This window comes from Halosegnis rubeus, assembly GCF_009184545.1.
GTDB lineage: Archaea > Halobacteriota > Halobacteria > Halobacteriales > Haloarculaceae > Halosegnis > Halosegnis rubeus.
In genome coordinates this window covers 1-109,819 of sequence record NZ_QJOW01000002.1, presented here as the reverse complement: position 1 = coordinate 109,819, position 109,819 = coordinate 1, and the positions used below count along the sequence as shown (strand labels likewise).

Sequence of the window (109,819 nt, the reverse complement as noted above, 5' to 3'; positions counted from 1 at the left end):
CCCGAACGCGAGGTCGAGAACGGTTAGGATGGCGAGTGCGGGAACGAGCGTGTTCCAGACGCCGGTGAACTGCGTCACCTCGATGACGGTCATTGTGTCGCGACCGAGCATCACCGCCCGCGCGGCGTCGATGCCGTAGGTGACGGGGTTGTACTTCGCGACGGTCTGAACCCATCCCGGCAGCGCGTCGAGGGGAAGAAACCCGGTCGACAAGAAGAGGAGGGGAAACTGCATCACGTTGGAGGCGATGATGGTCGACTCCTGATCGCGGGTGACGAGCGCAATCACGTTCGACAGCCCCATGAACCACAGCGAGAAGACGACGCCGATACCGATGATGGCGAGGGCACTCGGGATACCGCCGGCGATTGAGGCCCCAAGCAGGGTTCCGAGCACGAGGATGATACCGATCTGCACGGCGATGCGCAGCAGTTCGGCGGTCGCCTTCCCGAGGAAGACACCGCCGCGGTGCATGGGACTGGCGAGAATCTTCTCGAAGATACCCTCCTCGATATCCTCGACCAAGCCGATACCGGAGGTGACGGCCGCGGCGAGTGCCACCTGAATCGCGATGGCCGGCACGAGATACGTCTCATAGGTGATACTGCCGCCGCCGCGGTTGATTGCGCCCGTCGCCACCCCGCCGAACACCTGCGTGAACAGGACGAGGAAGATAATCGGCTGGGCGAGCGAGACGACGAGCACGAACGGATTGCGCACCGCCTTCAGATTCCAGCGCTTGAAGTTCACCCACACGTCCCACAGGAAGCCGTTGCTCATTGAGCCGCCTCCGTGAGCCCGTCCTCGTCGTCGGTGACGGCGAGGAACACGTCATCGAGCGATGGAGCGCGAACGTTGAAGCCGGTGACGGCCACGTCACCGTCGCGCAGTGCGACGAGCAGGTCCGGCCCGCGCTCGCGGGCGGTGCGGGCCGTGACAGCCACCCCGTCGTCGGTTCGCTCGACGGTGGCGTCGGCCGCGAAAAACTCCCGTGCGATATCGAGCGCGCGGTCGGTGTCGGTCTCGTCGGCGAGGTCGATATCGAGCCGTTCACCGCCGACGCGGGATTTCAGTTCGTCGGGCGAGCCGGTCTCGACAATCTGCCCGTCGAGGATGAGCGAGAGCCGGTCACACAGGTAATCCGCTTCCTCCAGATACTGCGTCGTCAGGAAGACGGTCGTCCCGCGGTCGTTGATGCGCTGGAAATACTCCCACAGGCGGTTTCGCGCCTTCGGGTCCAGCCCGGTCGTCGGCTCGTCGAGAAAGACGAGCGGCGGCTCGTGCACGAGGGCGGTCGCGGCGTCGAGTCGTTTCTTCATCCCGCCGGAGAAGCCGTCCGCGGTCTTGTCAGCAACGTCGGCGAGGTCGACCAAGTCGAGCAGGCTGTCGATTCGTTCCTCGCGTTCGCTGCCGGTGACACCGTACGCCTCGCAGGCGAACTTGATGTTCTCGCGGGCGGTGAGGTCGGTGTCGATTGCCGTCTCCTGTGCCATGTAACCGACCGACTGGCGGACGGACCGCCCCTCGGTCAGGGTGTCGTAGCCGTTGACGGTGACGCTGCCGGCCGTCGGCGTCAACAGCGTCACCAGCGTCTTGATTGTCGTCGTCTTGCCCGCGCCGTTGGCTCCGAGAAAGCCGAAGAACTCCCCTTCGGGTATCTGGAGGTCAACGCCACGGACGGCCTCGGTTCCGTCGCCGTAGGTCACCTCGACGCCGCGCGCGTCGATGGCGAGTCCGCTGGTCGCTGTCATCAGGCCTCTTTGAGCTGCCACCCGGAAAAAACAGGCGAGTGAGCCGACCTGAATCGACTTCAGTTTTCGTAGTCGAGTTCGTACTCCATCGCCCACTGGTGGAAGTGGCCGAAGGCGGGGAACAGCGCCTCGGCGCGGTCGGTGGGGCGATACTCCACGCGTGGCGGTATCTCGTCGTACGACTGCCGGTCGAGCAGTCCGCGCTCGACCAGTTCGCTCAGCCGCTGTGAGAGCGTGTCCGGTGAGATATCGAGACGGGTTTCGATATCAGAGAATCGCAGCGGCGCGTCGGCGAAGGCGAACTCGCGCAACAGCGCCATCGTGTGAGCCTTCCCGAGTAAGTCGAGCAACGACGAGACCCGCTGTTCGACCCGTTCGCGTTCGCCCGCCGACAGCGACGCCCGGCACTTCTGCGCGCGCTCGCGGTCCTGTGTGTCCATACCGCGACGTGTCGTCGACCACTCCTGAAGCTTGTGGCCCGCGAGCCGGTGCGACAGCGCCATTACTCCTACACTTCGAAGTTAGGAGTATATGTTCTCTCGCCGCCAGTAGTGTGGTATGAAACTCGCAGTGTTCGCGCGACGGGACGAACAGGAGAGCCGCTGGTGGCACAGGCACTCGACCGCGGTCACGAGGTGACGGGGTTCGCACGCGACCCGGCGGATATCACCCACGAGGACGACCGGCTGACGGTCGTGACCGGTGACGCCTACGGAGGAACCAACGTCGGGGAGGCGGTTGCCGGAGCCGACGCCGTGGTGAGCGTCCTCGGGCAGGGGAAGGAGAGTCCGGACGACCTGCTCACCGCGGCGGGCGACCACATCCTCGAAGCGATGGCCGACGCCGGCGTTGAGCGATTCATCACGCTGGTCGGGGACGGCGTCCGGGAGCCGGGCGAGTCGGTGAGTTTCGGCGGGCGGGTGATGGGGGGGCTGCTGAAGCTCGTTGCGACGGAGGTGCTGGCCGACGCCGAGAGCCACGTCGACCACGTGAAGGCCAGCGACACCGACTGGACCGTCGTCCGCGCGCCCCGACTCACCGACGGTGCGTACACCGGTAACATTGACCATGGGCCGACCTCGAACTCGGACTCCGAGACGCAGCCACCCGGGCGAACGTGGCCGCGTTTATGCTCGACTGCGCCGAGGGCGACGACTACCTGCACGAACTCCCGAAGGTAAGCGACCGGTGACGGTGCTCGTGACGGGCGCGACCGGAACCGTCGGGTCCGCCGTCGTCACGGAACTCAACCCGACCGAGTTGCCGGTCCGAGCAGGCGTTCGGGACCCGACGGCGACCAGCCTAAGCGTCGAGACCGTCACCTTCGACTACACGAAGCCGGAGACGTGGGGGGACGCACTCGACGGCGTCGAAGCCGTCTTCCTCATGTTTCCGCCGGGCGTCACGCCGGGTCGCGTCACGGACTTCGCCGACGCAGCGGTTCGGACCGGCGTCGAGCGACTCGTCTTTCTGTCCGTGCTCGGTGCCGACAAACTCCCCGTGCTCCCACACCGGCGCATCGAGCGCCACCTCGAACGACTCGACGCCGAGACCGCCGCGCTTCGGGCGGCGTACTTCATGCAGAACCTCAGCGGCATCCACAGCCCGGAGATACGCGAGAGGGGTGAGCTGTTCGTCCCGGCAGGGGAGGGCCGACTCGGCTTCGTTGACGCGCGCGACGTGGGGGTGGTCGCGGCCAGACTACTTACCGGCGAGCGTCGGCTGGACCGGCCGGCAGTGACACTCACCGGACCGACGGCACTCAACTTCGAGGAGGCGGCAACGGTGTTCAGTGCTGAACTCGACCGCGAAATAACGTGTCCGAATCCATCACGTCGCGCCGTTGCCCGTCGGATGCGCGACCGCGGGCTATCTGCAGGATTCATCCTGTTCATGCTCGCAGAGTATCAGGCCACTCGGTTCGGGCTGACCGCGCGGATAACGGACGCGGTCGCAGCTCTGCTCGGCCGCGAGCCACGGACGCTGGCCCAGTTCGTCGCGGACTACCGCGACCAGTTCCGTCCGTAGCTGTTTTGCTATAGCATCATGCAGTTTACGCTTACCGATAGCTGGTGGGAGCCACGAACACAGAATAGACAGCAAAGAGCCGTGAGAGCGACGTTACGGGGCTATACCACGAGTACGTCGTCGCGCGGTTCGTACTCCATCTCGCGGGCGACGCGGTCGCGAATCTCGGAGCCGAAGGCGCGTTCGACGAGATAGAAGCCGGCGTCGAGTCCGGAGGTGACGCCCGCGGCAGAGACGACACCGTCGTCGACGACGCGCGCGTCCACGACCTCCACCCCCGAGGCGGCGAGGTCATCGCGCGCGACGGCGTGGGTGGTCGCTTTCTCGCGGAAGAGTCCGGCCTTCGCCGCCAACATCGCCCCGGTGCAGACGGTGGCGACGTCCGTCGTCTCGGGGAGCGTGGCGAGCCGGTCGGGAATTCGGCCGTCGTCGTACTTTGCGCGCACGCCCGGCCCGGACTCGCTCCAGCCGCCGCCAGGAACGACCAGCAGGTCCGGTTCAACGAGTTCGCCGTCGCTTCCGACTCGGAGACCGTGGCTCGCGGTGACGAACTCGCGGTCCTCGAGCGTGACCATGCGAACCGACCCTCCTTCGTCGGCGTACTCGACTGCGTTCGCCAGCACCTCGTAGGGACCGACCGCGTCGAGCTCGTCGAAGCCGTCGTACAGCAGTATCTCTACGTCCATGCCGGCGGTTCGCGAAGTGCGCGATTCAACCTTGCGGCGGGTCGGTAAGCCGCGACGTGAGATAGAAATCAGGTGACGCCGCCGGAGTGGGTGTCGAAATGCTCGTGTGCGCGCGTCTCGTGGACCTCGCGGAGCGTCTCGATTACGTCGAGCACGTCACCGAATCCAGTGTACAGCGGGGCTGGCGCGACGCGAATCACGTTCGGCGGGCGGAAGTCGACGACCACGTCACGAGCTTTCAGCGCCTCGGTGAGTCGGTACGCCTCGGAGTGTTCGATTGCGACGTGGCCCCCGCGGCGAGCAGCCTCGCGGGGCGACCCGACCTCGAACGAGTCGGGAAGAGTTCCGACGAGGTCGATAAGGTAGTCGGTAAGTGCGACGGATTTCTCGCGAATTCGGTCGATACCAGCCTCGAGCGTCACGTCGAGCGCGCCGTCGAGTGGGGCGGCCGCGAGGATCGGTATCGTGCCGATCTGGAAGCGGCCAGCTCCCGCAGCGGGGGTGAACTCGTGGTGCATCTCGAACTGCGTCTGCTTCTCGTGACCCCACCAGCCAGCGAGGGCAGGGTGGAGGTCGGCGTTCGACTCGTGACAGAACAGCCCCGCTATCGCGCCGGGACCGCCGTTCAGATACTTGTAGTGACACCAGACGGCGAAGTCGACGCCGTGATCGTGCAGCGAGTGGGGAACGACGCCCGCAGAGTGGGCTAAATCGAAGCCGGCGTACGCGCCGTATTCGTGTGCAAGGTCGGTCAGCCGTTCGACATCGAGCAGTTGACCGGACCGGTAGAAGACGCTCGGGAGGAAGAGCACGTCCACGTCGTGCTCGCGGAGCGCACGCTCGATGGCGGCGGCGATAATCGTCTTACCGTCTTCGGATTCGACGACCGTGAGGTGGTCGTCGGGGTCGAGACCGCGCTGGCGGAGCTGGGCGCGGATGGCGTAGTGGTCGGTCGGGAAGTCGAGGTCGTTGACGAGAATCGTCCCGGGATTCGAGGCATTGGCTGCGCTTCCGCCGTTTGCGGCGTCGTAGAAGGTCGCGATGAGCGTGTGGATATTCGTCGTCGTGGAGCCACAGACCGCGACTTCCTGTTCGCGCGCGCCGACGAGCGGGGCAAGTTTCCCGCCGAGTCGCTCGCCGTAGCGGAACCAGTCCGGTTGGGCATCAGTCCATCCCTCGACCGCGTGCTCGCGCCACTGCTCGACGGCGCGGTCCAGACTCGCCTCGGCGTCTGTCGACAGCGCACCGAGCGAGTTGCCGTCCATGTACGTTCCCGGTACGTCGAATCGCTCCCGGAACGACGCGAGCGGGTCGGCGGCGTCGGCGGCAGCTGCCGTCTCACGGCGCGCGTCGAGGCCGATATCGACCGATGGCGTCTCCATACACACCCATCGAAACCCAGCTACAGGGGTCTTTCGGACCCGATAATAAATCATATGCTGCAATATCAAATTCATCTCCACCCCGAAGTTTGAGGGGCGTGTCGGGCGACGCTGTCGCATGAGCGAACCGCTAGACAGCGATCTTGCGACGATTGTCGACGCATTCGCGGCGACCGGCGTCCCCGACTGGCACACCCTCTCGGTCGAGAGCGCGCGCGAACTGGAGGATGACGTGTTCGCCCCCGACCGAGACACGGCGGTCAGATACACGCGCGACGTCGAAATCGACGGTCCTCACGGCGCAGTCCCGATACGCGCCGTCCGCCCGGCCGTCGGCGGCGAACTTCCGACGGTCGTCTTCTATCACGGCGGCCTGTGGGCGCTCGGCTCGCTGGACTCCGTCGAAGACATCTGCCGAGATATCGCAGTCCGGACGCCGGCCGTCGTGCTGGCCGTCGATTACCGACTCGCGCCCGAACACCCGTTTCCGTCGGGCCTTGACGACTGCATCAGCGCGTACGCGTGGGCGCGTGACAACGTCGACGCCTTCGGGGGCGACCGCACGCGCGTGAGCGTCGCGGGGACGAGCGCCGGCGGGAACCTCGCGACCGGCGTCGCTCGCTTCTGTCGCGACGGCGATATCCCGACGCCGGACCGTCAGACTCTGCTGTATCCGATGATCGACGACGACCGGACGCGCGACTCGTACACCGAAAACGAGTCGGGACCGCTGCTCTCGCGGGGCGCAATCGAGCACTTCTGGGAGGCGTATCTCCGCTCACCGGTCGACCGCGCGAACCCGTACGTCGCGCCGCTCCGTGGCGACCAGTCGGGGCTTCCGACGACAACGGTCGTCACCGCCGGCCACGACCCGCTCCGCGACGAGGGGGTCGCGTACGCCGAGACGCTCGACGCCACCGGAGTCGACACGACACACCAACACTACCCGTCGATGTGTCACGGCTTCCTCTCGCTGACTGACGGGGTCGCCGTCGCGGACGAGGCGATGGACGCCGTCGCCGACCGAATCGTGGATTAGATCGCGGCGAGACCACCGTCGACGACGTGGACCTCGCCGGTGACGTAGCCCGCGGCGTCGCTCGCCAGATAGACCGCGGTGCCGGCAATCTCCTCGGGTTCAGCGAATCTGCTCGCCGGAATCCCGTCGAGCAGTTCCTCGCGAATCTCGTCGTTCCCCCGGACGCCCTCGGTGAACTCCGTGATGACGTATCCGGGCGCGAGGCAGTTGACCCGAACGTCGGGGGCCCAATCGGCAGCGAGCGTCTTCGTCATCCCCGCGATAGCGTGCTTCGAGGCCGTGTACGGGGCCTGCGACGGTAATCCGACGACGCTGCCGACGCTACCGATGTTGGTGACCGACCCCTCACCGTCGCGGTCGGTCACGCGAGTCGCGAACTCGCGGGTACACCGGAAGGTGCCCGTCGCGTTCACGTCCATGATGTGTTCCCACGTCTCGGTGTCGAGGTCAGTCGCGTCCCCGAAGAAGGGGTTCGTCCCCGCGTTGTTGACGAGCGTGTCGACGGGACCGAACTCTCGTTCCGCCGTGTCGAATACGCGCTCGATGTCTGCTTCGTCGGTCACGTCGCCGACACAGGCGACGGCCTCGCCGCCGGCGTCGTGGATGCGGTCGACGGTCGTGCCGAGGGCATCCTCGCTGCGGGCGACCGGGACGACGGCCGCACCGGCGTCCGCCATCGCGACGGCGATTGCCTCGCCGATACCACGGCTCCCGCCCGTGACCACCGCGACCGACCCAGCCAGTGAGAACATTTCGAGTGTCATGACCGAACGTGGCTCGGCCGCCCACAAGACTGTTTCCTCGACCATGGGGTCGTCAGTCCGTCCATTCGTGCTGAACCCCCGATTCGATATCGCAGTATACCATTTACCGTGTACAGACAACCACGAGTGCCTTTTGCGTCTCCGGAGGGTAGCAGGCCGTATGGTCCAGAACGTTGCTCCGCTGATGGCGGAGTTAGAGCCGGAGGACTTCTATCTGCTGTCCGGGCTCGAACAGGGAATGCGGTTCTCGCGGTGGGTCGCACGCGGGAAGATCGCGGAGTTCTCGCGGCTCGACGGCGAGGAGATGGAGTACCGGCTCGACCGGTGTGAACAGCGCGAACTCATAGAGCGCAAAACCATCCAGTACACCGGCTTTCGGCTCACTTTCGAGGGGTACGACGCGCTTGCGCTTCGCACCTTCTCCGAACGAGAGACCATCGAGGGCGTCGGTGCACCACTCGGCGTGGGCAAGGAGTCGGACGTGTACGAGGCGCGTTCGTACAAGCCGCTGGCTCTGAAGTTCCACCGCGAGGGGTACACGAACTTCCGCGAGGTGAATCGCGAACGCGAGTACACGGCCGACAACAACCACATCTCGTGGTTCTACACCGCACGGAAGGCGGCCGAACGAGAACACGAGGCGCTGCGCGGGGTCTACCCCGAGGTGTCGGTCCCACAGCCCGTGGGGCAGAGCCGCCACGCGCTCGTGATGGAGAAGCTCGACGGCGTGGAGCTGTCGAAGGCGAAACTCGACCCGGAACAGGCCGTCGGCGTCCTCGACCTGATTCTCGACGAGATGGCCGAATCCTACCGGCAGGGGTACGTCCACGCCGACATGTCCGAGTACAACGTCTTCGTCGCCAGCGATGGCGTGACGGTGTTCGACTGGCCACAGGCCGTCCCGACCGACCACGAGAACGCCGAGGAGTTTCTCGAACGCGACTGTGACAACGTCCTCGGCTACTTCCAGCGGAAGTATCCGGGCGAGACGCCCGAAATCGATACCGAACACCTCGCTGCGACGCTGCGCGACGGCAACTTCGACGGAATCCGCCTGCTCGCGTAGCCGACACACCGTTTTTCGACAGACCCTGTGTCGCGTAGGGATCCGTCGATGGTCAATTTATAAATCACATACCGCAATATCAAATTCAGTTTCGTCGCGTCAATCCGAGGTCAAGGATGGAAGAAAACAGTCGGCTTGTTCGATATTGTAAGTTCACGAGCCCTCGAGCTTTCAAATCCAAATCACACCGTTCACAGGTGTAATTCGAGCGAGAGAGAAGATCAGAGACGCCACAGAGACCACAGCCCGAGCGAAGGGTCACGCCGTACGGTTTGCCCGGGAGCGTTACTTTGGATTCGTACGTTTCGAGCCACGGATAGCGAGGGTTCGAAAGGGGAAACCCGGTAAGTACGGAGTGCGTACATAGAGACAATGAGCCAACGGACGAGCCACATCAGCATCCGCGGGATGAGCTGTGCGAACTGTTCACAAACCGTCAGCGAGGCGGTCGGCTCGCTCGACGGCGTGACGGAGGCGAACGTCAACTACGCCACCGACGAAGGATCCGTGACGTACGACCCCGAGCGCGTCTCGTTGAGCGAGATATTCGACGCGATCGAGGACGCCGGCTACGCGCCGGTGACCGAGTCCACGACAGTTGCCATCACCGACATGTCGTGTGCCAACTGCTCGGAGACGGTACAGGAGGCGCTCGAAGCGACGGCGGGAGTCGTCGCGGCCGACGTGAACTACGCGACGGACGAGGCGCAGGTGACGTACAACCCGGCCGAGGCGAGCATGGACGCCTTCTACGATGCCGTCGAGCAGGCCGGCTACAGTCCCGTCCGAGAGAGCGAGGGAGCCGACGGGGCGTCGGACGGTGATGCCAGAGAGACAGCGAGACAGGACGAGATTCGCCGCCAGCTTCGATTGACCCTCTTCGGCGCAGTGTTGTCGCTCCCACTGCTCGTGTTCATGGCCGACCACCTGCTGGGGTTGGGTCTCGTCGGCGACGAGGTGTTCGGGGTGTCGGCAGGGTGGGTCGCGTTCGCACTCGCGACGCCCGTCCAGATCGTGCTCGGCCGGCCGTTCTACGAGAACGCGTATCGGGCGCTCGTGCGCAACCGCCGCGCGAACATGGACGTGCTCATCGCGTTGGGGTCCTCGACCGCGTACATCTACTCGGTCGCGGTCCTGCTCAACGTGGTGGCCGGCGAGGTGTACTTCGACACGGCCGCGTTCATCCTCGTGTTCATCACGCTGGGCAACTATCTGGAGGCGCGCTCGAAGGGACAGGCCGGCGAGGCGCTGCGCGCCCTGCTGGAGATGGAAGCCGACACCGCGACCCTGCTGGAGGATGACGGCACAGAGCGGGAGGTGCCACTCGACGAGGTCGAGGTCGGCGACCGGCTGAAGATTCGTCCCGGCGAGCAGATTCCGACCGACGGCGTCGTGAAAGAGGGACAAAGCGCCGTCGACGAGTCGATGGTGACCGGCGAGTCCGTCCCCGTCGAGAAGTCCGCGGGCGATGAGGTGGTCGGCTCGACGATCAACGAGAACGGCGTGCTCGTCGTCGAAGCGACGAAGGTCGGCAGCGACACCGCACTCCAGCAGATCGTCCAGACGGTGAAGGAGGCACAATCGCGCCAGCCGGACATCCAGAACCTCGCCGACCGCATCTCGGCGTACTTCGTCCCGGCGGTCATCGCGAACGCCCTGCTGTGGAGCGTGGTGTGGTTCCTGTTCCCCGAGACGCTGGCCGGGTTCGTCGACGCGCTCCCGCTGTGGGGGCTCGTCGCGGGCGGACCGGCGGTCGCCGGCGGCACCGTCTCTGTCTTCGAGTTCGCCGTCGTCGTGTTCGCCTCGGCGGTTCTCATCGCGTGCCCCTGTGCGCTCGGGCTGGCAACACCCGCCGCAACGATGGTCGGGACGACGCTCGGCGCACAAAACGGCGTCCTGTTCAAGGGCGGTGACGTGCTCGAACGCGCGAAGGACGTGGACACGGTCGTCTTCGACAAGACGGGGACGCTCACGACCGGGGAGATGGAGCTGACCGACGTAGTCGCACTCGACGACACGAAAGAGAAAACGGCGACCGACGGTGGCCGACTCACCGCGCGCGAGCGGCTCGGCGAGGACGACGTGCTCCGGCTCGCGGCGAGTGCCGAGCGCGGGAGCGAACATCCGCTGGCACAGGCCATCGTCGACGGCGCGACGGCCCGAGGGGTGGACGTGACCGACCCGGAGACGTTCGAGAACGTCCCCGGACAGGGCGTCGTCGCGACCGTCGACGGCGAGGAGGTGCTCGTCGGGAATCGGACGCTCCTGCGCGAGAACGGCATCGACCCCGACTCGGCGCTGGAGACGATGGAGCGACTGGAGCGTGAAGGAAAGACGGCGATGTTGGTCGCCCACGCCGGAGAGGTCGTCGGCGTCGTCGCGAACGCCGACACGGTGAAGCCAAGCGCGGCAGATGCCGTGCGCCAGCTTCGCGAGCGCGGTATCGACGTGACCCTCCTCACCGGCGACAACGAACGCACTGCACGCGCGGTCGCCGAGGCGGTCGGCATCGACCCCGAGAACGTCCGTGCCGAGGTGCTCCCCGAGGACAAGTCCGACGCCGTCGAGGCGATTCAGGCAGAGGGCAAGCGGGCGATGATGGTGGGAGACGGCGTGAACGACGCGCCGGCACTCGCAGTGGCCTACGTCGGCACGGCACTCGGGAGCGGGACGGACGTGGCCATCGAAGCCGCCGACGTGACGCTGATGCGCGGTGATCCGGTCGACGTGGTGAAGGCCGTCCGCATCTCCGAGGCGACGCTCGCGAAGATCAAACAGAATCTGGTGTGGGCGCTCGGCTACAACACGGCGATGGTCCCACTGGCCTCGCTCGGACTCCTTCAGCCGGTGCTCGCGGCCGGCGCGATGGCGATTTCGAGCGTCTCCGTGCTGTCGAACAGCCTGCTGTTCCGGCGGTACACGCCCGACCACGACTACGAACTGCTGGGTCGACTCCGCTGAGAAAAGAGCAGTCAGCGACTGGCCGCGAGGCTTACTGCTTCTTGGCCGTGCTCGCTGCCTTCACGAGCGCTTCGAGGTCGAGGTGGCCCGAACCGTGGTAGAGTTCGCCTTCATCCTCCGAGGAGGCGGTGTCGCGGATGAGCTGTTCGACCTCCGCGACCTGGCGTCGGGGTCGAGCGAGCGCACGAGCGCAACGGCCCCCGCGACCTGCGGGGCGGCCATCGAGGTGCCGGCCTTCCAGCCGTAGCCCGACACGACGTTCCCGTCGGCGTCGACCGTGTTGACGGTCGAGTAGACGAGGTCGTTGTAGGCGTCGGGATTCGTCGCAATCGCCTGTAGGTCGGCGCTTCCGCCGGCCGCGCTCACGTCGACGGCGCTGCCGTAGTTCGTGTAGAAGGCCGGCTCCGTCGTCGGCTCTTCAAGTCGATTGCCGCGGAACCACTGCGCTTCGTTGTCGGATTTCTTGTCCCCCAGCCGACGCCGATTGGACCGGTAGCGCGGTCCAACGTGTTTAGGGTCGGTGGGGGCAAATGGGCAGATGGCAGAGGGAGTCCGGCCACCGCCTTACCGGGAGTAGGACCCCGGTGGCGAGGAAAGTCCCCCCACCGACCGGGCAGGCGACTGGACACACGTCCAGAGCGGGAGACCGCTGGCACTGGAACAGCAACGACACGTCCACTCCGGAGTGATGATGCGCGCGACCCGACCCGCGAGGGAAGGAAGCTAACCCGCAAAACGCCGATGGAGTGGGAGCGATGGAACGGCGAATCCTCGCCGGTGCAAGCCCGTCGTTCATTGGTAGCCCGGAGACCGCGACGGGTGCTCAGCCGAATGCCGGACCGAACAGAAGGGGGCTTACTCCCCTCAGCCGCACCTTTTTGCACGACGAGCCTCCGGCTCGTCGGCAAAAATCTGCGGCAAAAAGACACGTCGCCCCTCCCGTTGGTCGGGGCTCGGTCCTGCGGCTCGCTTTGCTCGCCGCAGTGAACCGCTCGCTCGTTCCTCGCTCGCGGATGCTGGCGTGAGGGGTGCTCGTCTACGCTATTCTGCTCTGAACCCGACGCGCTCCGCATCCTGTGCACACCGCTCGGCTGCGTCGTCGATATCGAACTCCCGGACGATTTCGCCATCCTCGATGAGCGGTTCGAGCAGCGATTCGCCGTCGTCGGGCGCGGGAGCCTCCGCCGGCTGGACGACGTGGCTGTCTCCGACGCGGTAGACAGATTTCGCGCCCGTCAGCTTCCCGCGCTTGGCCGCGCCCTCGCCGTCGCGTTCGACGATGTCGAGTCCGAAATCCGTCGGTGGAGTGTCGGAGATGGCCGAGCCGACGCCGAAGCCGTCGACGTACGGCCGGAGCTGTCGGACCGCCTCAGCGGTGATACCCCCGGAGACGAATATTTCCACGTCCGCAAATCCGGCATCATCGAGGCTCCACCGAACCTCCCGGACGATGTGCTCGAAGTCACCCCGCCGGGAGCCGGTGGTATCGAGGCGAACGCCGTCGAGGTTCTCGACCGCACGGGCCGCCCGAACCGCTTCCTCCGTCTCGTCGGCGTAGGTGTCGGTGAGCGCGATGCGGGGCACGTCCTCGGGGGCGTGCTCGTCGAACGCCCGCCACGCCTGTTCCTGGTTGCCGCGGCCGAAGGCGATGACGAGCGCGTGTGGCATCGTCCCGCTGGCCGCCCGGTCGAGTACGTCGCCCGCGCCGACGTGCGAGAAGCCGTCCATCCCGCCGACGAGAGCGCTGCGTTCGAGCGCGGCAGCCGTCGAGGGGTGGACGTGGCGGGCACCGAACGAGAGCGCAGTTCGGTCGCGGGCGGCGGTTGCAATCTCTCTCGCACCCGTCGCCCACGCGCTCGCGGGCGAGAGGAAGCCGAGCAGCGACGTTTCGAGTTCGGCAAACTCCAGATAGTTCCCCTCGATGCGCATCACCGGCCCCCCGTCGAACAGTTGGCCCTCGCGGAGCGCGGAGACGTCGAGGTCGCGGCCGGCGAGCAGGTTGGCAGCGTCCTCAATGCCGGCGAAGATCTCGAACTCACCGGACGGGAACTGGTCTGCGGTCACCTCACAGACGACGTGCGGGTCGCGGCCTGCGCCGTCGAGCGCCTCGCGGGTGCGCTGGAAGTAGGCGTCCGTCGCCCGGCCGCTCGCGATGGCGTCGGGCGAGACGATGTCGAACATACCGAACGGTTGGTCGGCCCGGCGAAAAGTCTACTCGTGAACGTCCGGCAGGTCGCCGGTCGTCGGCGCGTTCACGATGGTGACGGTGTCGCCCTCGACGGTGACGCGGAAGGCGTCGGCGTACGCCCCGCTGTCGATAGTGTAGAGACCGCCAGACTGCTGGCTGCCGCCCCAGTAGGCGAGCAGGTCAGCGTAGGCGTCGGCGAACTCCTGGGCGTCCTGTCGGCTATCCCAGACGGACTTCCAGACGTAGGCCGTCTCGTTGTCCTTCTGGTAGATGTGCATGCGGTCGCCGTCCCAGCCGCGCACCGGGGGCGCGGTGTATTTGAACGGCGGCTGGACGATGTTCCCCTCGGAGTTGATGTTCAACAGCTCCTGTGGCTGAATGACGGGCTGGTTTCCGGTGTCTGCATAGAGCGTGTACCCGAACATGGCGGTCATCGCCGACTGACCGAGTCGCGCGGTCGGGGTTCGCTCCGGCGGGTCGACCCGCTCCCAGCCGTTCGTGTTCTGGTCGCGCAGGGTCACGTCGGTCGGCGGGTCGGGGTCGACGGCGTACTTCTCGGGGATGGCGACCTGTTCTGTCGAAGCCGGCAGGTCGTCGTACATCTGGTTGATGCGGTCCCAGTCGCCACGCTCCTGGTAGAACTCGACGAATGCCGGGCCGTCGTCGTACGGGAAGAAGTCCATGATGTAGATACCCAGATGGATGTCGCTGCTCCCGGACCCGGATCCGGACTGTGGCGCGGAGAGACACTCCCACTCCTCGCCACACCGTTCCATGTATCGTTCCTCGGTGAGACTCGCATCGCCTTCGATGAGACCGTTCTGTGCGTTGGACTGTTCGCGACTGCTGGCGGTAATCGTCGTGAGGTCGAACTGCTGGTCCTGGAGAGCGTGGGTAAGTTCGTGGCCGAGCGTGCGCTCACCGGGGAGATCTGCGGTCTCGCCGCCGTAGATGACGACGATACGGTCGTTGCGGGGCGTGTAGAAGCCGGCGACCGAGGAGCCGCGATTCGACTGCTGGACAGCGAGTGAGTCGCGGTCTTCACCGACGAGGAACAGCGCCTCGAACTTCGCGTTGTCGAAGGTGGTGAAGGCCGCAGAGCGGTCGCCGCCGCCGCTGTACTCGCTGTCCTGGTACTCCTCGCGAGACATCAACTCGACGGGGACCGTCGAGTTGAACTCCATCTCGCGGACGACCTCGACGCGGGCCATCGCGCGGGCGACGATGCGCTCGCGTTCGGCCTCGCTGAGTCCGTCGCTGCGGTCGACGCTGATGGTCTCGTTGGCCCAGTAGCCGTTCTCCCACCCGAGCACGTCGGTTTCGGGGTCGGGGAGCTCGGTCGCGGGTTCGGCGGTGGCGGTCTGGTTCGGCGACGGCGTCGGCGTCGCGGTCTCCGGTGCGGGGGTCGGCGTCGTTTCGTCGGTCGGCGTCGGGGTCGAGCCGCTGTAGCCGACGCTACAGCCGGCGAGGGCGACGAGAACGACGAGGAAGACGGTCGAACGTGCTCGCATACCACATACTCGGACCCCATACTCAAAAACGGCGGTGTCCACGGGGTGATACTTTTCGGCGTCGCCGCCGTCCATCCGACATGGCGACGTTCGACCCAGCAACGACGGCGCTCGTCGTCGTCGACATGCAACGCGACTTCTGTCACCCCGACGGGGCGCTGTATGCCCCCGGCAGCGAAACGGTAGTCGAGCCGTGTGTCGACCTCGCACACGCAGCCCACGACGCCGGCGCGCGCGTCGTCTACACACGCGACGTGCACCCGCCGGACCAGTTCGAGGGGAACCACAGCTACGACGAGTTCGACCGCTGGGGTGAACACGTCCTCGAAGGCTCGTGGGGAGCCGAGCTGTGTGACGACCTCCCCGTCGAGGACGGCGATCACGTCGTGGAAAAACACACGTACGACGCGTTCCACGAGACGGAGCTCGACGGCTGGCTCTCGGCGCGGGGAATCGAGACGCTGCTCATCTGCGGGACGCTCGCGAACGTCTGCGTCCTCCACACGGCCGCAAGCGCCGGGCTGCGCGACTACCGGGTCGTGCTCGCCGAAGACGCAATCGGCGCAATCGAGACAGAACACCACGAGTACGCGACCGACCACGTCGAGTGGCTGGTGGGCGAGCGCACGACGACCGACGAGGTCACCTTCGCGTGAGCATCCGACCCGTTCGGGAGGACGACCGCGAGGCGGTGATTGCGCTCCACCGCGCAGCAATCCGGTCTGCCGGCTCCGACCCCGACGACGTACCCGGCAACGAGGACCTCGACACGCCGGTCGCATCCTATCGCGACAACGGTGGCGAACTGTTCGTCCTCGAAGCGGGAGACGGTATCGTCGCGATGGGCGGATACAAGCCCCGCGAGTCGGGCGTCGAACTGCTCCGGATGGCCGTCGCCCCCGATGCACAGGGCGAGGGGTACGGCTCGCGAATCATCGAAGCGCTGGAAGCCCACGCCCGCGAGGCGGGCTACGAGCACGTCGAGTTGGAGACGACGGCGCGACAGGAGCAGGCGATGAGATTCTACCCGAGCCACGGCTACCGCGAGACCGGGCGACGACGGGACGGCGAGTATGAGGTCGTCCGGTTCGAGAAGTCGCTTTAGGCGCGAAAGAGCCGGTAGGCTCCGGTCGCGAGCGCGACGGGCGTCGTCTCGCCGTCGCGTTCACTTTCGAGGAGAATCTCGCTGACGCCGACCGTCTTTCCCGCACGAGTCACCTCCGCGGTCGCGGTGAGGTCGCCGCGGGCGGCCTCCAGATAGTTGACGTTGAGATTGATCGTCGCCATGCCGGCGGTGAGTGGGTTGTCGAGTTCGCCTCGAAGTGCCATCCCGCCGGCGGTGTCGGTGAGCGTGGCGGCGACGCCACCCTGAATCGGGTGGTGGGTGTCGTCTTCGCTCCCGGTCCACGGCACGTTCGTCAGCTTCCGGTCGTACGGGATGGCCATGACGGCGCAGCCGCGTTCGAGTTGCTCGACCGTGACGCCGAGCCACGAGAGGAACTCGTGGTGGGTATCGATGTACTCCTGGAGTGCGTCGGCCGAGCCGTCTGGAAGTTCGTCCACGACGACGAAAAGAGCGAGGGAGGCTTGTAGCCTACGCTGGCACGCTGCGGTCGAGCCCGGCGATGTGGGCCGCGAGGTCGGTCGTCGTCACGATGCCGATGAGACCGGCGTCGTCGTCTACGACGGGGAGGTGGTGGACGCCGGATTCGACCATGAGGTCGGCGGCGTCGGCGACGCTAGCCTGCGCGGAGATGGTGACCGGCGTGTCGGACATGTACGCCAAGATGGGCGTCTGGTCTTTCGGCTTCTGGCCCGCGACGATGTGGACGAAGTCCGTCCGGGTGAGAATCCCCGCGAGTTGGTTGTCGTCCTCGACGACGAGCACCGAGCCCACGTCGGAATCGATCATCAGCTTCGCCGCCTGCTCGACGAGCATGTCAGGCGTGACCGTCTTGGGGTCGGTCGACATGAGCCGCGCGACAAAGATATCGTCCATGATACTTGGAAACATATGGCAGGGTATAAAGTTAGCGGCGGTGGCAGTCACTGACGCGGATACCGGGCGGCGAGTGCGGCGACGGCGTCGCGGGCGTACCCCTCCGGAACGTACACGAAGGGAATCGTGCGTTCGAACTCGCGACCGCCGTAGAGTCCGTGGTCGGCGACCGACTGGACCCGACCGCGGTGTGCAAGCGGGATGTCGCGGAGTTCACCGGGCTCGTACTCTGGCACGTAGGAGTGTTCGATCCACACCTCGTGGGCCGGGAGGCCGAGGTCGTCGGCCAGCGTCGCTTCGAGCCTGTCGTCGTTGTCGATGAGCCACCGAGCGTAGGCGTCGGGGTCGACGCCGTCGGGGACCGCATCACCAAATCCGAGTCGGTGTTTCCAGCACGACTCGGCGAAGTCCCGCGACCGATACCGGTCGTAAAGGTCACCGAACGCCCCGCCTGGCGGGTCAGCTGCCGTCTCGCGGAACCGTTCGAGCAGCCAGAAGTCGTCGATACCAGAGAGGACTGCGTCGGCGGTGATGAGGTCCTCGCGGACGGCGAGTTCATCGAGCAGTCGCTGGAACAGCATGTTCGCGTACACCGATTTGTGGTGTTGGGTGACCCACTGGTACAGGGAGACGCGCCCCTCCAGATAGTTGCCGATGGCCGAGAGTGCACCCTCCGCGAGTGCGAGACCGGCCTTCGGGTGGGCGGTGTAGGCGCTCGTCATCCGGTCGGTGTCGATATCCAGCACGTCCGCGCCGGTCATGTGGTCGTCTCTGACCATGTAGTCGAGTCGGTCCACGTCGACGGGGGAGTGGAGAATCTCGGGACCGACGCCGTACTGCCACGCTGCACCCGTCTCGTAGGCGAGGCTCCAGCCGAGCACGTAGCCGGCAACCTCAGCCGGCGAGACGCCAAGCGCATCGAGCGCGTCGTCGTACACCTCCAAGATGTGAACGCACGAGAGCAGTTCGTGAGGTGCGGCCCGCTCGATCGGTTTCGGCCAGCCGTTCACGTCGGGCGCGACGGCCCGAAACCGGGCGACTAAGCCCGTCTCGGTGAGTCGGTCTCGAAGCGCATCTACGTCGAGGTGGCGCTCGCCGAGATGTGACAGCGGCGGGTGGCCGATGTCGTGAAGGAGACTCGCACACGAAAGGGTCTGTTCGATTTCGTCCAGCTCGGCGGTCGTCGCGCCGTCGGTGAAGTACGACTGTCCGCGGAGATTGCTGAACACCTCGCTAGCGAGGTGATAGACGCCGAGCGAGTGCTCGAAGCGAGTGTGGGTCGCCCCGGGATAGACGAGATGGGTCGCCGAGAGCTGGCGAACGCGGCGGAGCCGCTGGAACTCCGGCGTGTCGACCAGTCGCTCGACCAGCGGCTCGGCCAACTCGATGTAGCCGTGGACGGGGTCTTTGATACGGCGCGTGCTCATTTCCAGGGGAAACACGGGGTGGCCCGGAGACGGTTTCGATTCAGAACGGGTAGGTGACTTCGGTTTCGGCCTCCGAGAGTGTCCACAGCCGCTTTGCCAGCGGCTCGTCGTACGAGCGGTCGGTCGACTCCTGTGGTTCGGGCGCACCGCGCATCTGGCCGAGACCGTTGGGACCGATATACTGGCCGCCTTCGGCGTCGCGGTCGGTCGCCGCGTAGAGGGTGGGAAGCGCACCGTCGGCAGCCGACTGTGCGATGACGCGGTTGATTACACCCATGACGACACGCATCGGGAGTGAGGTCGCCGCGCCGTTTTGTAGATTCGTCGCGGCGAAGCCGGGGTGACAGGCCAGACTCGTCAGGTCGCTGCGCCGGTCGAGTTCGTACGCGAACAGGAGGTTCGCGAGCTTCGACTGACCGTACGCCTCCCAGCGGTCGTAGTTCACGCGCGAGTGCGGGTCGTCGAAGTCGATATCGCCGTTCTCGTGGGCGCGCGAGGAGACGGTGACGACGCGGTCTTCTAGCTGGTCGACGAGCAGGCCGGTGAGCGCGAAGTGGCCGAGGTGGTTCACGCCGAACTGCATCTCGAAGCCGTCGTCGGTCTCGGCGCGAGGAATCGCCATCACGCCGGCGTTGTTGATGAGCACGTCGATGGGACCGTCGAGCCGGTGGGCGAAGTCGTGGACTGAGTCGAGACTCGCCAAGTCGAGCGGCTCGACACGGAGGCTCGCACCGGGAATTTCCTCGCGAATCTCGTCGCGGGCGGTCTCACCGCGGTCGAGCGAGCGACAGGCCATCACGACCGTGCCGCCGGCGCGCGCGAGTTCGCGAGCCGCCTCTTTACCGATGCCGCTGTTCGCACCGGTAATCACGAATCGGCGGTCGCTCTGGTCGGGAATATCATCCGTGCTCCAAGCCATACGGAGGGGACGGTCGCCGCGAGCAAAAGCGCTCGCTCCGGACCGGACGACACAAGCGTCGGCTCCCCTCACGACGAGTATGACGCGCCTCGTACTTGCCGCCGGGACGACCGACACTGCGGCCATCGATGGGCTGAGCGCGGCGGGAATGGACGGCGACCTGCTCGTCCACACGCCGAGTGCCGACGCCGAGATACTAGAGTACGGAAAGCCGGTGCGAGCGCCGGTGACCCCTGTCTCGCCGGCCGGCTGTCCGACGCCGGCGGTCGTGACCCGCGCCGTGCGCGAACGGCTCGACCTGCCGCTGACGGTCGTGGACGCCGGCCTCGCGAAGCCGACGGCGGCCGGCACCGTCACCGTCGGCGCGACGCCGGGCCGCGACATCCGCGAGGAGGAACCCGTGCCGACGGCGTACGGCGCGTGGGAGGCCGCCCGACAGTTCGGGCGCGCACTCGATGAAGACCTGCTGCTCGCCGAGACAGTTCCCGGTGGGACGACGACCGCTCTCGGCGTCCTGACGGCACTCGGTGAGACGGACGCGACGGGCGTCTCCTCGTCGCTCGCCTCGAATCCGCTCGATCTGAAACGAGAGATGGTGGCGGCGGGACTGGAGACCAGCGACCTCGATGCCGGCTCGTGTACGGGCCAGCCGCGACGCGCCGTCCGCCGGATGGGCGACCCGACGGCCGCAGTGCTGGGCGGGGTAGCCGTCGGCGCGCTGGAGACTGACACGCCGGTGACGCTGGCCGGCGGCACGCAGTTGCTCGCCGTCGCCGCGCTGGCTCGTCACGCCGACGCGGATGGCCGGCTCTCGCTTGCTACCACCTCGTTCGTCGACGCCGACCCGAACGTCGACCTGTCGGCGGCCGCCGACGCCTTCGACCTCGACGTGACCGTCACCGACCCCGGTTTCGACGACAGCCACGTCGCCTTCGAGCGATACCTCGCCGGCGAGGCGAAGGAGGGAGTCGGGATGGGTGGTGCGCTCGCGGTGGCCGACGCTGCCGGCGTCCCGATGGCCGACGTGCGCGAGGGAGTCATCTCGGTCTACGAGCGACTCCTCGGATAGCGAACAGCCGGCTGGGTACGCGCGACGCTGCGCCGGACTCCCGTCTCGGGCGTCGCGGGCGACTCGTTACAGCATACGGTCGGTGGCCGCGGCTTCTGGTTTGAACCTTTGCGCCGGTTGTTGTGTCTTCAGCGTCAGGGCCGTCAACTGAAGCTGACACGAGTTTGACGCATGTCTATTTGATGTTGCCAGCACCGCGACCGTCCTCGTTGCTTGGCCTCGGGGAAACAGCACTGTTAGCGGTCGCATCGCGCCACGCGGGCGCGACGGACCGCCCGCTCGCGTGTCGCTTCGCTCCCGCTCGCTGGCCCGTGGCCGTCGGCCACTCTCCCAACCCTTCCCCACGACGCACACGCGCTGGCGCGCGGTGCGTCAGGCCACCACAACGGTTGCTCAATCGAGCGAGACGGATGCGGTGGCGTGGTCCGAGCGCGCATCGGCGCGCGAGTCAGCGCGAGGTCGTCGCGAGGGCACCGAGCGACGGCTTGTCAGCGCGTGCTCTGACAGTGGATGAGCGACCGGAGGGAGCGAATCGGCTGGGGAGGCGTGTGGGCGGTGCTGTCGGGCGGACCGAAAGAGGTCCTGAAGTCTGCCATGGCAGACTTCAGGGTCAGCAAGACGCGCAGCGTCTTGCAGAGACGGGCGTGTCGCGTTCGCATGGTCGGCTCCGTGACCACTATCGGGAGCGAACGCAGTGAGCGATCGATATGTCACGGAACGACCGCGACACGCCTGGGGCTTTCGAGGCGTCCGTGACAGAGTAGCCAGCAATCAACACGCTCGGAGGTTTCAAACCAGGCTTGCCACCGATGTAGCCAAATCCACCAGACGATACATCGAAATCAGGAACGGGCCACGACACCCACCGCGGCCAGCCCCCCGACCACGAGCGCGAACCAGTAGCTCATCACGCGATACACGAGCGCAACCGAGAGCGCGACGGCGTTCGACACCGGCGTGAGCGCGACCAACAGCGCGACGAGCGCGAGTTCGACGCCACCCGTCCCACCGGGCGACGGCGTCAGGCCGGCGAGCGTCGAGGCCGGAACGACGAACAACACGAGCAGCGGGTCGATTCCCGGAACGCCGAGCGTCCTGCCGGCGAAGTACAGCGGCAGGGCGAAGAACACCCACCCGGCGTACGCGAAAGCGACGGCGACGACGAGCGCGCGGCGGTCCTGCGCGATACGGCCGAAAGAGTCGTACAGCTCGTCGATGCGGCGAGCCACTCCGTCGGTTGAGACGCGGCTCGTGATTCGGGCGACGGGTCGGACGAGCCGGAGCACGCCGCCGCGAACGGTCTCGCGATACCGCCACGCCAGTCCGACGAGGACGGGGACGCCGACAGCCATCGCGAGCAACCCCCACGCGAGCGACTGGGCCGCACCCGGGAGCGACGACTGCGCGAGCAGGACCGAGAGGCCGATGGCCGAAAAGGAGAAAAACGGGAGCAGATTCAGCAGGTCAGCGGTGACGACCGACGCGAGCGACTCCTCGTAGCTGGCCTCGGTGTCGCGCGAGAGCACGTAGGCGATGAACGGCTCGCCGCCCGCCTGTCCGAGTGGCGTGACATAGTTGGCGAACGTGGCGGCGAAGTAGGTGCCCACGAGCTTGCGGAATGACACGTCGATGCCGGCGACCCGAAGGACGACGTGCCACGCCTTCCCCCAGAGGACGAGACACAGCGTCGTGGAGAGACAGCCAACGGCGAGCCACCGGAAGTCCGCGCCGGCGAGCGTGTCGACTACCTCGCCGAGCCCGAACTGCGAGGCGACGAAGTAGAGGACGATGCCGGCGACGGCGAAGCCGGCGAGGATTTTCCAGACCGTCGCGCGGTCGACCGGGAGCGAGCGGTCCACTACTCCAGATAGCCGAGGTCCTGCAGGCGGTCCTTCGCGGTGCCGTCCATCTCCCCGAGCACATCGGCGTCGGGGTCGTAGTCGTCGTCCCACGTCTCCCCGACGCGCGTCTCGAACTCGCGCAGCGTCGCCTCGATCTCCTCGATGACCTCGTCGGGGTCGTCGATGCGGTCGTCGCGTTCCCCGGCGTCGGTGTCGATGCGGTAGGCCTCGTCCGTGGTGCGCTCGTTGCGGATGTACTTGCCGTCCGTGCGGCGGGCAGCACGCATCCGCGAGTAGTAGCGCGACTCCTCATCGAGGGTGATACCGGCCTCCTCGGCCTTCGTCTCCAACTGCTTGAGTTCGACCACCGGGCGGTGGTACTCCACGAAGGCGTACTCGCCGTCGGCGAAGTCGCGGTAGTCGCCAGACAGCAGCGAGCGCGTCGTGTCGAGGGGTTCACCGCGACCGGCGGAGACGCCGGTGAAGTCGAGCACCGTGTGATAGAGGTCCTGCATCTCCACCTGCGTGTCGTCGCGACCGCCCTCCTCCCCGGGTGTCTTGACCATGAGCGGGACGTTGACGAGCGGGTCGTAGATGCCGAACTCGTGGCCGTAGAGGTCGTGTTCCCCGTGGAGTTCCCCGTGGTCGGCACACACGACGACGAGCGTGTCCTCCCACTGGTCGGTCGCCTTCAGGTGGGAAAACAGCCGGTCGAGTTCCGCGTCCATGTGGCGGATCTCGGCGTCGTAGAGCCCGCGGATGTCGTCGAACTCCGACTCGGAGATGTCGCGCGCGCCGGAGTTGTACTCCTTCGAGTTCTGACACACCTCGGTGGCGTCGACGCCGGGGGCGAACTGCTGGGCGTACTCGTCGGGCGGATACACGGGGAGGTGAGCGTCCATCAGGTTGACGAACGTGAACCACTCGTCGGCGTCGTCGGTGAACTCTATGGCGTTGTCGATGACCTCCGGCGTCTTGGAGTCGGCCCCCTCCGCGCCGGCGAAGTACTCGTGGATGTCGTTGCCGACCTCGACGAGTTTGTTGGCGACGCTGCGGAGCGTGTCGTTGTCGTTGACCTTCTGCCAGAGGTCGGCGAGCGTCCCCGAGAGGAACTCGCCGGGCATCACCTCGAAGAAGTTGTCCTGCTCGTCGAACCCCGCGGTCAGTCGGGTGTAGGGCGTAATCCACGCGTTCGAGGAGTAACACGCCGTGTCGTACCCCGACGACTGGAGCGCCTCGGCGAGCGTGCCGATGGACTCGTCGAGATACGGCTGCTCTTGGCTCGCGCCGTGTTGGCTCGGATACAGGCCGGTGAACATGGAGGCGTGGACGGGCAGCGTCCACGGGGCCGGCGAGACGGCCTGCTCGTAGACGGTCGCCTTCTCGGCGAGCGACTCGAGCGTCGGCGTCGTCTCCCGGTCGTAGCCGTACGGCGTGAGGTGGTCCTTCCGGACGGTGTCCAGCACGACGAAGAGGACGTTGTCCGCGTCTGTCATACCCGTCTCGTGTCCTGTGACGCGAATAAACCTCGTGGTATCCCGCTGTCGGCAACAGTTGCCGTAACTGGGAGTTATACGAACTTGGATGAATATGCATACTGTACATGAACACGCTCGGTTTCGACACGCGAGCACTCCACGCCGGCGACGAAGGCGACCCGGCGACCGGGGCGGCGTCGCTCCCGATTCACCAGACCACGTCCTACGAGTTCGAGAGCGCCGAGCAGGCCGCCGAACTGTACGCGCTCGAAGGCGACGACCACATGTACTCGCGCATGTCGAACCCGACGACGGACGTGCTGGAGCGACGGCTCGCCGCCCTCCACGGCGGGACCGGAGCCTGTGCTACCGCCTCGGGGATGGCCGCCTTCGACGCCGCCACGCTCGTGCTCGCGGAACCGGGCGACAACGTCGTCTCCGCCGCGTCCATCTACGGCGGCACGCACGCCTACCTGAACCACACCGCCGCGCGCCGGGGAATCGAAGCCCGGTTCGTCGACACCCTCGACCCGGAAGCCTACGCCGAAGCCATCGACGAGAAGACGGCCTACATCCACCTCGAAACCATCGGCAATCCGTCGCTCGTGACACCGCCCATCGAGGAGATTGCCGAGGTCGCCCACGACCACGACGTGCCGCTGTTCGTGGACAACACGTTCGCGACGCCGGCGCTGTGTCGGCCCTTCGAGCACGGCGCCGACCTCGTGTGGGAGTCCACGACGAAGTGGATTCACGGCTCGGGGACCACCGTCGGCGGGATTCTCGTCGACGGCGGCGAGTTCGACTGGCACGCCGGCGACTACCCCGAGGTGACCGCGAACGCCGCGTTCGACGGGCTGGATTTCACCCAGCGGTACGGCGACCGCGCCTTCGAGTACGCCGTCCGCCAGCGGAGTCTCCGGTCGCTCGGCGACCAGCAGTCGCCGTTCGACGCGTGGGCCACCCTCCAGGGCGTCCAGACGCTCGGGCTTCGGATGGAGCGCCACTGCGAGAACGCGCTCGCCGTCGCCGAGTATCTCGACGCCAACGACGACGTGGCGTGGGTGAACTACCCCGGACTGGAGCGCCACGAGACCCACGACCTCGCGAGCGAGTATCTGGACGGCTACGGCGGGATGGTCACCTTCGGACTCGAAGACGGCTACGAGGGCGGCACGCGCGTCTGTGAGTCGGTGGAGGTGGCGACGTTCCTCGCCAACATCGGCGACTCGCGCACGCTCGTCATCCACCCCGCGAGCACGACCCACGCCCAACTCTCCGAGGCAGAACAGCGCGCCTCCGGCGTCACGCCCGACCTGCTCCGGCTCTCGGTCGGTATCGAGAACAGCGAGGACATCATCGCCGACCTGGAGGGGGCGATATGAGCGACACCGCTTCGCTCGGCGAGTTCGAGTTCGACTGCGGGGAGTCAATTTCCGACCTCACGCTCGCGTACGAGACGTACGGCGAGTTCACGGGCGACAACGCCGTCCTCGTCTGTCACGCGCTCACCGGCTCACAACACGTCGCCGGTCGCCGGCGGCGCAGTGACACGGCCGGCCAGGCCGCCGCGTGGTGGGACGACATCGTCGGTCCGGGGAAGGCCGTCGACACGAACGAGTACTTCGTCGTCTGCGCGAACGTTCCCGGCTCCTGTTACGGCTCCTCCGGCCCGCCGTCGGAGGGACCGGACGGGGAGCCGTGGGGGACGCGGTTCCCGGCCGTCACGGTCGGCGACTGGACGCGCGCCCAGCGACTCCTGCTCGATGAGCTCGGCGTCCCGAACCTCCACGCCGTCGTCGGTGGCTCCGTCGGCGGGATGAACGCCCTCGACTGGGCGAAACGCCACCCCGACCACGTGGACCGCGTCCTCGCCGTCGCGACGGGGGCGCGACTCGACGCGCAGTGTCTCGCAATCGAGTCCATCGCCCGCCGCGCCATCACGACCGACCCCGACTGGCAGGGGGGCGACTACTACGGCGACGGTCCCGACCCGGTACAGGGACTCGCGCTCGCGCGCCAGCTCGGCCACGTGATGTATCTCTCCAAGTCGTCGATGGCCAAGAAGTTCGGTCGCCGCTCCGCGGGGATGGACGCCGCCCGCGACGCCTTCGAGCTCGACCCCGCCGCGGGATTCTTCCCGTACCGCGAGGTGGAGTCGTATCTGGACTACAACGGCGAGCGGTTCGCCGAGCGGTTCGACGCGAACGCCTACCTGTACCTGACCCGCGCGATGGACAGCTACGACCTCGCCGGCGGCTACGAGTCGGACAGCGAGGCGCTGGCCGCCTTTGACGGCGAGGCGCTCGTCGTCTCCTTCACCGGCGACTGGCACTTCACGACCAAACAGGGCGAGGAGCTAGCCGAGGCGTTCCGCGCTACCGGCACCCGGAGCGCCCACCACGTGGTCGAGTCGGACCACGGCCACGACGCGTTCCTCGTCGAGCCGGAACACGTCGGCCCGCCGCTGGGAGATTTCCTCGATTCGGGCGTCAGAGGCAGCGCCGTCTCGGACACGGTCGAGCGCGACGAGGGCGACGACTTCGCGCCCGTCCACACGAGTCTCTTCTCCAGTTAAGCGCCGAACGGCGATTCCAGCGGGTCGGGCCGCTGGAGCGTGAGCATGTCCATGGCCGTACGGGCGAAGCCACGCAGACGCTCAACGTCACACTCGTTGTACTCGCGGGGTTCGGTGTCCATCACACAGAACATCCCGAGCGGCTCGCCGCCGGGAGTCCGGAGCGGGACGCCGAGATACGAGCGCAGTCCGGTCTGGACTAATGCGTCGATGTTGGCAAACTTCGGGTCGGCGAGCAGGTCGTCGATAGCCAGATGTGACTCTTCGTTGAGACCGTGGGTACAGACGGAGTTCGCGCGGTCGATGCAGTCGACATCGAGCCCGCTCGCGCCGAGCAGCTGCTGTTCGCGGTCGGTGATGACGCTGACGAACGAGACGGGTGCATCGAGCACGTCGGCCGCCAGACCGGTGAGCCGGTCGAACGGGAGCCGAGTCGCCGCCGGGATATCGTACCCGTCGAGCGCGGCGAGGCGAGTGCGCTCGCGGTCGGCGTTGGGCGTGGTCGGCCGCTCGCTGATGGTGGCGGCGAGTTCGTCGACGAGCGTGACCGGTGAGATCTCGTCGGCGTCGTAGCGGTCGGTGAGCAGCGTCTCGCGGTCGGCCGCGTCGATGCCGGTCTCACCGTCGGCCGCGTACACGAACAGCGGGAGCCACGGCGCGACGGATGCGACGGTCGCCACGAGGTCGGCCGCGGTACCGTCGGCGACTGTCGCTCCCACGACGACCGCATCCACCCTCTGTGCGGCGAGTCGCTCGCGGGTCGCCCGGAGCGACGACGCCGTGGCCGGAGCGAATCGCCGAGTCGCCTCCAACTCCTCGGAGACGGCGCTCCGCCGACCAGCATCGGCGTCCGCGTAGAGGATGACACTAGACATAGACTTAACATGAAAAGACATTCGGTAATAAAAGTTTCTGGTACCCATACCCACTGGTCGAGCACTCAAGTATCAGTAGCCGTATCCGGTCGTATGGACGCCGACGTCGTGGATTACTCCCTGCTCGCGGGGGTGACCATCGCGCTCGCGACGGGGCTTGCGGGACTGGTCGCGCGACCCGGCGACGCGTGGCTGTTTCTCCTTCACGGCGGGGTCGGCATCACGCTCGTGGGCTTTCTCGGCGTGAAACTGTGGCGGGTCCGCGCCCGCGTCCGGGCCGGCGTGCGCGCCCGCTCCGGTCGCGTGGCCGTCTCGATACTGCTCACCGTGCTCGCCGTCGCTGCGCTCGCGACCGGTGTCGCGTGGGTGTTCGGCGCGAGCCTCCCGGGAGCGTTCACCCTCCTCTTCGTCCACGCCGTCCTCGGGGTGGCGACGACAGTCGTGCTCGTCGGCCACCTGCGCGACCGCCTCCGGATTCCCTCGCAGGCGAGTCTCCGCGACCGCAGACAGACGCTGTCGTGGGTCGGAATGGTGACGCTGGGCGCGGTCGCGTATCGTGCGAGCAACGCGCTCGGGACGGCCCGCCGGTACACCGGGTCGCGCGAACAGGGGTCCGGCGAGGGGAACGACTTCCCCGTGACCGCGTGGGTCGCAGACGACCCCGACCCGCTCGATTCGGGCGCGTGGACGCTCTCTGTGACGGGCGCGGTCGAGACGGAACGGGAGTTCGAGCGGAGCGACCTCGCGTTCGACACCGAACAGCGCGCCCTCCTCGACTGCACGAGCGGCTGGTACTCGGAGCACGACTGGCGCGGACTCTCGGTGGAAGCGCTACTCGGGACGGCCGGCCCGACGGCGGGGGCGTCGTGGGTGCAGTTCCGCTCGGTGACGGGCTACCGGTGGTCGCTCCCACTGGATGAGGCGCGCGATGCACTGCTCGCGACGCACGTCGACGGGGAGCCGCTGAGCCACGGCCACGGGCGGCCGATGCGGCTGGTCGCGCCCGGACGCCGCGGCTTTCAGTGGGTGAAGTGGGTGACGGAAGTGCGGGTGTGGCGACGCCGCGACTACTCGGAGTGGGTCGCGATTCAGGTCTCGGGGCTCTAGACCGGTTCGCCGTCCTCCGTCGAGGGGATGACGTGGTCGATGTACTGTTCGACCGACGGCTCGCGCACGTCGACCCGCACGTCGATGACGCCGAGCTCGCCCGGCGAGCCGACGGCGAAGTTGACGACGCCCTCGAAGGCAGCAGCCTTCTTCAGGCGGAACGAAAAGCCCTCCTCGTCAACCTCGAAGGCGTTGCGCGCGGTGTCGAGAATCTCCTGTTCGTGGAGGAGTTCAGAGAAGTGCGCGAGGTCGTGTGTCTCGGCGACGAGCCGCCCCGTCTCCCACGTGATGTCGGCGTCGGGGAAGATGGTGCGGACGGCACGCTCGACGCGGTCTGGCAGCTCGGTCTCGTTGACGGGGGTTTCCGCCCGTACGTCGACGGCGAATATCATTGGAGAATCTCCTCGACCTGGTCGTGAAACTGTGTGAGCGAGCCGTCGTTCTCGATGGTCCGGTCGGCCTGCTCGATTGCCTCGCCCAGCCCGAAGCCGAGTTCCCGCTCGTCGCGCTGGCGAAGCGTCTCCTGTGCGTTGTTGTCGCGGCCGCGGGAGTCGATGCGGTGGGCGCGGTCCTCTAAGGGCGCTTCGATGGCGATGAGTTCGAACTCGTCGCCGAAGGCCGACCGGAAGTGTTGGAGTTCGGCGGCCGAGCGAAGCCCGTCGACGACGACGGTGTCGCTGTGTTCTAACGCGTCGCGGATGATAGGGATGGAGCGTTCGGCGATGGCGAGTGGACCGTCCTCGTCGCGGAGCGCCTGTGCCACCTCGCCGTGGTGGTCCGCGGGGTCGAGACCGCGCCGGCGACACTCCGTCCGAATCACGTCACCCATCGTGACTACCGGGATGTCGAGGTCGCTCGCGACGCTGGCGAACTCGCCCTTTCCGCTCCCCGGTAGCCCGACGGTTCCGATGACGGCCATTACCCGTCATTTACCAGAGCGGCCGATAAGCGCTGTGCTTGGACACGGGGGTGAAAGCTGTCGGGGAGCAAAGCGTTAACCACGCGCCGCTCTCCGCTCTCCGTATGAAGGTACTCGTCACGGACCCCATCGCAGACGCCGGGCTCGACCGGCTCCGCGAGGCCGGCCACGAGGTCGAAACGGGCTATGAACTGGAGGGTGACGCGCTTCACGAAGCAGTCGCAGACGCGCACGCGCTCGTCGTCCGCTCCGGCACGGAAGTGACCCGCGAACTGCTCGAAAGCGCCCCTGACCTCCGCATCGTCGGCCGCGCCGGCATCGGCGTCGACAACATCGACATCGACGCTGCAACCGACCACGGCGTCATCGTGGCGAACGCCCCCGAGGGGAACGTCCGCGCCGCCGCCGAACACACCGTCGCGATGGCCTTTGCCAGCGCGCGCTCGATTCCGCAGGCACACAGCCGGCTCAACAACGGCGAGTGGGCCAAGAGTGAGTATCTCGGCACGGAGGTCAACGCCAAGACGCTCGGCGTCGTGGGGCTGGGCCGCGTCGGCCAAGAAGTCGCAAAGCGACTCGCCGCGCTCGGGATGGACCTCGTCGCGTACGACCCCTACATCTCCGAGGAGCGGGCCGACCAGCTCGGTGCCGAACTGGCGGAGCTCGACAGCGTCCTCGACCGCGCGGACTTCCTCACCATCCACACCCCGCTCACGCCGGAGACGGAGAATCTCATCGGCGAGGAGGAACTCGCGAAGCTGGAGGGCGGCTACGTCGTCAACTGCGCGCGCGGCGGCATCATCGACGAGCCGGCACTCGCGGCCGCCGTCGAGGACGGCACGCTCGCGGGCGCGGCACTCGACGTGTTCGGCGAGGAACCCCTGCCCGACGATTCGCCGCTGCTCGACGTGGACGACATCATCGTCACCCCGCACCTCGGAGCCTCCACGAGCGCCGCACAGGAGCACGTCGCCACCTCCATCGCCGACCAGGTGCTCGCGGCCTTCGCCGACGAGCCGGTCGTGAACGCCCTGAACGCGCCCTCGATGGACGCCGCCGCCTTCCCGCGCGTGGAGCCGTACATCGGCATCGCCGAGACCGCGGGCGAAATCGCCGTCCAACTGCTCGACGACCGCATCGAGCGCGTCGAGATCGCCTACGAGGGAGACATCGCCGACGAGGAGATTGACCTCGTCACCGCGAGCGCACTCAAAGGCGTGTTCAAGCCGTCACAGATGCACGTCAACAGCGTCAACGCACAGGGTGTCGCCGAGGAGCGCGGCATCGAGGTGACCGAGAGCAAGCGCCGCCAGTCCGACGACTTCCAGAGTCTCGTCACCGTCACCGTCGAGGGCGAGACGGATTCCGTCGCCGTGGAAGGAACGTTGTTCAACGGCGAGGACCCGCGTATCGTCCGCGTCGACGGATACCGCGTCGACGCGATTCCGGGCGGCCAGATGGTCATCGCGCGCAACACCGACGAGCCGGGCGTCATCGGCCTCATCGGCTCGGTCATGGGCGAGTACGACATCAACATCGCCGGGATGTACAACGCCCGCGAGACCATCGGCGGTGAGGCGCTCACCGTCTACAACGTCGACCACGAGATTCCCGAGGGCGCACGCGAGAAGCTGCTCGACGACGACCGCATCATCGACATTACCTACATCGCGCTCGACGGCGTCGAAATCGGCCGCTAAGATAGTTTCTTCACACTCGGCTGTCACGAGTGGGTATGCGACGGTCCACCCTTGTCCTCCTCGCGCTCCTTTTCGTCGTCGTGCTCGCCGCGAGCGCCGTCGGTAGTGCACCACCACCCGTCGACGTGTGCGGCATCTGTGGACTGGCCGACGACGAGGGGTATCCGCCCGACCAGCCCGACGCGGTGATACTCGACAGTTCACTCACCGTCACCGTCGCCGAGGACGGCACGACCCGGTGGGTGGAGACGGCGACCGTCGGCGAGGCGACGGCGCGGCGACTCCGGACGGACGAGTCGTATCGGGAACGCGTCGTCGAAAGCGAGCGCATCGTCACGCGCCCGCGGAATCTGACGGCAACGCTCGACGGCCAACGGGTCACCGTTCGCTACGGCGGCCAACGGCCGGCGACGCGGCGACTCGGTGGCGTCGTGGTGTTCGACTTCGACCAGTCGAGCTACCGGCCTTCGATTGGGGAGTACGCGGTGACGGTTCGGGGCCCGGGCGAGACGGTTCCACGCCTGATTCCGGGCAACGGCGAGCGCGCGAACGAGACGGTGGTCTGGCCGACTGCGGCGACCGACGGCTTCGGGCGGACGCAGGTCGTCTTCGGCCCGTCTGGACCGGTCGGAGCGGTGTTCGGATACGCCGTCGCGCGACCGTTGCGTGTGGTCGTGGGCGCACTGCTCGGCGGCGCGATACTCGTCGTCGGGCGGCGGGTCAGCCGGTCGCCGTAAGAACGTCGGGAGTGTCGACTACAGCAGGCGACGGAGCAACCCGAGCAGTCCGCTCCCGCCGACGGATTTGCCGGCGAGGTGTCGGAGGATGTCGTCGGTGTCGTTCGGGACACCCTCGGGGGCGTTACCGGCGGCCGCGGCGGCGTCGGGGTCTTTCAGCAGGTGGCCGGTCGTGAGACAGACCACGTCTTCGCCGGTGGAGATTTCGCCGCTGGCGACGAGTTTGCGGAGGCCGGCGACGCTCGCCGCGCTCGCCGGTTCGACGCCGATGCCCTCGCCGGCGAGGTCCCGCTGTGCGTCCGTGATTTCGGCGTCGGAGACGGCGACAGCGGTGCCGCCCGTCTCGCGGATTCCCGGCAGCGCTTTCGGCGCGTTGACGGGGTTGCCGATGCGGATTGCGGTCGCGATTGTCTCGACCTCCACCCAGCGGCGGGTCTCGTCGTTCCCCTCGCGAATCGCCTCGACCATCGGCGCGGCCCCCTCCGCCTGCACGCCGGTCAGCTTCGGCACGTCGCCGGGCGCGAGCGCGCCCGACTGGACGAGTTCGCGGAAACACTTGTACAGCGCGGCGGTGTTACCGGCGTTCCCGACCGGAAGGACAATGCGGTCCGGGAACCGACCCTCCTCGTTACGGAACCGTTCGAGGATTTCGAGACCGATCGTCTTCTGGCCCTCCAGTCGGTACGGATTGAGAGAGTTCAGGAGGTACGCCTCGCCGCGGTTCGCGAGGTCCTGCACGCGGTCGAGACAGTCGTCGAAGTTGCCGTCGACCTCGAGGATGCGCGCGCCGTGGAGACTCGCCTGCGCGATTTTGCCGGCGGCGACTTTTCCCTCCGGGAGGAGCACGAGCGTTTCGAGTCCGGCGCGGGCACCATAGGCCGCGAGCGCGGCGGAGGTGTTCCCGGTCGAGGCGCAGGCGAGCCGGTCCACGTCGAGCTCCTGTGCGACCCGGACGCCGACGGTCATCCCCCTGTCTTTGAACGAGCCGGTCGGGTTCATCCCCTCGTGTTTGACGCGGAGGTTCCGGACGCCGATGTCGTCTTCGAGTCGCGGCACCTCGTGGAGTTGGGTGCCGCCCTCGGGGAGCGAGACGCCCGCCTCAAACGGGAGCGCGGCGCTGTAGCGCCACACGCGCTCGTCGCCGGAGAAGTCGTCGAACGTCGGGTAGTCGGCGTAGCGGACCTCCAGCAGGCCGTCACACTCCGGGCAGGTGAAGACGACATCGTCGAACGGCGGCAGGGTGTGAGAACACTCGATACAGTGGAGCCACACGTCGTCGGCCCCCTCCGGGGGCGTGGGGTGGTCGGGCAGCGTCAGGTTGGCCATGCCACATGTGTGCGGTCACGGCACAAATAGCGGGCGGTCGCGACAGTTACTCCTCGGCGGCCAGGTGCGTCTCGCCCCACTCGCGCATCGACTCGATGACAGGTTCGAGTGAGGCTCCGCGCTCGGTGACGGAGTACTCGACGCGGAACGGTTTCTCGCTCACGACCTCACGAGCGACCAGCCCGTGGTCTTCGAGCTGTTCGAGCGAGTCCGACAACACCTTCGAGGAGATGCCGTCGACGGCCCGCTGGAGGTCGTTGAACCCCCGCTCCTCGGTGATGAGCCGGTGGATGATGACCGGGTGCCACTTCTTGCCGAGGATGGTCGCGGTCGCGGTGATCGGACACCACTCTTCGCCGGCACACCACACTTCGAGTCGGTCGTCGGTCTCGCTGTCGCTCATGTATGAAGGTTCGAGAGAGGGATAAAAAGCATTACCGAGAGTAACCGAGTTTCTAGCGGAGAGTCGGCTCAGACGAGTCCGGCGAGCAGTCCCTTCTGTGCGTGGAGGCGGTTTTCCGCCTGCTGCCAGACGACGGCGTTGTCGCTTTCCAGCGCCGCGTCGGTCACCTCCTCGCCGCGGTGGGCGGGCAGACAGTGCATCAGCGGGCGGTCGCCGAGTCGTTCGGGCGTAATCTGGAACCCCTCGAAGGCCGCCAGCTTCTGCTCGCGCTCGTCCTCTTGGCCCATCGAGACCCATACGTCGGTGTAGACGATGTCGGCGTCGGCGATGGCGGCGTCGGGGTCGTCGGTGAGCGTCGGCGACCCGCCGAGGTCGCCCGCGCGGTCAAGTACGTCCCTGCCGGGACCGTAGCCGTCCGGCGTCGCCACGGTCAAATCGAGGTCGGTCATCGCGGCCCCCTTGATGAGCGAGCGACAGACGTTGTTGCCGTCCCCGACCCACGCGACGGAGGCGTCGAACCCCCCCGTCAGCTCGCGAATCGTGAGCAGGTCGGCGAGCGTCTGACACGGGTGGGCATCGTCGGTCAGGCCGTTGACGACCGGAATCGAGGCGTACTCGGCGAGTTCGGTCACGTCCGAGTGGTCGAACATCCGGGCCATCACCACGTCGACGTACCGCGAGAGGACGCGTGCGGTGTCCCTGATTGGTTCACCGTGGCCCAGTTGGATGTCGTTCGGACCGAGAAAGAGGGCGTGGCCCCCCAGGTGTGTCATCCCCGTCTCGAAGGAGATGCGCGTGCGCGTTGAGGGTTTCTCGAAGATCATCGCCATCGAGTCGCCGGCGAGTTCGGGATGGGCCGTGCCGTGCCGGAGCCGTTCTTTCAGGTCCTCGGCGCGGGTGAGTACGTCGGCCAGTTCATCGCTGGTCAGGTCGTCGATATCGGTGAAGTGTGTCATAGGCGTGTCGCCACCTCTTCAAGCACGGCAGTCGCGCGGTCGAGTTCCGCGAGCGGGAGTCGTTCGTTCGGTGCGTGATCGAGGCCCGAATCGCCGGGACCGTACGTCGCCATCGGCACGTCCCACGGCGTGAACAGGTTCATGTCGCTGGTGCCGGTCTTCCGGAGGAGCCGCGGGTCGCCGTCGGCGTTGCGGATAGCCACCCGGAACGCGCGGGCCGCCTCGCTGCGCGGTGAGACCATCACCGGCGGGACGGAGTCGTGCCAGTTCACGTGGCCGGCGTCGAGTTCGGCGTCGGCGCGCTCGCGCACGTCAGCGACCGATAATCGGGGCGGGACGCGGAGTTGCACGTCGAGTGTCGTCTCGACGCTGAGTCCGTCCTCGCTCGTCCCGCCGTCGACGGCAATCGGCTTGGCCGTCACTTGCTCGAACGTCGGCTCGTAAGGGTCGTGTTCGAATCTGTCCTCGACGCGGTTCCACCATCCCAGCCCGTGCTGGATGGCGTTCGGTTCCGGTCGGGAGGTGTGGCCGGATTCGCTGGTCGCGACGTACGTCCCCGAGAGGATGCCGCGGTAGCCGAGGGTGACACCGTCCCAGCCGGACGGCTCACCGTTGATGACGGCGTCGGGGGCCTCGCGCGTCTCCACGAGGTGGTGGGCACCGCGGGAGTCGACCTCCTCGCCGACGACACCGGCGAAGGAGACGCCGGTTCGGACGGCGGCGACGGCCATCGCGACCAGCGGCCCGGTCGCGTCGACGCTGCCGCGGCCCCACAGGACGGGACCGTCGGCCTCGTACTCGTCCGCGTCGTCGGTTTGCTCGACGCGCACCGGAATCTCGCCTGAGACGGTGTCGATGTGTGAGGTAAGCAGGAGCGAGTCGTCGGCCGGCGCGCGGACGTTGCCGACCTCGTCGAGCCACACCTCGCGGTCGTTCGCCTCGAAGAAGGCCGCGAGTCGCTCGGCGGCCTCGCTCTCCTCGCCCGTCGGCGAGGGAATCGACACGAGGTCATACAGTAGTTCACGCGCTTCGGTGTCCGCGCTGTCGTTCGGAGCGAGCGCAGTCCGGGTCACGACACGACCGCCTCGATTGCATCGACGACCGCATCACACTCCTGTTCGTCGACGACGAGCGGCGGGAGCAGGCGGAGCACGGTCCGGCCGGCCGGCAGCGCGAGCACCTGGTGGTTGAGCGCCAAGTCGCGCAGCAGGCGGTTCGCTCCGCGTTTCACCTCGATGCCGACCATCAGCCCCTCGCCGCGCACGTCGCGCACGTCGTCGCCGACGCGCTCGGTGAGCTGCTCGCGGAGATACTGGCCCATCTCGGCGGCGTGGTCGGGAAGATTCTCGTGTTCGAGCACGTCGAGCGTCGCGCCGGCGGCCGCACAGACGACCGGCGTACCGGAGAAGGTGGAGCCGTGGCTGGCCGCGCCGTCGGCGACCCAGTCGCGGACGAGCGTCGCCCCGAGCGGGAGTCCCGAGGCGAGCCCCTTCGCCGAGGTGAGGACGTCCGGTACCACGTCGTGCTGCTCGCAGGCCCACATCGTCCCGGTGCGCCCGAGTCCGGTCTGAATCTCGTCCATGACGAGCGCAGCGCCGTGTTGTGCGGTGTGGACGCGCACCGCCTGCAGATACTCCGTCGAGGCGGGATTGATGCCACCCTCGCCCTGGAGCGGTTCGAGGATGACGGCCGCGGTCTCGTCGTCGACGGCCTCGGCCATCGCCTCGGCGTCGCCGTAGGGGACGAACTCCACGTCCCCGATGAGCGGTTCGTATGGCTCTTTGTACTCGTCTTTCCACGTCGTGGCGAGAGCGCCCATCGTGCGCCCGTGGAAGCCGCGGGTCGTGGCGATAATCTTGGTGCGGTCGGTCGCGGAGCGAGCGAACTTCAGCGCCGCCTCGTTCGCCTCCGTGCCGGAGTTACAGAGCCAGACGTTGTCGACATCGCTCGGCGCAACGTCGGCGAGTTGGTCGTACAGCGCGGTGCGGGCCGCCTGCGGGTAGGAGGCCTGCACGTACAGCAGGTCCTTCGCCTGCTCCGTGATGGCGTCGACCACGTCCGGGTGACAGTGGCCGACGGGCGTACAGGCGTAGGAGGCCCCGAAGTCGAGATACTCGGTGCCGTCACGCGCCGTGAGTATCGCGCCCTCGCCCGACTCCATCGGAATGGGCTTCTCGGAGAAGACGAAGGAACTCATGCGAGCGCCTCCGGGTGAATGTGAGTTCCACCCGCATCGAGTGCGGTCAGAATCGGTCGGTCGGCGTTGGCCGACGCGACGACGACCTCACGGGCACCGGACTCGAGGGCCTCGGTGGCGGCCATCACCTTCCGGGTCATGAACCCTTCCGCGGCGTCGGTGAGGGCGTCGTACTCCGCGGACGTCGCGACGGATTCGATGCGCGTGCTGGGGTCGGCGGGGTCGGCGTAGACACCTTCTACGTCGGTGAGGACGACGAGCGTCGCCCCGAGTGCGCCGGCGACTGCCGCGGCCGCGCGGTCGGCGTCGGTGTTGACCGCCGTTCCATCGGCGAGTATCGGCGGCGACGCGACTGGCGTGTAACCGCCCGCGAGCAGCGTCTCGAGCAGGTCGGCGTTCACCTCCTGAATCGTCCCGGAGTGGTCGCCGCGGCGAATCTTCTTTTTTCCGTCCTCGACGACACGGACCGCCGACTTGCGCTTGCCCGTGAGCAGGCCGCCGTCGACGCCGGAGAGTCCGACGGCGTTCACGCCGGCGTTCTGGAGGCCGGTGACGAGGTCGGTGTTCACCAGCCCGGGCAGCGCCATCTTGAACACGTCCATCGTCTCCTCGTCGGTGAAGCGACCGACGACGCCCGAGGGCGTCTCGACGTACTCCGGCGCTTTCCCCATCGCGTCGAGGGTGTCGTCGACGGCGGTGGAGCCGCCGTGGACGACGACACAGTCCTCGTCCAACTCGGCGATATCGGCGAGTGCGCCCTCGGGGTTGACGGCGCGTGCGCCGCCGATTTTGACGACGACTGTCACGCTGTCCACCTCGTGGACGCGCCGGCCGAATTAGTACGGGCGGGAATGGAAGGGGCTGTGCTCGTAATCGCCTGAAAATCGTCGTTCGTCATGGTACTGAAAATCGACTCGAAAGAGGGCATCACGGCGCTCCCACCGGGTGGAGTCCGGTGTGTTCGAGACCGGCGGTCTCGTCCAAGCTGTATGCGATGTTGGCGGCGTGGACGGCCTGTCCGGCGGAGCCTTTCATCATGTTATCGATGGCCGAGAAGACGACGAGTCGCTTGTTCGCGGCGTCGAGTTCGAAACCGACCTCCGCGAAGTTGGAACCGGCGACGGCCTTCGGCTCGGGGTAGCGATACACTCCGCCGCCGCCCGAGGCGAGCCGGACGAACGGCTCGTCCTCGTAGCTGCCGCGGTAGGCTCCCCAGAGGTCGCCCTTGGAGACGGGCGAGTTCGGGAAGACGTGACAGGTTGCGCTCGCGCCGCGAATCATGTCGACCGCGTGGACGGTAAAGGACACGTCGATGCCGAGATACTCGCTGATTTCGGCCTCGTGACGGTGGCCCGTCGGCGCGTACGGGCGAACGACGCCGGAGCGCTCGGCGTGTGAGGCGGCCTTTCCGCCGCTCGCGCCTCCCTCCGAGGAGCCGACCTTCACGTCGATGACGACCTGTTCGTCACCCGAGAGGATGTCGGCCTCGAAGAGCGGAAGCAGCCCGAGGATGGAGGCGGTCGCGTTACAGCCGCCGGCGGCGATGAGATTCGCGCCGGGGAGATTCGCACGGTTCAGTTCCGGGAGCGCGTACTCCGCGTCGGCGAGCAGTTCCGGGCGGTCGTGGCCGTCGTAGTACTCGTCGTAGGTCGACGCCTCGGGGAGACGGAAGTCCGCCGAGAGGTCGACGACGGTGTCGGCCGCGTCCCGAAACGCGTCGATGTGTTGCATCGAGACGCCGTGTGGCGTCGCGGCAAAGAGCACGTCCACCGACTCGAGGTCCGCAGGGTCCGAAAAGCGGAGGTCGAGATGGCGGAGGTTCGGGTGGGCGTGGCCGACGGTCTTGTTCTCGTACTCGCGGGAGGTGGCCTGTACCAGCTCGAAGTCGGGGTGGCCGTCGACGAGCCGACACAGCTCGCCGCCGGTGAAGCCGGAGCCGCCGACGACGGCAGCCCTCATACGGTGGCCTCCATCCCGGCCTCGGCGCGGGCTTCGAGCCAGTCCACGACGGTAGCGGGCACGTCTGTTTCGGCGACCTCGTTGAGCGCCTTGAACTCGACCGTGTGGTTCACCTCGTGGACGGTGTAGGCGTCGCCCGTCTCCATCAGGTCGACGCCGAGCAAGCCGCCCCCGACCGACTCGCTGGCGCGGGCGACGAGGTCGCGCATCTCGTCGTCCACCTCGGTGTGTTCGGTCTCCGCGCCCTTCGCGGCGTTGGTGAGCCAGTGGTCCGACGAGCGGGCCATCGCGGCGACCGGCTCGCCGTCGGTGGCGAGCACGCGGATGTCGCGGCCCGGCTTCTCGACGAACTCCTGGATGTAGAACACCTTGTGCTCGTAGTGGCCGAGCGTCTCCTTGTGTTCGAGGATGGCCTCGGCCGCAGAGCGGGTGTCGATTTTCGCCATGAGACGCCCCCACGAGCCGACGACCGGCTTGATGACGCAGGGGTAGCCGAACGACTCGATAATCTCCATGGCCGCCTCCTTGGTGAACGCGACCTCGGTGTTCGGGGTCGGGATGCCGGCGTCCGCGAGGACGAGGCTGTTGTGCGCCTTGTCGGCACAGACGGCGGCGGTCTCCGGGTCGTTGACGACCGGCACGTCGTACTGCTCGACGAAGCGGGTGACGTACCGCGAGCGCGAGGTCGCGAGACAGCGATCGATGACGAGGTCACAGCCCTCGATGTCGGCCGGTGGCTCCGTCAGCCCGAACCGCTGTTTGCGCACGTCAATCTTTACCACGTCGTGGCCGCGCTCGCGCAGCTCCGAGAGGAGGAGCTTCTCGTCCCGGCGGATCCGCGAGTACAACATGCCGATTCGCATCGCTTACTCGCCCCAGTCTTCCTCCAGTTCGGGCGCGGTGTCGAGCTCGACGGGGTCGGTCCCCAGCACCTCGAGCTCCGCGCCACACGTCGCACAGTCAACAATCTCGCCGACTTCCAAATCGTCGTGGAGGGTCACGTCCGCTCCACATTCAATGCACTCTGTCATCAGTCATCTATCCACACCACATCCCCTTAACTCCGTCGGATGTGTCAACTAAAATTAACTGTTTGGCGCCGCTGCTATAGAGGTAGAGCGCGTCCGAAGCCGGTTTCTGATTCGAGTACCAGAATGTTGTTATGTGTCCCCGGAGGGGGACGGCGGCAGTGGCCGCCGCCGCAGGAACGGCTCAGACATAGGAATCGACCTCCGTCTCCAGGAGGTTCGCGCCGTCGGTGAGCGTCTCGCGGCGCGCAGCGAGGGCCGCCTCGGCGTCGGCAACGTCGCCCGCGGCGCGGTCGAGCGCGGCGGCGACGGTCTCGGGTGCCGGCCCGCCGTGTGAGTCGCGCGAAGCGACACTCTCGGTCGGGTCGAGTGCGGCATCGAGTGCGGCCACGTCGACGTACTCACCGAGGTCGACGCCGGCATCGGCCGCGGCCGACTCGATTGCCGCGCGGTCGGCCCCCTGTTCTGCGGCCTCGGCCACGACTTCGTGGGCCGTGCGGAACGGGAGTCCGCCGGCCGCGAGCAGGTCCGCGACGCCGGTCGCCGTCGAGAAGCCCGCGCCCGCCTCCTCCGCGAGCGTCTCGTCGTTCCAGTCGGCCGTGGCGACCGCGCCGGCGGCCACCTCGGCCGCCTCGGCCACGGCGTCGACCGACTCGAAGGCGTGGCCGTGGGCGCGCTGGAGGTCGCGGTTGTACGCGCGCGGTAGCCCCTTCAGCGTCGTGAGCAGACCGTTGAGACCGGCGCTCGCGTCGCCGGCGGCGGCACGCACCAGCTCCAGCGAGTCGGGGTTCTTCTTCTGTGGCATTATCGAGGAGGTCGACGCGTAGTCGTCGTGGAGGTCGACGTATCCCTTGTTCGCGAAGACGATGATATCCTCCGCGACCCCCGAGAGGGTCGTCGCGAGGGTGGCGAGCGCGGCCGTTGTCTCGGTGAGGAAATCACGCGCCGAGACGGCGTCCATGCTGTTCTCGACGACGGAGTCGAAGCCGAGCAGGTCGGCGGTGCGCCCGCGGTCGATATCGAACGTCGTGCCGGCAAAGGCCGCCGCGCCGAGCGGCGAGCGATTCGTGCGGTCGAAGGCCGCGAGCAGACGCTCGGTGTCCCGAGCGAGCGCCGACTCGTACGACAGCAGGTAGTGGCCGACGGTCGTCGGCTGGGCGAACTGCAGGTGGGTGAAGCCGGGCATCGTCGTCTCGGCCTCCTGTTCGGCCAACTCACACAGCGATTCGCGGAAGGTGAGCACGGTCTCGACGGCACCGAGGAGGTCGTCACGGAGGCGATAGCGCAGACACGTCGCCACCTCGTCGTTGCGTGAGCGCCCGGTGTGCATCTTCCCCCCAACTGGGCCGATACGGTCGATAACGGCCGTCTCGATTGCCGAGTGCACGTCCTCCCCGTCCGGGAGGTCGTCGTGGCCGCTGGCCTCGACGGCGTTGAGCGCGGCCAGAATCTCGCTCGCCTCGTCGTCCGCGATGATGTCCTGTTCGGCGAGCATGACGACGTGGGCGCGGTCCACCTGCAGGTCGGCGTGGAAGATGCACTCGTCGGCCGCGAGCGACGAGAGGAATCCGCGGGCGGGGCCGCCGCTGAACCGTTCGCGCCGCACCACGTCGCCCGCAGATTCCCCGCTCATCTACTCGTCCTCCTCCTGTTTCTTCGCCGTCTGGTCGATGTCCGTCCCGGAGAGGGGCGATTCCTCGCCGATCCCCCCGTCGGTAGCGGTGACGCCCTGTTCCTTGTTCGCGGCCGCGATGCGGCGGTTCGCGAGACGCTCCTGGAAGCCGTGGTACTTGGCGACGCCCGTCGCGTCGGCCTGCTCGATACTGCCGGTGACGGCCTCGGTGTTGAACGAGGCGGCCTCGGCGGAGTAGACGGCGTACGGTGACTCGCGCCCGACGACGCGCGCCTGTCCGCCTTCGAAGCGGATGGTCACGGTGCCCGTCACGCGCTCGTTCGTCGTCGCGATAAAGGCGTCGAGCGCCTTCATCAGCGGGCCGTCGATGAGCCCCTGATACCCCTTCTCGGCCCACTGGTTGTCGACCTGCGTCTTGAACGAACGCTCCTCCTTCGTGAGCACGAGGTCCTCGAGTCCCTGGTGAGCGTTGAGCAGCGTCGTCGCGGCCGGATGCTCGTAGTTCTCGCGTACCTTCAGCCCGAGCATGCGGTCTTCCATCACGTCGGTGCGACCGACGCCGTAGGAGCCGGCGAGTTCGTTCAGCGTCTCGATGAGTTCCACGTCGTCGTACTCCTCGCCGTTGAGCGCAACGGGATACCCCTTCTCGAAGGTGAGCTCGATTTCCTCCGTGGCGGCGGACGGCAGTTCCGTCCACTCGTAGATGTCCTCACCGGGGACGAAGCTCGGCTCTTCGAGTTCCTTCCCCTCGACGGAGCGAGACCAGAGGTTCGTGTCGATTGAGTAGTCGCCGCCCTTGCCGGCTTCGACCGGGAGGTCGCGTTCTGCGGCGTACTCCTGTTCCCACTCGCGGGTGAGACCGAGTTCGCGCACGGGGGCGATGACCTCGAGGTCGGAGTCGCGCCAGACCGCCTCGAAGCGGAGCTGGTCGTTTCCTTTGCCGGTACAGCCGTGGGCGATGCCGGTACAGCCCTCCGCTTCGGCGACGCTGAGGATGGCCTTCGCGATGACCGGGCGAGCGAGGGCGGTGCCGAGCGGGTAGCCCTGGTAGGTGGCGTTGGCGCGGACGGCATCGAGTGCGAGCGCGGCGAATTCGTCTTTGGCGTCGATGACGTGGATGTCGAGTCCGAGCGCGTCGGCCGTCTCTTCTGCCTCGGTGAACTCGGCGTCGGGTTGGCCGACGTCGACCGTGACCGCGATGACCTCGTCGTAGCCGTACTCTTCTTTCAGTAGCGGGACGCAGACCGTCGTGTCAAGCCCGCCGGAGAAGGCGAGCGCAACTGTATCCGTCATATGTGTGTTGTGGGTGTGTGGCTACCGCCGACCGGGCGGTAAATCGTTGAAAGCGGGCGACCGTCGTGGAAAATAGGTATTGTGCGGGCTCAAAGGCCCGGCCGCGGTCGCCGCGAGAGAACGAGCACACCGCTCGACGTGGAAGCCGCGCCGCCACGAGTGAGGGTGTGGTGCATCGTACCTCTCTGTACCTACCACGCGATATTAAACACTTGTGCAAGCGCAACGTTGTCCGACCGTGGTAACACTCAACGTGCCCAGTCAACTTATCAGGCCGACCGACGAACGCGGGGTCATGGACGAAGATGGCGTGTTGAAGCTGGTATTGGTGCTCGTCGCCCTCTGGGTCGGGTTGGAGATACTGGGCGCGATACTCGACGTGACGTTCACGCTGCTCGGTGCGCTCGACTCCATCATCGGGCTGATTATCATCGCGCTCATCGTCGCGTTCCTCCTCGATAGGATTTAGCGACCGGCGCGACACTACCGAGCGTGCACAGCGTCAACGTTCCCGTCCCGGGCGATATCATCCGACTCGCACGGGGACTCGCAAGCGAGTGTCTGACCGCGACCCCGCGTCGCGGCCACAGTCTCGTCGTGAAACGACTGCCCGACGAGCGACTGCGAGGGATGGTCCGCCAGGTCAGGTCGGTGCTCGACGGCGTCGACCCCTTCGAGATCCGCATCGAGGCGGTCGACCTGTTTCGCCAGCCACCGACGGGGACCGCCCCGGTGGCGTATCTCGCCGTCGACTCTGCCGGGCTCGAACAGCTCCACCAGAAACTGTGTCAGGTGTTCGACCCCGTCGAGGGGTTCGAGGGCGAGGAGTACGACCCCCACGTCACAATCGCGCGTGGCGGCGACGCGGCGAGTCTGCTGGGCCGGGAGATCGAGCCGCGAGAGTGGACCGTCGACCGGCTGGCCGTGTGGCATCCGGGCCGCGAGATGGAAGTCGAATCGATCGCGCTGTAGCTACGGCTGTGGTGGCGGGCCGTCCCACGCGTCCATGTCGGCGTAGAAATTCAACATCGCGTACTTCAGCTTCTGAGACGCGATGTCGATGTGTTCGGCCCGCTCTTGTTCGGGGAACGAGGAGAACACCGAGTACTGACCCATCTCGCGGGCCTTCGACTGGGTGTAGCGTTCATCGAGGAGCACACGCACGCCGAAGTCGTCGGGCGAGCGCACGACGCGGCCGAGCGCCTGTCGCGTCTTGCGAACCGTCGGCACCTCGACGGCGTACTCCCAGCCGGCGTCCTCGTCGTCGAAGGCGGTCGCATACGCCTGCTCAACAGCGGCCATCCGGTCGTCGAGATGCGGGTACGGGACGCCGACCACGACCACCGACCGGGCTTGGTCGTCGTCGTAGCTCACTCCTTCGGCGAGGGTGCCCCACAGCGACGTGAAGAGGACGCCGTCGTCGTCGCTCGTGAACTCCGCTTTGAGCTCCTGTGCAGAGACGCCCGCGCGGTCGAGATACGGCCGGCCGTCGGTCTCGACCCGGCCGTAGTAGCGCTCGGCCTCACCGTAGGAGGGGAAGAAGACGAGCGTGTTGCCGGGCGTGAGCTGAATCACGTCTTCCAGCGTCTCGGTGATGGTCTCCTGGACCGCGGGGTCGTCGCGCGCGCTGGCGAACAGCGCCGGCGTGTCGACGGCGTAGGTGCGCCGGCGCGACTCCGGAAACTGTTCGCCGTACGCCATCGTCACGGGACCGTCCTCGTCACCACTCCCTACCCCGAGCACGTCGCCGAGCACGTCGAACGGCCGCAAGGTCGCGGACATCAGGACCGCGGCGTGGACGCTCTCGAACAGCGGCTCCGTCACCGACCGGGGGAGACAGGCGAACAGCTCCGCGCGGCCGTACAGCCCGGCGTCGTCCCGGCGCACGGAGACGACCGGATAGGTGGTCTCGTCGGTGCTGTCGACCCACTCGTCGATGAAACCGGCCGCCTGCAGCACGCGACACTCTTTCCGGGTCGTCGTCTCGCCGTCCTTGTACTGCTCCTGATACCGGCGGTCGAGGGTGGAGCCGAGATTCAGGGCGGCTTCGAGGTCCTGTCTGAATCCCGGTCCCTCGTACGCCTCCAGGAAGCCGAGCGTTATCTCGTCGCGGCCCGCCTCGTTGTCGATATCGAGGTCGTGCCAGTCGTCGCCGACGGACTGCTTCTCGCCGAGTGAGAGAGCGGCGTCGTAGCTCTCGGTCAGCCCGGTCAGATACGCCGAGATGACGCGTTCGGCGGCATCGACGCGGTAGTCGTCCACGTCGTCCAGCTCAGTGAGCGCCGAATCGAGCGTCGGCTCCGCGAGCTGTCGGGTGGCGTGGTCGCGGGCCGCCTCCTCGATGTTGTGCGCCTCGTCGAACACCGCAATCACGTCCTCGGGGTCGCGACCGAGCCACCGGAAGAACTGCTCGCGAATCATCGGGTCGAGCAGGTGGTGGTAGTTACAGATGACCAAATCGACGCCGTCCATCCCCTTCTTCAGGAGTTCGTAGCCACAGAAGCCGGCGCGTTCGGCGTAGTCGTACACCTCCTCGGGCGTGCGCACGTCGCCGGTGAGCCACGCGTAGAACTCGTCCGTGTCCTCCGTGAGGTTCGCGTGGTAGCGTTCACAGATGTTCCCCTCGGCTTCGAGGCTCTCGACGCTCTCCTCGACGGTTTCCAGTTCGTCCATCACGGCCGAGCGAGCCTCGCTAGCTTGGTCGTCGCCGTCGCGTGCGGCATCGAGCAGTTCCGCCTGGCGAGCTTCCAGCTCCGCCAACTCCTCCTGTTTCTCGGCGAGTTCGCGGGTCGTGTCGCGGAGCGCCTGACACTCCTCGTACCCCACGTCGATGTGACACATCGACCCCTTCCCTTTGAACACGACCGTCCGAATCTGTTCGTTGCGGGTAATCGCGCGGGCTTCTTCGATGAACTGGCGGGTCTGTTGGTGGACGTTCGTGGAGATGACGACCGTCTTGTTCTCGGCGTCGGCGTACTCCAGTGCGGGGACGAGCGAGGCGAGCGTCTTGCCCGTCCCGCAGGCCCCCTCGAACAGCACGTCGCGTTCGTCGGCGAGCGCGTCGTGAATCCGCCCCATCGCGTCCCGCTGGTGGTCGTACGGCTCCTCGTACGGGAAGTAGCGGAGATACGACGCGCTCTCGCTCACACAGGCGCTCGGTCGTTCTTGGATAAAAAGGGTCGCCCGGCGGAGCGGAAGTAAAGCTAGCGTTTATCACGGATGCCGAGACCACCGGCCGTGTGCGCTGAGCCGTACCCGGGCCGACGCAGGGGAATGCGTGGACGACCGGTCCGGGGCCGTGTCCACCTGTTCGCTACCGCTCCGGTTCGACGTACACCTTCTTGATGTCGGGGTTGGCCTCGATGAGCGACTGCTCGATGGTGGTGATACGCTCGTCCATCTCGCCGGTCGGAATCCGGGCCTCGAAGCTGATGTCGGCTGTGACGAGGACGTTCTCCGGGCCGAAGTAGACGGTCCGGAAGTCGACGATACCGTCGACCCCGTCGGCTTCGAGAACGATATTGCGGAGCTGCTGTTCTGCGTCGGCCGGAACTGACTCACCGAGCAGGAGTCGCTTGTTCTCCCACGCGAGCGCGACGGCAAAGCCCATCAGCATAAGCCCGATGATGGCGGCCGAGGTGGCGTCGTAAATCGGGTTTCCGGTGGTGCGCGTCAGGAAGACGCCGAGGAGGGCGATACCCGCACCGCCGAGAGCAATCGTGTCCTCGGTGAGCGCCGTCAACACGGTCACGTCTGCGGTCTTCGTGAACGCCTCCCGGAACCCGGACCAGCCGTGCTCGTCAATCTGACCGGACATCGAGGCGTACGCCTGTTTGAACGCGTACGATTCGAAGGCGATTGCGCCGACGAGGACGGCGTAGTTCACCCAGACGCTCGGAATCGCCGCACCGACGAGCGGCAGGGTCACCTCCGTCACCTCGACGGGCGCGGGGTGAAACAACGCCTCACGCATGGCGTGATAGCCGTGTTTGAGCGACTCCCAGCCGGCGATGCCAAAGAGGAGCACGCTGACGAGAAACGAGTAGAAGAACTGCGCTTTCCCGTAGCCGAACGGGTGGTCGCGGGTGGCCGACTTCCCGCCGTACCGGAGCCCGATGAGCAGAAAGACCTGATTGCCGGTGTCGGAGATTGAGTGGTACGTCTCCGAGAGCATCGCCGGCGACCCGGTGAGGAGATAGCCGGCGAACTTCAGCACGGCAATCGCGCCGTTCGCGACGAGCGCCGCGAGGACAACTGATTTGCTACTCGCCATTGTCCCGAGGACACGGAGCGACGGCAAAGTCCTTGCCCTCTGGGGACCGAGTTCGCGTATGATTGTCGTGCTCTCCGACACCCACGGGACCACCGGCTCACGGCTCGACGGCCGGACCGCGAGCGCCGTCCGCGAGGCAGACCTCGTCTGTCACTGCGGCGACTTTACGACCGAGACGGTGCTCGACGAGTTCGAGTCCGTCGTGGAGTCGGCCGGCGGAGAGTTCGCGGCCGTCGCCGGCAACAACGACCCGCCGGCCGTCCGCGAACGCATCGGCGACGAGACCGTCGTCGAACACGAGGGCGTCCGGCTGGCGCTCGTCCACGGCCACCGCCACCACGACACCGCACTCGCCATGTTCGGCCGGCAGTCGAACGCGGACCTCGTCTGTGTCGGCCACAGCCACAAGCCCGAGTTTCGACGGCTCGGACAGGTGTCGGTACTGAATCCGGGGAGCCACGCCGACCCGCGCCGCTACCGCCCGGCACACGCAGAGCTATCGGTCGGTGCGAAGGTTATCGGTGGCTCGCTGGTCTCGCCCGACGGCGAGACGTTCGAGCGGTTCGAGCTACCGAGATAGGGGAGGGCCGAAGTCAGCACCTCTCGCTACACGGGGAGTATAAAAAGCCGTGTCCTAAGCTCAAACAGCTCTTTGAGTGTACGACAGAAGGACCGCGGTGCACAACACCAGTAGGCCGCCGAGGAAGAAGACCAGCCCCGGCGGGAGCGAGCCGAACAGCGCATCGCCACCACTCGCGGCCGCCTCCGTCGCCGCCTGGGCCGTCTCCGCGGCGGTCTCCTGTGGCGTCTGTGTCGCCTCGGCGATACTGAATCCACCGCCGTCGTCCGTCGGCGTGGCGGTCTCGGTCGGGGCGGTGTCGCCGGCCGCGCCGCCACCGCCATCTGTGCCACCGCTTGCCGATTCGCCGCCGGGAAACAGTCCGCCGCCGAGGTACTGCTGGACGGCGAGGCTCCCGACGAGCAGGACGCCGACGCTGCCGAGCAGTCGCGACAGCGCGGCCCGCACTCCGGAGGTGCGTTCCTCCTCGGCAGCGACGATGACGAGCGGGCTGTCCGCGGGCGCGTACACGTCCATCTCGCGGCCTTTCTCGGAGTAGGCGGTGCCGGCGACGGTGACGACGCCGGCGTCCTCCAGTCTGGTGAGGTGGTACTGGACGTTCTGGACGGAAGTGTCGACGCGGTCGGCGAGTTTGGCTGGGGAGGCCGGCTCCTCGTGGAGCGTTGCGACGATACTCCGGGCGGTCTCGGAACCGAGGGCGGCGAGCAGGTCGTCGGCGTCCTCGCTGTCGACGCCGACCACTCTGGGGTCGCCGTCGGACGAGATGTCGGGGGAGGAGGGCAGCAGGCTCACACGTTCCCGTGGCCTGCCACCAGTATGAGTTTTGTGAGGGGAAACGCCTATTCGCGTGAGCCAAGACTCAGGCGTATGGTCAACGTGGACCCCGTACTCGTGGTCATCATCGCGCTGCTGTTGGGCGTGGTCCTCTTCGTGTATCTGTTCATCCGGCGGACGCTGCTCGCCTTCTCGGAAGGGATGCGCGACTCCAGGCGCGATTAAAGCGAGCTAGCGGCGTCAATCGCTGTCTCCACGTCCGACCCGTCTACGTCCCAGTGAGTGCAGAACCTGACTTGTTCGGGACCGAATCGCGATGCCAGTACCCCCTCGGCTTCGAGTGCATCGAGGAACGTCTCCGCTGGACCGTCGGTGTCCACGAGTACGATGTTCGTGTCGGGGTCAGAGACGCCGAGTCCCTCGATATCGCGCAGGCCGTCGGCGAGCAGTTGGGCGTTCGCGTGGTCCTCCTGGAGTCGCGTCCGATTTTCGAGGGCGAGCAGTCCGGGGGCAGCTATCATCCCGGCCTGTCGCATTCCCCCGCCGAACAGTTTGCGCACGCGGCGGGCCTCCTCGATGAACGACTCCGGACCGGCGAGAATCGAGCCGACGGGCGCACCAAGCCCCTTCGAGAGACAGAACATCACGGTGTCGACCGGCGCGACGATCTCACTCGCCGGCACGTCAAGGGCGGCCGCGGCGTTGAACAGTCGCGCGCCGTCGAGGTGGACCGAGACGTCGTGGTCGCGGGCAGCCTCGGCGGCGGCAGCGATATCGTCGACGGGGATGGCGATCCCGCCCTTGCTGTTGTGGGTGTTCTCGACACAGAGCAGACTCGTGCCCGGTCGGTGGCCGTCGCGGGCGACGTACCCGTCGTGGACCTGTTCGGGGGCGAGCGCGCCGCGGTCGCCACCGTCGATGGTCCGGGCCTGTACGCCCGAGTGTTGGGCGATGCCGCCGAGTTCCCACTTGTAGATGTGGCTGTCCGTCTCACACAGCAGTTCGTCGCCACGCTCCGTGTGAGTCCGGATGGCGATCTGGTTACCCATCGTGCCGGAGGGAACGTAGAGTGCGGCCTCGGTGCCGACGACCTCGGCGGCGCGGGCTTCGAGTTCGTTCACCGTCGGGTCACCGCGGTACACGTCGTCGCCGACGTCGGCGTCGCGAGCGGCTTCCCGCATCGCTTCGGAGGGTTTCGTCACGGTGTCGGAGCGGAAGTCGAGCATACAGAGGGTTCACGCGGGGAGACAAATACGCGGCGGTCGGGCATCGAAATCCGTTAGGCCGGGCCTCACGACCGTGTGCGTATGGACCCACGGATTCGCGAACACGCGGAAGTCATCGTCGACCACTCCATCGAGGCCGAGGCCGGCGACGATATCGTCATCGACGCCCACCCCGTCGCGGAGGACCTCGTAACGGCGCTCCACGAGCGACTCGCCGACATCGGCGCGAACCCGCTTGCGATTCAGGGGCGTGCGGGCAAGCGATTCCGCCGCGCGTACCTCCGTAACTACGACGGCGAGTTCGAGTTGCCCGACCACGAGATGGCACTGTTCGAGGCGATGGACGCCTACGTCGCCGTCCGCGGGGACGCCAACGTCACCGAGGAGGCCGACATCGACGGCGACGTCCAGACCGCCTACGACCAGACTCGCCAACCCCTACTGGAAGAACGGCTCGGCAAGACGTGGTGTCTCACGCAGTACCCCGCCGCCGCGAACGCCCAGCTCGCGGAGATGAGCACCGAAGCCTACGAGAACTTCGTCTACGACGCCGTCCTGAAAGACTGGGACGAGGTGCGCGAACACCAAGCGCAGATGACCGACATCATGGACGGTGCGGAGTCGGTGCGTATCGTCTCGGGCGAGACGACGGACCTCACGATGAGCGTCGCCGGCAACGAGACGCTCAACGACGACGGCCACGCGAATCTCCCCGGAGGCGAGGTATTCACCGCGCCCGTGCGCGACAGCGTCGACGGCGAGGTGTACTTCGACAAGCCGGTGTATCAGCGCGGGAAGGAGATTACCGGCGCGCGGCTCCGCTTCGAGGACGGGAAGGCCGTCGAGTGGGACGCCGAGAAGAACGCCGACGTGTTGGACGACATCCTCACGACTGATGAGGGCGCGAGATATATCGGCGAGCTCGGCATCGGGATGAACCGCGATATCGGCCGGTTTAGCTACAACATGCTGTTCGACGAGAAGATGGGCGATACGATTCACCTCGCGGTCGGGCGCGCGTACGACGCCTGCGTCGGCGAGGCAAACGAACAGAACGACTCCGCCGTTCACGTCGACATGATCGTCGACATGAGCGAGGACTCGTTCATCGAGGTCGACGGCGAGCGCGTCCAGGAGGATGGGGCCTTCGTGTTTGAGGAGTAGTCCAAACGAGCGAAGCGAGTTTGGACACGAACGGAGCGGGAGCGAGCACCGCGAGCGACACGCGGAGTAGTTCAGCCAAGCAACGCGAGGCTGAACAGAGACGGAGCGGGAGGAACGAACCGAGTGAGTGACGACACGCGGAGTAGTCCAAACGAACGGAGTGAGTTTGGACAAGTAGGGAGCGGGAGCGAGCGCTGCGAGCGACACGCGGAGTAGTTCAGCCAAGCAACGCGAGGCTGAACAGAGACGGAGCGAGAGGAACGAAGTGAACGACGACACGCGTCGCTGTGCAGGTGATGGTCCAGAGGAACGTCGCAGTCGCTTGCGGTCGTTGAAAAACACCCAGCGAGTGAGCCCTCGCTGGATCCCAGGCAGATAACCACCGCCACGGGATGGGGACGGTGGACGCGAAGTGACAACGCGTAAGATGGTACGGTGTTGAGCGCACTCGTACCGGATTGCGGCTCTCGCCGCGGTAGCCCATCTGGCCGGTTACCAGTCCCGATTCTATCTGAACACCTCAACCGATTTTTTCTGTCTGAATGTTGTGGTCTCAGCCAACCACTGTATGGTCCAACGCACTCGTTCGCACATTACACTCTATTCGTCCATCTGGTAGTGTATAAGCGTTGTGCTGTATGCAGTTTTGAGTCTAATTACTGTTCATATCACCTTATACAACACGGTGAAAGAGCTTGTTCGTGGTGTTATATCTCAAAGTAGAGCAGATTTGATGTATTCTACACACGAGAGAACGAGAGGAGTGAGCAAACGCGAAGCGTTTGCGCCTACACCGTGGGAGGAGAGTGCAGGGACCGACGGGCACGGTGGGAGTGGGACTGCGGTCAGACGTGCTCGCTTTGCTGCGCGCGACCTCCCTGCTTCGAATCCCTGTGTCGTCACTACTCGTCTTGCTCGCAGATGACGAGCACGGTGGGATTCGAACCCACGATATTCGGATTAGAAGTCCGACGCTTTGGTCCGAGCTAAGCTACGTGCCCTCACCGCTCGTATCCTCGGCGCGAGCAAAAGCACAACGGCTGGCGACTGCGGGAACCGATGGGTTTGGATACGACGGCGGAGAAGACGGCGTATGCTCATCGCGTTCGACTTCGACGGCACGCTCTCCGACTCCGAGATGACGGTCCTGCTTGGCGAGCAGTGCGGCGTCGCCGACGAGATGGAAGCCATCACGGAACGGGCCATGAACGACGAAATCGACTACGCCACCTCGCTGCGCGAGCGAGCCGCACTCTTGGACGGTCTCTCCGAGGACGCGGCCGCGGAGGCGTGGAACCAAGTCGTCTTGCGCGACGGCGCGGCGGCGGTCATCGACGCGCTCCGCGAGGGAGGCCACACGGTCGCCATCCTGACCGGCGGGTTCGAGACGGGCGTGGCGGCCGCACTCGACGCCGCGGGGACGAGCGTCGATACCATCGTCACGAACCGACTCCCCGTAGAAGCGGGCGCGCTCACCGGCGAGGTGGAGGGTCCGCTCATCGAGGGGACGAAGGACGACGCCCTCGAATCGCTGGCCGCGGAGTACGGCGTCGAGATGTCGGAGACGGTCGCGGTCGGCGACGGAGCCAACGACCTGCCGATGTTGGAGGTCGCCGGGCTGGCGGTCGGATTCGAGCCGAAGCCGGCGGTCGAGTCGTCGTGTGACACGGTCGTCGCGTCGATGCAGGAGCTGTTGGCGACGCTCGAATCACGAGGCGTCGTCTGAAACGGAGTGTGGCTCCCAGTACGGGGCGAACGTCTGTGACTGCTGGCCGACTCACAGGGCGGGAGAGCATCTGCACGAGCGTATGGCTCAGTTTGGGGAGCCGTTTACCGGATAAGCCACGGCGTCAGACGCACGTCAGGCGTTCCGCAGTGCGGTTTTTTGCTGCGAGCGAGCGTAGCCGATACACGATGGTCCGGCTGAATCCGCTGGCGTGGCTCGGGGAACTGGTGGGGAACTATCCGCTACGGCTCTCGGGGGGGTTCGCCGTGCTTGGTGGTGCAGTCGCGACTGCGCTGTCCGTCGGGCCGAACGCGGGCGTGAACGAACTCGTCTCCTTCGCGAGCACCCAGCCGGCGTACGCCGCCGCCGTGGTCTGTGGACTCGCCGTCGTGCTGTTCGTCGACGGCTGACCGCCGGGCTTCTTGTGTTCGCCCATCGTCAGCTTCCGTATGTCTTCGCCACGGGCCGTACGCGAACTGCTGAGTAGCGACGTGGAGACGGTCGGGCCGGCGGCGTTTCTGCGTGCCGCCACCGAGTACCTCTACGGGAGCGGCGTCGACTCCGTCGTCGTCACCGACGAGCACGACGTGCCTGTGGGCATCACCACGGGCAGGGATATCGGCCGGGCCGCCGCCGAGGGACTCGGCTTCGACACGACGCGGGTCCGCGAGGTGATGACCGACACGCTGGTCACCGTTTCCCCCGAGACGACCGGTCGGCAAGCCGCCGAGACGATGCGCGAACACGGGATTCACCACCTACTCGTCGTCGACGACGGCGGAGTCGTCGGCGTGGTCACGGCGACGGACCTCGCGTACGCGATTCCGGACGCGACCGCCGAGAGTGGTGTCGAGGTCGACGTGGACGAACGCGACCGCTACGACGAGGGCGACTGGGCGTTCGACGGCCCTACCGGGTCGGCACTGTCGGTCGGTGACGAGTTCACGTTCGCGAAGACGCTCACCGAGACGGACATCGAGCAGTTCGCCGAGGCGACCGGCGACACGAACCCACTCCATCTCGACGCCGAGTACGCCGGCGCGACCCGGTTCGGCGGACGCATCGCACACGGCGTCCTCACGACGGGCGTCGTCTCGGCCGCGGTCGCACGGCTCCCGGGAATGCCGATCTATCTCGAACAGAACGCCCGCTTCACCGCCCCGGTCCACGGCGGCGAGCGCGTCACGGCGGCCATCGAGGTCGTCGAAGAGGAGACGGCTGACCAGTTCCGGCTCTCGACGGTCGTGACCGACGGGGACAGAGAAGTCGTGTTGGACGGCGACGCGCTCGTGTTGGTCGGCGAGGAACCCTAACGCGGGACGGACTCGTTCGTCTCGTCGGTTCGGTTCGGGAGTCGATTCTGGTTTCGGTAGCCGAAGCTCCGGGGTGCAGCCGCCGTCGTGACACGACGCTCGTCGGTCCAGCGGTCGCGTGTAGTGGTGGTCGTCGGCTGTCCGGGTCGGGTGGTGGATTCTGTGGTGCTCATTTGGGTCGGGGAAGGATGGTCGGCGTGCTGTACGCGCGGTGGCGAAGGGTTATCGGTGGCGTACAGCGAGCATACTCACGGTGAGGAGCCAGACTATAATGAATGTTTGTGTTCGTGCATGGTTGTACACGAACTATACCGGGGCGACCGAGACGGCTCAGTCGTCGCCGGTCGTGATGTCCGCCGAGAGACCCTGTGCCATCTCGATGTCCTTGGAGTTGTTGAGCGTCCACGCGGTGCGTTCGGTGACGGCCTCGATGACCTCACGCGCCGACGGGTAGCCGTTACCAGACTTCTTCACGCCGCCAAACGGCAGTTGGACTTCCGCGCCGATACACGGGAGATTGCCGTACGCGAGACCGACCTCGGCGTGGTCGCGGTAGTAGTTTATCTGCCGGTAATCCTCCGAGATGACCGCGCCGGCGAGCCCGTACTCGGTGTCGTTGTGGACCTCGACGGCGCGCTCGATGTCGCCGTCGTACTCAAGCAGCGCGACGTGGGGCCCGAAGACCTCCTCGTGGGTACACCGGAGGTCGGCGTCGGGGTCGGCCTCGTAGACGAACGGGCCGATCCAGTTGCCCTCCTCGTGGCCGTCCGGAATCTCCTCGGCGTCGAGTTCCTCGCGGTCGACGAGCACGTTCACGCCCTCATCGCGTGCGAGTTGGTTGTACTCGCGCACCTTCTCGCGGTGTTCCGGTTCGATGAGCGGTCCCATGAACGTCGACTCGTCGAGCGGGTCGCCGACGGCGACCTCCTCGGCGAGCGCGACGAACCGCTCTTTGAACTCCTCGTACACGTCGGTGTGGACGACGAGTCGCTCGCTGGAGACACAGCGCTGGCCCGTGGTCTTGAAGCTCGACATGACCGCCGAGTGGACGGCGGTGTCGAGGTCCGCCTGCTCCGTGATGACGATGTTGTTCTTCCCGCCCATCTCGCAGGCGGCGAGCTTGCCGGGCTGTTGGGCGACCTTCGAGGCGACCTCGTGGCCGACCTCCGCGCTGCCGGTGAAGAGCACGGTGTCGACGCGCTCGTCGTCGACGATAGCCTCGCCGGCGTCACCGAAGCCCTGCACCATGTTGAACACGCCGTCCGGGATGCCCGCGTCGATGAACATCTCGGCGAGAATCTGGCCACACCACGGCGTCTGCTCGGCGGGCTTGAACACGACGGTGTTCCCCTCGACCAGCGCGACGGCCATGTGCCAAAACGGGATGGCGACCGGGAAGTTCCACGGCGTGATACAGCCGACGACGCCGCGGGGCTTCCGGCGCATGTAGGCGTCCTTCGACGGAATCTCGGAGGGTACTACGTCGCCCTTCGGGTGGCGGGCGTCGCCGGCGGCCCACTCGACCATGTGCCACGCCTCGGTCACGTCGGCTTTCCCCTCGGAAATCTCCTTGCCACACTCCTTGGTGACGATTTCGCCCAGCTCCTCGTGGCGGTCTTTCAGCTCTTGGTAGATGTCCCAGAGGTACTCCGCACGCTGTGGGTGGCTGAGCGCCTGCCACTCCTCCTCTGCGGCGTCGGCGGCCGCGACCGCGCGGTCGACGTCGCTCTGTGTGCCCCGCTCGAAGCTGGCGAGCGTCTCGCCCGTCGCCGGGTTCCGCGACTCGAACGTCTCCGTCCCGTCGCCGTCGTCCCACTCACCGCCGATGTAGTGTCGATAGGTGTCCGACATACCCGGGCTTCGGTAGCCCCACACGAAACCGTACACCCGACCATGGGCGGAAGCTACAAGCCGGTGGGTGCGAACGAGTGGGTATGAGCCAGACGACACCGACCGGGACGCGTCTCACGCTGGACCTGTGGCATCCCGACTGTTGGGCCATCGAGGCGACGAGTCAGACACCGGGAGGCGTGCTCGCCCACGCCGTCTACAGCTCTCCGGAGGCCGACAGCCCGGAGTCGGTCAACGGGCTGTTTACCGCCTTCGGCGAGAGCGAATCGGAGGTGGAGGAGCTGCTCGACGAGATACGCGAGGTCCCTCACGGCGGGAGCGTCCACGAGCTACAGGAGCGGTTCGGACGCGAGCGCGACGCACCCGGGCGCGTCGTCACGGAGTTTTTCCTCGAATACGACCCCGACGATATGGTGTGTCCGACCCTGCTCGAACACGGCTTCGTCCACAGCGCGCCCGTCCGCATCGAGGACGGACGCGAGGAGTGGCAGGTCGTGTTCGCGGGCGACCGCAGCGGCATCGAGCCGGCGCTCGACGGCGTTCGCGAGCAGGCCGACGCCACCGTCGAGGTGGAGTCCATCACCAGCGGCGATTCGCGGAAGTCGCCCCGCGAGCAGCGGCTCGATTCGCTCACGCCGACCCAGCGGGAGGCGTTCGAGACCGCGCGCACCGAGGGGTACTACGAGTGGCCACGGGAGGCGACGACCCGCGAACTCGCCGCCGAACTCGACGTGTCGAAGACCACGTATCTGGAACATCTCCGGAAGGCCGAGGCGAAGCTGCTGAATCCGTCGTCGTAACCGAACGCGTGAGCGGCAATATTTGCCACTCACCGCCGAATCGACCATGGTCGGGAACAGCTATACCCCTGTAGTTCGTCAAACAGCGGTGTATGACAGAGAGACCCATTGACAGACGAACAGTACTCGGGATCACGGGCGCGGGAGCGGTTACCCTCGCTGCAGGCTGTGTGAGCACGACCGACGAAGAGACGCCGACCGACTCCAGCGGCGGCGGGGGGAACGGAGACAGCGGCGGCGACGAGGACACCGCCACCGACTCCGACGGGTCGAGTGGACCCTACAGCATCGGCGTGGTGAACTCACAGACCGGCTCGCTGTCGGCGTTCGGCGAGCGCAACGCCCGCGGACTGGAGCTTGCACTGCGTGACGTGAACGAGACGACCATCGGCGGCCGCGAACTCGACGCCATCGGCGAGGACTCCGAGAGTACGTCCAGTTCGGGCGTCTCCGCGGCACAGAAGCTCGTGAATCAGGACGGCGTCCCGTTCCTCATCGGCGCGGTCGGGTCGGGCGTCTCGCTCGCCATCTACGAGTCCGTCGTCGACGGCACCGACGTGGTACAGCTGAGTCAAAACTCCACGGGGACGGACCTGACGAACTACCCCGGCCTGCTCCGGATGTCACCCCCCGGCGGCGTCCAGTCGTCGGCGCTCGCCTCGCTGGTCGACGCAGACGACCACGACTCCGTCGCGCTGGCGTGGGTGAACAACGACTACGGGCAGGGTCTCGCGGAGACGTTCCGCTCGGAGTGGGGCGGCGACATCGTCTACGACGAGCCCCACGACCAGGGCGCGTCGTCGTACTCCAGCGTCGTCTCCTCGATGGCCAACTCCGGTGCCGACGCGTGGGTGTTCATCACCTACCAGCCGGAGTTCACTACGATGGCACAGGAGGCGTACTCCAACGGCTACGAGGCACCCTACTACGGGGCCGACTCCGTGCAGGGGTCGGACGTGCTGGACAGCACCCCGGAGGGAAGTCTCGAGGGGATGCAGGTCGTCGTCCCCTCGGCGGCGATCGACCAGGACAACTACCAGCAGTTCGCCGCCGACTTCGAGTCGGAGTACGGCCAACAGCCGACCTCGTGGGCCGCGTTCATGTACGACTGTGTCGTCACGGCCGCCCTCTCCATTGCGACCGCAGACGAGTTCACCGGAAGCGCGCTCCAGGAGACGGTGCGCGACGTGACCCGTCCCGAGGGCGAGGAGGTGTTCACCTTCGATGAGGCGATGGAGGTGCTCGGCGAGGACGGCACCGCCGACGACATCGATTATCAAGGCGTCTCCGGTCCCATCGACTTCGACGAGAACGGTGACCCGGTCGGCTTCCTGCAGGTGCTCACCGTCCAGGACCACGAGTACGTCCAGACCGACACCGTCCAGGGGTAGCCGTGGCGATTCTGGAACTGTTGGCGAACGGGCTGGTGTTCTCGAGCATCATCGTGCTCGCGAGCATCGGCCTGTCGCTGGTGTACTCGATTGCGGACTTCGCCAACTTCGCACACGGGGACACGATGGCCGTCGGCGCGTACGCCTCCCTGCTCACCTTCGGTGTCGTCGGTGGCGTGGGACCGACAGTCCTCGCCTTACCGGCCGGCTTCTTCATCGCGCTGGCGATCGGCGCAGCCGTCGCCGCGCTCGTCGCCGTCGTCACCCACGTGCTCGTCTACGAGCCGCTGGAGGTGGACTCAATCGGCCTGCTCATCACCTCAATCGGTGTCGCCTTCGTGTATCGGGCCATCATCCAGCTCCGATTCGGGTCGAACCCGGTCGAGTTCGACATCCCGCTCCAGCGACCCATCGACGCGCTCGTCCCGCTGGGACTCCGCGTCACCGTCCACGACGTAGCTATCGTCGCGACCGCGGCGCTGCTCGTCGTCGGGCTGCACGTCCTGTTACAGTACACCGACCTCGGGCGGAAGATGCGCGCGACCGCAGACAACCCCGACCTCGCGCGTGTCTCCGGGATTCGCACTCGCCACGTGGAGTGGTGGACCTGGATTATCGGTGCCGGACTCGCCGGCGTCGGCGGGGGCTTTCTCGGACTGTACAACCAGCTCTCGCCGCGGATGGGGTTCGACATCCTGCTCGTCGTCTTCGCAGCCGTCATCCTCGGGGGAATCGGCTCCGTCTACGGGGCGATGGCCGGCGGACTGCTTATCGGCGTCATCAATCAGCTGATGCCCGCCATCTCCGATCTCGCCGTCGCGCTGCCGCTGGTGCCGAACGTCGGGCCGGCGTACGCCGACTCCGTCGCCTTCCTCATCATGGTGGCCGTGCTCCTCATTCGGCCGTCGGGGATTGCCGGAGGTGAGTCGACATGACGCTGCGCGAGCGGTACGACGCGATGACGCGGGCCGAACAGGGCGTGACCCTGTTCGTCGGCGGCTTCGGCTTCCTGCTCGTGCTCGCACTGCTGACCGGCACGCTGACGCCGACGTACACGCTGTATCTCGCCGGGCTGACGGGGATGTACATCCTGTTGTCTTTCGGGCTGAACGCCCAGTGGGGCTACACCGGACTCATCAACTTCTCCGTCGCGGCCTTCTTCGGCATCGGCGCGTACGCGACGGCGCTCGTCACGGCGACGAACTCACCGCTTTCGATTCCGGGCGGCGTCGTCGTCGGGTTGGTGCTCGCGATACTCGCGTCGGCAGTCATCGCCGTCGCCATCGCGATTCCGACGCTGCGGCTCCGGTCTGACTATCTCGCCATCGCCTCGCTCGGACTGGCCGAGGTCGTTCGACAGATCGTTCTCAATCAGCGCGACTGGACGAACGGCTCCGGTGGGCTGCGCGGGATTCCGGACGTGTTCGCGGGCTGGCCCGTCCTCGGGGGACTCCCCGAGCGGCTTCCCGGCCTAGAGTTCACGGAGTACGCGGTCGGCGTTCCGGGACTGTTCCAGGTGCGCGTGCTCGGATTTACCCTCGACACGCCGTTCTGGACGGACCTGTTGAACTTCGTGGTCGTCGTGGTGTTCGTCGTGGCCGTGTATCTCCTGCTCCGGCGGGTCCACCGGTCGCCGTGGGGGCGCGTCCTCCGGACGATTCGCTCGGACGAGGACCTCGCGTCGGCGCTCGGAAAGGACACCTACGGGTTCAAGCTCCAGTCGTTCGTGCTCGGCTCGATCGTGATGGCGCTCGGCGGCGTCTTCTACGCCTTCCTCGCGGCGTACGTCAGCCCCGGCGACCTCGAACCCATCAACACGTTCTACGTCTGGATTGCGGTCATCCTCGGCGGGAGCGGGTCGAACCGCGGGGCGATGTTCGGCGGCTTCGTCGTCGTCGCCATCCGCGAGGGGACGCGGTTCGCGAGCGATATCCTCCCCAGCCAGCTTCCCGTGAACATCCCGGTGCTCGTGGATGTGTACGGCGCAATCGTGAGCGACTTCGGCTCGACGCGACTGCTCATCGTCGGTCTGCTCATCGTGTTGGTGATGCGGCTCAGACCGGAGGGCGTGTTGCCGCCACAGCGCGAACTCGTCTGGCCGAGCGCACTGGAGGAGAGAGATGAGTGAGACACTAACGACCGGCGCGAACCGAGAGAAAGACGACACCGTGCTCGAAGTCGAGGGGCTGCACAAGGCCTTCGGCGGGCTGGTGGCGACCGACGACGCCAGCTTCGCCGTTGAGCGCGGGAGCATAACCGCGCTCATCGGGCCAAACGGCGCGGGAAAGTCGACTATCTTCAACCTCGTCTCCGGCTTCTACGAGCCGGACGCGGGCACCGTCCGGGTCAACGGCACCGACGTGACCGGGATGGAGCCGAACGAAGTCGCCACAGAGGGCCTCATCCGGACGTTCCAGACCCCCCGGAAGCTGGAGGGGATGACCGTCCGCGAGGCGATGTTGGTCGGCGCGAGCGACCAGCCCGGCGAGTCGTTCCTGAAGCTGTTCACCGACCCGTCGGGGGTCGAAGCCGCGGAGCGGGCGAACATCGAGGACGCCCACGAGATGCTCGAACAGTTCGAAATCGGACACCTGGCGACCCAGCCGGCGACGGACCTCTCTGGCGGGCAGATGAAGCTCGTCGAGTTGGCCCGCGCGATGCTCGCAGAGCCGGAGATACTCCTGCTCGACGAGCCAGTCGCGGGTGTGAACCCGACGCTCGCGAACAAGCTGTCCGACCACATCGCCCGTCTCAACGAGGAGGGCGTCACCCTCTGTCTCATCGAACACGACATGGAGTTCGTCATGAACCTCGCGGACCCGGTCATCGTGCTGGACCGCGGGAGTGTTCTCGTGGAAGGGCCATCCGAGGCCGTGCGCAACGACCAGCGCGTCATCGACGCGTACCTCGGGGGTGACTCGGCGTGAGCATCCTCGAACTCGAGGGCGTCGACACCGGCTACGGCGACGTACAGGTGCTCGACGACCTCTCAATGTCGCTTGCGGCCGACGAGATCGTCTGTCTCATCGGTCCCAACGGCGCGGGCAAATCGACGGTCCTGAAGACGGTGTTCGGACTGTTGGAGCCGTGGACCGGGTCGGTCCAGTTCCGCGGCGACGACATCGGCGGACTCGCACCCGAGGACATCGTCCGTGAGGGCATCGGCTACGTCCCACAGACCGAGAACGTCTTCGGCTCGCTCACCATCGAAGAGAATCTCCGGATGGGTGGGGTCGCGCGCGACGACGACCTCGACCCGATTATCGACGGGCTGTACGACCGGTTCCCGGTGCTCGAGGAGAAGCGCCGGGCGAAGGCGTCGACCCTGTCGGGCGGGCAACGACAGCTGCTCGCGTTCGCTCGCGCCCTGATGATGGAGCCGGAGGTGTTGCTCATCGACGAGCCGTCTGCCGGCCTCGCGCCCAACACGGCTGACGAAGTGTTCGCCGACGTACAGACCGTCAACGACGGCGGGACGGCCATCCTGATGGTCGAACAGAACGCCCACAAGGGACTGGGAATCTCCGACCGCGGCTACGTCCTCGACCAGGGCACGGTCGCGTACGAGAACGAGGCCGCCTCGCTGCTGGACGACCCAGAGGTGTCGCGGCTGTATCTGGGCGGCTAGCCCACGCTTTCTTTGCCTGCCACGCCCTACCACGGGGTATGGACCTGCTGTTCATTGTCGGCGGGCTGACACTGTTCGCGCTCGTGTTCGGCGGGCTGGAGTTTCTCGACGACATCCTCGACCGCTACTACCCGATGGACGAGGAGGTCGACCCTTAGACGAACAGTCGGACGACGGCGAACAAGACGAGCACCCCCAGCACGTCACAGGTGTTTGTGACGACGGGCAACACCACGTCGTCGGGGTCGGCACCGACCCGGAAGGCGACGTAGGTGGCCGCGACGCTCACCACGACCGACAACACGGCGAGTATCCCGCCACACAGCGTCGCAACGAAGACGACCGTGGCGACCGGGAGCGCGGTCTGGCCGACGACCGACTGGACGGCCCACGCGCTCGCGCCGACGACCGGGAACAGAGTCGCAGCCAGCGCGACCGTCGCGATGGCGTTGCCGGCCAGCGTTTCGTCGGTCGGTTCAAACGACAGTAAGCCGAGATGCGTCGCCGTCGAGAGACGCGAGGCCATGATGGCACCGAGGTTGCCGGCCATCCCGATGGTGACGGGGACGAGCACGAGCAGCGACGGGTACTGCAGCAGTGTCTCCTGTAAGGTGTCGAGGACGAGTCCCGACCCCAGCTCCACGAGCGTCAACACGACGAGCACGGGGAGCATGTCGGCCAGAATCTCCCGGACGGTCCAGCGCGCCATCTACCCACCCCCGAGCACGAGGACGATTCTGGCGGCCGCGAGCATCGTCGCGATGCCGACCACGTCGCCGGTGGTCGTGACGACGGGCCCGGCCAGGGTGTCGGGATTCAGCCCCCGACGGTAGCCGAGGAAGACGACGACGACGACGGCAATCGTGAGCAGGATTCCCGAGACGGTGCCGGCGATGAGGGCAATGCCGAGAAGCGTCGCCAGCGTGGCGTGGTCGCGCCCGAGCGCGGACAGGAGCGCGAAGCCGGCGGTCGCGGCAAAACAGCTCACTAGAACGCCGTTTGCTATCGCCGCGGCGACGGCCGCCCGGGTCCGCCGGTCGGCGAAGTCGAATCGCGGGTCGATGAGTCCCTGATGGAGCGCGCTGGCGAGCCGTGCACCCAGCGAGCCGTAGACGTTTCCGCGGGTCGCGAGGAGGGCGGGAACGAGCAGAAGTAAGCCGGGGACGGCTGCGAGTTCGGCTTCCATCCCCCCGAGGACGACTCCGGCGAACAGTCCGCCGACCGCGCTGAGTGCCACCACCGGAAGCGCCTCCCGGTAGGCCTCGAGCGCGGTCTGGCGGATACTCATACCCGGAGGTCACCCGGCGCGTGCAAAAACGCGGTGGGTGTCAGTCGGCACGGAGCGAGCCCCGACGCCCGGGATGTTTCTTCCGGCTGGCCTGCGAGGAGTGGACGTTGGCGTACGAACTCGACGAACTCGGCCTAGGCAACGGTGCGCTCGAAGCGTTCGCCATCGACCACCGGGAACACACGGGCGACTACCCCGACGACGTGACGCCGTGGGTCGCCGACTGTCGGCACTGTCCCGACGGCGTCGAGCGCATCGACGAGACCGCGGTCCGCCGGTGGGCACGGACGCACACGCGACACACGAACCACGAGGTCGACCTCAGCTACGACAGCGAGACGGAGCGCGTGACACCCGAGTAGCGTTCGCCGGCGTCAGGTCATCCGTGGAACACGCTGTGGCTACTCCAGCGTGGATAAGACGAGCGTCGAGAAGTCAGTCTCGGAGATGTGGCCGGCTTCCAGCGCGTGGAACCACCCCTCGTGCACCTCGAAGTGGCCCTTCGTCTCGCGGTCGTCTTCGCTGTCGACGTTGTCGAAGGCCCACACCTCGACGGCTTCCGGGTCCCACCCACCGGCGTCGGGAATCGAGAGGCCGTCGCTGCTTTCGGTCTCGATGCCGGCGAGCGCGAGGAACGCGCGGAGGATGGTGCCGACCTGTGACTGTGGAATCTGTCGGTTCACGCCCGGCGATTCGTAGCCGACGTGGAGCGCGCCGTCGTGGTGTTCACAGTGCGTGATGTAGAGTCCGTCGGCCGCGAGTTCCGACTCCAGTATCGCGCCGACGTCGTCCTCGGTGAGAGTCATATCGGGGGTTCGTGGCCGTCGCCTTAGCCCCACCGGAGCCTACACCGGCGACGGCGGGGTCTCTTGGAAGTCGACGGCAGCCTCCCGCAGTTCGTCGGGGAACCGCGTCGGCTCGCCATCGCTGACACAGACGTGCGTGACGGTGCCGTCTGCACACACGCCGTCGTCGGATTTGCGCCGACACTCCCACTCGAAGGTGAGCGAGCTCTCGCCGATACGGTCGACGCGGGTCGCACAGACGAGCTCGTCGCCGAAGGTCGCCGACTTCCGGTAGTTCACGTCGACGTTGACGACGTGTACGTCGAACTGGGTCTGTTCGCCCCAGCCGTAGTCGATGTCGCGGAGATACTGACTGATCGTCTCGTCCTGGTAGGTGACGTAGTTGCCGTAGAAGACGACGGCCTGTGCGTCGGTCTCCTCGAACCGAACTCGTGTCTCCCAGATGTCCTGCATACAGAGATGCCACACCGGGGTGCGAAGAATCTCACGACAGCGACACGGCGAAAGCTACTCCCCGCCCTCGCCCCAACGAGTGACGATGACAGTGTACGACGTTGTGGTGGCGGGCGGGGGACCTGCCGGCCTGCAGTTCGCGCGCGAACTCGGCGCGCGCACCGACTACCGCGTGTGTCTACTGGAGGCGAATCCCTCCCTCGCGGACAACGACAAATCGACCGGCGGCACCTTCGAGCAGGTGGTCGACGGCTTCGACGTGGACGAGTCCGTCGTCATGGGATCGAGTCCGGGCGTCGTCTTCGAGGGACCGACCGCGCGCGAGCGGCTCGCCATCCCGAACTACGTGCTCGACTTCCCGGCCTTCTTGGAGTGGCTCGGCGAGGAAGCAGCGAGCGACGGCGTCGACGTTCGAACTGGGACGCGCGTCACCGGCCCGCTCGTCGAGGACGGGCAGGTCGTCGGCGTCGAGACGCGCGGCGAGACGATTCGGGCGAATCTCGTCGTCGACGCGACCGGCGAGACCGGCGCGTTGACGACCGAGCTGGGGATGTGGGACCGCGAAGCCGGCCAGCGCGGCATCGGCAAGGAGTTCGAGGTGTCGGGGACCTTCGACTCGGACGCGATGGTGTTCCGGTTCGACCACGAGGTCGCGCCCGGCGGCTACGCGTGGGTGTTCCCCGGCGACGACCGGTTCAAGATGGGCGTCTGTTGGGTGAACGACTTCTACGAGCGCCACGCCACGGACGACCGGTCCATCGACGACTACCTCCGGTCGTGGCTCGAGCGCGACGACCGCTGGCAGGCCGACGAGATCCACGCCACCCACGCGGGGGCGGTGGTGTCGGACAACTCGATTAATCAGCGCGCGACGGACGGGTTCGTCGCCGTCGGCGATTCGGTGTCGAGCATCAATCCCCTGTTCGGTGAGGGGATTCGGCCGGGGATGGAGTCGGCGCGAATGGCCGCCGACGTTGCCATCGACGCGCTCGATGCGGGCGACGTGTCCCGCGAGCGATTGGCCGCCTACGAACGTCGGTGGGACGGTGAGAAGGGCTGGGACTGGCGGCTCCAGCGCATCGTCGGGGAGCTGCTGTATGACTTCGACGCCGGCCAGCAGGACGAGTTCGTTCGGGCGTCGGGGGAGTTCTCACAGGCCGGGCTGGACCGACTCCAGCAGTACGACCTCTCGATACGTGACCTCCTACGGCTGTATCCGGCGCGGGCGAGTGATTTTCTGAAGCTGCCGCGCGTGGCGCGACACCTGGTCTAGAGTCGCTCGGAGAGCGACCCCGTCGCGAAGTAGGTGTCGAGCACCGTCTCCGCCAGGAAGCCGTCGGGGTCGAGCACGATGTAGACGACGACGAACGGCTCGTCGGGGTCGATGACGAACACTTCGAACGGGGGACTCGCGCCCTGACGCTCCTCGTGGTAGCCGTCGCGGCCACCCGCTGCGCGCACGAGCAGCGGCTCGAGGGGTTTCACCCCGTCGCGGAACTCGGCGAACACGTCCTGTTGGCCGGGCTGGTCGGCGAAGGTGTAGACGATGCCGTTGGCGTCGCCGTCGGTGCCGTGGGTGACGCGGGCGTTCATCCCGCTTCCCTCGCTGACGGCGTCGTCCCAACAGCGGGTGGCGGCCTCGAAAATCGCCTCGTCGGTGCGCGTGAACCGGATTCGCGTCTCGTCGGTCACTTCGTGGTCGGCAAGCGTCGGGTCCCCGTCGGTCCACGCGAGGGTGGCGTCGATGCGGTAGCCCGGCTCGAGATCGGTGGCGTCACCCCGGGCGACGTAGGTTGGGTCGCCGCTCTCGGTGTCGAGCAGGAGCCACTCGTCGCCGTCCCGGCCGGCGAGCACGCGGAACTGCCCGGTCGTCGTCTGCTCCATGCCGGACCGAGGAGACGGGCGTGGAAAACGCCGACGGTGTGACCGACACGGCTTTGCGAGTCGCTCCGCGAGCCGACGTATGTACGAGAGCGGACGATACGTCGCCGAGCGGCTCGAACCCGTCACGGACGACCAGATACAGCCAAACGGCGTCGACCTGACGCTCGCGGCCGTGGAACGCCAGACGGAACCGGGCCGTATCGGCACGGACGGGAAGACGGTCGGGAAGCGCGAGACCGTAGCGCCGGAGGAAGGCGTCTACCGGCTGGAACCGGGCGCGTACATCGCACGCTACGGTGAGACCGTCGCCGTGCCCGACGGCCACGTCGGCTTCGTCTATCCCCGCTCGTCGCTGATGCGCAACTCCTGTATGCTGAACACGGCGGTGTGGGACGCCGGCTACGAGGGTCGCGGCGAGGGACTCCTCCGGGTGGGCCACACCGTCGAACTGGAGGCCGGCGCACGCATCGCGCAGTTCGTCCTCGCCGCGGCGGACCACGAGGGTAGATACGATGGGACGTATCAAGGCGAGCACATCGAGTAGCAGACGTGCGTAGATTCAGTCGCTGAGACGCCCGGCAGTCTTTATCAACGTCGCTCACAAACTAGTAGACAGTAACTATGGCTGCCGGTGCCCAGCCGAACTCGTTCACTGACCGTGCCTTCTTCGAGGCGTTGGTCCAGAACGGCTCGGACGCGATCATCACAATCGACACGGACGACCGGATCCGGTTCGCCAACGACGTCATTAAGAAGATGTTCGGCTACGACCCCGAGGAGCTTGTCGGGGAGTCGTTGACTACGATCATGCCGGAGCGCTTCCAGGACGCCCACCGGGCGGCAATCGAGCGGTATATCGAGACCGGCGAGCGAACCCTCGACTGGAGCGGTATCGAACTCCCGGCGGAACACCGCGACGGCCACGAGGTACAGGTGTCGATTACATTCGAGGAGTACGAGTACGGCGGCCAGAATGTCTTCTCCGGCATCATGCGCGACGTGACCGGGCGAAAGGAGCGTGAGCGCAAGCTCGAACAGCAAAACGAGCAGTTAGAACGGTTTGCGTCGGTCGTGAGCCACGACCTCCGGAGCCCGCTCCAGATGGCGAAAGCCACCCTCGCGGTCGCGAAGGCGACCGACGACGAGGAGGCGCTGGAGGAACTGGACGAGCTACTCGACCGGATGGACGAACTCGTCGACGACGTGCTCGAACTCGCGACGCAGGGCCAGACGGTCGACGAGACGGAGCAAGTGTCGCTCGAAGCCGTCGCGTCGGACGCGTGGAACGTCGCCGGCCACGGCGACATCGCGTTCGAGAGCGACGACGTGACCCTAGAGGCCGACCCGGAGCGGCTCCAGACGCTGTTCGAGAACCTCTTTCCCAACGCCCGCGAACACGGCGGTGCAGAGTCGATCTGGGTCGAGGCCACCCACGACGGCTTCGCCGTCAACGACGACGGGAGCGGGCTGGGCCACGTCGACAGAGAGCAGCTGTTCGACCACGGCTACACGGAAAGCGAGTCCGGGACGGGAATCGGGCTGAACATTGTCAAGACCGTCGCGCAGGCGCACGGCTGGCGGGTCGAGGCCGGCGAGAGCGACGAGGGCGGTGCCCGATTCGCGTTCCACGAGGTGACGACCAGATGACGGCCACCTCGGACCGTGTCGAGGCCGACGACGCGGACGAGGAGCACCAGGCCGAGCCAGTGGTGTTGGCCGTCGACGACGAGCCGCGGGTCACACAGGCGTTCGCGCTGTGGCTCGACGGCTATGAGGTCCGGACCGCACAGTCGGGCGAGGAGGCCTTGGAGATGCTCGAGGGCGTCGACGTGGTCTTGCTCGACAGAAAGATGCCGGGGATGGACGGCAGCGAGGTGTTGGAGGTGATTCGCGAGCGGGGCTACGACTGCCGGGTCGCGATGGTCACCGGCGTCTCACCGGAACTCGACGTAGCCGACATGGCGTTCGACGATTATCTGGAGAAGCCGGTCGACCCAGAGGAGCTGGCCGAGACGGTCGAGAGACTGCTCGCGCGGGCGGGCTACGACGAACGCATCACCGAGCTGTTGTCGGTGACACGCAAGATAGAGCTACTCCGTTCGGAGTATCCGGACGAGGAGTTGGGCGACGAGTTCGAGTCGCTGCTCGCGGAGCGCGAGCGACTCAAGCAAGAGACCGACGAGATGCTGTCGAATCTGGGACCCGAAGAGTTCGCCCAGATCATGAGCGACTTTTAATCGAGCAGCGTCGAGAGCGCGTGTCGCTCCACCCGTCGGAGCGTCTTCGCGACGGACATCGGGTCGCTGTCGAGCGCCGCGGCGATGTCGGTGTGTGTCGTCTCACGCGGCTGTTCGTAGTAGCCCCCATCGAGTGCGTGCGCGACCGTCCGGCGCTCGTCGTCCGTCAGTTCGATGCGTCGAATCGCCGTTTCGAGTCCCCCAGTGCTCACAGCCGTGGGTTACGTCGGTCGGGTTTGAATCTTCGTATCTCGCTCACACGCCCGTCCCCGAGGCCGCCTCCGGCAGGTCGTACTCGTGGACCTCCATGCCGAGCTCCTCGATGGCGCGGCGCATGTGCTCGCGTTCCGCGAAGTCGGCACCGTCCTCCTCGCGGAGTCGCTGCGCGGTTGCGAACACTTCGCCCTTCCGGTCGTCCGGGATGTCGAACACGTCCGTCGAGATCTCGATGACCAGCCCGTTGTTGTCCTGGGTGTACAACGAGTAGAATATACCGCGGTCGAAGATGTTGTAGCCGCGGCCGTCGTCTTTGATGGATTCTTCCATCTCCTCGAACCGCTCCGGGTCGACGCTGAAACAGAGGTGGTGGACCGCGCCGGTCTGGGGTCGCTGTCCCGCCGCCGACGGGCGGTCGTCGCTCACGAAGAAGGTGAGCATCCGGCCGTCACCCGTGTCGAAAAACAGGTGTGTCTGGGAGGGGTCGTCCAGGTTCGGCTGGCGGAGGACGAGGGGCATCCCCAGCAGGTCGCGGTAGAATGCGAGGGTGTCCTCCTCGTTCGATCCCCAGACCGTGATGTGGTCGGTGCCGGTGGTGTTGAACGGTGCGTCTGGCTGCTCGGCGGTGATTTCGGGGCTGTCGTCTGCCATACACATTATTGGTGGCCGTCCTACATAAGGAGTCGCGGGCGTCCACGTCGCCGGGTGACGCCGGTGTCAGTGGCACGCGCGTCGCTGGCGTCGTTATACCGGTGGAGCGTGAACGGCGTGTATGCATCCGACGGGTATCCACCACGTCACGGGAATCGTCCGTGACGCACGGGCGAACGTCGACTTCTACACCGACACGCTCGGACTCCGGTTCGTGAAGCGGACGGTCAACATGGAAGACCGCTTCGAGTACCACTTCCACTACGGCGACGCGACAGGCAGCGCCGGGAGCGCCGTCACCTTCCTCCCGTTTCGCGACGAGGCGGACGGCCGGGTGGGCCGGCCACAGATTTCCGAGACAGCCCTCGCCGTGCCGAGCGGCTCGCTCGACGAGTGGGACGCCCGTGTCGCCGAGAGCGCGGGGACGGTCGGCGAGCGGACCGAGCGGTTCGGCGAGCCGACGCTCACGCTCGAAGACCCCGACGGGACGCACCTCGCGCTCGTGGAGACCGAGGGTCACGGCGAGCCGTGGACGGAGACCGTCCCGGAGTCGACGGCGACACGCGGGGTTTCCGGCGTCTCGCTGCTCTCGGCGAGCCCGTTCGTGACGGCGAGTATTCTTGAGACGTTCGGCTTCGAGCGCGGCGGACAGGAAGGCGAACGCGTCCGGTACGAGACCGGCCGCGGCGTCGTCGACATCCTCGACCGCGAGACCGAGTTCGGCCGGGAGGGAGCCGGCACCATCCACCACGTCGCGTTCGGCGTCGACAGCGAAGAACGGCTCCACGAGTGGCGCGAGCAGTTGGCCGGCCGCGAGGACATGCGGGCCTCGTACGTGAAAGACCGCCACTTCTACCACTCGCTGTACGTGCGTGACGCCGGCGGTATCCTGTTTGAACTCGCGACCGAGCCGATGGACATGCTCGGAGACGACCCCGCGCCCGGTGACCACCTGTATCTGCCAGAGTGGTTCGAGGAGGACCGCGAGCTCATCGAGTCACAGCTTCCGCTCGAGCCGTGAGCGACATCGACCCACACGCGGGGGAGGGAATCGAGAGCGCCGGTGCACCGCCACAGGCGACCGAGCGCGCTCTCATACTACTCCACGGTCGCGGCGACTCGTCGGCCGGCATCCTCCGGCTCGTAGACGACATCTACGAACGGGGTGTCCGGTATCTCGCCCCGGCCGCGGCCGGCCGGGTCTGGTATCCGGGCGAGCTGACGGATCCGGTGACTGACCGCCGGCAGGCGTATCTCGACTCCGCGTTCGGCCAGATAGAGCGTGCACTCGACGAGACCGAGGCGATGGGTGTCGACCCCGAGGAGGTGGTGCTGGCGGGCTTTTCACAGGGTGCGAGCGTGGCGACGGAGTTCGCGATGCGGCGACCCCGTCGCTATGGCGGGCTGGTCGCGCTCGCCGGAGGACTGCTCGGTCCGACCGACGAGATTGGCCCGCGCGAGGGAACTCTGGACGGGACGCCGGCGGTCTGTGGCGTCGGAACGGAAGACCCCCACGTCTCCGTCGAGCACGCCGAGGCGACGGCCGCGGCGCTCTCGGAGATGGGTGCAGCCGCGAGCGCGGAGACGTATCAGGGCGTGGGCCACGCAATCGGTGACGGGGCGGTCGAGACGCTCCAGCGGCTCACTTCTCGGGACTGAGTCCGGCGAGTCGCATCGCATTTCCGGTGACGCCGACGGTCATGCCGGCGTCGCCGGCCAACACCGCCGCCCAAATCGGAACCAGCGAGAGCGGCACCCCGACCGCGAGGAGCGCCTTCACGCCGAGGCTCGTCCAGATGTTCTGTCGGATGATTCCGTTTGCACTCCGGGAGAGCCGGTGGAGATACGGGAGCCGCGAGAGGTCGTCTGCCATCAGCGCGATGTCGGCGGTTTCGAGAGCCGTGTCCGTGCCGGCAGCACCCATCGCGACGGCCACATCAGCGGTCGCCAGCGCGGGCGCGTCGTTGACGCCGTCACCGACCATCGCGACCGTGCCGTGGGTTTCACGCAGCTGTTCGACGGCGGCCACCTTCTCGTCGGGCATGAGACTCGCGTGCACGTCGTCGATACCCACCTCGTCGGCGACGGCGCGGGCGGTGCGGTCGTTGTCGCCGGTGAGCATCGCGACGTGGACGCCGGCTTCCCGGAGCGTCGAGACGACGCGGCCGGCGTCGGGCCGCACCTCGTCGGCGACGGCGACGACACCCTCCACCTCTTCGTCGGTACCGACGAGGACGACGGTTTTCCCCTCCGATTGGAGCCGTGGAATCACGTCGTCCAGCAGGTCGAGACAGCCCGTCCGGGCGCAGATGTTCCGGGTCGTGCGGGTGAGCTGTCCGCCGTCGGTCGCGGCGTGGACGTGCGAGAGGTCGAAGCCCAACTCCGAAAACAGGTCGGGCGTGCCGGCGTAGTGGGTCGTCCCGTCGAGGTCGGCGGTGACTCCCTGACCGGTGAGCGCCTCGAACGCCTTGACGTCGCGCTCTGCTACGTCGGCGGTCTCAGCGCGGGCGACGATTGCCTCGCCGATCGGGTGTTCAGACCGGCGCTCGAGTCCGCGCGCACACCGGAGCACGTCCTGTTCGTCGTTGTCGCCCAGCGGGACGATGTCGGTGACGGTGAGTTCCCCCTTCGTGAGCGTGCCGGTCTTGTCGAAGGCGACGGCGTCCACGTCACCCATCGTTTCGAGGTGGCGGCCGCCCTTCACGAGGACGCCGTTGCGGGCGGCGCTCGTGATGCCGGAGACGACGGTGACGGGCGTCGAGATGACGAACGCGCAGGGACACGCCAACACGAGCAGCGTCAGCCCGTAGACGATGTACGTCTCCCACGCGCCCGAGAGGAAAAGCGGCGGAACAAGTGCGAGCAGTATCGCGACTCCGACCACAAGCGGGGTGTAGTAGCCGGCAAAGCGCTCGACGAACTGCTCGCGGTCGGTCGTGTCGCGCTGTGCCGCCTCCACGAGCTCGAGGACGGTCGCGATGGTGTCCTCGCCGGCGTCGCTCGTCACCTCGATTTCGAGGTATCCCCCCTCGTTGATGGTGCCGGCGAACACCTCGTCGCCGGCCGTCTTGTCGACGGGGACCGACTCGCCGGTGACGGGAGCCTGATTGACGGCGCTGGTCCCGTCGCGCACGACCCCGTCGCGGGGGATCTTCTCGCCGGGGCGGACGGCGACGCGTTCACCGCGCGCGACCGCGTCGGCCGCGACCGTCACCTCCTCGCCGTCACGGATGACGGTCGCATCGTCCGGGGCGAGTTCCATCAGCTCCGCGAGCGAGCCGCGGGCGCGGTCCATCGCGTACCGTTCCAGCAGCTCCGAAATCGAAAACAGCGTCGCGAGCATCGCCGCCTCGAAGTAGAGGCGTTCGCCGAAGCCGACGCTCACGGCCAGCGCGCCGAGGATGGCGACCGACATCAGCAGGTCGATGTCGAGACTCCGCTGGCGCAGCGAGTAGTACCCGTTGCGGAACACGGCAGCCCCGCCGACGGCGACCGCAGCGAGGTACGCGACATCGCCGACCGGGAACCCCTCGACTGTCGGCCCCGTAGCCTGCGTGAGCGGGTTCGCGAGCAGGAGTCCGGCGAGGGTCGCGACGCCGGCGACGTAGGTGGCAAGCGCGCGGGTACTGGTCCACGTACCCGACCGCTCGTCACCGTCGTCCGCGTCGGTGACCTCGTACCCCGCGCGCTCGACGGCGCGTTCGAGGTCGGCGAGCGTCGTCCCGGCTTCGTGGTCGACCTCGACGGTGCCGGTCGTCGGGTTCGCGTCGATGCGGGTAACGCCCGGCACCGACTCCAATCCCCCCGTCACCTTGTCCGCACAGGAGGCACAGTCCATCGACGGCACCGAGAGCGTGGTCTGTTCGGCGGGCACGTCCCGGGTGTGACCCTCGTCGTGGCCGTGGTCGTCGCCTCCGTGCGCGTTGCTCATTATCGGAGCTACGAGACACGTACCTATTAATATCGCTGTTAGAATTCGCCCAATATAGCACAATTTCTATTATTCTAACTGTATTGGGTTAACAATACAGATACCGTCGGAGACGGATGCCACTGCTGGACACGGCGATTTAGATAGGTGGCACTCCTCCGTTCGAGCATGGAAGAAACGTGGGACGAGACGCGCGTCCGCGAGCTTCACGACGACCTCGTGGACCTGTACGGCCCGGCAGAGCGCGACGGTGAGCACGGCAGCGACGCCGACCCGGGCGAGGGGGTCCGCCAGCTGGTGACGACGATTCTCTCACAGAACGTCGCCGACGAGAACACGCGCCGCGCCGCGGAGAACCTCTTTTCGACCTACGAGGGGTACGACGCCATCGAGTCCGCGCCGCCGGAGGAGTTGGCCGAGGTAATCCGCGTCGCCGGTCTCCCGGAGACGAAGGCCGACCGCATCCAGCGGGCGCTGTCGGCGGTTCGAGCCGAAACCGGGGGCGCGTACTCGCTCGCCTTCCTCGACGCGATGGAGACCGACGCGGCGAAGCCGTGGCTCACCGACATCAAGGGAATCGGCCCGAAGACGGCGAGCGTCGTCTTGAACTTCCACTTCGGCAAGCCGACGATGGCCGTCGACACCCACGTCGAGCGCGTCTCAAAGCGATTCGGTCTCGTCCCGGAGTCAGCCTCGAACGCGAAGGTGCACGACCTGCTGGACGAGCTAGTACCGGACGAGCTGAAGTATCCGCTCCACGTGCTGCTCATCACTCACGGGCGTGAACACTGCACGGCGCGTTCGCCCGACTGCGAGAATCCGGTGTGTACACGCTACTGCACCTGTGGTGGCTGTTGACGACACAACGCCTTTTACTTTCCACGCGAAGGGAAGGGTATGACATTCGACCCGAGCGCGCAGGGACTCGACGCCGATGCCGTCCAAGAGCGCGTCGACGACGCCATCGCCGACAACGAGGTCGTCCTATTCATGAAAGGCTCCGCGATGATGCCGCAGTGTGGCTACTCGAAGCGAGCAATCGGCATCCTCCAGCAGTACCGCGACGACGTGGAGACGGTCGATGCGCTCCAGAATCTCGACGCCTTCCGTGCCGCCCTCAACGAACATTCGGGCTGGGAGACCATTCCGCAGGCGTTCGTCGACGGTGAGTTCATCGGCGGCAGCGACATCATCGCCGAACTCGACGAGCGGGGCGAGCTGGCCGAGAAGCTCGGCGTCGACCCCGACGAGGTAGAAAACGACGCCGCGACCGACGCTCCGTTCTAAAACGGGCTGTCGAACCGCGCCGCGACCGCGTCGAGCCGTTCTTTCAGGAACGTCACCACGCCCAGCCCCGCGACCACGTCGAGCGCGAGGAGTTCACGCCCGACCGCGGTACACTGGTGAGCGGCGTCGAGCGGGCCGACCACCGACGACAGCGGGCCGACACTACAGCCGACGGCGTGTGCACCGACCAACAGCGCCGTCACCGTCACGTACGGCACGAGCACGCCCGCCTCGAGCCACCGGTCGGTCGGCAGCGAGTCCGAGACGGCGACGTGGAGCGCGAACTCCACGGCGAGAAACACCAACACGGCGTGTTCGAGCATGTGGACGGTGCCGTGGATGCTCGACGTGTCGGCGGTCAGATTCAGGGCAACGAGCATCGCCAGCCCACCCACGACCAGCGGTCGGGCCGCGTCTAGTCGCTCGTGAATCCGCGCCGCGACGCCAAGAGCGGTGCTTGTTGCTGCCATCGGTACAGTAACACCGAGCGCTGGGGGTACGTCTCACCCCGAACGTGTTCGTCACATCCGGTCGCTGAAGTCCCACGTGTACAGCTTCGACGGCTCGATGCGGATGTGAACCTCCTCGCGGTCCTCCGAGAGCAGCCGCTTTGCGAGTCCCGAGTCCGTTCCACCGAGATACCGCTCCAGCAGCGACTGCAACAGCCGTTTCTCCTCGTCCGGCTGGAGGGTCGTGTGTCCGCTCCCCCGAACTCCGAAGTACGGCGGCTCGTTCACCGACACCTCGAAGCTCACGCCGTCGTCGTGGCGGAGATACTCGACCACGTCGGCGCTCGCGCTCGTCGCACAGTCGAGTCCGCCGTCGCGCCACCGGTACCACAGCGACAGCATCCACAGCCCACCCGCGGGGGTCCGACACGCGAGTCGAAGCGGGACGGTTCCGGCCTCGCTCGTCAGAAACGCGTCGAGTTCCTCGCGGCTCCACACACCAGATAGCTGCATACGCACTGTACGGAGGGACGACTGATAAACACAGGCCGGCACAGCCGCTCAGAAGACGAGAAGCATGGACGAGCGGGGATGTGAACCGGAGCCAGACGTGCTCGCTCACTTCGCTCGCTGCGCGCGACTGGTAGGGTTCAAATCCGCCCGTGGCTCGCGTATGCGCCCCAGGCGGCTCGCTCGCGTCGCTCGGCGCGTGGGGGCGTCAAAAGTTTCGATGGACGAGCGGGGATTTGAACCCCGGGCCTCTTCCTTGCGAAGGAAGCGATCTGCCGCTGATCTACTCGCCCGCAGTGCAGGTGTATCCACGTGTGTCGCTTATCTGTTTCGTTCCGAAAACGCGCGTGAGTGGAGACACACGCCCGCTGGAACGCCGGCCGCCGCGACCGCGTTCAGTCCTCGAGGACGATCTCGATTGAGACGTCGTTCGGGACCTGAATCCGCATCAGCTGGCGGAGCGCGCGTTCGTCGGCATCGATGTCGATGAGCCGCTTGTGGACGCGCATCTCCCAGTGCTCCCACGTCGCCGTCCCCTCACCGTCGGGGGACTTTCGCGACGGGATTTCCAGCGTCTTCGTCGGGAGCGGGACCGGACCGGACAGCTGTACACCGGTCGAGTCCGCAATCTCCCGCACGTCGTCGCAGATGTTGTCGAGGTCCCCGGGGGCGGTGCCCGCGAGGCGGACGCGTGCTTGCTGCATTTATCGCTCGTGGACTTCCAGGACCTGACCGGCTGCGACGGTCTGACCCATGTCACGGATTGCGAAGCTACCGAGCTCCGGAATCTCGTTTGCCGACTCGATGCTGAGCGGCTTCTGCGGTCGGACCGTCACGACGGCTGCGTCACCGGACTGGATGAAGTCGGGGTTCTCCTCTTCCTTCTCGCCGCTGGCGGGGTCGATGGTGTAGTCGATGGACTCGATGGTACACGCGACCTGTGCCGTGTGGGCGTGGAAGACCGGCGTGTAGCCGGCGGTGATGACCGAGGGGTGCTGCATGACGACGATACGCGCCTGGAACGTCTCAGCGACGCTCGGCGGGTCATCGGCCGGTCCACAGACGTCACCGCGGCGGATGTCGTCCTTGCCGATGCCGCGGACGTTGAATCCGACGTTGTCACCCGGGCCCGCGGACGGGACCTCCTCGTGGTGCATCTCGACGGTCTTCACTTCCCCGCCAACGTCGGACGGCTGGAAGGAGACGTCGTCGCCGGTCTCCATCGTCCCGGTCTCGATTCGGCCGACCGGGACCGTCCCGATACCCGAAATCGTGTAGACATCCTGAATCGGCAGTCGCAGCGGCGCGTCCGTCGGCGGCTGCGGCTCAGGCAGGTTGTTGAGCGCCTCGAGGAGGGTCTCGCCGTCGTACCACGGCGTGTTCTCCGAGGCCGTGGAGACGTTGTCGCCCTCGAAGGCCGACGTCGGGATGAAGCTCGCGTCGTCCGTGTTGAACTGGACCTGCTTCAGGAGCTGGGTCACTTCCTCGACGGTCTCCTGATAGCGGGACTCCTGGTAGTCGACGAGGTCCATCTTGTTGACCGCGACGATGAGCTCGTTGATACCGAGAGTTCGCGAGAGGAAGACGTGCTCTTGGGTCTGGGGCTGGACACCGTCGTCCGCGGCGACGACGAGCACGGCGTTGTCGGCCTGGCTCGCGCCAGTAATCATGTTCTTGACGAAGTCGCGGTGACCCGGACAGTCGACGATAGTGAAGTAGTACTCGTCGGTGTCGAACTCCTGGTGGGCGATGTCGATGGTGACACCTCGCTCTCGCTCCTCTGCGAGGTTGTCCATCACGTAGGCGAACTCGAAGCCGCCCTTGCCCTTCTCTTCTGCTTCCTCGCGGTGCTGCTCGATGACGTGCTCCGGTACGCTCCCCGTCTCGAAGAGGAGTCGCCCGACCATCGTACTCTTTCCGTGGTCAACGTGGCCGATGACGGCCAAGTTTTGGTGTGGTTTGTCGCTCATGAGTGTAACTCACGCGCTAATGCGCTGTGGAAGTGCTTCGATACTCGCCCGTAAAACGATTTCGAAAGAAACCCCCGCAGACGGCGTGTTCAGCCCCTATGCCAGCCGTTCACACGCCTACCGTTTCGCCAGCCGACCAACGTCCGCTAGCACGGCACTCGCCGTCTCCGGCCCCCCTGCACCGCGCCCAGAGATGTTGAGCCGGCCGGCGAATGCAGTGTCCAGTTGGACGATATTGCGCGTCCCGGTCACCGCGAGCGTCCCATTTTCGGGGACGAGCCGCGGGCCAACCCGTATCTCGCCGTCTTGCACCTCGCCGATGAGCCGGACCGTCCGGCCGTCCTCGGCGGCGAGTTCGAGCACGCTCCCGGAGAGATTCGCGATCCCCTCGACGGACGCGTCCGCGAGCGTGTACTCGCGGTCGTACAACACGTTCGCAAGTATGACACATTTCAGAGCGGCGTCGGTCCCTTCCACGTCAAAGCTGGGGTCGGCCTCCGCGACGCCCAAATCCTGTGCCTCCGCGAGCACGTGTTCGTAGTCGAGTCCCTCGGCGGCCATCCGCGAGAGGACGAAGTTCGCCGTCCCGTTCAACACACCGCGCACTGCGGTGACGTGTGTCGGACCGAGATCAGCCACGGTCGAGAGCGCCGGAATCGCGCCCGCGACCGTCGCCTCGAACAGGAGGTCACCGTCGCTCGCTTCCTCGGCGGCGCGCACGTCCGCGTACCGCTCTGCCACCGGTCCCTTGTTCGCGAGCACGACGTGGCAGTCCCGCTCGAACGCCTCGACGACGTGGGAGTAGCCCGGTTCCGCGTCGCCCAGTGTCGTCGGCGTCGCCTCCACCAGTACATCGTAGTCGGCCGCGAGCGCATCCGCGGGGTCGTGGTCGCCGACAGTTCCTGTTTCGGCCTTCCGGTCGGTCACGGCCTCGGGGTTTAGCCCGTGGGAATCAACGGCTGCAGACGATGAGTCGGCGATTGCGACGACCTCATGGCCGTACTCCGCCGCCAAATCGAGCACACTTGCGCCGACCGCACCGGCACCCATCACGGCTAATTTCATGCCTCTCCCTCCGTGAGCGGCGTGATGACGCGCAGTCCCTTCTCCTCGGCGAGATCGTCAATGGCGTCGAGAACACCGTCGATACCGCCTGATTCGGTGGCGAGTCGGAGCCGTGCCGACGACACGTCGCCGGTCCCGCCGGGAGCCGACAGCGACACGTCCGTCACCGAGACCTCACCCGACCCCTGGATGTGGGTGAGCGTCTCCGAGAGGTCCGTCTCCACGAGGTGGCCCGAGAGGATGACGACCAGTTCCTCACTGTACCGTTCCGCGCCCGCCTGCACGACGTTAACTCCGGCGTCCCGCAGCGACTCGACGATAGCGTCGAACCGCTCGGGGGTCGCTTCGAGGTCGACCTCGATTGGGATGCGCCCCCGTGGCGTGAGATTGCCCCGCTCGTGGAGCACGGAGAGGAGGTTGCCGCCGTTTTCCGAAATCGGTTCCAGCGCGCGCAGCAGTTCGCCCGGTTCGTCCACGAGTTCGAGTCTGACAGTATACGCTTGGACAGCCTCGCTCACGGTGAACCCTCGGTCATACGGAACAGAGCGTGGGATGGAGTATAAACACGCCGGCACTCACAAACCCCGCCGTCGAATCCTTCTGCCCCCGTCCCGTAGCCATGGTATGGTACTCCTGTATCAGACGCTCGATATCGTTATCGCTGGCATCCTCGCAGGCGTGACGACGTTCGCCCTCGCGACGGTCGCCCCGAACGTCGCCGTCAGCGTCGGCGTGCTCGCGGCGGGACTCTACTACTTTTCCCGGAATCCGTGGGGCGGCAACGGCGAGGAAGTGAACGAAGCAATCGACGACGTGTACGCGCGGCTGCTCCGGCGATAGAAATGAAAAAGGGCCGACTATCGGGTTACAGGTAGTTGATCTGCTGTGGCAGCTCCGTCTTCATGCCCTTGCGCTCGCGGATGCGCGTGATGGTCTCCGGCTGGAGGTTGTCGGCCATGACGCGGAAGCCGGCGTTCTCGGTGTTCCACGACGCGCGACCTTCCGTCGCCGAGCGGATGTCCGAGGAGAAGCCGATCATCTCGTCGACGGGGGCGATACCCTCGACGACCATGAGGTCACCCTCCTGGTACATGTCGTCGACGCGGCCGCGGCGACCCTGAATCTCGCCGGAGGCCGCGCCCATGTGCTCGTTCGGCACGTCGATGCGGACGTTCTGAATCGGCTCTAGCAGACGAATCTCGGCGTCCATCAGCGCGGTGTGGACCGCGTCGCGGGTCGCCGGGATGACCTGTGCCGGACCGCGGTGGATGGCGTCCTCGTGGAGCCGGGCGTCGTGGAGCTTCAGCAGCGCGCCACGCACCGGCTCGGCGGCGAGAGGACCGTCGTCGAGCGACTCCTCGATACCTTCGAGGACGAGTTCCATCGTCTCGTTGAGATGCTGGATGCCCTTCGTGTCGTCGATGACGATGTTGGTGCCGTGGATGTGCTCGACCTCTTGTGCGAGGTCCTTGTCGAGTCCGGCGTCCATCAGCGCCTCGCGGCGCTCCATCTCCGGCATGTCCATCGTGGCCTCACCGAGCTGGAGGGTCTCGACGATGTCCTCCGAGAGCGGCTCGACGGTCATGTAGAAGCGGTTGTGGCGGTTCGGGGAGATGCCCTCGACCTCGCGGGAGTTCGTCGTCGGCGCTTCGCGGTAGACGACGATGGGTTCGCCCGTGATAACCGGGATGCCCTGGTTGCGCTCGATACGCTGGGTGATGACTTCGAGGTGAAGCTCGCCCTGCCCGGAGATGAGGTGCTCGCCGGTGTCCTCGTTGATCTCGATGCGGATGGTCGGGTCCTCCTTCGAGACCTGTCGCAGCGTCTCGATGAGCTTCGGGAGGTCGTCCATGTTCTTCGCCTCGACGGACTTCGTGATGACGGGCTCGGAGATGTGCTCGATGGACTCGAACGGCGTCATCTCGACGCTCGACACCGTGGAGCCGGCGATTGCGTCCTTCAGCCCGGTGACGGCGGCGATGTTTCCGGCGGGAACGCGCTCCACCTCCTCGCGTTCACCACCCATGTAGATACCGACCGACTGGACGCGGTTGGTGCCGACGGTTCCGGAGACGTGGAGGTTCTGGCCCTTCTCCAGCGTTCCGGAGAAGACACGCCCGGCGGCGATTTCGCCGGCGTGCGGGTCGATACCGATGTCGGTGACCATGAGGACGACCTCGCCGTCGGGGGCGACGTCGCGCATGTCCTGTGCGAGCTGGGACTCGGCGTCGCCACGCCAGACCCGGGGGATACGTCGCGGCTGTGCGTCGAGCGGGTCCGGGAAGTGCTCACAGACCATGTCGAGCACGACATCCGAAAGCGGCGTGCGCTCGTGGAGTTCGAGCCGCTCGTCGTTCTGTTCTAGCTCGATGATCTCACCGAAGTCCATGCCGGTGCGCTGCATCGACGGGAAGGAGATGCCCCACTTGTAGAGGGCAGATCCCATCCCGACGGTGCCGTCCTGGATGGAGACGGTCCAGTCGTCCACGTCGTCCATCTCCTCGGTCATCCCCTCGATGAGGTCGTTGACGTTGGCGATGACGTCCTGGAGACGGCGCTGCATCTCTTCTGGTCCCTCCTGCAGCTCGGAGATGAGTCGGTCGACCTTGTTGATGAACAGTGCCGGCTTGACACCCTCGCGGAGCGCCTGTCGCAGGACGGTCTCGGTCTGGGGCATCGCGCCCTCGACCGCGTCCACGACGACGAGCGCACCGTCGACCGCACGCATCGCACGCGTCACGTCGCCACCGAAGTCGACGTGGCCTGGCGTGTCGATGAGGTTGATGAGGTGGTTGGTGTCCTCGTACTCGTGGGTCATCGAGACGTTCGCCGCGTCGATGGTAATCCCGCGTTCCTGCTCGTCTTCTTCGGTGTCCATCATCAGCTGGTCGGCCTGTTCGCCGCCGCCGATCATGCCCGCACCTTCGAGGAGGTTGTCGGTGAGCGTCGTCTTCCCGTGGTCGACGTGAGCAGCGATGGCGATGTTGCGGATCTGGTCCCGCTCGTCCATCAGCGCCTCACACTCGTCTACGATTTTTTTCCGTCGGCCCATTATGCAGGCGAGTAACGACACCAGCGACAAAAGGGTAGTGTTTCGCCGCTACCGAAACCGCCCCGAAACCGTGGTAACGCGCCGCAGGCCGGCGAACTCGCTCAGTCGTCTCGGTGCTCGTGGAGATACTCGTAGGCCCACCGGACGCGCTTGAACTCGGTCTCGTCGCCGTCGCGGTCGGGATGGGTCTCTTTCACTCGGTCGCGATAGGCGGCCGTCACCCTCTCCTCGTCGGCGTCGATACCGACGCCGAGCACCTCACACGCCTCCCGCTCGCGGGGCGCGACCGTCTCCGACTGGCGCTGCTCGCTGTTGACGCGCTCGTTCCACCAGTCGCTCGGCCCCTCGTCGGGACCCGGCGGGTCGTGGTCGGTCGGCTCCCGCCAGAACGGATCCTCGAACCACGCGGGGTCGTCCCAGTCGGGCGGCTCGTAGTCGATGTCCGCAGACCGGGACCGTTCGGTCTCCGCGCCGGCCTCGCCGACCGTCCCGTCGGGATTGCGTTCGACGCCGACCCGCTGGTAGGCGGTCGCGGCGATACTCTCGCGGCTCCGCGTGAAACAGCGGTAGCCGCCGGCGAACGTGAGGCCCGCACCGGCGAACAACAGCAGCGAGACACCGCCGGGCGTGACGAACGCGGCAAACAGCGTGAGCACCGTTCCTGTGACGGCGAGCACTACGCCGGCCCCGAACAGCAGCCACCCACGGTACACACTCTTCGTAGTGGACGATGCGTGTAAATCTCTCCGGTGGAGTCGCCGCAAGGCTCAAACGCGCGCGAGCCGTGCCACTAGTACACATGGAACTGCGCGTAACGGGCGACGGGCCGGCCACACCGTTCCTCTCGGCCCGCGACCGCTTCGAGACGGAACACGAGGTGGCCCTCCCCGTGACGGTCGAGATTCGCGAAGACCCCGACGAGCGGACCCTCGTCGGCCACTACGACGACCACCACCGACTCGTCATGAGCCAGCAAGCCGCCACGAGCGTGATGGCCCCAGAACTCGCCATCCACGAGTTCGCCCACATGGCACGGTACGAAGAGGAACACCCCTCCCACACGATGGAGACAAAGGAGGCGCTGTTCCTCGCGCTCGCCGGCCGGTCGGTCGAACAGCGCAAGCTCGCGCACTGTTATCAGATTGCGAATCACATGAAGGACATCTACGCCGACGACCTGACGCTTGCCGTCTCGCCGGCCGACAAGCTGGTCTCGTTCATGGAGTCGTCGCTGGCAGCGGCGGTCGCGGACCGACCGGTCGAGCGGCCGGGCGACTGGACGCGACTGACCAGCGCGGCCGACCCCGAGATCACGGTCGTCAACGCGGCGTTCGCGCTCGCGCTGTTGGAGCGACACGACGCCATCGCCGACGACCACCGGCTGTACGACCTCGCTCGCGCGGCCGCGAGCGACGCGCCCGGCGTCTCGCTGTCGGCGTTCAAGCGCGCGTTCCGGTCGCTGGACGCCGACCCCGACGAGTCGGACTACCGGAAGGCGCTCGTGGACGTGACCCGCGAGTACGTGTTGGAGTCCGGGGAGCCGGCGGTCGCAGACTGACGTACCGGTCGCTGAGACGCGATTCAATACCCTTTTGCTCGCCCGAAGATACATTTCCCGTATGGCAGACTTTCAGATCGTCGTCGGTGACCCGAGCGACGGGATGACGTACCAACTGGAGATCGACGGACAGGACGCGAACCGGTTCATCGGCAGGTCCCTCGGCGACGAGGTCGACGGCGAGGCAATCGGCCTCTCGGGGGCGACACTCGAGCTTACGGGCGGCTCGGACACCGCCGGCCGACCGATGCGCTCTGACGTGCGCGGTCCGAACACGGAGTCGATTCTCGTCACCGGCGGCACGGGGTACAACCCGGAGCGCGACGGCGAGCGCCGCCGCGTCACCGTCCGCGGCGCGGAAGTGAGCGACGAGACGCGACAGATCAACGTGAAGGTCACGGGCGACGACACGGACGTCGCAGCGGTCCTCGGCGACGAGGAGAGCGACGACGAGTAACACGTTCTATGGCTGATTCAGTCCCGAGCGACGCCGTCAACAGCGTGCGTGCAACGCTCGTCCGCGCTGGTCGCACCGACCGGCCGAAGGTGACGGTCCCCGACAAGGAGACCGACCGCTTCCCGGAGTTCGATGTCGTCCGCGTCGGCACCGGCGACAGCACCTACTTCGCCCGCGTCGATCTCGCCATCGACGACACGATGGAGATCCGCGGACTCTACGACAACGCCCGCCTCGCGAAGGAGGGCGAGGGCGAGAACTACCTGCCCGCGTGGGCCGACGACAACGGGCTCGACTTCGAACGCACCGTCCACCTCGACATCGTGGACGAGGGGTTCTTCTACGGGCTTCGCGCCCCGGGTGAACGCGTCGTCTACCGCGTCCCAGACCGCCCGGACGACGGGCTTTCCGACATCGCCGAAGGCATCGAGGAGGGGTCACAGTGAGCGAGACGCCGTACGAGCAGTTCCTCGCCGGCCAGCGCCACGACGACATCCTCGTCTTTCTCCACGAGCAGTCGGTGGGCGACCCCGAGGCGCTCGCCGGCGTCGCCGAGGACGTGGGGCCGGGCGTCGCGCTCGTCCTCCCCGGCGACCGCGGCAGCGAGGTGCTCGGCGAGGTCGTCGGCATCGACCCGATGGATTTTGCCGGCGTCGCGATGGACACCGACGGCGATATCCGCCGTGACTGCACCGGCGGCACCTGCCCCGAGGGGACGGGTGACGCCCACCGCGTCAAGTTCGTCTTCGCGTTCACCGAGGCCCAAAACGAGGAGGTCGGCGGCATCTACGCCGAGGGCGACGTGCTCCACGCCTACGCCGCCTGCGAGTGCGGCCAGACCTACTCCGACAAGTGGGTCATTGGCGAGGAGTAACACACCGACACAAGAGCCTTACCGGATTCGCGACTCGCTTCATTCGTGAGTGACGACGCCATCGATTTTCCGACTGTCGCCGGGATGGTCGCCGCCTGCCGGGGCGACTGGACGCTCGACTCGTTCGAGCGCGTCGAGCAGGGGACGGATTTCGTCGCCCGAGTCGCCTGCTCGACCCCGAACGGTGAGCGGCGGGCCGTCCTCAAGGCCACCATCGCGGAGTGGATGGCCCCCGAGATTGCCCGCGCCGAGCCGCGGCTGTTCGAACTCGTCGGACGCGAAACCGAGATTCCGGTTCCCGAGGTGTACGGGTTCGTCGACCGCCACGACGAGTATCCGGCCCCGTTCTATCTCGTGGAGGAACGCCCGGGCGAAAACTTCGAAGGGCGACCCGAGGAGCTACTTCCCGCCGCCCGTGAGCGCGTGATTCGCGAGGCCGGCGGAAATCTAGCCGCGCTTCACGAACTCGGCGAACAGCCGCGTGTCGGGCGCGTTGGCGTCAGCGACGGCGACCTGGCGATACTGCCGACCGACCACGACGCCGACTCCGAGCGCGAGCTGTTCCGTGCCGGCATCGATGAGACGTGTGACGCGCTGGCTGATGGCACCTACTTCCCAGACTACGCCGACGAGCCGCAGCGCTTTGTCGACCTCGCGGAGCCGCTTCGCGAGACGCTCCACGCGCGTGCCGGCGCGCTGACAGCACCGGAGCCACCCCGCTACTGCCACTGGGACTACCGCTACGGAAATCTGCTCGTAGACTCCGAAACGGGCGAGACAACGGCGGTGCTCGACTGGGCGAATCTCTCTGTCCGCGAGCCGGCCCACAATCTCGCGAGCGTGGAGTCACATCTGTTCGATGCGTACGGACAGGATACGGGCGGACGGGCGAGCGAGCTGCGTAAGCTGTTCCGCGACAGCTACGAGTCGGCCCGCGACGACTGGAGCTTCACCCCGGCGAAGCGCGACCGGATGGAGACGTATCTGCTCAAGTGTCGGACGGAGGCGATGGCGTGTCTTCCCCTGTGGTTGGAGGACGCGACGCCACGCGAGAAGGCGGTGCGAGAGCGCGAACACCGCGAGTACGTGGAAAAGTATCTCTAGCGCTCGGTGTCGACGCCTTCCTCGTCCTCCTCAGGGAGATTCCGGAACGCGTCGAGGATGACCTGTTTCGCCACCGCGCCGCGGGTCGTCCAGTGGTGGGCGTAATCGAGCATGTCGTCGTAGATGTCCGGCTTACAGCCGGCGGCCTTTGGGTGGCCGCCGCCGTTTACCTGCTCTGCGACCTCGTGACACCGCTCGAAGCCGTCGGTGCCGCGAATCGAGGCGGAGCCGGCGGGCTTGACGACAACCGCCGCGTCCGCGCCCTGCTCTCGGAGGGCTTCCGCGACCTCGTTTTGTGAACACCGACCGTAGGTGACACCGACCGTCGTACCGTCGACCTCGCGGAGTTCCGCGCGCTCGACGGCCTTGTCGATGAGCCGCTGTTTCTCGACGCGCTCGGCTTCGAGGAACGCCTCGACCTCGGTCGGGAGGTCCGCGCCGTGTTCGCGGACGACGGCGACGTACTCCTCCGGCTCCTCCCAGTGGGCGTAGTCGGCGAGGTCGTCAGAGCGCGGGTCGTCGCGAATCCAGAGGTCGTGGTCGCGGGTGACGGCCGCGAGTTCGGCAAAGCGACGGGGGAGTTCACCCAGCGACCGGAGCGTCACGTCGGCGGAACACTCCTCGTCGGAGTCGCCGACGACGAGGTCGACGCCGGCGGTCTCGACGCGGTCGGTCGCCTCGCTGCTCCACTGGTGGTGATCGTACCACGAGACGGAGTCGGCTCGCTCGACGAGGTCAGCGAGCCCGGTCAGGTCGTCGCGCTCGTCGGGACACAAGTCACAGATGTAGACGCGGACGCCGTCGGGGGCGAACTCCGCGAGGTCGGCGATCGCGTCGTCAAGTTCGTGTGGGCTCGCTGGCAACAGCCTCGCGCCGTCGTGGAACTCACGGATGAACGCGACGCAGGCGAGTCCGTCGGCGTCGGGGTCGGCCACGACGACCGTCTCGGCGTCGCCGAGCGTGGCTTCGAGTTCGGCCTCGTCGCGCTCTTCCTCATCGGGGGCGAAGAATCCGGCCCCCGGCAACAGCGAGGCTCGCTCCAGCGGAAGCGTCTCCGGGTCGATAAGCGAGTCGTCCATGCGCTGGCTGTGACGGCTGTGGGCAAGAAGCCCCCGATACGCCCGTCAGGCCTCGAGCTGGCGGACGGTGAGAACGGGCACGGGACAGTCGCGCACGACCGTCTCCGCGACCGACCCGACGATGAAGGAGTGCTCGCCGTGGCGGCCGCGCGTCCCCGTCGCGACCATGTCGGCGTCGGTGTCGTCGGCGTAGTCGATGATCTCCGTCGCCGGGTCACCCTCGCGGACGGCGACGGTGACCGGCTGGTCGGCCGCCGTCTCGACAGCGTCGAGTGACTCGTCTGCCTGCGCTTCCAGCGCCTCGCGTACGTCGTCGTGGACATCTTCGGGAAGTCCGTCGACCTGCGTCTCGTCGACGACGTACAGCGCGTGGACCGAGGCCTCGAACCGGCGGGCCACGTCGAGCGCGACGGTCACCGCACGGCGGCCGCTGGTGGACCCGTCCGTCGCAATCACGACCGTATCGAACATACATTGACTCCTCGCGGGCGCGGCTTAAACGTCGGCGAAAATCAGTCGGGGTCGGACGTTACGGCGACTCGCGCATCTCGATGGAGAAGTCGGAGACGGGGTAGGCGACACAGGTGAGCGTGTAGCCGTCGTCGAGTTCGGGTTCGCCGAGCATCTCGTTGGTGTAGTGTTCGACGTACTGCTCGGAATTGCCACCGTCGGTGATGTGACCGGCACAGGAGATACACTGACCCTGTCGGCAGGCGTACGGCAGGTCCCAATCCTGCTCTTCGCCGGCTTCCAACAGCGTTGTGTTCTCCTTGACCTCGATCGTCGTCCCCTCCTTGACGTACTCGACCTCGTACACCTCGGCCTCGTCGTCCGGAATCGCGGCGGGGTCGTCGTCGACCTCGGCGTCACCCTCCGCGAGTTCACCCTCGGCACCGCCCCCGCCGACGGCGGCGGCAGCACCACCGCCGCCGATGGACCGGTTCATCGGCTCGGGGAAGTCGGTCTCGTGGACGCTCTCGGCGCGACGTTCGAGCACCTTCTGTGAGATATCGTCCGGAGTCGCGTGCTCGGTGCCGCGTGCGAAATGCAGGGCAACCATCGTGAGCGTGAGCGACGCCCCGAGTACGATGCCCAGCGTAGTGACCATACGCCGTCTTTGTGTACGTGCTTCAATAGCGTTGCGATTAGCGCGCAGACGGCCGCGCTACAGCGAGAGGTTGATCGTCTTCGTCTGCTGGTAGTGGTCCAGCGTCTCCTCGCTCAGCTCGCGGCCGATACCCGACTGCTTGTAGCCGCCGAAGGGCAGGCCGGCGACGAGGTCGTGGTACGTGTTGACCCAGATGTACCCCGCTTCGATGTCGCGGGCCGTCTCGTTGGCCTGTGAGATGTCGTCCGTGATGACACCGCCGGCGAGACCGTAGTCCACGTCGTTGGCGAGTTCCATCATCTCGTCGTAGTCGTCCCAGCGGAACACGTCGAGCACCGGCCCGAAGATCTCCTCCTGGACGGCCTCGTGGTCGTGGTCCAGCCCGTCGACGAGCGTCGGCTCGACGAAACAGCCGTCCGACAGCGACTCGTCGTCCGGAATGCCGCCGCCGGCGAGGAACTTGCCACCGCCGGATTCGGCCTTCTCCAGATACTCCAGCGTGCGGTCGACCTGCTCGCGGGAGACCTTCGGTCCGAGGTCCGTCTCGCGCAGGAGCGGATCGCCGATGGTCATGTCGTCGACGGCCTGTGCCAGCCCGCCGAGCACCTCGTCGGCGATGTCGTCGTGGACGAACAGCCGGGAGCCAGCCTCACAACACTCGCCGGTGTTGTAGAAGATGGCCTGTGCGACGAGCTTGACCGCCTTCCCGGGAGCCACGTCGGGGTGGACGACGACCGGGCTCTTCCCGCCGAGTTCGAGCGTCACGTCGGTGACGTTGTCGGCGGCCGACTTCATCACCTGCTTGCCGACGGCCGTCGAGCCGGTGAACGCGACCTTGCGAACGTCCTCGTGGCCCGTCAGCGGTGGGCCGGCCTCTTCGCCGTAGCCGGGGACGATGTTGACGACGCCGTCGGGGACGATGTCGTCGATGAGTTCCGCGAGCCGCAGCGCCGACAGCGGGGTCTGTTCGGCCGGCTTCAGGACGGAACAGTTGCCGGCGGCGAGCGCCGGCGCGAGCTTCCACGACGCCATGAGCAGCGGGAAGTTCCACGGGATGATCTGACCGACGACCCCGTACGGTTCCTTGACGACCTGTCCGAGGCGTGACCCCTCCGGCATCGTGCTGCCTCCGTTCTTGCGGACGATGCCCGCAAAGTAGCGGAAGTGGTCTGCGGCCAGATACACGTCGGCGCTCGACTCGGAGACCGGCTTCCCGTTGTCGAGCGACTCCAGTTTCGCAAGCTCCTGGGAGTGTTCGTCGATGGCGTCGGCGATGTCGATGAGGATCTGCTGGCGCTTGCCGGCACCGTAGCCCGACCACGTCGAGTCGAAGGCGTCCCACGCGGCGTCGACGGCACGGTCGATGTCTGCCTCCGTCGCGCCACCGACGGACGCGAGTACCTCACCCGTCGTCGGGTCGACCGTGTCGATGGTGCCACCCTCCGCCGGCTCGACGAACTCGCCGCTGATGTAGAGGTCCGTCTGCTCGGGGACGACCTCCGCGGCGACCGACTCGTGTCGCTCTCGAATCTCACTTCGCGCTGACTCGCCTGCTTGCGATTCACTAGACATATCGAATACTACTGCGGGGGACAGCCGCAAAGTGTTTTCGGGGGACTCACCTGTCCGAGCGACAGAGAGGCCGCGTTTGCTGACACGACGACCCACTCGGGGCGTCGGGCTTGTTCACACGCGTGCAGAGACCGATGTCGTGGCAGGTCGTTCGTACCGCGATTCACTGTACTGTATAAAATTTTTACGTGAAGACTCCACCCAGTACGAGACATTGGAACGCAGTCTAGTGTCGAATCGATTCCGGACACATCTATTTCTAGGGAGGACGCACCCAGAGAGATGGCCCGACAGATCTGCAACGGGTTCGTCCAACACGACCGCAGAAACTATGCGGCCGCCGTCGAGGCGTTCGAATTCGTCGACCGGCTTCAGTTTCGTACTCCGTACTCGCGAATCGCCTCGGCAACGCAATCGAGACGTACCGGGTGCAAAAACAGCTGGAGCGGTCGGAACGGAAGTTCAGCAAGCTGGTCGAAAACTCCACGGACCTCATCTCCATCGTCTCCGAGGACGGCCGGTTCGAGTACGTCTCGCCGTCGTGTGAGCAGATCATCGGCTACACGCAGGAGGAACTCATCGGCGATTCGATCTTCAGCTACGTGTATCCGGAGGACAGACAGTACGTGATGGAGGAGTTCTTCGAGGGCGTGGAGAATCCGGATATCACCCCGGTCATCGAGTCCCGTCTCGACCACGCTGAACGGGACGACATCATCCTCGAATCGCGGGGGACGAATCTGCTGGACGACGACATCGTGGAGGGGTTCGTAGTGAACACCCGCGACATCACGGAGCTGAAGCGCCGAGAGCAGGACCTCGAACAGCGCAACACGCAGTTGAAGAACATCAGGGACCTCATCTCACACGACATCCGGAATCCGCTGAACGTCGCGCGGGGCTCGCTCGACCTCTATCGGGAGGACGACGACGCATCACACATCGACAACGTCGAACAGGCACCCGGCCGCATGGACACGCTCATCGACCAGACGAACGTCCTGGCGGACCAACCCCTGCGAATCGAGGACACCACGACGGTGCCGTTCAGCCAGGTCGTCCAGTCGGCGTGGAACATGGTCGACACGAAGGAGGCGACCCTCCGGATAGACGGTCAAAACAGATCGAGAGAGACCCTGACCGGCTCCAGCAGCTGTTCGAAAACCTGATTTCAAACGCCATTACCCACGGTGGACCGGCCACCACCTGTGCCGTGGGGACAGCCGACGGGAGCCTCTACTTCGAGGACGACGGCACCGGCATCCCCGAGGAGGACCGCGAGCTAGTGTTCGAATCCGGTTTCACGACGGAGGCGGGGAACATGGGACTTGGACTCACGATCGTCGAGCGAATCGCCTCGGCCCACGGGTGGGAGTTGGAGATCACCGACAGCGCGGACGGGGGCGCTCGCCTCGTGTTGCACGGCGTCTCGTTTCAGCCGACGATGGTCAACTGAGCCGTGTCACTCGCGGGCGACCTCGTGGCGACCGAACCCGTACCGGAGCCGGTTGGCCAGCCGGCGAGAGAACTTCGCTCGGGTGCGTGAGTCGAACCGCTCGCCGAGCGCGTCGTAGATGAGCGGCACGGCGACCTCCTGTTCGAGCGCCTCCTGAACGGTCCAGGTGCCGGTCGAGCCGCCGGCGACGTGGTCGGCCACGTCACCGAGGTCGGTCCCTTCCTCGCGGAACGCCTCCTCGCAGAGTTCGAGCAGCCACGACCGGATGACTGCGCCGTTGTTCCAGGTTCGCGCGACGGCCTCCAGATCGAGGTCGTATCGCCCCTCGTGGAGCAGTTCGAACCCCTCGCCGTACGCCTGCATCAGCGCGTACTCGACGCCGTTGTGGACCATCTTCACGTAGTGGCCGCTGCCGGCCGGTCCCATCCGGTCGTGACCCTCGGGACCGGTGGCGACGGCGTCGAAGGCCGGCGTCATCGTCTCGTAGGCTCCCTCGGGACCACCGACCATGAGCGAGAAGCCCAGCTCTGCGCCGGCCGGGCCGCCCGAGGTGCCACAGTCGAGATACCGGGCGGCGGTCGACTCGGCGCGACGCGTCGAGTCCTCGAAGTGGCTGTTGCCGCCGTCGACGACGATGTCCTGCTCGGAGAGTGACGGCTCCAGTTCGTCGAGCGCGGCGTCGACCGGGTCGCCGGCGGGAACCATCAGCCAGATGCGCTTCTCCTCGCCGAGCGCGTCTGCGAGGGTGGGAATCGAGTCGGCGGTACCGATGCCGGCGTCGCGGGCGTCGGCGAGCGCGTCCTCGCTCACGTCGAAGGCAGTCACGTCGTGGCCGGAATCGACGACGCGGTCGGCGACGATACGTCCCATCCGTCCGAGTCCGATAACGCCGAGGTGCATACACGTCGGTTCGAGGGCCGGCAGGTAAGGCTCCCGGTCGTCGGGTGTGTCACGCGATAGCGTGACAATCGACCGAAACGAAGGTGTCATCCCATCCGGTAGCCGACGGTAGGTATGAGCGCCGACTCCACCGATTCGAGCATCACGGAGGGGAGTCTGGTGCGACCGCTGTTCACGCTCGCGTGGCCCATCGTCGTCACGCAACTGCTGCAGGTCGCGTACAACATCGCCGACACCATCTGGCTGGGCCGGACGGCCTACCCGTCGGCGGCGGTCGGTGCCCTCTCGCTCGCGTTTCCGCTCATCTTCCTGTTCCTGTCAGTCGGCGGCGGACTCACCGTGGCCGGGAGTACGCTCGTCGCCCAGTACACCGGCGCGGGCGGCGACGAGGACGCCAGCAAGGCCGCCAGCCAGACGCTCGCGTTCGTCACCGTCATCGCCGTCGTCGTCGGGGCAGTCGGCTATCTCTCGACCGACCTCCTGTTGGGACTGCTCCCGGCGGACTCCGAGACCGCGCGGTTGGTCATCCCGCTGGCGAGCGACTACATGCGGGTGTTCTTCCTCGGAACGCCGTTCCTGTTCGGCTTCTTCGTCTTCTCGGCGCTGATGCGCGGCTACGGCAACACCCGGATTCCGATGGCCGTCATGTTCGTGACGGTCGTCCTCAACGTCGTGCTCGACCCGCTGTTCATCTTCGGGTGGGACGTCGGCCCGCTCGATTTCCCGGCGATGGGCGTCGAGGGTGCGGCGGTCGCGACCCTGCTCTCGCGGGTCGTCGCCACGGCAATCGGGCTGTTCATCCTCTTCCGGCTGGCCGTCGGTCCCCAGCTCAAGATCGCGTATCTCAGGCTCGAACGGAAGTGGGTGAAACGCATCGTCAACATCGGTGCCCCCTCCGCGCTCGAACAGTCGACGAGCGCGCTGGCGATGATAACCCTGACCGCGATGGTCGCCTCCTTCGCCCCGCCGGTCGTGGCGGCCTACGGGCTCGGTAATCGGCTCATCTCGCTGGTCTTCCTCCCCGCGATGGGATTGGGGCGGGCGACGAACACGATGGTCGGGCAGAACCTCGGCGCGGGCCGGGGGGACCGGGCAGAGCGCGCGGTGAAACTCGCGGCCACGACGGGCGCGGTCGTGATGGCCGGCGTCGCCGTCGTCGCGCTCGTCTTCGCCGAGCCAATCGTCTCGGTGTTCATCAGTTCGACGACCGCGGACGCGACCGCGACAATCGAGAACGGGGTGCAGTATCTCCGGATCCGGACCGTCGAGTTCGCCTTCATCGGCGTGTTACAGGTCGTTCTCGGGGCGTATCGCGGTGCCGGAAACACCAGGACAGCGCTGGCCTTCTCGTTGACCGCGCTGTGGCTCGGCCGCGTCCCGACGGTGTATCTGCTCACCTTCACCCTCGGGCTGGGTGCGACCGGCATCTGGATCGGAATGGCGCTGGGCAATATCGTCGGGGCGGTCGCTGCGGTGGCGTGGTTCACCCGCGGAACGTGGAAGGACACGGTCGTCGAGACCGACGACGGGAGCCGGGCCGAGACGGCCTGACTACTCTGCGTCGGTTGCGCCGACGGAGAGATACTCGTCGAGGAGGTCCTGTCGCTGTTCGAGTTCGTCGACGGTCCCTTCCCACGCGTTGGCTCCCTTGTCGATGATGTAGGCCCGTTCTGCCAAGTCGAGCGCGAAGTCGACGTTCTGTTCGGTGATGAGCACGGTCACGTCCTGTTCGACGACCTCCGAGAGCACGTCGTAGAGGTCGTCGACGATGACCGGCGCGAGCCCCTCGGTCGGCTCGTCCAACAGGAGGAGGTCGGGGCTCTGGATGAGCGCACGCGCGACCGAGAGCATCTGTTGTTCACCGCCAGAGAGGTTGCGACCGCGGTTCTCTCGAAGCTCATCGAGGATGGGGAACACCTCGTACATCTCCTCGACAGGCCGTGGCTCGCGGCCTTTGGACATGTCGCGGGCCACCTGCATGTTCTCGTGGACGGTGAGCGTCGGGAAGATGCGTCTGGCCTCTGGAACGAGTTTGATACCCCGGTTCGAAATCTGGTCGACGGACTCCTCGGAGATGTCGTCGCCGTCGAAGGTGATACCTCCCTCGCGGCGGGGAATCGTGCCGGTAATCGTGCGGAGCGTAGTGGTCTTGCCGGCACCGTTGCGGCCCAGCAGCGTCACCACCTCGTTGTGCTCGATGTCGATATTCAGATCGAACAGGACGTGGCTGTTGCCGTAGAAGCCGTTCACGTCGGAGAGTTCGAGCAGGCTCACGCCGACTCACCTCCGGTCTCCTCGGCCTCGCCACGCTCTGGCGACGCCTCCAGTTCCTCGTCCTCGTCCAGCCCGAGATACGCCTCGCGGACGCGCGAATCGGCCAACACCTCGTCGGGAGCCCCGTCGGCAATGAGTTCACCATTGTCGAGGACGAGAATCCGGTCGGAGATGCCGAGCACGACCTCCATGTCGTGTTCGGTGATGACGAAGGTGGTGTCGGTCTCGTCGTCGAGTCGCTCGACCAGCTCCACCATCCGCGCCGTCTCGGTGGCGTTCATCCCCGCGGTCGGCTCGTCCAGCAGGACGATAGAGGGGTCGGTCGCCAGCGCGAGCGCGATTTCGACCTTCCGCTTGTCACCGTGCGAAAGGTTCGCACACTCGGTGTCGAGGATGTCGGTGACGTCGACCAGGTCGGCGATGTCCCGGACGCCCTCGGCGAGGTCGTCGTCGGTGTCGGCAACCGCACGGAAATCGAGGGTGCGACCGTCGCGGCTGATACGGGCGATACGGAGGTTCTCGCCGACGGTCAGCCCGTCGAAGACGTTGTTGATCTGGAAGCCACGCGAGAGCCCGAGCGAGGCAATCTCGTGGGGTGGCTTGTCGGTCACGTCGATGAGGTCTGCCTCGCTGTCGCGGGGCCGGAGCCGGACCGATCCGCTCGTCGGCTCCAATCGGCCGGTGAGCAGATTGTAGAAGGTGGTCTTGCCCGCGCCGTTCGGCCCGATGATGCTCGTAATCTCGTCGGCCTCGATTGAGACGTTCACGTCGTCGACGGCGACGAGCCGGCCGAACTGCCGGCGGAGCTCCTCGGTTTCGAGCACCGAACTCATGCTTCAGCACCCCCGAACAGCCCCTCCGGCTTGACGAGTAACACGGCGATCATCGCCACGAACGGGATGAGTTCACCCGCGCCGGGGACGACGAGACTCCCCACGGCAATAGTAATCCCGACGATATACGCGCCCACGAACGCGCCACCGAAGGAGCCGAGCCCGCCGATGACCGCGATGACGAACGCCCGGATGATGACCTGGTCGCCGAGACTGGAGGTAATCGAGAGCGTCGGTGCCGCGAGTGCACCGCCGAGTCCGGCGAGTGCCGCGCCGACGAAGAAGACGAGCGTGTAGAGCCGTGGGACGTTCACACCCATGAGCGCGGCCATGTCGCGGTCCGAGGAAGTGGCCCGCACCAGCCGACCGATGTTGGTCGTCCGGAGCACGAGGAAGATGGCACCGAGGGTGAGCACGGACACGAGGATGACGAAGCCGCGGTAGGCCGGCAGGGCGAGACTCTCCGTGAGCCGGATACTTCCGGCCAGCAGCGCCGGCGGGTCGACGACTTTCTGCCCGGTCCCGAAGACGAACCGGACCACGTCTGTGAGTATCAACACGAACGCGAAGGTGACGAGCAGCTGGTCCAGCTCCTCGCGGTGGTAGACGCGACGGATCGCACCGACCTCGATCAAGACGCCGACGAGTCCGGCACCGACCGCGGCCGCCACCAGCCCGAGCCAGAACCCCCCGGCGACTGACTGGATCGCGACGACGCCAATGTACGCGCCGATCATGAACAGCGCCCCGTGTGCGAAGTTCAAGACGTCGAGGACGCCGAAGATGAGACTCAACCCCACAGCGATGAGAAAGAGCCGCCCACCGATGGACAGCCCCGTGATTATCTGGTCGAAAACCAACCCTTGGGATACCATACCGTACCACTCCAACACAATATGATTAAACCTTACGTCCCGATGTTCTCCCGTCATGACACAATTCCTGCATAGAATATAAATACTATTCCTGCATATTCGGTCGTAGCATGGGAAGTGACCACATGAAACACAGTGACGGTGCTGGCAAGACAAGTAGTGGACGAGTGAACAGGCGGAGTTTCCTCGCTGCCGCGGGGACGGGAACCGCGGTGGCGTTGGCCGGCTGTAGCGGCGGGGGCGGTGACACCGTCAGAATCGGTGGAATCTACCTCATCTCCGGGCTGGCGCAGGCGCTGGGAACCTCCTCAGAGAACGCGGCGCGGGCCGCGGTCGACGACATCAACGAGAACGGGGGAATCAACGGCAACGACGTGGAGATCACGATTCGCGACCACGGCAGCCAGCCGGCACAGACGATTCGGAGCCTGGTGCAGGAGGACAACTCCGACCTGCTCATCGGCATCACCTCTTCGGGTGTCGGATTGGCGACGGCCCCAACCATCGAGTCGCTGGGCGTGCCGTTCATCGCCACCGATATCGGGACACCGTATATCACGGAGTTCGATACGGAGGCGTACGGCGACTACTACGAGAGCGACGACGGGAAGGCGGCACTCAAGCCGAACATCTTCCGGTCGACCGCGAACACCTCGCACATGACCTACGGCATCGCGAAGTTCATCGCCGACAACTACGGCGCGATGCGGGTCGCGAACATGGGACCGGACTACGCCTACGGCGAGCAGTGTTGGGAGTATTTCAAGGCTTACTCGGAAGGGCTGGGCGTCGACCACGAGTACGTCGCCAGCGAGTTCCCGTCGCTGGGTGCAAGCGACATGACGCCACAGATCAACTCCGTGTTGAGCAACGACCCGGACCTCGTCTTTACGAGCTTCTGGGCCGGCGACTCGACGACGTTCATGTCACAGGCCGCAGAGCAGGGGCTGTTCGACGAGGTGGAGGACGTGTTCGACACCATCGGCGCGGACCCGACGGTGTTCAGCGCGCTCGGTGACACCACGCCCGAAGGGATTCACCTGTCCGGATGGTACTGGCCGACCGCATACGACAACGAGTACAATCAGGCGTTCCTCGACAAGTACGAGTCGATGTACGCCGACGAGAACGTCCCATCGATTCCGGGCTTCACCGGCGGGCAGACGTGGGGCGCAGTCCAGACGTACAAGCAGGTCATCGAGTCGGTCGGCTCGCTCAACTCCGACGACATCATCTCCGAGCTAGAAGGGTTCACCTTCGAGGAGGACCCGCGCGGTCCCGTCACCTACGACGCCGACAGCCACCAGGCGCAGGCTCCGGTGACGCTCGGCACGACGAGCTTCGACGTGGACGTTCCGTACGACGGTGCCGGACTCGCCGACATCCAGAAGTACACCATCACCCGCGACGAATCGCTGGAACTGCTCGACGGGAGCGGTCTCGGCCCCGGAATGTAGATGAGCGGAGCACTCGATTCAGCGCCGGCCGTCGAGGGCAACGAGCGGCTGCTCGTCGGTGCCGGGCTGCTCCTGCTCGTCGTCGCGCCGTTCATCCTCGGGCCGTTCCAGACGGGGTTGCTCGCGGAGGTGCTCATCTTCGGCATCTTCGCGACGGCGTTTAACCTGTTGTACGGCTACACCGGGCTGCTCTCGTTCGGACACGGGATGTTCTTTGCCGTCGCCGGCTACACGATGGCGAAGACCGTCCAGACGGTCGGACCGATGCTCGGCTTCGGCGAGCTGTTCGGCGGGGCGAGCGTGCTCGCGACGTGGCTGTTCGGACTCGTGCTCGCGATACTCGTCACCGTGTTGGTAGCGATGGCAATCGGCTATCTCGCCGTCCAGCTCGAGGAGATCTACTTCGCGATGATCACCCTCTCGTTCACGATGGCGATTTACGCCATTGCGAACCAGGACATCATCGGGACGCTCCTCGAGTTCTTGGGGATGGGCAACGGCACGTTCACCAACGGTTCGGACGGGCTGACCTTCACCCTCGGTGAGGTGGACCTGTTCGGCTTCACGTTCACGCTCGTGGACATCGCCGACCCGTTCGCCTACTACTTTTTCACCATCGCCATCTTCGCGGTGACGATGTATCTGCTGTACCGCATCGTCAAGTCGCCGTTCGGGACGGTGTGTAAGGCGATTCGTGAGAATCCGGAGCGTGCGAGCGCACTCGGTATCAACATCACGCGGCACTCGTGGGTGACGTTCGTCCTCTCGGGCGGTTTCTCCGGGTTGGCGGGCGGACTGCTCATCCCGCTGTTCACGAACGTCACGCCCCGGTACGCCTACTGGGCGTTCTCGGCGGAGCCGGTGTTGATGACCGTCATCGGCGGCCCGTACTCCTTCTTCGGACCGCTTGTCGGCGCGTTCAGCTACCGGTACCTCCGGTGGTTCATCAGCCGCTTCGAGATGCTGGAGGCGTACTGGCAGTTCAGCTTCGGCCTCCTCCTGCTGTTGGTCGTGCTGTTCGTCGCCAACGGCGTCATCGGTGCGCCGAAACAGGTTCGCTCGTGGCTCGACTCCCGCGGCGAGTAACTACTCGCCCAGCTCTCGTCGCTTGATTTTTCCGGTCGTCGTCTGGGGCAACTCCGCACGGAACTGTATCTCGCGTGGGTACTCGTGTTTCGCCAGTCGCTCGCGCACGAGGGCGCGAATCTCCCCGCGCAGCGCGTCTCCGGCAGTGGCGTCGTCGGTGGGCTGGACGAACGCCGCAATCTTCTCGCCGCGGAGGTCATCGTCCACGCCGACGACACCGACTTGTGCCACGCCAGGGTGGTCCAGTATCGCCTGCTCCACCTCGCCGGGACCGACCCGGTAGCCGGCGGTGATGATGACATCGTCGGCACGCGATTTGAACCAGAAGTAGCCGTCCTCGTCGCGCCAGCCGAGGTCGCCGGTGAGATGCCACGTTCCACCGTCCGGTGCATCAACCGTCGCCGCGGCGGTCTTCTCGGGCTGATTCCAGTATCGCTCGAAGACGATCGGGTCCCCCTCACGTTTGATAGCCAGCTCGCCGACCTCGCCGTCGGGGCGGCGCTCGCCCGTCTCGGGGTCGATCGGTGCGGCCTCGTGGCCGGGGACTGGCTTCCCCATACTCCCGGCCCGTGTCTCGAACCACGACCGACAGTTGGCGATGAAGATATTCGCCTCCGTCTGGCCGTACAGTTCGTTGATTAGGACGCCGCCGAGTTCCTCGTCCGCCCAGTCGAGTATCTCGGGCGTGAGCGGCTCGCCGCCAGAGCAGATGGCCGACAGCGCGAGGTCGTAGCTGTCGGCGGACACGTCCATCAACATCCGTATCGCGGTCGGCGGGAGGAAGCCGTTCGTCACCGAGTACCGCTCCATGAGCGCGTACGCCCACTCGGGGTCGAACTCCCCGGTCGGTGCGCCGACGACCGGCTGCCCGTAGTGCCACGCGGGAAACAGCAGGTCGCCGAGCGCACCGATCCACGCCCAGTCGGCCGGCGTCCAGAACACCCCTGTCGGGTCGAGTTCGAAGTAGAGCTGGAAGGAGGGGCAGTGAGCGACCCAGACGCTGTGCGTGTGGAGCACGCCCTTCGGCGGCCCGGTCGAGCCGCTCGTGTAGATGATAGTCGCCGGCGTCTCCGGCGTCGTCTCGACCGTCTCAATCGCGTCCGGGGCATCGAGCAGGTCGGCGAACGGTATCGCGTCGCCAGTTGCCGTCTCCCCCCGTTCGACGTGCGTATCGAGGTCGGGACAGTCGGTCATCGCCTCAGCGATTGCGTCGTGTCTGTCGGCGGCTGCGACGACGGCGACCGCACCGCTGTCTCGGAGACGGCTCGCCAGCGCGTCGGGACCGAACAGCACTGACAGCGGGAGCGATACCGCACCGAGTTTCCAGCAGGCGAGATGGACCAGCGGGTTCTCGACCGTCTGGGTGAGCACGACGCCGACGCGGTCGCCACGCTCGACTCCGCGCTCGCGGAGGGCGGCCGCGACGCGGTCGGACTGCCGGTCGAGGTCGCCGAACGTGTAGGTGGTCTCGGTCCCGTCGGGGAGCTGTTCGTACAGCGCCGGCCGCTCGGGGTCGTGTTTCCCAACGAGGTCCGCAGCGAGGTTGTAGTCGTCGGGAATCGACCACTCGAACTCGCGGCGTGCGGTCTCGTAGCTCGCGTCTGGCACCGTGAGCGTCCAGCTCATACCAACGTCCCGATGGGGAGACGAGAAAAGTCCTTGCGTGATACTGACACGCACGACAACGGGGCGAGCGGGCGTCGACCGACGACGGTCTAGTTGAACGCTTCCGGGCTGACCTCGCCGGCCGACCGGTCGAGGTCCTCGGGGTCGGCATCCTCCACGACCTCGAGGCCACGGTTGTTGACCGCGTCGGGGTCCAGCCCGACCTCCTGGAGGAAGTCTTTGTAGATGCGCTCGCAGGTCTCCGCGGCTTTCTGTCGCTTGCTCGCGTGGTCACACAGGTCGGCGAGCACGACGCCTTCTGGCGTCTCGTCCTGATAGATAATCCAGTGGTTCACGAGGTCAGACAGCCGGCGGATGGGGGAGGTGAAGTGGCCGTACACCTCGAAGTTGAGCGCGTGGTGGCCGCCGAAGGGGTCGGACATGTACTTCGCGCGCGGCATCACCTTCATCACGGCCCACTGAATCTGGTCGAGTTGGCGACCGGGTGCCTGTTCGAGCGTCGCGTTCACGGCCTTCCGCGGGTCTTCCCACGAGCTACCGGGAATCGAGACGCCGTCTAAGTCCTGAATCTCGCGCAGCGCCTCGTCCCACTCGTCGGGGGTGGGCTGGGGGTGGACGCGGAACATGGCCTCCAGACTGCGCACCCACTGGAGTTCGTGGGTGACGGCCTTGTTCGCCTTCAGCATACACTCCTCGATGATGGTGTGTGCGCGGTCGCGGCGCGGATTCAAGACGAGCGAGCCGTCCTCCTTCCGGCGCTCGTGGAGCTGGTCGGCGAGCTCGTGGACGAGCGTGAGTTCCTCGTGTAACTCGGCGTCGGGGTCGTCGAGTCGGTCCTCCGCCTGTGCGTAGGTGAGCCGCTCGTCGGAGTGGATGACGGATTTGTAGATGTCGATTGACTCGTTGGCGAACGTCTCGCCGTCGATGGTTATCTCGACGGTGTGAGCGAGTCGGTCCTCGTTCGGGACGAGCGAGCAGACCGTCTCCGCGAGCATCGGCGGGAGCATGTGCATCGTGTACCCCGGCAGGTAGACGGTGTTGCCCCGCTCGAGCGCTTCCTCCCACATCGCCGTCCCCGGCTGGACGTAGTGGGTCACGTCGGCGATGTGGACCCACAGCTTGTAGTCGCCGTCGTCGGTCTTCGCGATGGAGACGGCGTCGTCGAAGTCCTGTGCGTCGGCGGGGTCGATGGTGCAGGTCGTCAGGTCACGACAGTCCGTCCGGTAGTCCTCGTCGATTTCCGACTGAATTTCGGCGTCGATATCGGTCGTGCGCTCGTCGGCCTCGCGAATCACCTCACTGGGGAAGGTGTCGCGAAGCTCGAACTCCTCGAACAGCTCCTCGCGTTTGTTCTGGAGGTGGCGGTCCAGCTCCTCGTCGATTTGAACGGGACCCTGAGCCTCGGCGCTGCCGGGCTTGGGCGAATCGTCGGTCATGAACGACGTTGGACGGGCCGTCAGTTAGGCGTTCCGTCGCACCCGTGCGCCAGCGAGCAGGACACCCTCGCCGGTGAGAAGACGCTGCCGGCTCGGTCCGGCGACGCGGCCGGTCACCGCTCGCTTTCCTGTCTGGACTCGGTAGCGAGGTCGGTGTAGCGGGCGAGGAACTCCGAGCGGTCACACTGGCCGGCACCGCTTTCTTCGAGAACGGTCTCGAGGTCGCCCCGCGGCTGGTGGTCGGTGTCGCGGTAGCAGCTCTTACACAGGTACTCGAACTCCTTCTCTCGGCGGGTGTAACGGTCCCCGTGTTTGTCGTACTCGCGGGCGTCAGAGCGGGCGACCGTCTCGCCACAGGCGATACAGGTCACCTGCGTCGAGCGGTCGCGGCGTCCCCACATGGGAGCCTGTAACACGGGGGGTCACTTATTCTCACCGGAGACCGCGTTCGGCCTCCCACGCCCGGAGTAAGCCGGCGAGCGTGGCGGCGACCGGCGTCGGCTCCGCGTGGTCCGCGACCGGGCCGACGATGGCGTCGACTTCGGTCCGGCGTCGTGCATCGATATCCTGCAGCATCGACGACCGGTTCGCGCGCGTGTTTCGGGCGACCCGCTCGACCGCGTCGGTCGCCGTCTCGTCGGCGAGGTCGACGCCCTCGCTGCGGGCGACGGTCGCCGTCTCGCGGGCCGCGGCCGCCGCGACCGAACTCGCCGGCCCGTCGAGGAGTGCGCCGTTCTCCGTGCGGGCGAGCGCGGTCGTCGCGTTGATGCCGACGTTGACCGCGAGCTTCTGCCACACGAGCAGCGGCATCTCGTCGCTGGCCGTCGCGTCGATATCGGCCGCTGTGAACGCGTCGGCGACGCGGTCGGCCCACTCGCTCGGCCCGCCGTCCGGATCGCCGACGGTGACGGTTCCCTCCCCGGTACAGGCGACGACGCCGGGGTCACTGCGTCGCGCCCCGTAGGTGCAGGTGCCGGCGAGCACCGGACAGTCGAGTCGGTCACGGAGGACAGTCTCGTTGCCGAGTCCGTTCTGGAGTGAGACCACACAGCCGGCGTCGGTGTCGGCGAGCGTGGCCGCGGCACCCGCCGTGTCGAACGCCTTCGTCGTCACGAGCGCGAGGTCACACCGCGCGGGGGCAGTCGTGTCGGCGTCAGGGGAAATAGTCAGGTCGACGACGCCAGTCACGCGAAGCCCGTGTTCGCGAATCGCGCTGACGTGGGGGTCACGTCCGACGAGCGTGACCCTATGCTCGCGTGCGAGCAGCCCCCCAAGCAGTGAGCCGAGACTACCGGCTCCGACGACGGCGACGTGCATACCGCAGCGAACACCGGTGTGAGCAAAAATCCCCGGACAGCCGACCGGCTACGTTTCCGTCGTCGTCTCGTCGAGTTCCTTGTCGCCGACGTAGATGGCAGCGCCGTCCTGGACGACCTTCTCCGCGAGCACGGCACACTTGATGCGCATCGGCGAAATCTCGACGCCGAGCATCTCGACGATGTCGTCGCGGTCCATATCCCGGACCGCCTCGAGCGTCATCCCCTGTAGCTCCGTCGAGAGGAGACTCGCGGACGCCTGCGAGATGGCACAGCCGTCGCCGATGAACGAGATCCCGGCGATAGTCTCGTCGTCGTCCTCGAGATTCACGAACAGCTTGATCGTGTCGCCACACATCGGGTTCTCGCCGACGTGTTCGAACGTCGCGTCGTCTACATCGCCGTAGTTGCGTGGATTCTTGTAGTGGTCAAGAATCTGCTGGCGATACATATCGGAGCCAGTTCCCATGATACGATTTATTGGGGAATCACGGTCAAAAGGGTTGTCCTGCGTCGGAACTGTCAGAAAGATACAAATATGGTGAGAGACACTGATGGGTGTATGACACGCCCCTCCATGACACGGCGGACGGTGCTGTCGGCGCTCGGCGTCGCGGCGGCAGCCGGCGTCACCGGCGTCGGGCCCGCGACAGCGACACGACAGCAGGCGCTCGAACCGACACACACCGTCGAAGCACCCGGGACCCGGGAGGTCACCATGGCCGACGACGGGGTTCACGCGTTCATCGCCGTCGGTGACGGCATCGTCGTCGTCGACACCGACGCCGGCGAGGTAGTCGCCCGCCGCCGCGAGCTGCTCGCCGACCGCGAGAGTGGTCCGATCTCCAGTTACGCGGACTGCGTGTACAACGACGGCGTATTAGCGCTCGCCGGTCGCATCAACGGGCCGGGCGACGCGCTCAACGGTATCGTCGTCTTCGACGTGAGCGACCCGACGAGTCCGACCCAACAGCGGTTCATCCCCACGGACCACGGCATCCACAACGCTGCGGTGTCCGGGACGACCGTGTACGCGACGGCCGCCGGCATCGCCCCCGACTCACCGATTATCGCCTACGACGCGACCGACGGGACGGAACTCGGCCGGTGGTCTGTGATCGACGCCGGTGACGGCTGGAGCGACGTGTGGCAGTATTACCGAATCAGCCACGACATCTACGCCGACGGCGACACGCTGTACACCTCACAGTGGGACGCCGGGACGTGGCGTATCGACGCCAGCGACCCCGCGGCGATGACCGCCGAGGGGAAAATCGGCGGGCTCTCCCAGTCGGAGTTGGCCGAACGGGAGACGGGCAACACGACCCAGTACGTCGAGATGCCGGCCAACCACCACGTCGCCGCGCCGCATCCCGACCGTCCGCTCGTGGCCGTCGGACACGAGGCGTTCGACTCCCCGGAGACGGAGACCAGCGGTGCACCGGCCGGTATCACCGTCTGGGACATCTCGGATATGGAGAATCCACGCCGGGTCCAGTCGCTTGCGCCGCCGGTGCTCGAAGACAACCGACGCTCCACCGCCCACAACATCCGCTGGCGCGGCGACCGCCTCTACGCCTCTTTCTACTACGGGGGCGCGAAGGTGTACGACCTCTCGGACGTGACCGACCCGCAGGTCGTCGGCGAGTACCGGCAGCCGGACGAGGCGCAGTTCTGGGCGGCCGTCCCGAACGAGGGTGGCTTCGTCGCCTCCTCGATGGGTGGCCAGACCAGCGGCGGGGAGTCGTTCCCGGCACAGCTGTACGTGTTCCCGGAGCCGTCGGGCGAGGAGACCGCGCCCGCGGAGCTGGGTGCCTGGCCCGGCAACACGAACTCGACGGTGAATCAGGTGTCGACGCTGACGCCGACACCCACCCCGACACCGACGGCGACGCCGGAGCCGACGGCAACCCAGACGGCGGAGCCGACGGCAACGGAGACCGCGACCGCCACCGAATCGGCGACGGAGACGAGCGGGAGCCAGCCCGGCTTCGGCGTGCTCGCGGCGCTGGCCGGCGGTGTCGTCGGCGCCTCGCGGCTCCTGCGCGGTGAGGAAAGCGAGTGAAGCTAATTTAGAGACGATATTTCGACAACTACTGCTGTTCAGTCACCGGCGCGAACGAAGTGAGCGCCGGCTGCGTTTTTCATGAACCTTTTGCAGCCGAGTGGTGCGCGAAGCGCACCACTCGGCTGCAAAAGGTTCTCAGGCGAAAATCTGGCGCGCCTCGTCGACGGCCTCGACGAGCGCGTCGACTTCCTCGCGGGTGTTGTACAGGTAGAAGGACGCGCGAGCTGAGGCGCTGGCACCGAGCACGTCGTGGAGCGGCTGGGTGCAGTGGTCGCCGGCGCGAATCGCGACCCCGTAGTCGTTGACGATGGACGCGAGGTCGTGAGCGTGGAGACCGTCGATGTTGAACGCGACGAGCGGGCTGCGCTCGTCGGGACCGGGCCCGTAGATTTCCACGTCGTCGTGCTCGGAGAGGCGCTCGTAGGCGTACGCCGCGAGGTCGGTCGAGTGGTCGTGGATGCGGTCGATGCCGACGTCTTCGATGTACTCGACGGCCTCGGCGAAGGCGATGCCTTCCGAGATGGAGGGCGTGCCGGCCTCGAACTTCCAGGGCAGTTCGTTGAAGTCGGTGTCCTCGAAGGTGACCTTCAGAATCATGTCGCCGCCGTAGAGATACGGCTCCATGGCGTCGAGAATCTCTTCCTTGCCGTAGAGCGCGCCGATTCCGGTCGGCCCACACATCTTGTGGGCGGAGAAGGCGAAGAAGTCACAGTCGATGTCCTGCACGTCGACGGCCATGTGCGGGGCCGACTGCGCGCCGTCGACGAAGATGTACGAGTCGTGGTCGTGGGCGATATCGGCGAGCGTGGCAACGGGGTTGACGGTGCCGAGCGTGTTAGACGCGTGGACGACACTCACCATTTTGGTGTCGTCGGTGATGAGCTCACGGGCGGCGTCCATGTCGAGACGGCCGTCGTCGGTGATGGGGATGTAGCGACACTCAGCGCCCGTCTTCTTCGCGATTTGTTGCCACGTGACGAGCGAGGCGTGGTGTTCCATCTCCGTGAGGACGACCTCGTCGCCGGGACCGAGTTCGTTGAGCCCCCACGCGTACGCGACGAGGTTCATCGCTTCGGTGGTGTTCTTGGTGAAGACGATTTCCTCGCGGCCGGCCGCGCCGATGAAGTCGGCGACGGTGTCGTGGGCCTCCTCGTAGGCGATAGAGGCCTCCTGGCTCAGGTTGTGGATGCCGCGGTGAACGTTGGCGTTGTACTCGTAGTAGTAATCGGTGATCGACTCGACGACGCGTTTCGGGGTCTGTGAGGTGGCGGCGTTGTCGAGATACACGAGCGGCGTGCCGTCGAACTCGCGGTCCAAGATCGGAAACTCCTCGCGGCGGGCGCTCACGTCGAGTGGCGCGGAGTGGACTCCCATTACACGATGAAGGGCACGAGACCGTAACACTCCTTCGGTCGCAGGGGTCTCAGGCGTCCGTCGCGGCCCGTATCGTCTTCGCCAGCCCGTCGCGTTCCACCCCGACGAACAGCGCGTCCTCGCCGTCAAGTACGGCGACGACCGGCCGGTCGAAGTCACCCTGTTCGGGGTGGTCGGTCGTCGGGACGGCCGCCTCGCCGAGGTGAGTCGCGGTTTCGGTCGGGACGCGCACGACGAAGCGTGCGGTCGGAAGCGGCTCACGGACGGCGAGTAAGGTGGCTGCGATGTCGCTCGTGCCGAACGACTCCCCGCCCGCTTCCACGATGTCGCGGCTGTTCTCGGCGTAGGGTGTCGCGGCAGCGACACCGGTGGTATCGACGTCTTCCAGTCGGTGTTCGAGGTCGGTGACGTGTTCGCGAGTCGGCTCGCGTGCCGACTCGTTGCCGAGCGCGACGAGGTGATTCACCGTTCCCGGACCGTGACCCACGTCGTGGTGGTAGCGAATGGCCCGCTCCATGAACGTAACCGAGGCCTCGACCGCGGAGACGAGTCCCTCGCCCTGCGCGAGTCGGGCGGCGATGGCAGCCGAGAGGGTACACCCGGAGCCGTGAGTGGCGTCGGTGTCGACGCGGGGGTGAGAGAAGATTTCGGAACCCTCTGGCGTGACGAGCACGTCGTGGACGATTTCGTTGGTGCCGTGACCACCCTTCACGAGGGCCGCGCCCGCGCCCATGTTTAGCAGGCGTTCGCCGACCTCGATTTGTTCGTCGGGACCGTCGGGGTCGAGCCCGGTGAGGACGGCCGCCTCGTCGGTGTTCGGGGTGACGAGCGTGGCGGCGGCGACGAGGGATTCGTACGACTCCTCGGCATCCTCCGAGAGCAGGCGGTCGCCGGCGGTGGCGACCATGACGGGGTCGACGACGACCGGGAACGGGGCCTCGCGGACGAACCGGGCCACCTGCTCGACGGTGTCGGCGGTCGCGAGCATCCCCGTCTTGGCGGCACGCACGTCGAAGTCGTCCATGACCGCGTCGTACTGGGCGGCGATGTCGTCGTTCGGGACGAGGTGTGACCCCTCGATACCCTGCGTGTTCTGTGCGGTGACGGCGGTGAGGACGCTCGTGGCGAACGCACCGGTCGCCTCGATGGTCTTCGTGTCGGCCTGAATTCCCGCGCCCCCGCCGGAATCGCTACCGGCAATCGTGAGCGCGACGGGCGTCTCAGAGGGTGCCGTCGCACGCGGCTCGTCGCTCATACGCATTCTATCACACACCGCGGTGTTAGTGGTATCGGCCGCCCTCAGAGGTCGCCTGCACGCGCGCGCCGGGTCCACTTCGGCCCCGCCCGGCGATAGCCAACGACCCCGAGCAGCCCGGCGACGAGCGACAGCCCGACGGCCGCAACGGAGATGCGTGTCGGCGCGAGCGGGTAGGCGATGGCGAGCACGACGAGCGGGAGCAACACGGCCATCACCGCGCCCGAAAAGAGCATGAAGACGGGCGTGTCGAACAGCAGTTCCGTGGGTCGAAGCCCGGCGACGTAGGCCGTCACGCCGAAGACGTAGACTGCGACGGGGACGTACACCGTCGCACCGACGAGCAGCGATGTCGGCCCGAAGACGACCGTCCCGAGCGCGAGGTAGAAGCCACCCGCCGGAACCGCGAGCAGGAAGAACGCCCACAGCTTCGCCTCGAACACTCGCGCGAGGTCGATTGGGTACGTCCCGAAGAAGGCCGCGTCGTCGTACTGACACAGCCAGTTGTAGGTGGTGAAGGCCCCGAGCGCGAGGACGGACCCGAGGGTGAGACCGGGCGAGGGGCGAACTCCGACGAGGATGTCGGGGATGTAGCCGAGCAGAATCGCGACGACCCCGAAGATGAGCCCCTGGGAAAGGAGGACCTTCCAGAGGCTGCCCGAGGAGCGAGCTACGTCGAGCAGGGACTTCGCGAGGAGCCCTTGCTCGTCGCGCGCGCCGAACAGGCCGGTGAGCCGGCGGAACTGATTGCCCGCCGTCCGGGTGGTGCCGGTCCGGTCGAACTCGAACAGCGAGAAGCCGACGACCGCCGCGAGGAGCGGGACCGTGACCGACACAGCGAGCCGGAAGTACGACGGGTCGGCGTAGAGACCGAAGGGCGTGAACGCGACGACGAGACCCGGGCGGAGGGAACCGCCGGCGAGGGCGGCGACCCCGACGAGCGCGGCGAGCAGCCGGCTCCGGGTGGCAAGCCCGACGAGCAGCAGCGAGGTGCCGACACCGAACGCGAAGGCGAGCCACGCACTCGCGAGCAGGCGCGGGAGCACCGCGACCGAGAGGTCCGTGAGGACGACCAGCGGCGCGACCCCGACGACCAGCGGCGCGATGAACAGGAGTGCGTAGTAGAGTACGTCTTTGACGACGAAGACGGCGAGCAGCCGGCGCTCGCTCACCGGGAGGGTTCGGGCCGAGAAGACGAGCAGCGTCACGTCGCCGAGCAAGTCGCCGAGCGCGTCCCGACCGACGAGCCCGATAGAGCCGACCTGAAGACCGACGAGCGCGACGACGACGTGAAGGCCGGCAAGCAGGGTCTCCGTCTCGGAGCCGGCGAGCGCGAAGAACGTCGCCGTCCCGGCCGCGAGCGCGGCGAGGAAGACGGGAAAGGCGGCAAAACGCCAGCCGCCGAACAGGCGGGCGTGCATCCGCCACTCCTCGCGCAGGAGTTGGTCGAACAGATACCGGACCGAGACCATCTACTCCTCCCCCGCGAGCGCGGCCGGGTCGGCGGGGTCGACGGCCGCGGTGTCGGTGTCGACCGTCGCGAAAAACCGGTCGAGCAGCGTCTCCTCGCCGAGGTCGCGGGGGTCGAGTTCCTCCAGCAGTTTCCCGCGGTTGACGATGCCGACCCGCGTGCACATCTCCTGGGCGGTGGCGATGAAATGCGTCGAGAGGAAGACGGTGTTGCCCGCCTCCGCGTACGTCGTGAAGAACTGCTTTGCGCGCTCTTGGATGATGGGGTCGAGATTCGTCAGCGGCTCGTCGATGAACACCACCTCGGGTTCGTGGAGAAACGCCTGCGTGATGAGCGTCTTCTGTCGTTCACCCTGTGAGAGGTCCGTACACAGCGTGTCGAGTTTCGACTCGAAGGCGAGGCGGTCGGCCCACCGGTCGACGCGGTCGTCGACGGAATCGAGTCCGCGCGCCTCGGCCACGAAGTCGAAGTACTCCCGCACGGTGAGGAAGTAGGGCGGTTTGCCGTTCTCGGGGAGGATGCCGACGCGCTCGCGGGCGCGCACCGGCTCGGCGACGGGGTCGACGCCGGCGACCTCGGCCGTCCCGGAATCGGGCGTGAGCTGGCCCGTCAGGATGTTGATGGTCGTGGACTTGCCCGCGCCGTTCGGGCCGAGAAAGCCGTACAGCTCGCCCGTCGGTACGTCGAGATCGAGCGAGTCGAGCGCCGTCACCTCGCCGTACTGCTTCGTCAGTTCCTCGGTCTCGATTGCTCGGTCGGTCATTGTCGGTGGTATAGGGTCCGGGTGCATGTGAACTACCACTGCCTACTCGCCGCCTTCGGCGGCTCCTTGAGGGTAGGGCTTCCTGCTCCGACGACGCGCTTTGCAGACACCGAATTGGTGTCCGTAGGGAGCGCAGTCTCCACAGGCGTTGATTCGGAGTGTCCCACTCCTACATCTTCGAGGCCGCGAGAACGGATGTTCAACGCCGCGTTTGCGTCCCTGTCCGCCTCAAACCCGCAGGCTGGACAGGAGTGGTCACGCACCCACAACGGCTTGTCGGTCGAAACACCACACGACGCGCACTCCTTGGTCGTCCCTCTCGGGTTGACTGCCACGAAGTGCGTTCCCTCTCGCTCACACTTGTATTCGAGCAGCGAGAGGAACGTTCGCCACGCCGCAGACGCCGTGTTGCGGCTGTTCGACGGCGACTCCATCATCCCCTTCACGTTCAGGTCTTCGACCGCCACGAGGTCGTACTCGGTGGCGTAGTAGTTCGAGAGCTTGTGCAAGAAGTCACGGCGCTTCCGTCGAA

Annotated in this window: 116 protein-coding genes, 2 tRNA genes, 1 other RNA gene and 1 pseudogene (1 of these 120 cut by a window edge); 49 read left to right on the top strand and 71 right to left on the bottom strand. The window is 66.5% G+C overall.

Going from position 1 to position 109,819, the window contains the following annotated elements; genetic code table 11:
• The 3 genes in view from DMP03_RS05090 to DMP03_RS05080 are tightly spaced (at most 59 nt apart) and all read right to left on the bottom strand, a layout consistent with a single transcriptional unit that may run on beyond the window.
• Positions 1 to 780, bottom strand: partial view of an ABC transporter permease gene (locus DMP03_RS05090; RefSeq protein ID WP_152119629.1) — the 5' portion only. 51 nt of this gene lie to the left of the window's left edge; only the first 780 of its 831 coding nucleotides appear in the window; the start codon lies at positions 778 to 780; its stop codon lies off the left edge, out of view.
• Entirely contained in the window at positions 777 to 1,751 is a 975-nt protein-coding gene (locus DMP03_RS05085) for an ABC transporter ATP-binding protein (protein WP_152119628.1), read from the bottom strand. The genes DMP03_RS05090 and DMP03_RS05085 overlap by 4 nt, the downstream gene beginning before the upstream one ends.
• A 59-nt stretch (positions 1,752 to 1,810) precedes the next feature.
• A complete protein-coding gene (locus DMP03_RS05080) occupies positions 1,811 to 2,254 on the bottom strand; it encodes a winged helix-turn-helix transcriptional regulator (RefSeq protein WP_152119627.1) in 444 nt (147 codons plus the stop codon).
• Between the two features lie 102 nt (positions 2,255 to 2,356).
• On the opposite strand from DMP03_RS05080, the gene DMP03_RS05075 reads away from it, so the two are divergent.
• Both DMP03_RS05075 and DMP03_RS05070 read left to right on the top strand, forming a co-directional pair.
• Entirely contained in the window at positions 2,357 to 2,932 is a 576-nt protein-coding gene (locus DMP03_RS05075) for an NAD(P)-dependent oxidoreductase (RefSeq protein WP_235908517.1), read from the top strand.
• A 7-nt stretch (positions 2,933 to 2,939) separates the two neighbouring features.
• Positions 2,940 to 3,779: an NmrA family NAD(P)-binding protein gene (locus DMP03_RS05070; protein ID WP_152119626.1), complete on the top strand. Its 840-nt coding sequence runs from the start codon at positions 2,940 to 2,942 to the stop codon at positions 3,777 to 3,779.
• A gap of 101 nt (positions 3,780 to 3,880) precedes the next feature.
• Here DMP03_RS05070 and DMP03_RS05065 read toward each other — a convergent pair whose 3' ends face one another.
• Entirely contained in the window at positions 3,881 to 4,465 is a 585-nt protein-coding gene (locus DMP03_RS05065) for a DJ-1/PfpI family protein (protein ID WP_152119625.1), read from the bottom strand.
• 68 nt (positions 4,466 to 4,533) lie between these two features.
• Positions 4,534 to 5,847 (bottom strand): kynureninase, encoded by a 1,314-nt coding sequence (kynU, locus tag DMP03_RS05060; RefSeq protein ID WP_152119624.1) that lies wholly within the window; start codon positions 5,845 to 5,847, stop codon positions 4,534 to 4,536.
• 118 nt (positions 5,848 to 5,965) lie between these two features.
• Between kynU and DMP03_RS05055 the strand changes: the two genes are divergently transcribed.
• Positions 5,966 to 6,886: an alpha/beta hydrolase gene (locus tag DMP03_RS05055; RefSeq protein ID WP_152119623.1), complete on the top strand. Its 921-nt coding sequence runs from the start codon at positions 5,966 to 5,968 to the stop codon at positions 6,884 to 6,886.
• On the opposite strand, the gene DMP03_RS05050 is transcribed toward DMP03_RS05055, so the two are convergent.
• Positions 6,883 to 7,650, bottom strand: a complete 768-nt coding sequence (locus DMP03_RS05050; protein ID WP_152119622.1) for an SDR family NAD(P)-dependent oxidoreductase — start codon at positions 7,648 to 7,650, stop codon at positions 6,883 to 6,885. The genes DMP03_RS05055 and DMP03_RS05050 overlap by 4 nt on opposite strands.
• Positions 7,651 to 7,810: 160 nt before the next feature.
• Here DMP03_RS05050 and DMP03_RS05045 point away from each other — a divergent pair, with 160 nt between their 5' ends.
• Positions 7,811 to 8,716, top strand: a complete 906-nt coding sequence (locus DMP03_RS05045) for a serine/threonine-protein kinase RIO2 (RefSeq protein WP_152119621.1) — start codon at positions 7,811 to 7,813, stop codon at positions 8,714 to 8,716.
• Positions 8,717 to 9,088: 372 nt separating this feature from the next.
• On the top strand, positions 9,089 to 11,677 hold the full coding sequence (locus tag DMP03_RS05040) for a heavy metal translocating P-type ATPase (RefSeq protein WP_152119620.1): 2,589 nt from the start codon (positions 9,089 to 9,091) through the stop codon (positions 11,675 to 11,677).
• Between the two features lie 31 nt (positions 11,678 to 11,708).
• On the opposite strand, the pseudogene DMP03_RS14560 reads toward DMP03_RS05040, so the two are convergent.
• A pseudogene (locus DMP03_RS14560) lies at positions 11,709 to 12,174 on the bottom strand (S8 family serine peptidase); the annotation flags it as partial.
• A gap of 43 nt (positions 12,175 to 12,217) precedes the next feature.
• On the opposite strand from DMP03_RS14560, the gene rnpB reads away from it, so the two are divergent.
• Positions 12,218 to 12,547, top strand: an RNA gene (rnpB, locus tag DMP03_RS05030) — RNase P RNA component.
• Positions 12,548 to 12,718: 171 nt separating this feature from the next.
• Here rnpB and DMP03_RS05025 read toward each other — a convergent pair.
• Both DMP03_RS05025 and DMP03_RS05020 read right to left on the bottom strand, forming a co-directional pair.
• The gene (locus DMP03_RS05025; protein ID WP_152119619.1) at positions 12,719 to 13,858 is read right to left on the bottom strand and encodes a nicotinate phosphoribosyltransferase; all 1,140 of its coding nucleotides are present in this window, start codon (positions 13,856 to 13,858) and stop codon (positions 12,719 to 12,721) included.
• A 30-nt stretch (positions 13,859 to 13,888) separates the two neighbouring features.
• The gene (locus DMP03_RS05020) at positions 13,889 to 15,376 is read right to left on the bottom strand and encodes an Hvo_1808 family surface protein (protein WP_152119618.1); all 1,488 of its coding nucleotides are present in this window, start codon (positions 15,374 to 15,376) and stop codon (positions 13,889 to 13,891) included.
• 80 nt (positions 15,377 to 15,456) lie between these two features.
• Between DMP03_RS05020 and DMP03_RS05015 the strand changes: the two genes are divergently transcribed.
• Together DMP03_RS05015 and DMP03_RS05010 are read left to right on the top strand one after the other, a co-directional pair.
• A complete protein-coding gene (locus tag DMP03_RS05015; protein WP_152119617.1) occupies positions 15,457 to 16,032 on the top strand; it encodes a cysteine hydrolase family protein in 576 nt (191 codons plus the stop codon).
• A complete protein-coding gene (locus DMP03_RS05010; protein ID WP_152119616.1) occupies positions 16,029 to 16,481 on the top strand; it encodes a GNAT family N-acetyltransferase in 453 nt (150 codons plus the stop codon). Before DMP03_RS05015 ends, DMP03_RS05010 begins: the two co-directional genes overlap by 4 nt.
• Here the strand turns inward: DMP03_RS05010 and DMP03_RS05005 are convergent.
• The 4 genes from DMP03_RS05005 to DMP03_RS04990 are packed head-to-tail and all read right to left on the bottom strand — an operon-like array spanning position 16,478 to position 19,721.
• A complete protein-coding gene (locus tag DMP03_RS05005; protein WP_152119615.1) occupies positions 16,478 to 16,939 on the bottom strand; it encodes a PaaI family thioesterase in 462 nt (153 codons plus the stop codon). The two genes, DMP03_RS05010 and DMP03_RS05005, sit on opposite strands and share 4 nt — an antisense overlap.
• Positions 16,940 to 16,970: 31 nt before the next feature.
• Positions 16,971 to 17,375, bottom strand: a complete 405-nt coding sequence (locus DMP03_RS05000) for a CBS domain-containing protein (protein WP_152119614.1) — start codon at positions 17,373 to 17,375, stop codon at positions 16,971 to 16,973.
• A 47-nt stretch (positions 17,376 to 17,422) separates the two neighbouring features.
• On the bottom strand, positions 17,423 to 18,802 hold the full coding sequence (locus tag DMP03_RS04995; protein WP_152119613.1) for an HD domain-containing protein: 1,380 nt from the start codon (positions 18,800 to 18,802) through the stop codon (positions 17,423 to 17,425).
• A gap of 40 nt (positions 18,803 to 18,842) precedes the next feature.
• Positions 18,843 to 19,721 carry an oxidoreductase gene (locus DMP03_RS04990; protein ID WP_152119612.1) on the bottom strand — a complete coding sequence of 293 codons (879 nt, stop codon included), beginning with the start codon at positions 19,719 to 19,721 and terminating at the stop codon, positions 18,843 to 18,845.
• Between the two features lie 79 nt (positions 19,722 to 19,800).
• Between DMP03_RS04990 and DMP03_RS04985 the strand changes: the two genes are divergently transcribed.
• A complete protein-coding gene (locus DMP03_RS04985) occupies positions 19,801 to 20,790 on the top strand; it encodes a nicotinate-nucleotide--dimethylbenzimidazole phosphoribosyltransferase (RefSeq protein WP_152119611.1) in 990 nt (329 codons plus the stop codon).
• 842 nt (positions 20,791 to 21,632) lie between these two features.
• Here DMP03_RS04985 and DMP03_RS04980 read toward each other — a convergent pair.
• Complete coding sequence (locus tag DMP03_RS04980) at positions 21,633 to 22,649, bottom strand: lysylphosphatidylglycerol synthase transmembrane domain-containing protein (RefSeq protein WP_152119610.1); 1,017 nt, start codon at positions 22,647 to 22,649, stop codon at positions 21,633 to 21,635.
• Entirely contained in the window at positions 22,649 to 24,127 is a 1,479-nt protein-coding gene (locus tag DMP03_RS04975; protein ID WP_152119609.1) for a sulfatase, read from the bottom strand. The genes DMP03_RS04980 and DMP03_RS04975 overlap by 1 nt, the downstream gene beginning before the upstream one ends.
• 107 nt (positions 24,128 to 24,234) lie before the next feature.
• Between DMP03_RS04975 and DMP03_RS04970 the strand changes: the two genes are divergently transcribed.
• Complete coding sequence (locus DMP03_RS04970; RefSeq protein ID WP_152119608.1) at positions 24,235 to 25,494, top strand: O-acetylhomoserine aminocarboxypropyltransferase/cysteine synthase family protein; 1,260 nt, start codon at positions 24,235 to 24,237, stop codon at positions 25,492 to 25,494.
• Positions 25,491 to 26,687, top strand: coding sequence for a homoserine O-acetyltransferase MetX (gene metX, locus DMP03_RS04965; protein WP_152119607.1), 1,197 nt, complete (start codon positions 25,491 to 25,493; stop codon positions 26,685 to 26,687). The genes DMP03_RS04970 and metX overlap by 4 nt, the downstream gene beginning before the upstream one ends.
• Here the strand turns inward: metX and DMP03_RS04960 are convergent.
• Positions 26,684 to 27,562, bottom strand: a complete 879-nt coding sequence (locus DMP03_RS04960; protein WP_172967078.1) for a GAF domain-containing protein — start codon at positions 27,560 to 27,562, stop codon at positions 26,684 to 26,686. The genes metX and DMP03_RS04960 overlap by 4 nt on opposite strands.
• Positions 27,563 to 27,655: 93 nt before the next feature.
• Between DMP03_RS04960 and DMP03_RS04955 the strand changes: the two genes are divergently transcribed.
• Positions 27,656 to 28,669 carry a molybdopterin-dependent oxidoreductase gene (locus DMP03_RS04955; RefSeq protein ID WP_152119605.1) on the top strand — a complete coding sequence of 338 codons (1,014 nt, stop codon included), beginning with the start codon at positions 27,656 to 27,658 and terminating at the stop codon, positions 28,667 to 28,669.
• Here the strand turns inward: DMP03_RS04955 and DMP03_RS04950 are convergent.
• On the bottom strand, positions 28,666 to 29,061 hold the full coding sequence (locus tag DMP03_RS04950) for an RNA-binding domain-containing protein (RefSeq protein ID WP_152119604.1): 396 nt from the start codon (positions 29,059 to 29,061) through the stop codon (positions 28,666 to 28,668). The genes DMP03_RS04955 and DMP03_RS04950 overlap by 4 nt on opposite strands.
• Positions 29,058 to 29,588, bottom strand: coding sequence for an AAA family ATPase (locus DMP03_RS04945; protein ID WP_152119603.1), 531 nt, complete (start codon positions 29,586 to 29,588; stop codon positions 29,058 to 29,060). The genes DMP03_RS04950 and DMP03_RS04945 overlap by 4 nt, the downstream gene beginning before the upstream one ends.
• A gap of 104 nt (positions 29,589 to 29,692) precedes the next feature.
• Here DMP03_RS04945 and serA point away from each other — a divergent pair, with 104 nt between their 5' ends.
• Positions 29,693 to 31,288: a phosphoglycerate dehydrogenase gene (serA, locus tag DMP03_RS04940; RefSeq protein ID WP_152119602.1), complete on the top strand. Its 1,596-nt coding sequence runs from the start codon at positions 29,693 to 29,695 to the stop codon at positions 31,286 to 31,288.
• A gap of 35 nt (positions 31,289 to 31,323) precedes the next feature.
• Positions 31,324 to 32,025, top strand: a complete 702-nt coding sequence (locus DMP03_RS04935; protein WP_152119601.1) for a hypothetical protein — start codon at positions 31,324 to 31,326, stop codon at positions 32,023 to 32,025.
• Between the two features lie 18 nt (positions 32,026 to 32,043).
• Here DMP03_RS04935 and thrC read toward each other — a convergent pair whose 3' ends face one another.
• From thrC to DMP03_RS04880, 11 genes are all read right to left on the bottom strand, one after another.
• A complete protein-coding gene (gene thrC / locus DMP03_RS04930; protein ID WP_152119600.1) occupies positions 32,044 to 33,351 on the bottom strand; it encodes a threonine synthase in 1,308 nt (435 codons plus the stop codon).
• A gap of 46 nt (positions 33,352 to 33,397) precedes the next feature.
• Positions 33,398 to 33,754, bottom strand: a complete 357-nt coding sequence (locus tag DMP03_RS04925) for a winged helix-turn-helix transcriptional regulator (RefSeq protein WP_152119599.1) — start codon at positions 33,752 to 33,754, stop codon at positions 33,398 to 33,400.
• Between the two features lie 68 nt (positions 33,755 to 33,822).
• Positions 33,823 to 34,710, bottom strand: a complete 888-nt coding sequence (gene argF / locus DMP03_RS04920; RefSeq protein ID WP_152119598.1) for an ornithine carbamoyltransferase — start codon at positions 34,708 to 34,710, stop codon at positions 33,823 to 33,825.
• The gene (locus tag DMP03_RS04915) at positions 34,707 to 35,783 is read right to left on the bottom strand and encodes a [LysW]-lysine hydrolase (RefSeq protein WP_152119597.1); all 1,077 of its coding nucleotides are present in this window, start codon (positions 35,781 to 35,783) and stop codon (positions 34,707 to 34,709) included. Before DMP03_RS04915 ends, argF begins: the two co-directional genes overlap by 4 nt.
• Positions 35,780 to 36,907, bottom strand: coding sequence for an aspartate aminotransferase family protein (locus DMP03_RS04910; protein WP_152119596.1), 1,128 nt, complete (start codon positions 36,905 to 36,907; stop codon positions 35,780 to 35,782). The genes DMP03_RS04915 and DMP03_RS04910 overlap by 4 nt, the downstream gene beginning before the upstream one ends.
• The gene (locus tag DMP03_RS04905; RefSeq protein WP_152119595.1) at positions 36,904 to 37,713 is read right to left on the bottom strand and encodes an acetylglutamate/acetylaminoadipate kinase; all 810 of its coding nucleotides are present in this window, start codon (positions 37,711 to 37,713) and stop codon (positions 36,904 to 36,906) included. The genes DMP03_RS04910 and DMP03_RS04905 overlap by 4 nt, the downstream gene beginning before the upstream one ends.
• A gap of 121 nt (positions 37,714 to 37,834) precedes the next feature.
• Complete coding sequence (argC, locus tag DMP03_RS04900; protein ID WP_152119594.1) at positions 37,835 to 38,866, bottom strand: N-acetyl-gamma-glutamyl-phosphate reductase; 1,032 nt, start codon at positions 38,864 to 38,866, stop codon at positions 37,835 to 37,837.
• Positions 38,863 to 39,729, bottom strand: coding sequence for a lysine biosynthesis protein LysX (gene lysX, locus DMP03_RS04895; RefSeq protein WP_152119593.1), 867 nt, complete (start codon positions 39,727 to 39,729; stop codon positions 38,863 to 38,865). Before lysX ends, argC begins: the two co-directional genes overlap by 4 nt.
• Before the next feature lie 3 nt (positions 39,730 to 39,732).
• On the bottom strand, positions 39,733 to 39,897 hold the full coding sequence (gene lysW / locus DMP03_RS04890) for a lysine biosynthesis protein LysW (RefSeq protein ID WP_075937775.1): 165 nt from the start codon (positions 39,895 to 39,897) through the stop codon (positions 39,733 to 39,735).
• A 181-nt stretch (positions 39,898 to 40,078) separates the two neighbouring features.
• The gene (argH, locus tag DMP03_RS04885) at positions 40,079 to 41,527 is read right to left on the bottom strand and encodes an argininosuccinate lyase (protein WP_152119592.1); all 1,449 of its coding nucleotides are present in this window, start codon (positions 41,525 to 41,527) and stop codon (positions 40,079 to 40,081) included.
• On the bottom strand, positions 41,528 to 42,820 hold the full coding sequence (locus DMP03_RS04880; protein ID WP_152119591.1) for an argininosuccinate synthase: 1,293 nt from the start codon (positions 42,818 to 42,820) through the stop codon (positions 41,528 to 41,530). It lies immediately after the preceding gene.
• Positions 42,821 to 43,115: 295 nt separating this feature from the next.
• Between DMP03_RS04880 and DMP03_RS04875 the strand changes: the two genes are divergently transcribed.
• Both DMP03_RS04875 and DMP03_RS04870 read left to right on the top strand, forming a co-directional pair.
• A complete protein-coding gene (locus DMP03_RS04875) occupies positions 43,116 to 43,289 on the top strand; it encodes a DUF7554 family protein (RefSeq protein ID WP_197739296.1) in 174 nt (57 codons plus the stop codon).
• Between the two features lie 23 nt (positions 43,290 to 43,312).
• Complete coding sequence (locus DMP03_RS04870) at positions 43,313 to 43,792, top strand: 2'-5' RNA ligase family protein (RefSeq protein ID WP_152119590.1); 480 nt, start codon at positions 43,313 to 43,315, stop codon at positions 43,790 to 43,792.
• Here the strand turns inward: DMP03_RS04870 and DMP03_RS04865 are convergent, their stop codons facing one another.
• Both DMP03_RS04865 and DMP03_RS04860 read right to left on the bottom strand, forming a co-directional pair.
• The gene (locus tag DMP03_RS04865) at positions 43,793 to 45,967 is read right to left on the bottom strand and encodes an ATP-dependent DNA helicase (RefSeq protein ID WP_225871824.1); all 2,175 of its coding nucleotides are present in this window, start codon (positions 45,965 to 45,967) and stop codon (positions 43,793 to 43,795) included. It lies immediately after the preceding gene.
• Positions 45,968 to 46,133: 166 nt separating this feature from the next.
• Complete coding sequence (locus DMP03_RS04860; protein ID WP_152119589.1) at positions 46,134 to 47,093, bottom strand: cation diffusion facilitator family transporter; 960 nt, start codon at positions 47,091 to 47,093, stop codon at positions 46,134 to 46,136.
• Positions 47,094 to 47,151: 58 nt separating this feature from the next.
• On the opposite strand from DMP03_RS04860, the gene DMP03_RS04855 reads away from it, so the two are divergent.
• Complete coding sequence (locus tag DMP03_RS04855; protein WP_152119588.1) at positions 47,152 to 47,673, top strand: metallophosphoesterase; 522 nt, start codon at positions 47,152 to 47,154, stop codon at positions 47,671 to 47,673.
• Positions 47,674 to 47,733: 60 nt separating this feature from the next.
• Here DMP03_RS04855 and DMP03_RS04850 read toward each other — a convergent pair whose 3' ends face one another.
• Complete coding sequence (locus tag DMP03_RS04850) at positions 47,734 to 48,465, bottom strand: ArsR/SmtB family transcription factor (RefSeq protein ID WP_152119587.1); 732 nt, start codon at positions 48,463 to 48,465, stop codon at positions 47,734 to 47,736.
• A 75-nt stretch (positions 48,466 to 48,540) separates the two neighbouring features.
• Here DMP03_RS04850 and DMP03_RS14755 point away from each other — a divergent pair, with 75 nt between their 5' ends.
• Positions 48,541 to 48,672 carry a DUF7859 family protein gene (locus DMP03_RS14755; protein WP_263969973.1) on the top strand — a complete coding sequence of 44 codons (132 nt, stop codon included), beginning with the start codon at positions 48,541 to 48,543 and terminating at the stop codon, positions 48,670 to 48,672.
• Here the strand turns inward: DMP03_RS14755 and DMP03_RS04845 are convergent.
• On the bottom strand, positions 48,669 to 49,673 hold the full coding sequence (locus DMP03_RS04845) for a threonine aldolase family protein (protein WP_152119586.1): 1,005 nt from the start codon (positions 49,671 to 49,673) through the stop codon (positions 48,669 to 48,671). The genes DMP03_RS14755 and DMP03_RS04845 overlap by 4 nt on opposite strands.
• A gap of 81 nt (positions 49,674 to 49,754) precedes the next feature.
• On the opposite strand from DMP03_RS04845, the gene DMP03_RS04840 reads away from it, so the two are divergent.
• Positions 49,755 to 50,837: an aminopeptidase gene (locus DMP03_RS04840; RefSeq protein ID WP_152119585.1), complete on the top strand. Its 1,083-nt coding sequence runs from the start codon at positions 49,755 to 49,757 to the stop codon at positions 50,835 to 50,837.
• A 925-nt stretch (positions 50,838 to 51,762) separates the two neighbouring features.
• On the opposite strand, the gene DMP03_RS04835 is transcribed toward DMP03_RS04840, so the two are convergent.
• Positions 51,763 to 51,838 (bottom strand) — tRNA-Arg (locus tag DMP03_RS04835).
• 92 nt (positions 51,839 to 51,930) lie between these two features.
• On the opposite strand from DMP03_RS04835, the gene serB reads away from it, so the two are divergent.
• The 3 genes from serB (at position 51,931) to DMP03_RS04820 (ending at position 53,876) form a co-directional block, all read left to right on the top strand.
• Positions 51,931 to 52,563, top strand: coding sequence for a phosphoserine phosphatase SerB (gene serB / locus DMP03_RS04830; RefSeq protein ID WP_152119584.1), 633 nt, complete (start codon positions 51,931 to 51,933; stop codon positions 52,561 to 52,563).
• Between the two features lie 188 nt (positions 52,564 to 52,751).
• Complete coding sequence (locus DMP03_RS04825) at positions 52,752 to 52,973, top strand: hypothetical protein (RefSeq protein ID WP_152119583.1); 222 nt, start codon at positions 52,752 to 52,754, stop codon at positions 52,971 to 52,973.
• A 39-nt stretch (positions 52,974 to 53,012) separates the two neighbouring features.
• Positions 53,013 to 53,876, top strand: coding sequence for a MaoC/PaaZ C-terminal domain-containing protein (locus DMP03_RS04820; RefSeq protein WP_152119582.1), 864 nt, complete (start codon positions 53,013 to 53,015; stop codon positions 53,874 to 53,876).
• Here the strand turns inward: DMP03_RS04820 and DMP03_RS14220 are convergent.
• Positions 53,873 to 54,049 (bottom strand): hypothetical protein, encoded by a 177-nt coding sequence (locus DMP03_RS14220; RefSeq protein ID WP_172967077.1) that lies wholly within the window; start codon positions 54,047 to 54,049, stop codon positions 53,873 to 53,875. The genes DMP03_RS04820 and DMP03_RS14220 overlap by 4 nt on opposite strands.
• Positions 54,050 to 54,206: 157 nt before the next feature.
• Positions 54,207 to 55,727 (bottom strand): aldehyde dehydrogenase family protein, encoded by a 1,521-nt coding sequence (locus DMP03_RS04815; protein WP_152119581.1) that lies wholly within the window; start codon positions 55,725 to 55,727, stop codon positions 54,207 to 54,209.
• A gap of 83 nt (positions 55,728 to 55,810) precedes the next feature.
• Between DMP03_RS04815 and DMP03_RS04810 the strand changes: the two genes are divergently transcribed.
• The 6 genes from DMP03_RS04810 to DMP03_RS04785 all read left to right on the top strand — a co-directional run bounded on the left by DMP03_RS04810 (position 55,811) and on the right by DMP03_RS04785 (position 61,546).
• Positions 55,811 to 56,527, top strand: a complete 717-nt coding sequence (locus DMP03_RS04810; protein ID WP_152119580.1) for a helix-turn-helix domain-containing protein — start codon at positions 55,811 to 55,813, stop codon at positions 56,525 to 56,527.
• A gap of 92 nt (positions 56,528 to 56,619) precedes the next feature.
• Positions 56,620 to 57,918, top strand: coding sequence for an ABC transporter substrate-binding protein (locus DMP03_RS04805; RefSeq protein WP_152119579.1), 1,299 nt, complete (start codon positions 56,620 to 56,622; stop codon positions 57,916 to 57,918).
• A 2-nt stretch (positions 57,919 to 57,920) separates the two neighbouring features.
• Positions 57,921 to 58,853, top strand: coding sequence for a branched-chain amino acid ABC transporter permease (locus tag DMP03_RS04800; RefSeq protein WP_152119578.1), 933 nt, complete (start codon positions 57,921 to 57,923; stop codon positions 58,851 to 58,853).
• Positions 58,850 to 60,046: a branched-chain amino acid ABC transporter permease gene (locus DMP03_RS04795; RefSeq protein WP_152119577.1), complete on the top strand. Its 1,197-nt coding sequence runs from the start codon at positions 58,850 to 58,852 to the stop codon at positions 60,044 to 60,046. Before DMP03_RS04800 ends, DMP03_RS04795 begins: the two co-directional genes overlap by 4 nt.
• Positions 60,039 to 60,845, top strand: coding sequence for an ABC transporter ATP-binding protein (locus tag DMP03_RS04790; RefSeq protein WP_152119576.1), 807 nt, complete (start codon positions 60,039 to 60,041; stop codon positions 60,843 to 60,845). Before DMP03_RS04795 ends, DMP03_RS04790 begins: the two co-directional genes overlap by 8 nt.
• Complete coding sequence (locus tag DMP03_RS04785; protein WP_225870733.1) at positions 60,842 to 61,546, top strand: ABC transporter ATP-binding protein; 705 nt, start codon at positions 60,842 to 60,844, stop codon at positions 61,544 to 61,546. The genes DMP03_RS04790 and DMP03_RS04785 overlap by 4 nt, the downstream gene beginning before the upstream one ends.
• Positions 61,547 to 61,700: 154 nt before the next feature.
• Here DMP03_RS04785 and DMP03_RS04780 read toward each other — a convergent pair whose 3' ends face one another.
• On the bottom strand, positions 61,701 to 62,255 hold the full coding sequence (locus DMP03_RS04780; RefSeq protein ID WP_152119575.1) for a magnesium transporter: 555 nt from the start codon (positions 62,253 to 62,255) through the stop codon (positions 61,701 to 61,703).
• Entirely contained in the window at positions 62,256 to 62,834 is a 579-nt protein-coding gene (locus DMP03_RS04775) for a magnesium transporter (protein ID WP_152119574.1), read from the bottom strand.
• 107 nt (positions 62,835 to 62,941) lie between these two features.
• On the opposite strand from DMP03_RS04775, the gene DMP03_RS04770 reads away from it, so the two are divergent.
• Positions 62,942 to 63,196 carry a hypothetical protein gene (locus tag DMP03_RS04770; RefSeq protein WP_152119573.1) on the top strand — a complete coding sequence of 85 codons (255 nt, stop codon included), beginning with the start codon at positions 62,942 to 62,944 and terminating at the stop codon, positions 63,194 to 63,196.
• Between the two features lie 39 nt (positions 63,197 to 63,235).
• On the opposite strand, the gene DMP03_RS04765 is transcribed toward DMP03_RS04770, so the two are convergent.
• Both DMP03_RS04765 and DMP03_RS04760 read right to left on the bottom strand, forming a co-directional pair.
• Positions 63,236 to 63,640, bottom strand: a complete 405-nt coding sequence (locus tag DMP03_RS04765; RefSeq protein WP_152119572.1) for a hypothetical protein — start codon at positions 63,638 to 63,640, stop codon at positions 63,236 to 63,238.
• 39 nt (positions 63,641 to 63,679) lie between these two features.
• Positions 63,680 to 64,093, bottom strand: a complete 414-nt coding sequence (locus DMP03_RS04760; protein ID WP_152119571.1) for an acyl-CoA thioesterase — start codon at positions 64,091 to 64,093, stop codon at positions 63,680 to 63,682.
• Between the two features lie 85 nt (positions 64,094 to 64,178).
• Here DMP03_RS04760 and DMP03_RS04755 point away from each other — a divergent pair, with 85 nt between their 5' ends.
• Complete coding sequence (locus tag DMP03_RS04755) at positions 64,179 to 65,366, top strand: NAD(P)/FAD-dependent oxidoreductase (protein ID WP_152119570.1); 1,188 nt, start codon at positions 64,179 to 64,181, stop codon at positions 65,364 to 65,366.
• Here the strand turns inward: DMP03_RS04755 and DMP03_RS04750 are convergent.
• Entirely contained in the window at positions 65,363 to 65,977 is a 615-nt protein-coding gene (locus tag DMP03_RS04750; RefSeq protein ID WP_152119569.1) for a DUF6663 family protein, read from the bottom strand. The genes DMP03_RS04755 and DMP03_RS04750 overlap by 4 nt on opposite strands.
• On the opposite strand from DMP03_RS04750, the gene DMP03_RS04745 reads away from it, so the two are divergent.
• The 3 genes from DMP03_RS04745 to DMP03_RS04735 all read left to right on the top strand — a co-directional run bounded on the left by DMP03_RS04745 (position 65,976) and on the right by DMP03_RS04735 (position 68,214).
• Positions 65,976 to 66,521 carry a deoxyuridine 5'-triphosphate nucleotidohydrolase gene (locus tag DMP03_RS04745; protein ID WP_152119568.1) on the top strand — a complete coding sequence of 182 codons (546 nt, stop codon included), beginning with the start codon at positions 65,976 to 65,978 and terminating at the stop codon, positions 66,519 to 66,521. The two genes, DMP03_RS04750 and DMP03_RS04745, sit on opposite strands and share 2 nt — an antisense overlap.
• A gap of 77 nt (positions 66,522 to 66,598) precedes the next feature.
• Positions 66,599 to 67,624 carry a sensor histidine kinase gene (locus DMP03_RS04740; protein ID WP_152119567.1) on the top strand — a complete coding sequence of 342 codons (1,026 nt, stop codon included), beginning with the start codon at positions 66,599 to 66,601 and terminating at the stop codon, positions 67,622 to 67,624.
• Positions 67,621 to 68,214, top strand: coding sequence for a response regulator (locus tag DMP03_RS04735; RefSeq protein WP_152119566.1), 594 nt, complete (start codon positions 67,621 to 67,623; stop codon positions 68,212 to 68,214). The genes DMP03_RS04740 and DMP03_RS04735 overlap by 4 nt, the downstream gene beginning before the upstream one ends.
• Here DMP03_RS04735 and DMP03_RS04730 read toward each other — a convergent pair.
• Together DMP03_RS04730 and DMP03_RS04725 are read right to left on the bottom strand one after the other, a co-directional pair.
• Positions 68,211 to 68,426 (bottom strand): helix-turn-helix domain-containing protein, encoded by a 216-nt coding sequence (locus DMP03_RS04730; RefSeq protein WP_152119565.1) that lies wholly within the window; start codon positions 68,424 to 68,426, stop codon positions 68,211 to 68,213. The two genes, DMP03_RS04735 and DMP03_RS04730, sit on opposite strands and share 4 nt — an antisense overlap.
• A 43-nt stretch (positions 68,427 to 68,469) precedes the next feature.
• Positions 68,470 to 69,081: a VOC family protein gene (locus tag DMP03_RS04725; protein WP_152119564.1), complete on the bottom strand. Its 612-nt coding sequence runs from the start codon at positions 69,079 to 69,081 to the stop codon at positions 68,470 to 68,472.
• 121 nt (positions 69,082 to 69,202) lie between these two features.
• On the opposite strand from DMP03_RS04725, the gene DMP03_RS04720 reads away from it, so the two are divergent.
• Together DMP03_RS04720 and DMP03_RS04715 are read left to right on the top strand one after the other, a co-directional pair.
• The gene (locus DMP03_RS04720) at positions 69,203 to 70,102 is read left to right on the top strand and encodes a VOC family protein (RefSeq protein ID WP_152119563.1); all 900 of its coding nucleotides are present in this window, start codon (positions 69,203 to 69,205) and stop codon (positions 70,100 to 70,102) included.
• Positions 70,099 to 70,740: an alpha/beta hydrolase gene (locus DMP03_RS04715; protein ID WP_152119562.1), complete on the top strand. Its 642-nt coding sequence runs from the start codon at positions 70,099 to 70,101 to the stop codon at positions 70,738 to 70,740. Before DMP03_RS04720 ends, DMP03_RS04715 begins: the two co-directional genes overlap by 4 nt.
• Here DMP03_RS04715 and DMP03_RS04710 read toward each other — a convergent pair.
• Positions 70,724 to 73,012 carry a heavy metal translocating P-type ATPase gene (locus tag DMP03_RS04710; protein ID WP_152119561.1) on the bottom strand — a complete coding sequence of 763 codons (2,289 nt, stop codon included), beginning with the start codon at positions 73,010 to 73,012 and terminating at the stop codon, positions 70,724 to 70,726. The genes DMP03_RS04715 and DMP03_RS04710 overlap by 17 nt on opposite strands.
• A gap of 168 nt (positions 73,013 to 73,180) precedes the next feature.
• Here DMP03_RS04710 and DMP03_RS04705 point away from each other — a divergent pair, with 168 nt between their 5' ends.
• Together DMP03_RS04705 and DMP03_RS04700 are read left to right on the top strand one after the other, a co-directional pair.
• The gene (locus DMP03_RS04705; RefSeq protein WP_152120082.1) at positions 73,181 to 73,870 is read left to right on the top strand and encodes an endonuclease III domain-containing protein; all 690 of its coding nucleotides are present in this window, start codon (positions 73,181 to 73,183) and stop codon (positions 73,868 to 73,870) included.
• Positions 73,871 to 73,909: 39 nt separating this feature from the next.
• Complete coding sequence (locus DMP03_RS04700) at positions 73,910 to 74,299, top strand: glutaredoxin family protein (protein WP_152119560.1); 390 nt, start codon at positions 73,910 to 73,912, stop codon at positions 74,297 to 74,299.
• Here DMP03_RS04700 and DMP03_RS04695 read toward each other — a convergent pair.
• The 7 genes from DMP03_RS04695 to DMP03_RS04665 form a co-directional block, all read right to left on the bottom strand.
• Entirely contained in the window at positions 74,296 to 74,769 is a 474-nt protein-coding gene (locus DMP03_RS04695) for a hypothetical protein (protein ID WP_152119559.1), read from the bottom strand. The genes DMP03_RS04700 and DMP03_RS04695 overlap by 4 nt on opposite strands.
• Positions 74,770 to 74,820: 51 nt before the next feature.
• Positions 74,821 to 75,261 carry a pyridoxamine 5'-phosphate oxidase family protein gene (locus tag DMP03_RS04690; protein WP_152119558.1) on the bottom strand — a complete coding sequence of 147 codons (441 nt, stop codon included), beginning with the start codon at positions 75,259 to 75,261 and terminating at the stop codon, positions 74,821 to 74,823.
• A gap of 218 nt (positions 75,262 to 75,479) precedes the next feature.
• Positions 75,480 to 75,551: transfer RNA gene (locus tag DMP03_RS04685), tRNA-Ala, on the bottom strand.
• A 102-nt stretch (positions 75,552 to 75,653) separates the two neighbouring features.
• Complete coding sequence (gene rpsJ / locus DMP03_RS04680; protein WP_075937737.1) at positions 75,654 to 75,962, bottom strand: 30S ribosomal protein S10; 309 nt, start codon at positions 75,960 to 75,962, stop codon at positions 75,654 to 75,656.
• The gene (gene tuf, locus DMP03_RS04675) at positions 75,963 to 77,228 is read right to left on the bottom strand and encodes a translation elongation factor EF-1 subunit alpha (protein WP_152119557.1); all 1,266 of its coding nucleotides are present in this window, start codon (positions 77,226 to 77,228) and stop codon (positions 75,963 to 75,965) included.
• Between the two features lie 117 nt (positions 77,229 to 77,345).
• Positions 77,346 to 78,293: a homoserine dehydrogenase gene (locus tag DMP03_RS04670; RefSeq protein ID WP_152119556.1), complete on the bottom strand. Its 948-nt coding sequence runs from the start codon at positions 78,291 to 78,293 to the stop codon at positions 77,346 to 77,348.
• Entirely contained in the window at positions 78,290 to 78,811 is a 522-nt protein-coding gene (locus DMP03_RS04665) for an amino acid-binding protein (protein ID WP_152119555.1), read from the bottom strand. The genes DMP03_RS04670 and DMP03_RS04665 overlap by 4 nt, the downstream gene beginning before the upstream one ends.
• A gap of 106 nt (positions 78,812 to 78,917) precedes the next feature.
• On the opposite strand from DMP03_RS04665, the gene DMP03_RS04660 reads away from it, so the two are divergent.
• Complete coding sequence (locus tag DMP03_RS04660; protein WP_152119554.1) at positions 78,918 to 79,133, top strand: hypothetical protein; 216 nt, start codon at positions 78,918 to 78,920, stop codon at positions 79,131 to 79,133.
• Between the two features lie 25 nt (positions 79,134 to 79,158).
• Here DMP03_RS04660 and DMP03_RS04655 read toward each other — a convergent pair whose 3' ends face one another.
• Positions 79,159 to 81,345 carry an elongation factor EF-2 gene (locus DMP03_RS04655; RefSeq protein WP_152119553.1) on the bottom strand — a complete coding sequence of 729 codons (2,187 nt, stop codon included), beginning with the start codon at positions 81,343 to 81,345 and terminating at the stop codon, positions 79,159 to 79,161.
• A gap of 101 nt (positions 81,346 to 81,446) precedes the next feature.
• Positions 81,447 to 82,058, bottom strand: a complete 612-nt coding sequence (locus DMP03_RS04650) for a DnaJ domain-containing protein (RefSeq protein ID WP_225870735.1) — start codon at positions 82,056 to 82,058, stop codon at positions 81,447 to 81,449.
• Between the two features lie 86 nt (positions 82,059 to 82,144).
• On the opposite strand from DMP03_RS04650, the gene DMP03_RS04645 reads away from it, so the two are divergent.
• The 5 genes from DMP03_RS04645 (at position 82,145) to DMP03_RS04625 (ending at position 85,338) form a co-directional block, all read left to right on the top strand.
• Positions 82,145 to 82,903, top strand: coding sequence for a DUF5781 family protein (locus DMP03_RS04645; protein ID WP_152119552.1), 759 nt, complete (start codon positions 82,145 to 82,147; stop codon positions 82,901 to 82,903).
• Positions 82,904 to 82,964: 61 nt separating this feature from the next.
• On the top strand, positions 82,965 to 83,360 hold the full coding sequence (locus tag DMP03_RS04640) for a 30S ribosomal protein S6e (RefSeq protein WP_152119551.1): 396 nt from the start codon (positions 82,965 to 82,967) through the stop codon (positions 83,358 to 83,360).
• Between the two features lie 8 nt (positions 83,361 to 83,368).
• Positions 83,369 to 83,806 carry a DUF7112 family protein gene (locus tag DMP03_RS04635; RefSeq protein ID WP_152119550.1) on the top strand — a complete coding sequence of 146 codons (438 nt, stop codon included), beginning with the start codon at positions 83,369 to 83,371 and terminating at the stop codon, positions 83,804 to 83,806.
• A complete protein-coding gene (locus tag DMP03_RS04630; protein WP_152119549.1) occupies positions 83,803 to 84,234 on the top strand; it encodes a DUF5807 family protein in 432 nt (143 codons plus the stop codon). Before DMP03_RS04635 ends, DMP03_RS04630 begins: the two co-directional genes overlap by 4 nt.
• Before the next feature lie 45 nt (positions 84,235 to 84,279).
• Positions 84,280 to 85,338, top strand: a complete 1,059-nt coding sequence (locus tag DMP03_RS04625) for a phosphotransferase family protein (RefSeq protein WP_152119548.1) — start codon at positions 84,280 to 84,282, stop codon at positions 85,336 to 85,338.
• Here the strand turns inward: DMP03_RS04625 and DMP03_RS04620 are convergent.
• The 4 genes from DMP03_RS04620 to DMP03_RS04605 are packed head-to-tail and all read right to left on the bottom strand — an operon-like array spanning position 85,335 to position 89,097.
• Positions 85,335 to 86,417, bottom strand: a complete 1,083-nt coding sequence (locus DMP03_RS04620; RefSeq protein WP_152119547.1) for a DHH family phosphoesterase — start codon at positions 86,415 to 86,417, stop codon at positions 85,335 to 85,337. The two genes, DMP03_RS04625 and DMP03_RS04620, sit on opposite strands and share 4 nt — an antisense overlap.
• 45 nt (positions 86,418 to 86,462) lie before the next feature.
• Entirely contained in the window at positions 86,463 to 86,888 is a 426-nt protein-coding gene (locus DMP03_RS04615) for a universal stress protein (RefSeq protein ID WP_152119546.1), read from the bottom strand.
• Between the two features lie 58 nt (positions 86,889 to 86,946).
• Positions 86,947 to 87,525 (bottom strand): 2Fe-2S iron-sulfur cluster-binding protein, encoded by a 579-nt coding sequence (locus tag DMP03_RS04610; RefSeq protein ID WP_152119545.1) that lies wholly within the window; start codon positions 87,523 to 87,525, stop codon positions 86,947 to 86,949.
• A gap of 57 nt (positions 87,526 to 87,582) precedes the next feature.
• Entirely contained in the window at positions 87,583 to 89,097 is a 1,515-nt protein-coding gene (locus DMP03_RS04605; protein WP_152119544.1) for an aldehyde dehydrogenase family protein, read from the bottom strand.
• Positions 89,098 to 89,525: 428 nt separating this feature from the next.
• Between DMP03_RS04605 and DMP03_RS04600 the strand changes: the two genes are divergently transcribed.
• Together DMP03_RS04600 and DMP03_RS14215 are read left to right on the top strand one after the other, a co-directional pair.
• The gene (locus tag DMP03_RS04600) at positions 89,526 to 90,266 is read left to right on the top strand and encodes a PAS domain S-box protein (RefSeq protein ID WP_172967076.1); all 741 of its coding nucleotides are present in this window, start codon (positions 89,526 to 89,528) and stop codon (positions 90,264 to 90,266) included.
• A complete protein-coding gene (locus tag DMP03_RS14215; RefSeq protein ID WP_172967075.1) occupies positions 90,167 to 90,553 on the top strand; it encodes a sensor histidine kinase in 387 nt (128 codons plus the stop codon). Before DMP03_RS04600 ends, DMP03_RS14215 begins: the two co-directional genes overlap by 100 nt.
• Before the next feature lie 6 nt (positions 90,554 to 90,559).
• On the opposite strand, the gene DMP03_RS04590 is transcribed toward DMP03_RS14215, so the two are convergent.
• The gene (locus tag DMP03_RS04590; RefSeq protein ID WP_152119541.1) at positions 90,560 to 91,453 is read right to left on the bottom strand and encodes a decarboxylating 6-phosphogluconate dehydrogenase; all 894 of its coding nucleotides are present in this window, start codon (positions 91,451 to 91,453) and stop codon (positions 90,560 to 90,562) included.
• Positions 91,454 to 91,567: 114 nt separating this feature from the next.
• Here DMP03_RS04590 and DMP03_RS04585 point away from each other — a divergent pair, with 114 nt between their 5' ends.
• A complete protein-coding gene (locus DMP03_RS04585) occupies positions 91,568 to 93,004 on the top strand; it encodes an MATE family efflux transporter (protein ID WP_197739295.1) in 1,437 nt (478 codons plus the stop codon).
• On the opposite strand, the gene DMP03_RS04580 is transcribed toward DMP03_RS04585, so the two are convergent.
• Genes DMP03_RS04580 through DMP03_RS04570 form a run of 3 tightly spaced genes read right to left on the bottom strand, consistent with a single transcriptional unit; the run spans position 93,005 to position 95,435 of the window.
• Entirely contained in the window at positions 93,005 to 93,727 is a 723-nt protein-coding gene (locus tag DMP03_RS04580) for an ABC transporter ATP-binding protein (RefSeq protein WP_152119540.1), read from the bottom strand.
• Complete coding sequence (locus tag DMP03_RS04575) at positions 93,724 to 94,560, bottom strand: ABC transporter ATP-binding protein (protein ID WP_152119539.1); 837 nt, start codon at positions 94,558 to 94,560, stop codon at positions 93,724 to 93,726. Before DMP03_RS04575 ends, DMP03_RS04580 begins: the two co-directional genes overlap by 4 nt.
• Positions 94,557 to 95,435 (bottom strand): branched-chain amino acid ABC transporter permease, encoded by an 879-nt coding sequence (locus tag DMP03_RS04570; RefSeq protein ID WP_152119538.1) that lies wholly within the window; start codon positions 95,433 to 95,435, stop codon positions 94,557 to 94,559. Before DMP03_RS04570 ends, DMP03_RS04575 begins: the two co-directional genes overlap by 4 nt.
• A 125-nt stretch (positions 95,436 to 95,560) precedes the next feature.
• Between DMP03_RS04570 and DMP03_RS04565 the strand changes: the two genes are divergently transcribed.
• Together DMP03_RS04565 and DMP03_RS04560 are read left to right on the top strand one after the other, a co-directional pair.
• Complete coding sequence (locus DMP03_RS04565; RefSeq protein ID WP_172967074.1) at positions 95,561 to 96,892, top strand: ABC transporter substrate-binding protein; 1,332 nt, start codon at positions 95,561 to 95,563, stop codon at positions 96,890 to 96,892.
• Positions 96,893 to 97,978, top strand: coding sequence for a branched-chain amino acid ABC transporter permease (locus tag DMP03_RS04560; RefSeq protein WP_152119536.1), 1,086 nt, complete (start codon positions 96,893 to 96,895; stop codon positions 97,976 to 97,978).
• Here the strand turns inward: DMP03_RS04560 and DMP03_RS04555 are convergent, their stop codons facing one another.
• From DMP03_RS04555 to DMP03_RS04535, 5 genes are all read right to left on the bottom strand, one after another.
• On the bottom strand, positions 97,979 to 99,604 hold the full coding sequence (locus DMP03_RS04555; protein ID WP_152119535.1) for an acyl-CoA synthetase: 1,626 nt from the start codon (positions 99,602 to 99,604) through the stop codon (positions 97,979 to 97,981).
• Between the two features lie 89 nt (positions 99,605 to 99,693).
• Entirely contained in the window at positions 99,694 to 101,040 is a 1,347-nt protein-coding gene (locus DMP03_RS04550) for an RNB domain-containing ribonuclease (protein ID WP_152119534.1), read from the bottom strand.
• 113 nt (positions 101,041 to 101,153) lie between these two features.
• On the bottom strand, positions 101,154 to 101,441 hold the full coding sequence (locus DMP03_RS04545) for a DUF7562 family protein (RefSeq protein ID WP_152119533.1): 288 nt from the start codon (positions 101,439 to 101,441) through the stop codon (positions 101,154 to 101,156).
• Between the two features lie 31 nt (positions 101,442 to 101,472).
• Complete coding sequence (locus tag DMP03_RS04540) at positions 101,473 to 102,357, bottom strand: ketopantoate reductase family protein (RefSeq protein ID WP_152119532.1); 885 nt, start codon at positions 102,355 to 102,357, stop codon at positions 101,473 to 101,475.
• Positions 102,358 to 102,405: 48 nt separating this feature from the next.
• Positions 102,406 to 102,825, bottom strand: a complete 420-nt coding sequence (locus DMP03_RS04535; RefSeq protein WP_152119531.1) for an iron-sulfur cluster assembly scaffold protein — start codon at positions 102,823 to 102,825, stop codon at positions 102,406 to 102,408.
• A 93-nt stretch (positions 102,826 to 102,918) separates the two neighbouring features.
• Here DMP03_RS04535 and DMP03_RS04530 point away from each other — a divergent pair, with 93 nt between their 5' ends.
• Positions 102,919 to 104,421: an LVIVD repeat-containing protein gene (locus tag DMP03_RS04530; RefSeq protein ID WP_172967073.1), complete on the top strand. Its 1,503-nt coding sequence runs from the start codon at positions 102,919 to 102,921 to the stop codon at positions 104,419 to 104,421.
• Positions 104,422 to 104,559: 138 nt separating this feature from the next.
• Here the strand turns inward: DMP03_RS04530 and DMP03_RS04525 are convergent, their stop codons facing one another.
• The 5 genes from DMP03_RS04525 to DMP03_RS04505 form a co-directional block, all read right to left on the bottom strand.
• Entirely contained in the window at positions 104,560 to 105,798 is a 1,239-nt protein-coding gene (locus DMP03_RS04525; RefSeq protein ID WP_152119529.1) for an aminotransferase class V-fold PLP-dependent enzyme, read from the bottom strand.
• Positions 105,799 to 105,847: 49 nt separating this feature from the next.
• Positions 105,848 to 107,053, bottom strand: coding sequence for a bifunctional hydroxymethylpyrimidine kinase/phosphomethylpyrimidine kinase (gene thiD, locus DMP03_RS04520; protein WP_152119528.1), 1,206 nt, complete (start codon positions 107,051 to 107,053; stop codon positions 105,848 to 105,850).
• 44 nt (positions 107,054 to 107,097) lie between these two features.
• Positions 107,098 to 108,525 (bottom strand): hypothetical protein, encoded by a 1,428-nt coding sequence (locus tag DMP03_RS04515; RefSeq protein WP_152119527.1) that lies wholly within the window; start codon positions 108,523 to 108,525, stop codon positions 107,098 to 107,100.
• The gene (locus DMP03_RS04510) at positions 108,526 to 109,287 is read right to left on the bottom strand and encodes an ABC transporter ATP-binding protein (RefSeq protein ID WP_152119526.1); all 762 of its coding nucleotides are present in this window, start codon (positions 109,285 to 109,287) and stop codon (positions 108,526 to 108,528) included. It lies immediately after the preceding gene.
• A gap of 32 nt (positions 109,288 to 109,319) precedes the next feature.
• Positions 109,320 to 109,819, bottom strand: a 500-nt coding sequence (locus DMP03_RS04505) for an RNA-guided endonuclease InsQ/TnpB family protein (protein ID WP_152119525.1), incomplete at its 5' end; no start/stop codon positions are given.

Bases quoted from the DNA above. Each gene is read 5' to 3' on its own strand.
- serB (WP_152119584.1), top strand. From the start codon at position 51,931: ATGCTCATCGCGTTCGACTTCGACGGCACGCTCTCCGACTCCGAGATG.
- DMP03_RS04880 (WP_152119591.1), bottom strand. From the start codon at position 42,820: ATGACGGATACAGTTGCGCTCGCCTTCTCCGGCGGGCTTGACACGACG.
- DMP03_RS04695 (WP_152119559.1), bottom strand. From the start codon at position 74,769: ATGGCAGCAACAAGCACCGCTCTTGGCGTCGCGGCGCGGATTCACGAG.
- DMP03_RS04910 (WP_152119596.1), bottom strand. From the start codon at position 36,907: ATGAGTTCCTTCGTCTTCTCCGAGAAGCCCATTCCGATGGAGTCGGGC.
- DMP03_RS04615 (WP_152119546.1), bottom strand. From the start codon at position 86,888: ATGTTCGATACGGTCGTGATTGCGACGGACGGGTCCACCAGCGGCCGC.
- DMP03_RS04720 (WP_152119563.1), top strand. From the start codon at position 69,203: ATGCATCCGACGGGTATCCACCACGTCACGGGAATCGTCCGTGACGCA.
- DMP03_RS05045 (WP_152119621.1), top strand. From the start codon at position 7,811: ATGGTCCAGAACGTTGCTCCGCTGATGGCGGAGTTAGAGCCGGAGGAC.
- DMP03_RS04990 (WP_152119612.1), bottom strand. From the start codon at position 19,721: ATGGCTTGGAGCACGGATGATATTCCCGACCAGAGCGACCGCCGATTC.
- DMP03_RS04995 (WP_152119613.1), bottom strand. From the start codon at position 18,802: ATGAGCACGCGCCGTATCAAAGACCCCGTCCACGGCTACATCGAGTTG.
- DMP03_RS04660 (WP_152119554.1), top strand. From the start codon at position 78,918: ATGGTACTCCTGTATCAGACGCTCGATATCGTTATCGCTGGCATCCTC.
- DMP03_RS04925 (WP_152119599.1), bottom strand. From the start codon at position 33,754: ATGAGCGACAGCGAGACCGACGACCGACTCGAAGTGTGGTGTGCCGGC.
- lysX (WP_152119593.1), bottom strand. From the start codon at position 39,729: ATGCGAATCGGCATGTTGTACTCGCGGATCCGCCGGGACGAGAAGCTC.
- DMP03_RS04815 (WP_152119581.1), bottom strand. From the start codon at position 55,727: ATGTCGGACACCTATCGACACTACATCGGCGGTGAGTGGGACGACGGC.
- DMP03_RS04705 (WP_152120082.1), top strand. From the start codon at position 73,181: ATGGAAGAAACGTGGGACGAGACGCGCGTCCGCGAGCTTCACGACGAC.
- DMP03_RS04765 (WP_152119572.1), bottom strand. From the start codon at position 63,640: ATGACTCTCACCGAGGACGACGTCGGCGCGATACTGGAGTCGGAACTC.
- DMP03_RS04545 (WP_152119533.1), bottom strand. From the start codon at position 101,441: ATGTGGGGACGCCGCGACCGCTCGACGCAGGTGACCTGTATCGCCTGT.
- DMP03_RS04640 (WP_152119551.1), top strand. From the start codon at position 82,965: ATGGCAGACTTTCAGATCGTCGTCGGTGACCCGAGCGACGGGATGACG.
- DMP03_RS04565 (WP_172967074.1), top strand. From the start codon at position 95,561: ATGAAACACAGTGACGGTGCTGGCAAGACAAGTAGTGGACGAGTGAAC.
- DMP03_RS14755 (WP_263969973.1), top strand. From the start codon at position 48,541: ATGGTCAACGTGGACCCCGTACTCGTGGTCATCATCGCGCTGCTGTTG.
- lysW (WP_075937775.1), bottom strand. From the start codon at position 39,897: ATGACAGAGTGCATTGAATGTGGAGCGGACGTGACCCTCCACGACGAT.
- DMP03_RS05015 (WP_152119617.1), top strand. From the start codon at position 15,457: ATGGCGACGTTCGACCCAGCAACGACGGCGCTCGTCGTCGTCGACATG.
- DMP03_RS04690 (WP_152119558.1), bottom strand. From the start codon at position 75,261: ATGCAGCTATCTGGTGTGTGGAGCCGCGAGGAACTCGACGCGTTTCTG.
- argF (WP_152119598.1), bottom strand. From the start codon at position 34,710: ATGACACACTTCACCGATATCGACGACCTGACCAGCGATGAACTGGCC.
- DMP03_RS04535 (WP_152119531.1), bottom strand. From the start codon at position 102,825: ATGGGAACTGGCTCCGATATGTATCGCCAGCAGATTCTTGACCACTAC.
- rpsJ (WP_075937737.1), bottom strand. From the start codon at position 75,962: ATGCAGCAAGCACGCGTCCGCCTCGCGGGCACCGCCCCCGGGGACCTC.
- DMP03_RS05040 (WP_152119620.1), top strand. From the start codon at position 9,089: ATGAGCCAACGGACGAGCCACATCAGCATCCGCGGGATGAGCTGTGCG.
- DMP03_RS04655 (WP_152119553.1), bottom strand. From the start codon at position 81,345: ATGGGCCGACGGAAAAAAATCGTAGACGAGTGTGAGGCGCTGATGGAC.
- argC (WP_152119594.1), bottom strand. From the start codon at position 38,866: ATGAGGGCTGCCGTCGTCGGCGGCTCCGGCTTCACCGGCGGCGAGCTG.
- DMP03_RS04825 (WP_152119583.1), top strand. From the start codon at position 52,752: ATGGTCCGGCTGAATCCGCTGGCGTGGCTCGGGGAACTGGTGGGGAAC.
- DMP03_RS04985 (WP_152119611.1), top strand. From the start codon at position 19,801: ATGACGCGCCTCGTACTTGCCGCCGGGACGACCGACACTGCGGCCATC.
- DMP03_RS04620 (WP_152119547.1), bottom strand. From the start codon at position 86,417: ATGGACGACTCGCTTATCGACCCGGAGACGCTTCCGCTGGAGCGAGCC.
- DMP03_RS04820 (WP_152119582.1), top strand. From the start codon at position 53,013: ATGTCTTCGCCACGGGCCGTACGCGAACTGCTGAGTAGCGACGTGGAG.
- DMP03_RS04610 (WP_152119545.1), bottom strand. From the start codon at position 87,525: ATGGTCACTACGCTGGGCATCGTACTCGGGGCGTCGCTCACGCTCACG.
- DMP03_RS05065 (WP_152119625.1), bottom strand. From the start codon at position 4,465: ATGGACGTAGAGATACTGCTGTACGACGGCTTCGACGAGCTCGACGCG.
- DMP03_RS05085 (WP_152119628.1), bottom strand. From the start codon at position 1,751: ATGACAGCGACCAGCGGACTCGCCATCGACGCGCGCGGCGTCGAGGTG.
- DMP03_RS04735 (WP_152119566.1), top strand. From the start codon at position 67,621: ATGACGGCCACCTCGGACCGTGTCGAGGCCGACGACGCGGACGAGGAG.
- DMP03_RS04975 (WP_152119609.1), bottom strand. From the start codon at position 24,127: ATGACAGACGCGGACAACGTCCTCTTCGTCGTGCTGGACACCGTCCGG.
- DMP03_RS05020 (WP_152119618.1), bottom strand. From the start codon at position 15,376: ATGCGAGCACGTTCGACCGTCTTCCTCGTCGTTCTCGTCGCCCTCGCC.
- DMP03_RS04515 (WP_152119527.1), bottom strand. From the start codon at position 108,525: ATGGTCTCGGTCCGGTATCTGTTCGACCAACTCCTGCGCGAGGAGTGG.
- DMP03_RS04775 (WP_152119574.1), bottom strand. From the start codon at position 62,834: ATGAGTATCCGCCAGACCGCGCTCGAGGCCTACCGGGAGGCGCTTCCG.
- DMP03_RS04570 (WP_152119538.1), bottom strand. From the start codon at position 95,435: ATGGTATCCCAAGGGTTGGTTTTCGACCAGATAATCACGGGGCTGTCC.
- kynU (WP_152119624.1), bottom strand. From the start codon at position 5,847: ATGGAGACGCCATCGGTCGATATCGGCCTCGACGCGCGCCGTGAGACG.
- DMP03_RS04605 (WP_152119544.1), bottom strand. From the start codon at position 89,097: ATGTCTAGTGAATCGCAAGCAGGCGAGTCAGCGCGAAGTGAGATTCGA.
- DMP03_RS14220 (WP_172967077.1), bottom strand. From the start codon at position 54,049: ATGAGCACCACAGAATCCACCACCCGACCCGGACAGCCGACGACCACC.
- DMP03_RS04635 (WP_152119550.1), top strand. From the start codon at position 83,369: ATGGCTGATTCAGTCCCGAGCGACGCCGTCAACAGCGTGCGTGCAACG.
- thrC (WP_152119600.1), bottom strand. From the start codon at position 33,351: ATGGCCAACCTGACGCTGCCCGACCACCCCACGCCCCCGGAGGGGGCC.
- DMP03_RS04970 (WP_152119608.1), top strand. From the start codon at position 24,235: ATGAACACGCTCGGTTTCGACACGCGAGCACTCCACGCCGGCGACGAA.
- DMP03_RS04645 (WP_152119552.1), top strand. From the start codon at position 82,145: ATGGAACTGCGCGTAACGGGCGACGGGCCGGCCACACCGTTCCTCTCG.
- DMP03_RS04760 (WP_152119571.1), bottom strand. From the start codon at position 64,093: ATGCAGGACATCTGGGAGACACGAGTTCGGTTCGAGGAGACCGACGCA.
- DMP03_RS04700 (WP_152119560.1), top strand. From the start codon at position 73,910: ATGACATTCGACCCGAGCGCGCAGGGACTCGACGCCGATGCCGTCCAA.
- DMP03_RS04670 (WP_152119556.1), bottom strand. From the start codon at position 78,293: ATGAAATTAGCCGTGATGGGTGCCGGTGCGGTCGGCGCAAGTGTGCTC.
- DMP03_RS04540 (WP_152119532.1), bottom strand. From the start codon at position 102,357: ATGCACGTCGCCGTCGTCGGAGCCGGTAGTCTCGGCTCACTGCTTGGG.
- DMP03_RS04790 (WP_152119576.1), top strand. From the start codon at position 60,039: ATGAGTGAGACACTAACGACCGGCGCGAACCGAGAGAAAGACGACACC.
- DMP03_RS04805 (WP_152119579.1), top strand. From the start codon at position 56,620: ATGACAGAGAGACCCATTGACAGACGAACAGTACTCGGGATCACGGGC.
- DMP03_RS04585 (WP_197739295.1), top strand. From the start codon at position 91,568: ATGAGCGCCGACTCCACCGATTCGAGCATCACGGAGGGGAGTCTGGTG.
- DMP03_RS04945 (WP_152119603.1), bottom strand. From the start codon at position 29,588: ATGGCCGTCATCGGAACCGTCGGGCTACCGGGGAGCGGAAAGGGCGAG.
- DMP03_RS04960 (WP_172967078.1), bottom strand. From the start codon at position 27,562: ATGTCTAGTGTCATCCTCTACGCGGACGCCGATGCTGGTCGGCGGAGC.
- DMP03_RS04560 (WP_152119536.1), top strand. From the start codon at position 96,893: ATGAGCGGAGCACTCGATTCAGCGCCGGCCGTCGAGGGCAACGAGCGG.
- DMP03_RS04725 (WP_152119564.1), bottom strand. From the start codon at position 69,081: ATGGCAGACGACAGCCCCGAAATCACCGCCGAGCAGCCAGACGCACCG.
- DMP03_RS04795 (WP_152119577.1), top strand. From the start codon at position 58,850: ATGACGCTGCGCGAGCGGTACGACGCGATGACGCGGGCCGAACAGGGC.
- DMP03_RS04780 (WP_152119575.1), bottom strand. From the start codon at position 62,255: ATGGCGCGCTGGACCGTCCGGGAGATTCTGGCCGACATGCTCCCCGTG.
- DMP03_RS04710 (WP_152119561.1), bottom strand. From the start codon at position 73,012: ATGAGCAACGCGCACGGAGGCGACGACCACGGCCACGACGAGGGTCAC.
- DMP03_RS04875 (WP_197739296.1), top strand. From the start codon at position 43,116: ATGGACGAAGATGGCGTGTTGAAGCTGGTATTGGTGCTCGTCGCCCTC.
- DMP03_RS04845 (WP_152119586.1), bottom strand. From the start codon at position 49,673: ATGCTCGACTTCCGCTCCGACACCGTGACGAAACCCTCCGAAGCGATG.
- DMP03_RS04750 (WP_152119569.1), bottom strand. From the start codon at position 65,977: ATGGAGCAGACGACGACCGGGCAGTTCCGCGTGCTCGCCGGCCGGGAC.
- DMP03_RS04575 (WP_152119539.1), bottom strand. From the start codon at position 94,560: ATGAGTTCGGTGCTCGAAACCGAGGAGCTCCGCCGGCAGTTCGGCCGG.
- DMP03_RS04555 (WP_152119535.1), bottom strand. From the start codon at position 99,604: ATGAGCTGGACGCTCACGGTGCCAGACGCGAGCTACGAGACCGCACGC.
- DMP03_RS04755 (WP_152119570.1), top strand. From the start codon at position 64,179: ATGACAGTGTACGACGTTGTGGTGGCGGGCGGGGGACCTGCCGGCCTG.
- DMP03_RS04590 (WP_152119541.1), bottom strand. From the start codon at position 91,453: ATGCACCTCGGCGTTATCGGACTCGGACGGATGGGACGTATCGTCGCC.
- thiD (WP_152119528.1), bottom strand. From the start codon at position 107,053: ATGAGCGACGAGCCGCGTGCGACGGCACCCTCTGAGACGCCCGTCGCG.
- DMP03_RS04745 (WP_152119568.1), top strand. From the start codon at position 65,976: ATGCCGGACCGAGGAGACGGGCGTGGAAAACGCCGACGGTGTGACCGA.
- DMP03_RS05055 (WP_152119623.1), top strand. From the start codon at position 5,966: ATGAGCGAACCGCTAGACAGCGATCTTGCGACGATTGTCGACGCATTC.
- metX (WP_152119607.1), top strand. From the start codon at position 25,491: ATGAGCGACACCGCTTCGCTCGGCGAGTTCGAGTTCGACTGCGGGGAG.
- DMP03_RS04855 (WP_152119588.1), top strand. From the start codon at position 47,152: ATGATTGTCGTGCTCTCCGACACCCACGGGACCACCGGCTCACGGCTC.
- DMP03_RS05050 (WP_152119622.1), bottom strand. From the start codon at position 7,650: ATGACACTCGAAATGTTCTCACTGGCTGGGTCGGTCGCGGTGGTCACG.
- DMP03_RS05000 (WP_152119614.1), bottom strand. From the start codon at position 17,375: ATGGACGATATCTTTGTCGCGCGGCTCATGTCGACCGACCCCAAGACG.
- DMP03_RS05080 (WP_152119627.1), bottom strand. From the start codon at position 2,254: ATGGCGCTGTCGCACCGGCTCGCGGGCCACAAGCTTCAGGAGTGGTCG.
- DMP03_RS04550 (WP_152119534.1), bottom strand. From the start codon at position 101,040: ATGACCGACGATTCGCCCAAGCCCGGCAGCGCCGAGGCTCAGGGTCCC.
- DMP03_RS04935 (WP_152119601.1), top strand. From the start codon at position 31,324: ATGCGACGGTCCACCCTTGTCCTCCTCGCGCTCCTTTTCGTCGTCGTG.
- DMP03_RS04530 (WP_172967073.1), top strand. From the start codon at position 102,919: ATGACACGCCCCTCCATGACACGGCGGACGGTGCTGTCGGCGCTCGGC.
- DMP03_RS04860 (WP_152119589.1), bottom strand. From the start codon at position 47,093: ATGGCGAGTAGCAAATCAGTTGTCCTCGCGGCGCTCGTCGCGAACGGC.
- DMP03_RS05025 (WP_152119619.1), bottom strand. From the start codon at position 13,858: ATGTTCGACATCGTCTCGCCCGACGCCATCGCGAGCGGCCGGGCGACG.
- DMP03_RS04740 (WP_152119567.1), top strand. From the start codon at position 66,599: ATGGCTGCCGGTGCCCAGCCGAACTCGTTCACTGACCGTGCCTTCTTC.
- DMP03_RS04955 (WP_152119605.1), top strand. From the start codon at position 27,656: ATGGACGCCGACGTCGTGGATTACTCCCTGCTCGCGGGGGTGACCATC.
- DMP03_RS04950 (WP_152119604.1), bottom strand. From the start codon at position 29,061: ATGATATTCGCCGTCGACGTACGGGCGGAAACCCCCGTCAACGAGACC.
- DMP03_RS04840 (WP_152119585.1), top strand. From the start codon at position 49,755: ATGGACCCACGGATTCGCGAACACGCGGAAGTCATCGTCGACCACTCC.
- DMP03_RS04510 (WP_152119526.1), bottom strand. From the start codon at position 109,287: ATGACCGACCGAGCAATCGAGACCGAGGAACTGACGAAGCAGTACGGC.
- serA (WP_152119602.1), top strand. From the start codon at position 29,693: ATGAAGGTACTCGTCACGGACCCCATCGCAGACGCCGGGCTCGACCGG.
- DMP03_RS04810 (WP_152119580.1), top strand. From the start codon at position 55,811: ATGAGCCAGACGACACCGACCGGGACGCGTCTCACGCTGGACCTGTGG.
- argH (WP_152119592.1), bottom strand. From the start codon at position 41,527: ATGAGCGGGGAATCTGCGGGCGACGTGGTGCGGCGCGAACGGTTCAGC.
- tuf (WP_152119557.1), bottom strand. From the start codon at position 77,228: ATGAGCGACAAACCACACCAAAACTTGGCCGTCATCGGCCACGTTGAC.
- DMP03_RS04525 (WP_152119529.1), bottom strand. From the start codon at position 105,798: ATGGGAGTCCACTCCGCGCCACTCGACGTGAGCGCCCGCCGCGAGGAG.